The following is a 113623-nucleotide window of genomic DNA, read 5'->3' on the forward strand; positions in this document are numbered from 1 at the left end:
GCGCGCGCCATCTTCACACTCCAACGGTCGGGACGAAGAGCTGGCCTGCAATCGAACAAAGAGCTGACCAACCACCTTGACACACCAACTCCCCATGTGAGCAATCCAGAATATTCCCGCGGTGGGACTCTGGATTGCTTCGCTGCGCTCGCAATGACGATGTGGATGCAGCCTCTCCCCGCATCCGCCTTCGCTGACGCTTCGGCGGGACAAGCGCGGGAAGAGGCGAAGCATCACTTCTGCGGCAGGTTCACCCGAACGTGGAGCTCGCGGAGCTGCTTGGTCGTGGCTTCCGATGGCGCGCCCATCAGGAGGTCCATGGCCTGCTGGTTCATCGGGAACAGCGAGATCTCGCGCAGGTTCGTCGTGCCGCAGAGCAGCATCACGATGCGGTCGACGCCCGCGGCCATGCCGCCATGCGGCGGCGCGCCGTACTGGAAGGCGCGGTACATTCCGCCAAAACGCTCGACCACTTCCTGCTCGCCATAGCCGGCGATCTCGAACGCCTTCACCATCGCTTCGGGCACATGGTTGCGGATGCCGCCCGAGGCAATCTCGTAGCCGTTGCAGGTGATGTCGTACTGGAAGGCCTTGATGGTCAGAGGATCCTGGCCCTTCAACGCTTCCAGGCCGCCCTGCGGCATCGAGAACGGGTTGTGCGAGAAGTCGACCTTCTTGTCGTCCTCGTTGTACTCGTACATCGGGAAGTCGACGATCCAGGCGAGCTCGAACCGCTCCTTGTCGGTGAGGTTCAACTCCTCGCCGACCCTGTTGCGGGCGAGCCCCGAAAACTTCCAGAACTTGTCGGGATCACCGGCGACGAAGAAGGCGGCATCGCCCTCCTTCACGCCGAGCTGCGCGCGGATCGCAGCCGTGCGTTCCGGCCCGATGTTGTTTGCCAGCGGACCTGCGCCCTCGCCGCCCTCACGCCACATGATGTAGCCGAGGCCGGGCTGGCCCTCGCCCTGCGCCCAGGAGTTCATGCGGTCGCAGAAGGCGCGGCTGCCGCCGCCTGCGGCCGGGATCGCCCAGACCTGGTTCTTGGGGTCTTCGAGCATGCGCGCGAATACCTTGAAGCCGGAGCCGCGGAAGTGCTCGGAGACGTCCTGCATCTCGATGGGGTTGCGCAGGTCCGGCTTGTCGCTGCCGTATTTGCGCAAGGCCTCGGCGAACGGAATCCGCCGCCAGCCCTTCGTCACCGGCTTGCCCTTGGCGAACTCCTCGAACACGCCGGTGATGACAGGCTCCATCGCCGCGAAGACGTCGTCCTGCGTGACAAAACTCATCTCGACGTCGAGCTGGTAGAACTCGCCGGGCAGACGGTCGGCGCGCGGGTCCTCGTCGCGGAAGCAGGGCGCGATCTGGAAGTAGCGGTCGAAGCCCGACATCATCAGCAGCTGCTTGTATTGCTGCGGCGCCTGCGGCAGCGCGTAGAACTTGCCGGGATGGATGCGCGACGGCACCAGGAAGTCGCGCGCGCCTTCCGGCGAGGACGCGGTCAGGATCGGCGTGTTGAACTCGAAGAAGCCCTGCGCCTTCATCCGCTGGCGCATGGAATCGATGATCGCGACGCGCGTCATGATGTTCTGGTGCAGCTTCTCGCGGCGCAGGTCGAGGAAGCGGTATTTCAGGCGAATGTCTTCAGGGTATTCCTGGTCGCCGAACACCGGCAGCGGCAGGTCGCCGGCCGGGCCCAGCACCTCGATCTCGCTGACGTAGACCTCGACCTTGCCGGTCGGCAGGTCGTCATTGTCGGTGCCTTCCGGGCGGCGGCGGGCCTTGCCGTCCATACGCACCACGTATTCCGAGCGCAGCTTCTCGGCCAGCGAGAACGCCGGCGAGTCCGGGTCCACCACGCACTGGGTCAGGCCGTAATGGTCGCGCAGGTCGATGAACAGCACGCCGCCATGGTCGCGGACGCGATGGACCCAGCCGGAAAGGCGGACCGTCTCGCCGATGTGGCTCTCGCGGAGCGCGCCGCATGTATGTGACCGGTAGCGATGCATGGTAGTCCCAAAATGATGTCGGAGGATCGAATCGGACGGCCCAAAAGGCCGATCCGAAGTTGTGGCTGGGTTTACCCGACGAGGCCCGGTGCGGCAACCAAGGGAACGGCCTGTTTTGGGCCCGGAATGCCCATTTTTATACGAGCCTGGCCTGAGCCTTTGCTGACGGGCGTTCCAGCCCTACATTTACGACCATGACCGTCCATTTCCCGTTCCAGAACTCCTATTCGGCGCTGCCGGACACCTTCTTCGCCCGCGTGGCACCGACCCCGGTCGCCGCGCCCCGGCTGATCAAGCTGAACCGGCCGCTTGCCATCCATCTTGGGCTTGATCCGGACCTGCTGGAGACGCCGGAGGGCGCCGAGATCCTGGCCGGCAAGACGGTTCCCGCCGGCGCGGACCCCATCGCCATGGCCTATGCCGGGCACCAGTTCGGGCAGTTCGTGCCCCAGCTCGGGGATGGCCGGGCGATCCTGCTCGGCGAGGTCATCGACAAGGACGGCGTCCGCCGCGACATCCAGCTCAAGGGCTCGGGCCCCACCCCGTTCTCCCGCCGCGGCGACGGCCGTGCCGCGCTCGGGCCAGTGCTGCGCGAGTATGTGGTCAGCGAAGCGATGTACGCCCTGGGCATCCCGACCACGCGCTCGCTTGCCGCCGTCGTCACCGGCGAGCACGTGATCCGCGAGACGGCGCTGCCGGGCGCAGTCCTGACCCGCGTGGCGTCGAGCCACATCCGCGTCGGCACCTTCCAATATTTTGCAGCGCGCCGCGACACCGATGCGATCCGCGCCCTCGCCGACCACGTCATCGACAGGCACTATCCGGAGCTGCGTGGTGCAGAGCGCCCCTATCACGCGCTGCTCGCCGGCGTCGTGGCACGGCAGGCCGACCTCGTCGCGCGCTGGCTGCTGGTCGGCTTCATCCATGGCGTGATGAACACCGACAACACCTCGATCTCGGGCGAGACCATCGATTACGGCCCCTGCGCTTTCATGGACTCCTACGATCCCGCGCAGGTGTTCTCGTCGATCGACGAGATGGGTCGCTACGCCTATGCCAACCAGCCGCGCATCGCACTGTGGAATCTGACGCGGCTCGCCGAATGCCTCTTGCCGCTGTTCTCCGACGATCAGGAGAAGGCGATCGAACAGGCGCAGGACATTCTTGGCGCGTTTCCAGACGCGTTCAGCAAGGCCTATCAGGCAGGCCTGCGCAGGAAGGTTGGACTGTTCACGGAGCGTGACGGCGACGAGGCGCTAATCCAGGACCTGCTGGATGCGATGGCGAAGAACGCTGCCGACTTTGCCCTCACCTTCCGCAAGCTGGGCGACGTAGCGGGCGATGCCGCCGCCGACGAGCATGTCCGCGCGCAGTTCATGGATCCGAGCGCGTTCGACGAGTGGGCCAAACGCTGGCGCGAGCGTCTCGCTTCGGAGCCGCAATCGGCCGCAGAGCGGCAAGCCACCATGCACGCCGTCAATCCCGCCCTCATCCCGCGCAACCATCGCGTCGAAGCGGTGATCCGGGCTGCGGTGGATGACGACAACTACGCACCGTTCGAGGAACTGGTGAAGGTGCTGGCCAAGCCGTACGAGGATCAGCCGGAGTATGCGGCCTATCAGGACCCGCCGCTACCGGACCAGCGCGTGCTGCGGACGTTTTGCGGGACGTGAGAGGCGATTGCAACTTCGTAGGGTGGATTAGCCAAAGGCGTAATCCACCACCTTTCTCACTACGTGGAAACTAAAGAGGTGGGTTACGCTTCGCTAACCCACCCTACGAACTGACGCAGCCATCACATCCGCTCTCCGAACCCTCCGATAGCCTCGGAGTCCCCGCCCCAATCTTCCGGAAACAATCCGGCGCGAACATCGCGGTGAAACGACGAGTACGGCCAATCGCGCACCCTGGAGACGTGCCCGTGCTTTACGGGGTTGTAATAGCAGTATTCGACATGGCGCGCGTAGTCCGCTTCATCGCGGATCAGGTGCTCCCAAAAACGGCGCTGCCAGATGCCACGCTCGTTTCGAGCTGCACGGATAGCGCTCAACCGTTCGTTCGCTGGCAGCGCTTTCGCAAACCGGGTCTTGATCAACCGCCAGCGCACCGAGAAGTCGGAATCGCCCGACGGCAGCTTCAGGACCACGAACGCATTGATGCCGAACGGATGGCTCCGACACGTTGCGGCGACAGCCTCTCGCAAAGTTTCGATCTGCTCGATTAAAATAGCCTTGCGTCGATCAAGTAGGTTCACCGTGAAGAACCAGCAACCTCCGGGGACGAATGCGCGGCGGTAGTCAGACATCTGCGGCAAGTAGCACAACTTGAAGTTGGCGAACAGGGGTGGATTACGCCTTCGACTAATCCACCCTACGCAGTGCGTCGTTCAAATACCGCACCGCGAGACGACCCGGTTGACCCCGTCTGCCGTTCTGCCCAACAATTTGTCGCATCGGCAATCATCGTCATCAAACTGAAACACTCGCACTCTAACCGGCTGGCGGGCCGTCTTGCCGGAGGCGACCATCCTCCCAGAGACCTGATACGCGCGCCATGCCTTTCAAATTCATCCACCTCACCGACACGCATCTTGCGGGCCCGGGCCTGAAACTCTACGGCCTCGATCCGCGCGCCCGCCTCGACGCCGCCATCGATGACATCAACACGCACCATGCCGATGCCGCCTTTGCGGTCGTGACCGGCGATCTCACCCATTGGGGTGATGCCGCGGCTTACGCGGATTTCGCCGCTGCGATGGCCCCGCTTGGGATTCCCCACATCGCCATGGTCGGCAATCATGACCGCCGCGTCGCCTGCCTTGACGGGCTCAAGGCGGCGCCCCGCGATCCCAATGGTTTCGTGCAGGGCACGCGCACGACAGAGCACGGCCTGTTCGTCTTCCTCGACACGCTGGACGAGACCAGCGACGCCGGCGAGATGTGCACAAAGCGTCTCGGCTGGCTTGCGGACACGCTTGCCGCCGCGCCCGCAGCGATGCCGTTCCTCATCTTCATGCATCATCCGCCGTTCCCGGTCGGCGTCCACGCGATGGACGAGATCGCGCTGAAGCAGAGCGCTGAATTTGCCGAGGTGATCGCGCCCTATCGCGCGCGTATCCGCCACCTCTTCTTCGGCCATGTGCACCGGCCGATCTCGGGCAGCTACGGCAAGATCCCCTTCTCCACCCTGCGCGGCACCAACCACCAGGTCTGGTTCGAGCTCGATCCGAAGGCCACCAATCATCTCGCAAGCCATGAGCCGCCGGCCTATGGCGTGGTGCTGATCGACCAGGAGAACCTGGTCGTGCACAGCCACGACTTCCTCGACACCAACCTGCGTTTCCCCTTCTCTCCGCCAGAGGGAATGGACGATCGCGACTATGCGCTCAACTTCCCGGCGCGGTGAGATGAGCCTGGCCGAACCAGCACCGCTCGCCGTTACCCGATCAGCACCGCCGCGCCTCAACGTCCTCCAAAGGTTCACCGCCGGCTTCAAGGCCTCGCTTCCGGCCTATCTGCTGCTGTTGCCCTCGCTCATCTTCCTCGCAGCCTTCACCTACGGCGCGGTCGGACGGGTGATCGTCGATGCGCTCTATCAGCGTGCCACGCCGCGGGCGCCGAGCCGCTTCGTCGGGCTGGACAATTTGGCGGCGGTGCTCGCCGACCCCGCTTTCACAGGCGCCGTCGTCAACAATCTCATCTATGCGGTCGGCACCGTGGTGCCGAGCATGGCGCTCGCCTGCCTCTTTGCGCTGGCGCTGTCGCGTACCAATGCGGTGACGAGCGCGCTGCGCGCCGCGCTGTTCCTGCCAGTGCTGATCCCGATGGTCGCCGCCTCCGCGCTGTTCCTGTTCATCTTCCTGCCCAACGTCGGACTGCTCGACTACTATGTCGGCCGCCTGGTTCCGGTGCTGCCCAACTGGCTCGGCGATCCCGACGTCGCGCTGATCGTGATCATGGTAATCACGATCTGGAAAAACGCCGGCTACTACATGCTGTTCTTCCTCGCAGGCCTCCAGGCGGTGCCGGAGGACGCGATGGAAGCCTCCTATCTCGACGGCGCGGGGCCTTGGCAGCGCCTGCGCTACATCATCCTGCCGGAGCTTAAGCCCACCTTCCTGTTCGTCACCGTGATCGCCGGCCTCAATGCCGTGACGCAGGTCGACCATGTCTTCGTCATGACCCAGGGCGGGCCATCGAACGCGACCAATCTCGTGCTGTTCTACATCTACGAGCAGGCGGTCGAGCATTACGACGTCGGGAAGGCCTCGGCAGCAACGCTGCTCTCGCTCGGCGTGCTGATGGGCCTGACGGCGCTGTCCTTCCGGACTCTTGCGAACCGCGAGGGCGGGCCATGAACCCGTTCAAGGGATTGTTCACGCACGCGCCGCTCGCGACCCGCAACGAGATCACGCCAAAGCTCGGATTTGCGCTGGTGGTGCTGCTCGCGCTGGTCTGGCTGATCCCGTTCCTGTGGATGGCAGTGGCAACGCTCCGCCCCGCCTCCGACGGCATCAACGCGATGGCCGAGCTGATGCCGAGCCTGAAACCCACGCTCGACAATATCAAGGATGCCTGGGACATCGGCGATTTCCCGCGCTACTTCCTCAACACCACAATCATCTGCACCGGCATCCTGCTGGTGCAGTTCGTGACCGTGACTCTGGCGGGCTTTGCTTTTGCGCGACTTTCCTTTGCCGGAAAGTCGCTGATCTTCTATCTCTTCCTGCTCCAGCTCATGCTGGTGCCGGTGCTGCTCATCGTGCCGAACCTGACGCTGGTGGCAAAGCTCGGCCTCTACGACACCTTGACCGGTGTGATGATGCCGTTCTTCGCCTCGGCCTTCGGCACCTTCCTGATGCGACAGGCCTTCGAGGCCATCCCGACCGAGCTTGAGGATGCAGCCCTGATCGACGGCGCCGGCGTGTTCGCGCGCATCCGCCACATCTACGTGCCGCTGTCGCTGCCGAGCTTTTCGGCCTTCGCCATCGTCTCCGTAACGAGCCATTGGAACGACTTCCTCTGGCCGCTGATGGTGATCAACTCGCCGGACAAGCGCCCGCTGACCGTCGGGCTTTCCGTCTTCACCAAGACCGCCGAAGGCACTCAGGCCTGGGGCACCATTGCCGCCGGCACCCTGATCGTGATCGCGCCGCTGCTCGTCACCTTCCTGATCTTCCAGAAGCGCTTCATCAGCTCTTTCGTCACCTCAGGCATCAAATAGGAGATTTTCGATGCTGCTCTCCCGCCGGCTTGCGCTCGGCCTCACCATCGCAGGCGCCCTCGCCTTTCCAGCCTTTGCCGAAGGCCCGACCGAGATCGACTTGTTCTTCCCCGTCCCCGTCGACGGCAAGCTCGCCCGCGACATGGGCACCATGATCAAGGAGTTCAACGAGACCCATCCCGAGGTCAAGGCGACCGCGGTCTATACCGGCTCCTATGACGACACGCTGATCAAGACGCGCGCCGCGATCAAGGCCGGCAAGCCGCCGGCGGCCGTGATCATGTCGGCGAACTTCCTCCTGGACATGCAGATCGAGAACGAGCTCACCAATCTCGATTCCCTGATCGCCGCCGACGGCACCACCAAGGCGCAATTCCTCGGCCAGTTCTTCCCCGCACTGCACGGCAACGCCGTGATCAACCGCTCGGTCTATGGCGTGCCGTTCCACAACTCGACGCCGCTGCTCTACATCAACGCCGAGCACGCCAAGGAAGCGGGGCTCGATCCCGACAAGCCACCGCAGACTTGGGCCGAGGTCACCGACTGGGCCAAGAAGCTCACCAAGCGCGAGGGCGACAAGGTCACGCGCTGGGGCATCGAGATTCCCTGCGCCTATGACTATTGCGGCTGGATGATGGAGACGCTCACCATGTCCAATGGCGGGCGTTACTACAACGAGGAGTTCGGCGGCGAAGTCTATTACGACACGCCGTCGATGCTCGGCGCGCTCTCCTGGTGGAACGACCTCATCGCCAAGCACAAGGTGCATCCGCCGGGCGCAACGCCAGGCCCGGCCGTGAGCACTGCCTTCATCTCCGGGAACGCCTCGATGATGATGCTCTCGACGGGCTCGCTCACTTACGTGCGCGACAACGCCAAATTCCCCTACAAGGTCGCGTTCATCCCGCGCAACGTCCGCAACGCCGTGCCGATCGGCGGTGCCTCGCTGATCATCCCGGCGGGCCTCGAAGCCGACAAGCAGAAGGCGGCCTGGACGCTGATCAAGTGGATGACCTCGCCGGAGAAGAGCGGCTGGTGGAGCCGTGCCACGGGCTATTTCGCCCCGAACATGGCCGCCTACAAGACGCCGGAGATGCTCGACTTCCTCGGCAAGAATCCGGACGCGAAGACGGCGGTCGACCAGCTCGACGTCGCAAAGCCCTGGTTCGCGACCTACAAGACCGTGCCGGTCCGCAAGACCCTCGAGGACGAGGTGATGCTGGTCCTGAACGGCAAGAAGCAGCCGAAGGATGCGCTCGCCGCCGCCCAGAAGGCCGCCGACGAGCTGCTCAAGCCCTACAACGCCGAGACGGCGTTGAAGCTGCCGTAAGGTCAAACGGGCGCTCCGGCAAACGGAGCGCCCGTTAACCTCCCGTCCACCATTCGGCCCGCCCCGGCGCCGGTAACCACGACAATTAACAGACCGTCAATTCGGCCCCGACAAATCTACGGATCTTTCGGGGAGTTGGCCGTGGATCTGTTGGTTTTCGAGTTTCTGGGACTGGCGATGCTCGCCATGTGCGTGGTCGTGGTGGCACTGCCCTGCGGGCGAAAGCCGTCGCAACGGATCCGGTACGAGTAGGATTTCGCGTCCGCGACCTGCGGATTGGCCCGTCCGCGGTCGGCAGGGGCGATTCCGGCCGAAATCAAGCTCCGAATTCGTTCCAACCCCCTTGACATCACAGCACTTTCGGCAGAACGGCTGATGTACGTGTCATGGGCCGTTCATGGATCTGATTACCACCACCGCTGACCTAGCCGCTGCCTGCAGCCGGCTGGCCGAGCATCCCGTCATTACCGTCGATACCGAGTTCCTGCGCGAGACCACCTACTACCCGCTCCTGTGCGTGGTGCAGATGGCGAGCCCCAAGGAGGCCGTGGTCATCGATGCCCTCGCCGAGGGCATCGACCTCAAACCCTTCTTCGAGCTGATGGGCAACGAGAAGGTCCTGAAGGTCTTCCACGCCGCCCGCCAGGACATCGAGATCATCTGGCACCAGGCCAACATCATCCCGCATCCAGTGTTCGACACCCAGGTCGCGGCCATGGTGCTCGGCTATGGCGACAGCATCGCCTATGACCAGCTCGTCGAGAAGGTCACCGGCCATCGGCCGGACAAGACCCATCGCTTCACCGACTGGTCGCGCCGGCCGCTGACGAAGGAGCAGATGCACTATGCGGTCTCCGACGTCACACACCTGCGCGAGGTGTTCGCCGCGCTCGATGCCGACCTGAAGAAGCGCCGCCGCAGCGAATGGGTCTCCATCGAGATGGAGATCCTGACCTCACCCCGCACCTACGACTTCCATCCCGAGCGCGCCTGGGAGCGGCTCAAGACGCGGGTGCGCAAGCCGAAGGATCTGGCGGTGCTAATGGAGGTCGCGGCCTGGCGCGAGCAGGAAGCGCAAAGCCGCGACGTGCCGCGCGGCCGCGTGCTGCGTGACGACGCGATCAGCGACATCGCGACCCACGCGCCGACCACGCTGGAAAAGCTTGCCCATCTGCGCTCGGTGCCGAAGGGTTTTGAAAAATCCAGGTGGGGCGCGGACATCATCGCCGCGGTCGAGCGCGGGCTGGCGCGCGACCTCTCGAAGCTGCCGAAGCTGGAGAAGCCGCGCAACAATTCCAACGGCGCGGCGATCGTCGAGCTGCTGAAGGTGTTGCTGCGCATGACCGCGGAGCGCCATGCTGTGGCGAGCAAGGTAATTGCGACCGTCGACGATCTCGAAGAGATCGCAGCCGATGACGAGGCCGACGTGCCCGCGCTGCGCGGCTGGCGCCGCGAGCTGTTCGGCGACGCCGCCCTGAAGTTGAAGCACGGCCAGCTCGCGCTTGCGATCGACAAGGGCCGCGTGGTCGGTGTCAGCCGGGCGTAATAGCCCGCAATCTCTCCCCAGGGTCGTCCTGGCGAAAGCCAGGACCCATTACCCAGGGAGGAGTTTGACGAAGACTCGTCGTTCGATACTCGTGCCACCCGCTATCGTCACGCGGTATGGGTCCTGGCTTTCGCCAGGACGACACCGAAAGTGTGACAAGCGCCCCTCAAGCCGGCGTCAGCTTTGCAGCCTCCGCCTTCATGTCGTCCAGCACGCCCGCGATGGTGCCGACCAGCTCGTCGATCTGGGCCTTGGTGACGATCAGCGGCGGGCAGATGGCGATGGCGTCGAGCATGTTGCGCGAGATGACGCCGCGCTCCTGGAGCATGCGCGCCGCGATGCCGCCGACGGCGCCCGGCGTGCTTGCTGCCGTCTTGCGCTGCTTGTCGAGCACGAGTTCGATCGCGGCGATCATGCCGACGCCGCGGATTTCGCCGACCAGCGGATGGCTCGAAAGCTCACCCAGCCGCGCCTGCAGATGGGCTCCCGCCTCCGCAGCATACGCGACCAGGCCGCGCTCCTCGATGATCTTGAGGTTTTCCAGCGCGACCGCCGCGCCGACCGGATGACCGCCTGCCGTGAAGCCGTGGCCGAGGACGCCGATCTTGTTGCTCTCGTCCGCGATCGGCTCGAACATCCGGTCATTCATCAGTACCGCCGAGAACGGGAAATAACTCGAGGTGATCTGCTTGGAGAGGACGATCGCATCTGGCTTGATGTTGTAGGTGTCGCAGCCGAACATCTTGCCGGTGCGGCCGAAGCCGCAAATGACCTCGTCGGCGACGAGCAGGATGTCATACTTCTTCAGGACCTGTTGGACCTTGTCCCAATAGGTCGCGGGAGGAACGATCACGCCGCCTGCCCCCATCACCGGCTCGCCGAAAAAGGCCGCGATGGTGTCCGGACCTTCCCTCACGATCAGCGCTTCCAGCTCCTCGGCGCGCCGCGTCGCAAAGGCTTCCTCGCTCTCGCCGGGCTGGCCGTCCTTGTAGAAATGCGGTGAGCCCGTATGCAGGATATTCGGCAACGGAAGATCGAAGGAGCGGTGATTGTTCGGCAGGCCGGTGAGGCTTGCGGAGGCGATCGTGACGCCGTGATAGGCGCGCATGCGGCTGATCACCTTCTTGCGCTGCGACTGTCCGAGGGCGTTCGAACGATAAGCGATCAGCTTCAGCACCGTGTCATTGGCCTCTGAGCCGGAGTTGGTGAAGAACACCTTGCTCATCGGTACCGGCGCGAGGGCAACGAGCTTCTCGGCGAGATCGATCGAGGGCCCATGCGATTTCGCGGAGAACACGTGGTAGAATGGCAGGGCCTGCATCTGCCGGTACGCAGCCTCGACCAGCCGCTTCTCGTTGAAGCCGAGCCCGACGCTCCACAGGCCGGCCATCGCCTCGAAATAGCGCTTGCCCGCGGCGTCGAAGACATAGGGCCCCTCGCCGCGCTCGATCACCAGCGGGCCATTCTGCTGATGGGTGCGCGCGTTGGTATAGGGATGAAGCTGGAAGGCCACATCGCGGGCTTCTTGCGAATTGGGCAGCATGGTCATCATATCATTCCTTCAGCCTTCGGCTCGCGTCAAAACGGAGCTCGTCTGTCGACGGCGTCGTCACTTGGCTATTGCGACACGTCACAACTTGCAACGTCAATTCGTCGGCAGCACGGCTGCGTTGCAGGAAACAGTAAAGTGCCGGTTCAGGCAGCTCCGTCATCGTCGCTGCCATCCGAGGCAGCCTCGGCCGCCTCGCGCGCCTCGACAAGCGCCATTGAGAGCAGATAGACGGTCGTCGACAGGCCGAGCCGGCGCGCGACTTCAAGGGCGCGCGACAGATCGCCAACCAGACCTTCCAGCTCTTGCCCCCGGGACAATGTCGTCAATCACCCTCGTCGCGGGCCGCGCCCGTCTATACCGCGATGGCGCCGGTGGTCCTGATGAGCTCGGCGCTGGGGCGAAGAGTAGCAAAATTACTGATCACGTTCACCACCGACTGCTTGTAGTCGGCTGCGTCGCCATGGCCCGGATGGCGGCAGGCGACCGCGTCAGTGACAACCTGGTAACGATGGCTCCGGTGAAACCCGTCGACCACTGTCGCCAAAATCGTCTCGTCGAGCGAAAAGCCGAGCAACACGCAGCGGATATTTCGGATGTTCGCGCTGTAGTCCGCAAACCGCGCGGAACTGTAGGCTGACGGCAGAGGATGCTCAAACGTCATCTCCCCGGGGCGCGGCCTCAGCTCAACAATCCAATCGGTCAGCTTGGATGCCGGATTGAACCAGGCGGCCTGCGCAATGCGCTTGATGTGCATCACCGGCCAGAGATTGTCGCGCCACAGCGTCAACAACTCCAGGCAGCGCGAGGTCGTGGCGTCGCCGTCGAGAATGACATGGCGACGCCCGGGTGTCAGATATTCGACCTGCAGATCGGCGCAAACCAGGATCGGCGGATCGTCGTGAATGGAGTCCGGCATTTTTCTGTTCGTAGCTGCACCAATTTTTAGCGCTGGGTCATCGAGACGTTACGCAGTGGCGATGTCACCGCCCGTCCCGCCGAGGCATCGAGCACTCCCGGCCGATCCCAATCGCCCTCGGGGCGGATGATCACGTAAGGATCACTGTCCAGCGTGATCGCGTCCGGTCCCGGCTCGATCTCGAGCACCATCTCGGTATAGGAAAAATCCGAGAAGGTGATCTTGCGATTGTGGCCCAGCGGCTTGGCGCCGAAATGGGCCCAGAAGTCCACCAGCCGGTCCTGCGCCTGCCCATAGATCTTGCGGAAGCCCTTGCGCTTCACATAGTCGACGCTCGCCTGCACGAGCTTGAACGACACGCGCGAGCGACGGTACTGGTGGCGCACCGCGAGCCGCTCGACCTTGGCGAACTCGCCGAAGAAGCGAACCCGCAGGCAGCCGGCGGGCTCGTTGCCGATGAAGCCGATGAAATGTGCGGCGACCAAATCGTTGCCGTCGAACTCTTCCTCGAAAGGACAATCCTGCTCGGCGAGATAGACCGCCGATCGGATGGCAGTGACCAGCATGAGATCGCTGGGATCACGCGCGATGCGGATCGTGATGGCGCGCGAGTCGGGTTTGGCTAAAGGAATTCTAGTGCCGTGCATCTGCAAGACTCCCTGCTTCAATCATCACGCCCCGCCTGCGTATGGGCAGTCGATTCCATGGCCGCTCGTAACACCAGAGGTCGGGCTGAAAGCTCGCGATAGGCTCAAAACCCGTCGCTTTCATGATGTCGCGTCCTGCCGCCGTCGACGGCTGCGCGAAACAATCGGCGCTTCGTAACCGCGGCTGCCGCAGATGCGCAGCCGCCTTGCCTAGACCGGCAATCCCGCGGCCGGTGGTCGCGATAGCCCAGATGTAGGTGGCCGAGACCTCCTCGTCGCCAGATGCGAGATGCCGGATGTCGGGCCTGGTCAGGCAGATCTCGTCGAGCAGCAGCGCGTCATGGCCGCGCTCATTGAGAAACAGGAAGGCCATGCCTCCGACCAGCGCGCCGTTCCGCGTGAACGTCAGAAGACATTGAGAATCGAAGGTGAAATAGCGTGCTAGTTCCTGCTCGCCGATCCGCACGCCGGGGACTAACCGGTGCGCCATGTCGGCAAGTGCAGCAATTTCGGAAAATTGCGCACAATGGACATCGATGTCTGGGCTGAGCGGCAGCGCGTCAAATTCATGCCTTGCGGCGAAGGAGCCCCTTTCCATACCCATCCCACCCCTCTATCGTTTGGTTCGTCCCGTTAGGGTGAGGAGCTTAGCGGGTAAGGAACAGGTGTATGCAGCAACTATTGCACCGGGGTGCTGCGATGACGCAGCACCGCAGCGATGAGCCCCTGGATGCATCCTGGGACGATTTGAAGCTGTTTTTAGCTTGCGCGAAATATAAAAGTTTCCGCAACGCCGCTGAGGAGCTCGGCCTCACGTCAACGACGCTGATGCGCCGGATCGACCGGCTCGAAGAGAGCATCGGCTGCAAGCTGTTCCTGCGCGACCAGAGCGGATTGACGCTGAGCGACGAAGGCACGGCGATGATCTCCGATGTCACGTTGATGGAGCGTTACGCCTTCAATGTATTTCGCCGCGCCTCGCGTAGCTCGAGCGACGCAACGGGCACCGTGCGCGTCGCAGTCACGGAAGGGCCCGGCAATTTCTGGATACTGCCGCGGCTGATCGACTTCCAGAAGACCTATCGCAAGATCACCGTCGACCTGCGCTGCGCGATGGAGCAGGCCGATGTTGCGCGCCTGGAGTCCGATATTGCGATCCAGCTGGAGCCGCCCACCAATCCGGATCTGATCGTGGCCAAGCTTGGCCGGCTGCACATCTATCCTTTCGTCTCGAAGGATTACGAGAGCCTGCACGGCGTGCCTGGCACGCTTGCCGAGTTGCCGAACCATCGGATCATCAAGCAGAATGCACCGCAGGTCGACGACACGGCTTATGCCCGCATCCTGGGGCTCAAGTCGCTCGAGGGCATCGTCGGAATCAAGACCAACTCGTCGGTCGGCGTGCTCTATGCAGTGGAACGCGGCGCCGGCATCGGCTTTCTGCCCACGGTGTCGATCGCACTCGGCGCGCCGCTCGTCGCCGTCGATCTCGGCGTCAGTCACCACGCCGATCTCTGGCTCACCTATCACAAGGAATTCCGCGCCTCCGAACGGCACAAGATCGTGGTCGAGTGGCTGAAGAAGATCTTCGATCCGCGCACCTATCCCTGCTTCCGCGACGAGTTCATCCACCCGAACGCGCTGGTGCCGATGATGGCGGCGGTCCGGGAGAGCTTTGGCCTGATGGGCTATGTTGCGGCGGCGCCAACCTGATCGGCGGCGCTACCATCTGTACTCGAAGCCGACCGTGCCCTGGTGTGACCGCAACTCGTTGCGGAACTTACCGTCATAATTGACGTAGAGGCGCGCAGTGTTGGTCAGGCTGAGCGAAGCGGACGCGCCGGTGTCGAGGCCGTAGCGGCTCTCGCCGATGCCGGGCACTACGAGGCCCTGCGTGCCGAGGCTGACCTGGATCGATCCCAGGTCCTGATAGAAATTGTCGACGAACTTGCCGTAGGCGGAGAGGTCCAGGATCTTCTGGTCGAATATGAAGTAGCGCCCGACCTCGGCGCCGAGCATGAGGCGCGCGCGAGCGAGTGCGGACGAGCCGACGGTCAGGGGAAAGAGGCTGCCCGTCTCCTGAAACGAGGCGCTGGTGGCGCGGACATATTCCAGCGCACCTTTCGGGACGAAGCGGGCCTGGTCCTGGGTCCAGTAGTAGCTCATCTCGGTCAGCGCGCCGTCGATGGTGGCGCGATAGCCCGCGGTCGCAAAGCCGAAGCCGGTGTCCCGGCTGGAATGGACGTTGCCGAAGCCGTGCACGAGCGCAAAAGCCCAGGTCCAGGGTCCCTTGTCGACCGAGCCGTTGACGCCGAGCTGGGTCAGATCCAGCGTCGCCGATTGCAGCGCCAGAGGCACGTCGATGTCGGTATGGCTCTGATCGACGGAGAAGCCGAGATTGACTCCCGGCGCAAGCCGCGCGCCGAAGCCCGCGACTCCGCCGATGGTCGTGCGCTTGTCGCCGACGAAGTCACCCTGCGCGTCGGTTCGCGTTGAAATGCCGTAACCCTCAAACCAGGTCCGGTAGCGCGGCCCTTCCGCCGCCTCCGCAGCACCGCCGCCGCCGGGATTGGTGCGGGAGGTCCGGTCGAAGCCGTTCGAGGCCTGGTTGCCCAGCCGCTCCAGGAAACTGGAGCCGAGGTTGAGCGTTGTGTTGCCCGCCGACTGGCCGTAGTTCATCGCGGTTGGCGTCGGTGACGGCGTAGGTGTCGGCGTAGGTGTCGGGGTGGGCGTTGGGGTCGCTGTGGGCGTTGGTGTCGGCGTCTGCGCATGGGCCGGCGCGACCAGGATCATCAGGGAGAGCGCAAGGGCGATCGCGGTGATGCTCGCGGCCCGCCGGACAAAACCCGGCCGGCTCGTCCGCCTAGTCCCTGAAGGCTGCGATAGGCGGCGCATGACGACACAATTCCCGAAGCAAATGGCGGCGCGCAAAAATGCAACACGCATCGCGGCACCTGCGACGATTTGCGCTGAACCGGCGTGAAGGGTCAATCGCTTGGGCGGCATCGAACGGGGTGATTACCCCGCCCTGTGGTACCGCTGCCACAGGTCACGAACTCTGCCGTCGCGCGCCGGATCGGGACTTGAATTTTGCACGCTGCTTGCTAGCGCGCGATTTTCATGTTGCAATATCCGGCACAATCGGATTTGGCCGCTCGACTGTGCGTTTCGCGACATTGAGACTCAAGACTCGAACAGACTTCCGGAAGCCCGTTTGTGGCGTGGCACGCGCAAAGACGTGACCGCGTCTTTTTTATGTCTGAAGGAGGAGACTGGCGATGCAAAAGGGCACCGTCAAATGGTTCAACCCGACAAAGGGCTATGGCTTCATCAAGCCGAATGGCGGCGACAAGGACGTGTTCGTCCATATCTCCGCAGTCGAGCGCGCTGGGCTGACCACCCTTAATGAAAATCAGGTGGTTGAATACGATCTCGTGGAGAACCGCGGCAAGACCTCGGCGGAGAACCTCAGGGTTCACTGACTTTCTGCCCACGATCGACTGACACGCATGAATTCCCCCGGGCTCCGCCCGGGGGATTTCGTTTGTGGCTCAAGCCTGCATGGCGCTTCAGCTCACCACCGGCGAGATCAAGAAATTCTCCGAGCCGCCGCTCCCCCCCGTCTTGCAGACATCGCCGTCGATTCGGACCTTGCCGGTCGCAAGCAGGCGCAGCGCTTCGGGATAGATGCGGTGCTCGACTTCGAGGATACGTTCGGAGAGCGTATCCGCCGTGTCGTTGTCGCTGACGGGAACCGCGCCCTGCATCACGATTGGGCCGGCATCGGTCGCGGGGATCACGAAGTGCACCGTCGCGCCGGACAGCTTGACGCCCGCGCGCAAAGCCTGGCCGTGCGGATCAAGACCGGGGAAGGACGGCAGCAGCGAGGGATGGATGTTGAGCATTCGTCCGTACCAGCTTTGCGTGAACTCTGCCGTGAACAGCCGCATGAAGCCGCCGAGACAGATCAGCTCGATGCCGTGCTGGTCGAGCGCGGCATGCAGCGCCGCCTCGAAGCCGGCGCGGTCCTTACCGAACGGCTTGCTCTCGATCACCAGCGTCTTTACGCCGCTCGCCCTCGCCTTCTCCAGGCCCAGTGCGGCGGCCTTGTTCGAAATGACGAGCGAGATCTCCGCCGGAAAATCCGGTGCGGCGGCGGCCTTGATCAGCGCCGCCATGTTGGAGCCTCGGCCTGAGATCAGGATGGCGACACGGCGCTTCATGGGTTTTACAGCGACAGATCGAGTTGGCCGTTATAAACGACGCGATGCTCGCCCTCGGCCGGGATCACAGTGCCGAGTTGCGCCGCCGTCTCGCCGGCATCGGTGAAGACCTCGATCACCTTGTCGGCGGCATCCGGCTCGACGATCGCGATCATGCCGATGCCGCAGTTGAAGGTGCGCAGCATTTCGAGCTCGGCGATGCCGCCTTGCGCCGCCAGCCATTTGAACACCGGCAGCACCGGCAAGCGGGCGAGATCGATGCCGACACCGAGATGTTTCGGCAGCACGCGCGGGATGTTGTCGGTGAAGCCGCCGCCGGTGATGTGGGCAAGGCCCTTCACCGCGCCGGTCTCGCGGATCGCGCGCAGGCAGGATTTGACATAGAGCCGGGTCGGCGCGAGCAGCGCCCCCCCGAGCGTCATGACCGGCGCAAACGGCGCCTGGGCCTCGAAGCCCAGGCCGGACTGCTCGACGATCTTGCGCACCAGCGAGAAGCCGTTGGAATGCACGCCCGAGGACGCGAGCCCGATCACTGCATCGCCCGCGGCGATATCCTTGCGCGGCAGTAGCGTCCCGCGCTCGGCAGCACCAACCGCGAAACCGGCGAGATCATAGTCGCCGTCCTTGTAGAGGCCCGGCATCTCGGCGGTCTCGCCGCCGATCAATGCGCAACCTGACTCGCGGCAGCCTTCGGCAACGCCCGCGACGATCGACGCAGCAGCCTCGGGGTCGAGCTTGCCGCAGGCGAAATAGTCGAGGAAGAACAGCGGCTCAGCCCCCTGCACCACGAGGTCGTTGACGCTCATCGCGACGAGGTCGATGCCGATCCCGCCATGCAGGCCGGTCTCGATAGCGATTTTGACCTTGGTGCCGACACCGTCGGTGGCGGCGACCAGGACCGGGTCCTTGAACCCGGCTGCCTTGAGATCGAACAGGCCACCAAAACCGCCGATCTCGGCATCGGCGCCGGCACGCGCGGTGGCGCGCACCATCGGCTTGATCAGGTCGACCAAGCGATTGCCCGCATCGATGTCGACGCCTGAATCGGCGTAGGTAAGGCCGTTTTTGCGGTCGGTCATGCCGGATTTCCAGTGGATTTGCGGCTGGTTACGTCGAATTCGAGGGTTGCGCAATGGCTCGCAAGAGGCCTGAGGCTATACTATGTAGATATCAACCGGTTCAGCCTCCAAAGGGCCGGATTCGAGGTCACACCGGGTGCCGGGAAGCGCCGCGTGAGTATTCCGAACATCATTACCCTGGGCCGCATTATGCTGGTCCCGATCATCGTCTGGGCGATTGTGTCGAGCCAAATGGAGGTGGCGTTCGCCGTCTTCCTGATCGCCGGCATCAGCGACGCCGTCGACGGCTTCCTGGCCAAGCGCTTCAACATGAGGAGCGAGCTCGGCGCCCTGCTCGATCCGCTCGCCGACAAGGCGCTGCTGGTCTCGATCTATCTGGCACTCGGCATCTGGGGCGACATCCCGCGCTGGATCGTGATTCTGGTGGTCTCCCGCGACATCATGATCGTCGCCGCCGTGATCGTCTCCTGGCTGTTCGACAAGCCGGTCGAGATGAAGCCGTCGAAAGTGTCGAAGCTCAACACTGCAGCCCAGGTGGCGTATGCGGCGTTGGTGCTGGCCTCCCTTGCCTTCGGCTTCAACCCCGGACCCTATGATATAATCCTGATGGGCCTCGTCACGGTCTTCACGCTCTCCTCCGTGTCGCTCTATCTCGTCGAGTGGCTGCGACACATGAGCACGATCGAGGCGAAATGAGGGGGATGCGGCCCCGCAAAAGGCCAACTCCCGCCCGATAGGTCGAATCTCTTCGAACAAAGCCGGCCCGTCCGGCATGGAGCAAAGCAAGCGTGGCAGGCCGCGTTCATCCCCGACAACTGGCGTTTTCGCTTCCGCATGCGGAAAGCCTGAGCCGGGACAATTTTCTCGAAGGCCCCGCCAACGCCGCCGGTCTCGCCCTGATCACCGGTTGGCCCGAATGGCCAAACCGGATCATGTGGCTGGCGGGGCCCGAAGGCTCAGGTAAGAGCCACCTCGCCGCCATCTGGGCCGAAGAGGCGGGCGCCCGCTCCACTACCGCCAATGCATTGACTGCGGCCGCCGTGCCTGGAGCGCTCGCCACGGGCGCACTGGTCGTCGAGGACCTGAAAGCGAAGGATTTGGATGAGCGCGCGCTCTTCCATCTGTTGAACCTCGCGCGCGAGGACGGCGCCTACGTCCTGCTCACAGGCCGCGAGGTACCGGCGGCACTGGATATCGAGCTGCGCGACCTCCGCTCGCGCCTGCGCGCCGTGCCGGTGGTGTCGCTCCTGCCGCCGGACGACCAGCTTTTCCGCGGCCTGATCGTCAAGTTCTGCGCAGACCGCCAACTGAGCGTGGATGAGAGCGTGGTCAGCTATCTCGCGACCCGCCTGGAGCGCTCCTCCGCCGCCGCGCGGCGGGCCGTGGAGTTGCTCGACGGCGAAGCCCTGCGGCTCGGCCGGCCCGTGACCCGCGCACTGGCGGCCGAGCTGCTCCGCGACGCCTGACATTTCCAGTCCCTTTTGCAGGCCCCCGCCCACCTCGACCGCTTGACGCGGCCGAGCGGCGGAACATCAATGTCATCGAAACGTCATCGCATTAACACATGCTCCCGCCGGTTTTGCGCGTAAGTCGCAAAGTAAGGCGAGACAATATGGACCGACTTCTCATGGACTCCGCGCAAGCTATTGAAATCAAAGAAAAAGAACTAGAAGCGACGGGTCTGCCGGCGATCGCCACGAGCCCCGAGCGATTCATCAATCGCGAGCTCTCCTGGCTACATTTCAACCGCCGGGTCCTGGAGGAATCCGTCAACTCCCACCACCCGGTGCTGGAGCGGGTGCGATTCCTGTCGATTTCGGCGAATAACCTTGATGAGTTCTTCATGGTCCGCGTCGCCGGCATCAAGGCGCAGGTCCGAGAGGGTATCCCCGAGCGCAGCCCCGACGGCCTGACCCCGTCCGAGCAACTCGCCCTGATCAACCGGACCGTCTCGCAACTCGCAAGCGACCAGCAGGCGATCTGGCGCGATCTGCGCGGCACGCTTGCCGAGGTCGGCATCGTGCTGGTGGACGGCAAGGATGTCACCAAGGCAGAGCGGACGTGGCTGGAGGACTACTTTCTCCACAACGTATTCCCGCTGCTCACCCCGCTTGCGATCGATCCCGCCCACCCCTTCCCGTTCATTCCGAGCCTCGGCTTCACCATCGCCCTGCAGCTCACGCGCGCCGCCGACGGCAGGCAGATGAACGCGCTGATCCGCATGCCCGGCAAGATCGACCGCTTCATCAAACTGCCCGTTGATGGCGTGACGCGGCTGATCCCGCTCGAGCAGGCTACCGCACTCTTCATCAACCGTCTGTTCCCCGGCTATACCGTGCACGGCCAGGGCGCCTTCCGCATCATCCGCGACTCCGAAATGGAAATCGAGGAAGAGGCCGAAGACCTCGTTCGCGTGTTCGAGACGGCGCTGAAGCGCCGCCGCCGTGGATCGGTGATCCGGCTCGAGGTCGATGCCAAGACGCCTGAGCAACTGCGCAACTTCGTGCAGCACGCGCTTTCAGCTGCCGATGACGAAGTGTTCCTGGTCGACGGCGTGCTCGCCATGAACGAGCTGTCGCAGCTCACCCGCCTCGATCGCCCCGACCTCGAATTCACCCCGTACGTGCCCCGTCATCCCGAGCGCGTGCGCGAGCATGGCGGCGACATCTTCGCTGCGATCCGGCAAAAGGACCTCATCGTCCACCATCCCTATGAATCCTTCGATGTCGTGGTGCAGTTTCTCCAGCAAGCCACGCGCGACCCCGACGTCGTCGCGATCAAGCAGACGCTCTACCGCACCTCCAACAATTCGCCGATCGTGCGCGCGCTGGCCGAGGCCGCCGAGGCGGGCAAGTCCGTCACCGCGCTGATCGAGCTCAAGGCGCGCTTCGACGAGGAAGCGAATATCCGCTGGGCGCGCGACCTCGAGCGCGCCGGCGTGCAGGTCGTCTACGGCTTCCTCGAGCTGAAGACGCATGCAAAACTCTCGATGGTCGTGCGCCGCGAGGGCGGCAGCCTCACCACCTATGTTCACACCGGCACCGGCAACTACCATCCGGTGACCGCGCGCATCTACACCGATCTCTCCTACTTCACCTCGGACCCGACCATCGGCCGCGACGCTGCGCGCGTGTTCAACTTCATCACCGGCTACGCGGCACCGAGCGATCTCGACAAGATGGCGGTATCGCCGCTGACGCTGCGCAAGCGCATCCTCGAGCACATCCAGGGCGAGATCGAGTATGCACGGCACGGCAAGCCTGGCGCGGTCTGGATGAAGATGAATGCCCTGGTCGACCCCGACATCATCGACGCGCTCTACGAGGCGTCTCAAGCCGGCGTCCAGGTCGAGCTCGTGGTGCGCGGTATCTGCTGCCTGCGGCCGGGTATCCCCGGCCTGTCAGAGAACATCCGCGTCAAGTCGATCATCGGGCGCTTCCTCGAGCACGGTCGAATCTACTGTTTCGGCATGGGCCAGGGCCTGCCGAGCGCGAAAGCGGCTGTGTATATCTCGTCAGCCGACATGATGCCGCGCAATCTCGATCGCCGTGTCGAAGTGCTGTGCCCGCTGCAAAATCCAACGGTACATCAGCAGGTTCTCGAACAGATCATGGTCGCGAATCTGAAGGACAACGAGCAGAGCTGGCAATTGTTGCCCGATGGATCGTCAACGCGTATGAAAGCCGCGAAGGGCGAGGAGCCTTTCAACGTGCACAACTACTTCATGACAAATCCGAGTCTGTCTGGCCGTGGAAAGTCGCTCAAGGAATCCTCGCCGCGGCGTCTCACGCGCCGGAACGAACGTCATCAGTCCTGATTGGGGATTGTTGCCGTGACACGGCCGCGCAAACGTGGCGCAAGCGTCGCGGTGATCGATATCGGCTCCAACTCGGTTCGTCTCGTCGTCTACGAGGCGTTGGCGCGGAGCCTCATTCCGATCTTCAACGAGAAGACGCTCTGCGGCCTCGGCCGCGAGGTGCAGAGCACCGGTCTGCTCGCGCCCGACGCGGTCGACAAGGCGCTGACCTCGCTGAAGCGATTTCGGGCACTCTGCCGCGTGATGCAGGTCGGCCGCGTCTTTGCGATCGCGACTGCCGCGTGCCGGGACGCCTCCAACGGCCCCGACTTCATCGCCAAGGCCGAGCGTATCTGCGCGGTGAAGATCGAGATCCTGTCGGGCCCGCGCGAGGCACGGCTCTCGGCGCTCGGCGTCGTCTCCGGCATCCACCACCCCGACGGCATCGTCGGTGATCTCGGCGGCGGCTCGCTGGAGCTCGTCGAGGTCCACCGCAACAGCGTGCGCAGCGGCGTGACGCTGCCGCTGGGCGGGCTCGCCCTGCAGGATCTCGCGCATAAATCGCTGAAGCGCGCCGACCGTATCGTGCGCGAGGAACTCGACGCCGTGGCGCAGCTCAAGGCCGGGCATGGCCGCACCTTCTATGCGGTCGGCGGCACATGGCGCGCACTCGCCCGCATCCACATCATCCAGAGCGGCTATCCGCTCCAGGTGATGCACGGCTATTCGATACCGGCGGCGGATGCGCTGGATTTTGCGCGACGCCTGCGGCGCCTGGTTGCGTCCAACATGCTCGCCGACATCGAAGTAGTCGCCGACGCGCGGCGGCCGCTCCTCACCTATGCCGCGCTGGTGCTCGAGCACATCATCCGCGTCGCCCGGCCGAAGACGATCGCGTTCTCGACCTTCGGCGTGCGCGAAGGCCTGCTGCACGAGAAGCTGTCGGAAGCCGAACGTGCCAAGGACGGATTGATCTGCGCTGCGGAAGAGCTGAACCAACTGATGTCGCGCTCGGCGCGCCATGCCCGCGAGCTGATCGAGTGGACCGACCGCTTCGTGCGCGTGGTGAAGCTGCGCGAGACGGAAGAGGACCGCAGGCTTCGCCACACCGCGTGTCTGCTCTCCGACATCGGCTGGCGCGTCCATCCCGACCACCGCGGCGAGCAGACGCTGAGCCTCGTGGTAAACGGCAATTTCGGCGCGATCAGCCACGAAGGCCGCGCCTTCGTCGGCCTGTCGGTGTTCTATCGCTATGCAGGCTTGAGCGAAGAGAACCAGCCGCCGCTGACGATGCAGGAGCTGCTCACGCCTGCGCATCTCGAGCGCGCGCGGCTCTTGGGCGCCGCGTTCCGCGTTGCGCATCTGATCTCGGCGGCCCGGCCCGGCGTGCTGCCCGCCACCCATTTCCGCAGCACTGGCCGCAAGCTGATGCTGGTGTTCGAGCACCGCCTCGGCGATCTCGTCGCCGATCGCGTCGGCGGCCGCTTCAAGCAGCTCGCCCGTCTGGTCGGCCGCTCGGGGTCGATCGTAAGGCGTTAGACTAGAGCACGATCCGGAAAAGTGTGCAGCGGTTTTCCCCTCGCGACAAACGCGGAACGCGTTTGCGCGGAGATCATGCTCAAACGATAAAGTTTATTCAGCCGACACCTTGGCGTGGCGTTCGGAAGCTTCGAGCGCAGCTACATGCAGGCTGCGCCGGCGCCAGATATAGCCGACGACCAGCACGACGATGACGCCGAGCACGGCGCAGAGATATTCGGCACCCGCGCCGCCATGGGCAAATTGCGGCGGGATGCGCAAGCCCGCAAGCAGCGTGTCCAGCGATACGCCGACCGGACCGTCGGACAGCGCATGCAGCTTCGGCTCGACGCCCGGATCGGTCGCGATCACCTCGCCGGCGATCCAGCCGAGCAAAGCCGCGCCGGCCCAGACCAGGATCGGCAGTTTTGACAGCAGCGCCATAATCAGCGCGGCGCCGGCCACGATCAGGGGAACGCTGATCGCAAGGCCGAGGACCAGGAGCGGCACGCTGCCATTGGCGGCGGCCGCAACCGCGATCACGTTGTCCAGACTCATGATGATGTCGGCGACAACGACGATCTGCACCGCCTGCCACAGATGCGAGGCCGAGGCGACGTCGTCCTCGTCCTCGTTCTCCGGCACCAAAAGCTTGGCGGCGATCACGATCAAAGCGAGACCGCCGACCAGCTTGAGGTATGGCAGCGCCATCAGGCTCGCGACGATGCCGGTGAAGACGATGCGCAGCAGCACAGCGGCCCCCGCACCTAGCACCATGCCCCACAACCGATGCCGCGGCTTCAGCCCGCGGCATGCAAGCGCGATCACCAGCGCATTGTCGCCGGAGAGCAGGATATTGATCCAGATGATCTTGCCGACCGCGACCCAGAACGCCGGCTCGGCCATTTCATTGCGGAACTGGGTGAAGAACGACCCGAGCGTGGCGGGGTCGAAGATCTGCCAGAGCCAGTTCACAATGCGTCCTTCCGATCAGCCGACGATCTCGTTGCCCGAGAAGAACTGGGCGATCTCGATCACGGCCGTCTCGGGGGCGTCGGAGCCATGCACCGAGTTCTCGCCGATCGACTTGGCGTAGAGCTTGCGGATGGTGCCATCGGCCGCCTTCGACGGGTCGGTCGCGCCCATCGCCTCGCGGTACTTGGCGATCGCGCCCTCGCCTTCCAGCACCTGCACGACCACGGGGCCGGAGGTCATGAACTCGACGAGCTCGCCGAAGAACGGACGGGCCTTGTGCACGGCATAGAAGGTCTCGGCCTGGCCCTTGGTCATACGGATGCGCTTCTGGGCGACGATGCGCAGGCCGGCCTTCTCGATCACGGCGTTGACCGCACCGGTCAGGTTACGCTCGGTCGCGTCGGGCTTGATGATCGAGAAGGTGCGTTCAATCGCCATGGTTCTGTCCTTGAGAAGGGGGGTGATTTGGAGTTGCCGGGCTTATATCGGCGCGATCGGCGAACGGCAAGCGACCGGCCAAAAGGGCCTCACAGGCGGATCGCCGCGGGGGCCGGATTCCTTAATTACTATTATTTCATCGAGATGAACCCAATCTGCAACGTCCATTCAGGCCCCGGTTCAGGATCACCGGCTTAATGTCGGGGCCATCGAGACGCGTTCTGCCCTTCAAGAGGCGTTTCGGCGGCCATTCCATCGACGCGCAGGCCCGCGCCGGCAGTTTTGAGGAGATCACGATGTTGAGGAAACTTTCGCTTGCTGCAGTCGCCGCGGTCGGGCTGGGTGCCGCGCTGGCTCCGACCTCTGCCTCCGCCCATTGGTATGGCGGCGGTTGGCATGGCGGCTGGCACCATGGCTGGGGCTGGGGCGCACCGCGTTTCTATGCCGGCGGCCCCGTCTCCTACGGCTATGGCGGCTGCTATGTGCGCCAGCTGGTCCCGACCCCCTGGGGACCCCGCTGGCGGCTGGTGAACCGCTGCTACTGAGCCCGTCAGCACCTTCCAAGAGAACTTCCAGAAGAAGCCCCGGCGTCCCCCACCCGCCGGGGCTTTGCCTTGAGCGCACATTGCCGCGCTCATACAATTTTTACGAGAATGAAAGGCGGTCCCCATCGGGACCGAAACTATTTCGCGGACAGTGACTTGGTAGGGTGTCCTTGCTTTTCACGATGGAACCCGCGATGCCTCGCCAATCCGCCAACGACAGCGAACAGATGGACCGGCGGACCAGCCGATCGATCTGCGACGCCATCGGCGAACGGCTCCAGCAGAGCCTACGGCCCGAGCCGCGGCTTCCGACATATCTCGAGCACCTCGTGAACGAGCTGCGCAAGCGGGATCGCGACCGCGATCCGCAGAACTAGGCGTAACAACGGGGTTGCGTTTGCCTCGCGCTGCGGTGACAAGGCCGCATGCTCACCATCACCGACCTTTCGGTCCGCCTCGCCGGACGCCTCCTGATCGACCAGAGCTCCGTGCAGATCACGCCCGGTTCGCGCGTCGGCCTGGTGGGACGCAATGGTACCGGCAAGTCGACGCTGTTCAAAGTGATCCGCAGCGAGCTCGCCGCCGAGCATGGCTCGGTCGCGCTGCCGCCGCGCTGGCACATCGGCAGCCTGGCACAGGAGGCGCCTGACGGCCCGGAAAGCCTGATCGAGGTCGTGCTCAAGGCCGATCTCGAGCGCGACGCGCTGCTGCGCGAGGCCGACACCGCGCACGACCCGCATCGCATCGCGGAGATCCAGACCCGGCTCGTCGACATCGATGCGCATTCGGCCCCTGCCCGCGCGGCTGCGATTCTCAGCGGCCTCGGCTTCTCGGCCGCGAACCAGTTGCGCGCCTGCTCGGAGTTCTCCGGTGGCTGGCGGATGCGCGTGGCGCTTGCCGCGACGCTGTTTGCAGCGCCCGACCTCCTGCTGCTTGACGAGCCCACCAACTATCTCGATCTCGAAGGCACGCTGTGGCTGGAGGACCACCTCGCCCATTATCCCCGCACCGTGATCGTGATCAGCCACGACCGCGATCTCCTCGAAAGCTCGGTCGACCAGATCCTGCACCTGGATCGCGGCAAGCTGACGCTCTATCGCGGCAGCTACTCGTCATTCGAGGAGCAGCGCGCCGCGCGGGAAATGCTGGATGCCAAGCAGGTCAAGCGCCAGGAGGCCGAGCGGGCACGCCTGCAAGCCTTCGTCGACCGCTTCAAGGCCAAAGCCTCCAAAGCGCGTCAGGCCCAGTCGCGCGTCAAGATGCTGGAGCGGCTGAAGCCGATCACGGCGCTGGTGACGCAGGACGTGCACGAGATCAGCTTCCCGCCGCCGGAGAAGACGCTGTCGCCACCGATCATCGCCGTCGACAACGTCTCGGTCGGCTATGATCCTGCGACCCCCGTGCTGAGCCGCGTCACCTTGCGCATCGACAATGACGACCGCATCGCGCTCTTGGGCGCCAACGGAAACGGCAAGTCGACGCTGGTGAAGCTGCTCGCAGGCAAGCTCACGCCGTTCTCCGGCAGGGTCACACGCGCCGACAAACTGTCGATCGCCTATTTCGCGCAGCACCAGCTCGACGAGTTGAACGAGGATGCCTCCGCCTACGACCACGTCCGCAAGCTGATGGGCGATGCGCCCGAGGCCAAGGTACGCGCGCGCGCCGGCGCGATCGGCTTTTCCGGCAAGGCGGCCGACACCAAGGCCGGCAAGCTGTCCGGCGGCGAGAAGGCGCGGCTGCTGCTGGGCCTTGCGACCTTCTTCGGCCCCAACATGATCATCCTGGACGAGCCGACCAACCATCTCGACATCGACAGCCGCGCCGCGCTTGCGGAGGCGATCAACGACTTTCCCGGCGCCGTCATCATGGTCTCGCACGACCGCTACCTGATCGAGGCCTGTGCCGAGCGGCTTTGGCTGGTCGCGGACCGCACGGTGACGAACTATGACGGCGATCTCGACGACTACCGGCGCGTGGTGCTGTCGGCGGCAAGCGTGGATAACGGCCCACGCGAGCGCAATGGCGCAAGCGAGAAGCCGCAGCGGGCGCGATCGGACAATCGTGGCCCGCTGAAGAAGCGCATCGCAGAGGCCGAGGCCGAGATCGCGCGCGTCAGCGAGATCATCGCCAAGATCGATACCGCACTCGCCCTCCCCGACATCTTCACCCGCGACCCCAAGCAGGCCGCGCAGCTCTCCAAAGCACGCGCCAACGCCGCCGACGCGCTCACGCGGGCTGAGGAGCAATGGCTCGAGGCCAGCGCGCAATATGACGAGGCGGCGGGTTAGAGCTCCGCGGCTGCTAGGCCGTCACCAAAAATCTGAAAAACAACCCCATGCAAAGTAGAGGTGTAATAATACCTCAACCTCTAAAACCGTCGGCGATGAGTATCTGATCCGCCGAGCCGGTCATCGACCGCGACAAATTGGTTGATGGCACAGATCGCACATCTCACCGCCTTTGCTACGCGATAGCCTTGCCGGATCGATGAAAGCCGAGGTTTTCTCGATGTGCCGCGCGAAGCCTCACAGTTTCTGGCGCTTGCGTGCCCCTATTGGGCTCCACAAAACGAGAAGACTTCTTCTGTGCAGCTTGCTGTATTTCGGATCGCCAAGCCACGCGGACGAGACAGCGAAGCACATTCTGATCTTGCATTCCTACAACTACACATTTCCAGCCACGTCCATGGCCTCAGACGCCGCGCGCAGCCGTATACTGGAGCGGTCGCCGCAGAAGATCGAGCTCGACGCCGAATATCTCGACCTCGCCCGCTTTGCCGAGCCGGGCCACGAGTCTCTGATGGCCCATTTTCTCCGCGACAGATACACGAACAGGCGGCCCGACATCGTCATGGTCATCGGCGGCGATGCCTTGCCATTTGTCATACAGCACCGGGATGATTTCGCGCCTCATGTTCCCGTCGTGTTTCTCGGTGTCTCACGGCAGGGCTACTCGGCTGCAAAGCCGCCGTCTGACGTGACCGGCCACATTGTCGACCTCGACGCAAATCTGAATGGAACCATCGCTCTGGCCGAGCGCCTTCAACCGGATACGCGTCGCCTCTTCGTCATTGCAGGTAGCGGTCTTGTCGACCGCCGATGGCAACCGATCGCTCGGAGAGCCGTCGAGGCGCGAGATCGTAAGCTCGAGACGACCTATCTGTTCGATCTGCGCTACGACGAAGTCATCGCCAAGGTCGCCGAGATCCCTAGCGACTCGATCGTCATTCTCCTTTCGATGTTTCGCGACGGCGCCGGGAGGGCACTGATGCCGTCCGAGGTCGCGGCCCAGCTCATCAAGTCTTCGTCGGCACCGATTTATGCACCCTATCCCTATCCGGTGAGAGGCTTTATCGGCGGGTTCAGCGAAAGCTACGAAGCAATGGGCCGCACCGCTGGCGACATCGCGCGCGAAATTCTTGCAGGCAAGGACCCAACCTCGATTCCTCCTCGAACCAGCTCCGAAGCGGCTTACCGGGTCGACTACCAGGCCATGCAACGTTGGGGCCTGAGCGAGAGCAATCTTCCGCCCGGCTCGGTGGTTCTCTTCAAGGCGCCCGGCGCTTGGGAGCTCTATCATCGCTACATCATCGGAGCGGGCTCCCTCATCGTCCTCCAGTCGCTCCTCATAGCCGCCCTCATCGCGCAGCGATCGCGCCGCTGGGCGGCGGAGCAAGACAATCGCTCGAAGGAGAGCGCGCTGCGGACCAGCTATGAGCAACTGCGCTACCTTGCCGGCCGACTGATTCATGCGCAAGACGAAGAGCGTCGGAGGATCGCACGAGAATTGCACGACGATGTCGGCCAGCGCGTCGCCTCGCTGTCAATCGGATTGAGCAGCCTGAGACGCCGTCTCCCGGGATCGCAGGAGCCGATCAGGGCCGAACTGTCGCAGCTTCAGCGGCTGACAGTCGATCTGGCGGAAGATATGCGCGACCTCTCGCATGGTCTGCATCAGGGTGTGCTCGAACATGCAGGTTTGCCAGAGGCGTTGCGCGAACGCTGCGAAGAGATCGCCCGTGACTCGAACACATCGATCGATCTCGATGTCGCCGAAGGCTGTACGGCGGTCAGGGACGACGTCAAGCTGTGCCTGTACAGGGTTGCGCAGGAAGCACTGCGCAACATCGCCAAGCACGCCCATGCCCGGACCGGGCGTATTTCGGTCGCGCGCGAGGACGGTCAAATCGTGATGAGGATTGCCGACGACGGGGACGGTTTCGACGCTGACGCCTCCGGCAGCCAGTGCGGCCTCGGGCTTCTGAGCATGCGCGAGCGCGTGAGGATGCTGGGCGGCACGTTCGAGATCAAGTCGGCACCGAAGGCAGGCACCGTTGCCACCATCTGCATTCCGGCCGGGGGATTGCATTGAGACCGCGCGTGATCCTCGCTGATGACCATGTGATGGTCGCGGAAGGGCTCGGCCGGCTGGTCGGCGAAGTCGCCGACCTCGTTGCGCAAGTCGACAATGGAAAACAGCTCGTCGAGGCCGTGCAGCGATTGAAACCCGACATCGTCGTGTCCGATGTCACCATGCCCGTCATGAGCGGACTGGAGGCCCTTCGCCAGCTCAAGGCAGGAGGCTCGAAGGCTCGTTTCATCTTCCTGACGGTTCACACCGAACCACAACTCGCAACGCAGGCGATACGCGACGGCGCATGCGGTTACCTTCTCAAGGCAGCCGCCGGAGAGGAATTGCTCGACGCGATCCGAGCAGTCATGGCAGACCGTATCTATCTAACGCCACATATCACCAAGGACGTGCTGGAGACGATGTCACGCTCCGCCGATGCCGGTAGATCCTCGCTCTCGTCGCGCCAGCTGGAAGTGCTGCGGCTGATCGCGCAGGGCAATCGCATGAAAGAGATCGCCGCCCAGCTTGGGATCTCCGTGAGAACAGTGGAAGATCACAAGAGCCAGTTACTTGCAGCACTCGGCGTCAAGAGCACTGCCGATTTGGTAAAATTTGCCATCAAACAAGGTCTCATTCCCGAGTGAGATGACCGGGAAATCCGGGTGCCCCTGCCCCGTGATATCCACGCTCGAAGTTTCGACTTTCCCCGATGTGTTCGTTTGCTTGGACGCGTAGGTTTGGCGCGAACTCAAGGCACCGCCAACCGCCGAGACGGACATGAGGCGAATACGTGTCATCTTGGCAGAGGATCACCCCGAGATGGCTCAGCGCCTGCAAGCCCTGCTCGACTCCCGTTACGACGTCCACGTCGTGCCCGATGGACAGGCCCTGATCGCGGCCGCGCGTCTCGAGGCTCCCGACCTCATCATCAGCGATATCGCGATGCCCGGCATCAGCGGATTGACGGCAGCGCGCCGAATCCTGGACACGCGTCCGCAGTCCCTCATCCTCTTCGCGACTGTTCTGCACGAACCCGCAATCATCCTGCGAGCGCTCGCGGAAGGTGCGCGGGGCTATGTCGTGAAATCCGATGCAGGCGACGAGTTGGTGGACGCGGTCGAAACCGTTCTTGCAGGGGGGAAATACGTTTCATCTTCCGCGCGAACCGCGCTCGGCGGCGGGCTGAGGAGCGACTGAGAGCAAAAGAGATTCAAGTCGACAAAAAGAAGGCTGCCGATAAGGCGGTGGAGCAGATCGAGAGGCACGGTGAATGATCAATTCCCTTTTTGCAACGGTCGCGGCTCCGCGGTCTCGCCCGGATGACCGCGCACGAGCCCCGTTGCCCGCCACCGGAGCCGGCACTTCGAGATGCGAGGACAACGCCGATGTTGACGACTGACCACAAGGGCATGACCCTTATCCCCGGTGGCACGTTCAGAATGGGTTCGAACCAGCACTATCCGGAGGAAGCTCCTGTGCACCGTGTCGCAATTGATCCGTACTGGATCGACTGTACGCCGGTCACGAACCGTCAGTTCAAGGCATTCGTGAAGGCGACGGGCCACGTCACGTTTGCTGAAATCCCGCCCGATCCGAAGGACTATCCGGGTGCATTGCCCCATATGCTCTATGCCGGCTCGCTTGTTTTTGTGCCTCCCCAGCGACCGGTTGACCTCCACGACTGGAGCCAATGGTGGACCTTCATGAAAGGTGCCGATTGGCGCCACCCTTACGGTCCGAAGAGCAGTATCGCCAATCTCGACGATCATCCTGTGGTGCACGTCGCCTACTCCGATGCGCTCGCTTACGCGCACTGGGTCGACAAAGACCTACCAACCGAGGCTGAATGGGAATTCGCTGCGCGAGGGGGCCTGGATGGCGCGGAGTTCGCCTGGGGTGACGAGCTCACGCCAGGAGGCAAGCACATGGCCAACACCTGGCAGGGCAGCTTCCCGCATCAGAATCGCTGCGATGATGGCTTCGCACTCACCTCGCCGGTGATCGCTTTTCCGCCCAACGCCTATGGCGTCTACGACATGATCGGCAACGTCTGGGAATGGACCAGCGACTGGTACACGCCAAGCCACGAAGCCGATGCGCCGAAGGCCTGTTGCGTTCCAGAGAACCCACGCGGTGGATGTCAACAGCAGAGCTACGATCCCTGCCAGCCCAATATCAAGATCCCGCGAAAAGCTCTGAAGGGCGGCTCGCACCTCTGCGCCCCGAACTACTGCCGCCGCTACCGCCCGGCCGCTCGCCACGCTGAGCCGGTCGATACCTCCACGACTCACGTCGGCTTTCGTTGTGTCATCCGCAAAAGGAGCGAAGCATGAGTGCGAATAGCGATCAAGACGCAATCAAAATGAAGGACGCAACCCTGAACCGACGCCGCATTCTGCTGGGTAGCACCGCGTTTGCAGCGACCTCCGCGCTTGCCGCTGCCGGGCAGCTCCAGGTGGGCGAGGCACAGGCGCAACAACCCGCTCCGTCCGGACAGCGGCCGAATATCCTCGTCATCTGGGGCGACGATGTCGGATTGGCCAACGTCAGTGCCTATTCGTTCGGCCTGATGGGATATAGGACGCCGAACATCGACCGTATCGCCCATGAAGGCTTGATGTTCACCGACTACTACGCCGAGCAGAGCTGCACTGCGGGACGCGCATCGTTTATCACGGGCCAATCCGGTCTGCGCACCGGAATGACCAAAGTTGGCCTGCCTGGCGCCGCGCTCGGCCTGCGTTCCGAGGACATCACCATTGCCGGGGCGCTCAAACCGTTCGGCTACGCCACCGGCCAATTCGGCAAGAACCACCTCGGCGATCGCAACGAATTCCTGCCGACAGTGCACGGCTTCGATGAATTCTTCGGCAACCTCTATCATCTCAATGCCGAGGAAGAGCCCGAGCGCGAGGACTATCCGAAGGACCCCTCGTTCAAGGCCAAATTCGGTCCGCGCGGCGTGCTCAAATGCAGGGCCACCGACCGCGACGACCCAACCGTCGATCCGCGGTTCGGCAAGGTCGGCACGCAGACCATCGAAGACACTGGCCCGCTTTCCAGGAAACGAATGGAAACGGTCGACGACGAGACGACCAACGCCGCGATCGACTTCATCAAGCGGCAGGTACAGGCCAACAAACCGTTTTTCTGCTGGTGGAATGCCACGCGCATGCACCTCTACACGCATGTGCGGCCGGAATACAGGGGGCGCAGCGGTCTGAGTGAATACATCGACGGCATGCTCGAACACGATGGGGACGTCGGGAGCCTGCTCAACGCACTCGACGATCTCGGCATCGGCAACAACACTATCGTGATTTATGGGACGGACAACGGCGTACACATGAACTCGTGGCCCGACGGCGGGATGACGCCGTTCCGCAGTGAGAAGAACACCAACTGGGAGGGCGCCTACCGCGTTCCTGCGATGATCCGCTGGCCAGGCCGCATCAAGCCGGGACAGGTCAGCAACGAAGTCTTCGCCGCACTCGACTGGTTCCCGACGTTGCTGGCCGCGGTCGGCGAGCCCGAAATAAAGAGCAAGTTGCTGACCGGCTACAGCTCGATGGGCAAGACGTTCAAGGTCCATCTCGACGGCTACAATCAGTTGCCGTTCCTCACTGGCCAGCAGGATAAATCCGAGCGCAAGGAGTTCTTCTATATCAACGACGACGCCGAGCTCGTAGCGATACGTTATCAAAACTGGAAGGTCGTGTTCTGTGAGCAGAAGACGCCCGGTACCCTCGATCTTTGGGGAGAACCGTTTGTCTGCCGGCGGTTGCCCAAGTTGTTCAACTTGCGAACGGATCCCTACGAGCGCGCGGATATCACATCAAATACCTACTACGACTGGACGATGCAGCGGGCATTCTTGTTTGTTCCGGCGCAAGCCTTCGTGGCGCAGTTTGTCGCGACATTCAAGGACTTCCCGCCACGGCAAAAGCCGTCAAGCTTCAGCGTCGATCAGATCATGAGTCAATTGGAGAGCGCGCACGGCGGTTGAAAGCCGCAAACGGAGCGCCGACCTGCGTTTAGGCTGGCCGGCGCTCCAAGGGATTCCGGTCAACGGGAGATCGCCATGACCGCCAGCATGCAGCAAGCGACCCGACGCTTGATTCTCGTCGCGTTGCTTGGAGCCACGTCTTGCCTGCTTGCAAGCCACGATGCGTCAGCGCAATCCGACCCGCTGCCGTCCTGGCACGACGGTGCGGCGAAGAGATCAATCACCGATTTCGTCGCACGCGTGGTTACGCCAGGCAGCGCGGATTTTGTGCGCCCCGCCGAGCGCATCGCGGTCTTCGATAATGATGGGACGCTTTGGTCTGAGCAGCCGGTCTATTTTCAGCTCGCGTTCGCACTTGATCGCATCAAAGCGATGATGCCGCAGCATCCGGAATGGAAGGACATGCAGCCATTCAAGGCGGCGATCGAGGACGACGCGAAGGGACTGGAGGCCGCCGGCGAGAAGGGGCTGCTCGAAATCGTGGCGGTCAGCCACGCTGAGATGACAACCGATGCCTTCTCCGGAACGGTTGCTGATTGGTTAGCGACGGCGCGCCACCCGCGTTTCAATCAGCCCTATGACAAGCTGGTCTACCAGCCGCAGCTCGAGCTCCTCGCCTACCTCCGTCAAAACGGCTTCAAGACGTTTATAGTATCGGGCGGTGGCGTCGAGTTCATGCGGGTATTCGCCGAGCGGACCTACGGTATTCCTCCCGAACAGGTCGTCGGTTCGTCCGGCGTGGTGAAGTTCCAACTCGGACCCAGCGGCACTCCCGAGCTAATCAAGCAGCCCAAGGTCGAATTCGTCGACGATGGCCCCGGAAAGCCGGTCGGTATCAACCGCTTCATCGGCCACCGGCCGATCCTCGCCTTCGGCAACTCTGACGGTGATCTTCAAATGCTGCAATGGACGATGGCCGGGCAAGGTCCCCGTTTTGCCGGCATCGTGCACCACACGGACGGCGCGCGGGAGTACGCCTATGACCGGCAATCCAAAGTTGGAAAACTCGACGAGGTATGGGACGAGGCTAAGCGGCGAGGATGGACCATCGTCGACATGAAGGAGGACTGGAAGCAGATCTTTCCGGCGGAAGGCGCAGGGAAGTAAACGATCCAACTTCAATCGGGATGCTCTTCCGAGCGCTGTTGGCCTGTCGTTAGAGCTTGGTAGAAACGGGTGGCCTGCCATGATCATCGAACCCAAAACGACGGACGCTCCGATCGCATCGATTCGGGAAGGCTTGGCTCGAAGGACCTATCCTGGAGGTTCGACGATCTTCGCGGAAGGCGAAACCGGAACGATCGCGTATGTCTTGCTTCGGGGCGATGTGACCATTTTTCTCCGGTTTGGAACCGATCAGGAGCGTGCCGTGACCGAGCTGAAGCCCGGCCAGATGTTTGGCGTGCACGCATTGATGGCAGGAGCGCAGCGCGCCGCATCGGCCTACACAAGAAATGGATGCGAGCTCTTGGCCATCAGCGAGAGCCGGCTCAAGCAGAAACTGGCGGAGGCCGATCCGTTCCTCCGGTACTGGGTCGACTATCTGTCTAAGCGCATCATTGATCTGTCCACCTAGTCGTTCTGAGTGGAGCTCAAAACCATGCGCTCTGCATCAGCTCGTAGCCCCCATATCCCGATCTTCGTGACGGTGCTCACGTTGTTTGTGCTGGCAGCGCTGCTCCTCGGAACTGCACTGACAATCACCAACTACGTCGAAACGCGCAGAACGGCCATCAAGGCAGCCACGGACACCTTCAAGGCAACGATCGACCGGATCAACGAGCGGCGGTTGGGATTTTTTGCCCCTGCCTTTTTGATAGCGGCACAGCTCAGCGAGGATCCATCCGTCAAGGAGTTTGACGGGCTGAAGACCTCGATTCAGGCCCTTATCCTGACCAGTTTGACGCTGAACCCGCAGATATCGGCAGCTTACGTCGGCTACGAAGATGGAGACTACTTCCAGATCCTGTCGATTTCGGAGACGGAGGTTGCTTTCGTTGCCGGGATCGGCGGGCCGCCGGCGACGCGCTTCGCGATACAGGAAATCCGTCACAATGTCGCGGGCACGCGCACGGAGACTTGGCGATTTCTCGATGCCGGCCGGCATCAGTTGGGCACGCGGAGCAACGACGCCGACTACGATCCCCGCCGTCGCGATTGGTATCGCGACGCCAGGGCGCATCCCCAGAAGATTATCCGGAATGTGCCGTACATCTTCGCCACCACGTCACAAGCTGGAATGACGCTCGCGAAGGCCTTTGAGGGCGGCGCGGTCGGCGTTGACATCACGCTTGACCGATTGATGGCCTACGTCCGGTCCGCCACGCTCAATGAACAACATCGCTTCGTGGCATTCGACGAGGAGAAGCGGGTCCTGGCTCATTCCGATCCCAGCCAGATGTTCAGGTCGTCCGGCACGGGGAAAGCCGAAGCGATCAACGTTGCCAGAGTCGGAGATCTTTCCGATCCGGTCGTCCGGGAGGCTATGCGGATATTCGATCAGGACGGTCCCTATTCCCTGGTTCGCTTCCGTGCTGCCGGTGCGGACTACCTCGCAACCGTCGTTCGCCAGGTTGCACGCGACGGAGGTGTGTTCTTCGTGCTCTATTCGGCTCCGCTTTCGGATTTCCTGGGAACATTGGCAGGTGCGGCTGCGCGAAGCATTCCTGCCGCGCTTCTCATTTTCGTCCTATCTCTGCCGGCGATTGCCTATCTGGCGCATTCGATTTCAAGGCCCGTCATGAGACTGGCGGGCGAGGCCGACCTGATCCGATCGTTCAGGCTGGACGATCCGATCGGGTTCGACTCGCGCGTCCGCGAAATCAACGTCCTGATCAGGTCGATGTCCGGGATGAAGAGCACGATCCGCGAGGTGTCGAAGTTCGTGCCGAAGGCACTCGTGAGGGACATCCTGCAAAGCGAGAGCGTGGTCGCGGTCGGCGGAGAGACTCGCAACATCAGCATCATGTTCACTGATGTTCAGGATTTCACGTCGATGGCCGGCGTCACTCCCGCCAAGGATCTGATGATGAATCTATCGACGTATTTTGAAGAGCTCGCCTCCGTGATCATCAGCGAGCAAGGCACCGTCGATAAGTTCATAGGCGACGCAATTTTCTCGTTCTGGAACGCACCGCAGCCGGTCGCTCGCCATCAGCATGTGGCCTGTCGCGCGTCGCTCAGGTGCCGAGCAGCCGCTCATCGCCTGTGCGAGCGCTGGAAAGAACTCGGCCTTGTGCCCTGGCACACCCGTTTCGGACTTCACGGGGGTGACGCGATTCTGGGCAACGTAGGTTCGACCGACCGGATCGACTACACTGCAATCGGCGACACAGTGAACGTCGCCTCTCGAATCGAGGGACTGAACAAATATTACGGGACCGAAATTCTGGCGAGCGGTCAAATCGCGGAAACCTGCTCGGACGAGTTTCTCTTTCGTCGCGTCGACAGGATTCAGCCGAAGGGAGCCGAAAACTCGTTTGATGTGTTCGAACTACTTGGTGCCCTGGAAGGTCCGGAGGACTGTCGTACCACGCCAGCGATGCTGCGGCTCGCTGGCGATTGGCACAATGCTTACGAGGCATACTCCAGCCGGGACTGGATGCGCGCGTTCGAGGCCCTGGATACGTTTGCCCGAGAGCGTCCGGATGACGTGCTGGCTGGAATCTACCTCGATCGTGTGGTTGGTTTCTTGCTTGAGCCTCCGCCGGACAATTGGGATGGAATCATACGGTTTACCAGGAAGTGACGTCCCGCCAGACCGAACGATCTGTCGTGTGCGCTCATGGTCTCGGCGGCGCGCACCATGCGCTCCGAAGTCTTCAGGTTGCCTTGCGAAGAGGCCGGAACGCGTTGCGGACCTCCCTGCTGAAGATCCCAGGTTGCTCCCACGCGGCGAAGTGACCGCCGGCCTCGGCCTGATGGAAGTAAATCAGCTTGTGATAGGCCTTCTCGGCCCAGCTCCGGGGCGCAACGAAGCTCTCGCCGGGAAATGCCGTCACGGCGGCCGGGATCGAGACGTTGGCAGGCAAATAGAGATTTGTCTTGTTTTCCCAGTAGAGCCGCGCCGAGGAAATCGCGCTGTTGGTCACCCAGTACAGCGTGATGTTGTCGAGCACGTCGTCGCGGGTCAGCGCGCCCGCGGAATGTCCGTTGACGGCGCGCCCAAGCACCGCCGATTGCATCGCCGAGGCCGGCTGCGCAAAGCCGTCGCCGTGGTCGAGCAGCCAGGCCGCAAGGCCAGCCGGCGAATCCGTCAGGGCTGCCAGCGTTTGCGGACGCGTCCCCATGATCTGCGCATAGGCGCGCCGCTTCGCGAATTGAATCTTGAGCTGGTCGAAGGCGTGCTGCTCATCCGGAGCAAGATTGTCCGGAGCAGGATTGCCCGATGCCACCGCCTTGAATATCTCGGGCGGAACCACGCCGGGCAAGTTGACGTGGATGGCGAGCAGCTCCGGCGCGCCCAGCTTTGCCATTTCGTTGGAGACGGGCGAGCCCCAGTCGCCACCCTGCGCGACGAACTTCTTGTAGCCGAGCCGCTTCATCAGCACGACCCACGCGCGCGCGATGCGCTGCGGATCCCAGCCGGTCGCGGTTGGCTTGCCGGAGAACCCATAGCCCGGCATCGAAGGGATCACCAGATGGAAGGCGTCTTCAGCGCTACCGCCGTGTGCGGTCGGATCGGTCAGCGGATCGATGATCTTCATCTGCTCGATGACGGAACCAGGCCAGCCATGCGTCACGATCATCGGCAACGCGTTTTCGTGTTTCGAACGAACGTGAATGAAGTGGATGTCGAGTCCATCGATCTCGGTGATGAACTGCGGCAGGGCATTGAGCCGCGCCTCGACCTTTCGCCAGTCGTAATCGGTTTGCCAGTAGCGGACGAGGTCCTGCAGCATGGCGAGCGGCACGCCCTGGGAGTCGTCGTCGACCGTCTCTTTCTCAGGCCACCGGGTCGCCGCGAGGCGACGGCGTAGGTCAACGAGATCGGCTTCGGGAATTTCGACGTGGAAAGGACGGATCTCGTCATTCGTTGCGGCCGGCGCCGAACGTATCGCAAACAGGTTGGCGACGCCTGCAGCGGCAAGTCCAGCGGCAGCTCCGACGAGCAGCTTGCGCCTCTCATGATCGATAGTCTCATGGTTTGGCTGCACTGCGGCGATTGCAATTGGCTTGCGAGATTGCGTGGTCATTTCACGATCTCCTCAGTATGGGACACGGCCGGCAAGGCCGCGATCACGTCGCTGGTTGTCAGGATCGAGTGGGCGTAGGTTGGGCCGTTCAGCTCGTGAGCGGCATGCATCATTTCGTGGGTGAAAGCGGCCGTGGCGTCGCGCACCAGCGTGACGTGATAACCGAGCTCCATGGCGTAGCGGGCGGTGGACTCGATGCAGGTGTTGGCGAGCAACCCGACCACGATCACATGGGTGATCCCCTTCTGCTTCAGCTGGAAATCCAGGTTGGTGTTGGCGAAGCCGCTTTGACCCCAATGTTCGCTGGCGACGATATCGCCTGGTTTCGGCGCGAAGTCAGGATGCCACTCGCCGCCCCATTCGCCACGCGCGAAGTGGTGTACATGCATGACCTTCCGCTGCGTGGGGTTGGGATGGTCCCAGTGCTCATAGTCGCCCGGCTCCCACCGTCGGTGCGGAACGATGACGACCTGAACGCCCGCGGTACGGACGGCGCCATCCAGCCGACGCAGGTTGTCCAGCAGCCCGACCTCATCGGCGATCGGCTTGATATGCGGATAGACTTTTCCGCCCTCGGACAAGAAATCATTGTAGGGATCGACGAAAAGCAGAGCGGTTCTCCCGCGTGAATAGAAGGTCTCGGTCACTGTCGCCTCCTCGGGCCGCGTGCGGCCGGTTGCATCGGGTTCAGTCGGGCAGCTTTTGGCCGGTCTGCTCCCGGACGATGTACTCGGCGTACCAGTCCGGCCAGCTCGCATCGGGTGCGCCTGCCCGCTTCTCGTGTTCGCCATGAGCGAGGGCCGCGCGACGGAGGGCTGCGGCGAGATCGGCTGGCGAGGCGAAGGTCGCCTGATCCCCGCTGAGGCGACCCGGCAAACGCTGCGTGACCTGTTGAAGCAGCCAGACATTCCCGTCCGGATCGTCGAACGTGGCCAACGAGCCGTAACTGGGACGTTCCGGATCGGGACCCGGGATAGGACCTTGCGGTCCGCGGTGAAACACGTCGCTCACATCGATACCGCGCGCGATGAGCTCGGCGCGGGCCGCCACGATGTCGTTCACGATGAGAAAGCGGGGTAGCGCCGGTCCGGAGCCGAGATGGATCGAGGCTGGCGAGCCCGGAGGGGTGAATTGCACAGCCCTGGATCCGTCGGCCCTGACGAAATCGGCATCGAGCCGCCAGCCCAGATTTTCATAAAAGCGCTTGGCGCGGTCGACGTCGGAAACGGGAATGACCGTGACTTCCAGCTTCATGTCGACCTTGCCCGGTTTCCGGTCTTCCCTTTCGGTAGTCATGGTTCGCTCCTCTGTTGACGAACCGGGCGCCTAAGGCCGCCCGTTGCACTTGAACCGACCTCGCCCCATATTTGCTATGAAAGTCATAGGCACAAGCGCGATGAAGAAAACGTGATGAAGACCGTAAATGACAATACTGCTGACCAAACACTCTGCCCCGTGGCGCGCGCCGAGACAGTCGTAGGCGATCGCTGGACGGTATTGATCCTACGCGAGCTGTTCATGCGGATGCACCGCTTCGAGGAGATCCAGGCGCAGACGGGCGCGACACCGCAAATGATCGCGGCGCGACTGAAGAAGCTGGAAGCTGACGGCATGGTGAAGCGGCGTGCCTACAACAAGCGGCCGCTGCGTTACGAATATCAACTCACGAAGAAAGGCGATGCCTTCTATCCCGTGATCCTGGCGTTACGCGCCTGGGGAGAGACCTGGTGCAAGTCGCCGAAGGAAGGCCGCGCAGTGAGCTATACGCATCTCACCTGCGGCAAGCCGGCCGGCCTTGGTCCGGCCTGCGAATCCTGCGGCAAGCCGCTTCATCGCGCGGATCTGGTCGCCGAACGGGCTCTCAAATACCAACGAGAGCGCGAGGCGCGGTGGGAAGCTTTCAAGGCGAACCGCTAGATATTCAGCACCCGAGCGATGGTGTTCGGTCATTCCGCCCCGCGCTCTTCGGACTCACAAGAAGCATCACGTAAGGTTCGCCATGAGTGGTTACCCGTCGAGTCAGTTTGACTGCTCGCGCTGACGTTGGCTCGCCTCGTAACGTGCATTCGCCTCCTCGAACAGGCGGCGCCTCTGCTCGTGGTCCAAGCGGTGCTCGTCGAGGGTCAGTGAGTCCCATTCGCTGCGCTCGGCGGCGAAGAAATCGCCGCCGTAGATGTGGATTGCCCCGGTCAGCCGATCGATCGGGTTGATGACCGAATGGATGATGTCGGGGCCGAATGCCACGGCGTCTCTTTCCGATAGGGCCTTCGCGCCGGCGGCCTCGACTTTATGGGGCGTGCTTGGAATTCGCCGCCAGAAGATATTGTCCTCTCGACCCGAGTAGACCCCGATCACGGCCCACATGCGGTGATCGTGGGGCATCACCATCATGCCTGGCGCCCAGACCACGTTCAGGATCGTTAGCGTGTCCGAATGGAAGAGCTTGCGGCTTTCGGGACGCCTCGGCTCACCAAGCCCCCTGAGGACTGCCGCTGGTTCAGACACCGCGCGCGCAAGAACCTCGCGAACTGCTTTGTGGGTGGGGTCTGCCGCAAAAGCTGCGCGGCAGTCGGCGATAAATTGCTCGGGTTCGAACATATCAATCTCCTTTTAGAGACCAATGGCTGTCAACCGGATCGCCCAACGCGCGGCGTATGCGCGCGCCGTCTTCGCTCATGCTTCGTGGACCGTAATTGGCTCCCGCCCGTTCGATACGTCGTCACCGCGTTTCGGGTCCTCGTAGCAGGCAACAGGAGAAGGCGGCTTGATCGGCATTCGCAACTCCGCAACCGCGGCGAGATGGAATTTACATCACCAGCAACTGTTCGGCCATGCGCTTCGATTGCGCATTCGGCGTTTTGCATTGCGTGAATGCATGGTCACAATTTCAGCCTACCGATCGCTCGAACCAAGGTATCGTTGCCGATTGCCCCCAAAATCCGGCGCTCGTAGAATATCCCGGTCTGGCCGTTGTTGCGACACTGAGCTTCGCGAGGGCTTGGCGAGATGTCCGATACCATATTCGATCAGAGCGCTTGGCTTCAGCGTATTGGGTATTCCGGGCCGGTCACACCAACGCTCGAAACGCTCAATCGATTGATTTTCGCACACGCGCATTCAATCGCCTACGAAACATTGGATATCATGCTTGGACGACCGCCCAAGCTCGATGTGCCTGCGCTCCAACAAAAGATGATCGCCAAGAAGCGCGGCGGATACTGCTTCGAACAGAACATGCTGTTCCGGGCCGGACTGCGGTCGCTCGGATTCAGGATTACGAGTCTGCAGGGGCGCGTCGTACGTGGACTGGCGATCGATGCGCCGCGCCCGGCAATTCATATGCTGTTGAAAGTAGAGTTACCCGAAGGAGCTTATCTTGCCGATGTTGGCTTCGGAAATCTCGCGCCGACCTCGGCGCTGCTGCTTGCACCGCAGATCGAACAAGAGACACCCCACGAATTGATGCGGTTTGTCGATGTTGACGGCGAACTGACACTCCAGGCACGGCTCAAAGATGGCTGGCAGCACATCTATCGCGTGATCCCCTACCCGCGCTACGATGGCGAATACGAGATCGCGAATTGGTATACGGCGACGCACCCGGAGACGCCTTACCAAGGCAACATCATCGTGGCAAAGCCGGGATCAAACAGAAGCCGGATCACGATGTACAACACACGCGTCACGATACGCGATGCGGATGGGCACGCTGAGAAACGCTGGCTCGCAAGCGAGAGCGAATTCAAAGAGGTGCTGCGCGGAGAATTCGGGCTCGACATGTCCGATCAGGAGATCGAAGACTGCGTGGCCGTCATGAAGGCCAAGGGCACTGGAGACGCCCCGCACCCGTTTTTCGCCTAGGTCACTTCCACGTCGGCAACGGGTCACGCCGCGACCTGTCTCCGAGCACCGCGCATGTAATCCTCCGCCTTCCGTAATCTGGCCTCCGGCAGCCGCGGCTCTCTACGTCGTTCCGAGCTGTACCTGCCGATCAACGACAATCCAGATGGCACGGCCGACTGCCAGCAGGTTCTCCTCATCACCGAACAACGCAGCTTCCGCGATGAGACGACGGCCTTCGCTGGCGATTTTCCAGGACGTCACCACGCATCGCTCGCCCGGACGTGGTCGCCCGTCGATGCGCACGGAAAGGCGCCCGAGCAAGATCGGCAAAGTACTAAAGTTTCCGGTCTCGGGGTCGCACTGCGATACATAGCCAGTCGGACAATCCAGCGCAGACCACACGAACTCAGGCGCAACCAGGCCATCGGCGGCGGCGAGAGAGGCGTCGGGCGTCCAGGGTACAGCAAAAGCCTTGCTGCCGTTTTGTCGGACCAGTGGTCCGGCGAAAAGCCGCAGCCCATCGCCCGGCGCGCGGTCAGGCCCGCAAACGAAGCACATCGGCAGCAGATGCTCGTGCGGCTTGACTGGGGTTCGTCTCTCGGCCTCAACCGCCTCGGCGTAGGTCGCCCTCTCGAGGCGGCTGACCTCCAGCGTTACGGCTCGGCCGATCGCTATTGTCGCCGTGCCCTGGCGAAGCTCCCACGCCCCCGTCTCGACCTCAACACAATCAAGCACCGTCTCCAGGGGTGGCGGAGCGCGCAAGGTCACTTCCGCGGCACCGGTGATTTGGCGCGCCAGCATCCCACAGACATAGCCGCCGTTGCCGGAATTCGGCGGACCACGAAAGCGACGCGGGATCATCATCGTCTGCATGCCATGCCGACTTTCCCGGACCACGCCTCTCCCCTATTGGGCACAGGCTATTATCCCAGACGTAGGTCCATGAAGGCCGGCCGGAGGTTCAAATCTCCTCGGTTGCACATTCCATGATCGGCGTCAGTTCGACTATGACGGCCTGCTGTCGAGAATCGCCTTCGGCGCTAGCGTGCCAGCAGAGACAGCGCGACACCGATCGCAATCAAGATCATCATGACCAGTGTCGGCCGCACAGGTGTAGGCGCCCCGGGTCGAAACGTCCGCAGGGTGGTGGCGACATACAGCATCGGGACGAGCGCGGCAGCCGAGATGGTCAGGATTGCCCACGGTGCCCAGCGCTCGCCCTCATGGAGCGCAAAACACAACCACAGCAAGGTAACACCAAGGGTAGCGAAGCCGCCCCCAATGATTTTTAGCATACCGAGAATGATTGCCTGAACTCCGGGATCGAGTTCAGCGAAGGGCTTTCCAGCCACGACGGCGTGATACGGCAAATATGCCTCGCGCCGCATGTACCTCACACCGAACAAAATCCCACCGAATGCAACAACAAGCACCGCCGCCAGCGCAACGTTCAACATTTTCGAATGCGAGCCCCGTTTAACTGGATGGTCGTATAGCGCACACGCGGCAACGTCTGCCATGGGGCCAAATGCGATCCCGGAGTGTATGGCCCTTTGACGCAAAGTGGACATTTGGGCTTTAGGACGAAGTCGGCCTCGGGCCCATGCGCGGAAGACAGCACTGGTGCCCGTACTCTTCCAACGTGATTGTTGCGCCGCACCAGCTGTGTGCTCGGGCGTATCCGTGGCCCGCAACGCCGACGTGCACAACTTTTCGGCGAGCTGCCCGCTAGGCAGGTTGCAGAATTCACGCTACGAATTGCGCGTGGTTATTTTGACCAATGGACGGCCTGTCCGTCCTGGAAAGGCATCATCATGAAATTGTCTTCAAGTGCTGTCGCTCCTTCGATCCTCGCTATATTCGCAACTGTTTTCCTGTGTGGCCCGGCATCGTCGCAAGGCTCGGCCACCAGCACGCTCCCCGGTGTCACGGTCAATGCGCCGGACCAGGCGGCAAGGCCCCATCATCCGCAACGGGGGTCGTCAAACACGGGGACATCCCGCAGGACAACCGGCACCTCAACCGCTCAAACGCCAGTGTTCGCGCCGAATACAACATTGGGGAGGCTTGCCAAGCTGGAGAGAGAAGCCCGCAGCTGCAACGGTGGTTGCGAGACAAGTTTCAGGGTCGGCAACGCCCCCTGGGTTGGATGTAGCCTTGCTGGCCAGGGAGGAGTTGATGGCAGCATGTTCTCACCAACGTGCACAGACACGCTCAGCTACAAGACTTACGCACAGTGCGTAGAGACCAAGGCTTTCCTTGGCGCGCAACCCAGAGAATCTCGGTGGATTTGCACCAGCCTGCTGGTCGGGGGCAAGTTGGCCGGCGAAAAGCAAGTCGCCGAAATCAAGCAATTGGGCACCCGATAGTCCACGCCGCTCGCCGGCTGCGCCCGAAGGCATAGGATAGCATGGCTCGAGGGATTTCGAGCCATGCGCAATGCGCGCTCAGGGTCAAATCGCGACCTCACGGGGGGCCGCTCTTTGCGCCGAGCGGACGTTTGGACTAAGCCGGAGTTCTGGGACGGCCCACTTGCAGACATTCTCCCTGCAGGCGGCTTCGCCGCACGCGGTCAGAAACCGAGCATGCGGAGCTGTTGTTTGCTGACCTGGTCGACCGGGTCGATCGACTGCGCCTTGCGAAAATCTGCGATCGCATCAGTGCGGCGCTGCTGTGCTTCATAGGTGAGGCCGCGGTTGTTGTAGGCCTCGACATAGGACGGATTGAGCTGGATCGCCTGCGTATAATCGGCAATCGCGTGGTTGCGGTCGCTCTTTAAAACGTAGGCTTTGCCTCGGGAGTTGAAAGCGTTGAAGTCCTTGGGATTGATCGCGATCGCCTGGTCATAGTCGGCGATCGCGTCATCGATCTTGCGCAGTCCCACTTTAGCATTGCCGCGGTTCCAATAAGCCACACCATTCCTTGGATTGATGCTGATCGACTGATTGTAGGCGGCGATCGCACGGCCATATTGTTTCGCGCCTTCGTAAGCGACGCCGAGACAATTGTATCCCCCGGAATTGCCGGGTTCGCGATTGATGGCCTCGCTGCAATCCGGAACGGCCAAATCGTACTGGAAATTGTTGCTGTAGGCGACGCCACGCGAGCTGTAGAGCCAAACCAGATTTGGATCGAGCCTGATGGCCTCGCTGTAGTCCGCGATCGCGGGCTCCCATCCGCCTTTTTTCGTGATCAACCTTTTTCTGAAGAGCGCTTGACCCCGTTGGCCAAAACCAAAGGCGTATTTCGGATCGATGGTCACCGCTTTGGTGAGATCGGCGACTGCCTGGTCGAATTCACCCTTTTCCATCCAGGCCATGCCGTGACGGGCATAGGCCCACGCGTCTTTGGGATCGCCGCTGATCGCCTCGGCGTGGTCGGCCAGAGCTGCGTCATATTCATGCAGACCGTAATAGGCGACGCCACGGTTGTTGTAGGCCCAGCCATACTTCGGATCGATCCTGATCGCCTCGGTGCAATCCGCGATGGCCGCGTCGTGGTCCTCTTTGCTCTCGTAAGCCTCACACCGGTGCGCAAAGGCCCAGGCATCCCTCGGGCTGAGCTTGATGGCCTCGCCGTAGTCGGCAACCGCGCGGTCGTAATCCTTCCTGTTGAACGCACCGCGTCCCCGGTTCCTGAAGGCCTCGAGGCGTGCCGCCATCGACTCGCTTGCATCGTCGATGATGCGGCTGCATGCCGTTTCCCCGATCTCGGGCTTGTCGGCGCTGGCGGCGCACCCGTCCCGATCGACCGGCGTCGCGGCCTGCACGGGCATCGCAGGCAGGAGCGCCGCGCAAAGGAGCAGTCCACCTGATCCACGCGCTGCCATGCTGTTCTCCTCCGTCAGGCGCGCCGGCGCGACACGTCCCGACGTGAGGACTTTAACCCCAACGGCGGGCTATCCGCCATCGGCAACCGATGTCCGCTATGGGCCCACGAGATGGACGCTTATCGCGTGGTGCGACCAAGCTGATCCACCACGGCCAGCCATAGTGCTATGGTCTCTGCTGACGAAGTCCTGTCGGCCGCTTCGGGACGCACGGCTGTATGTACCATCACCAGCTTGGTCCCAGGATCCACAAAGATCATCTGGCCGCGGATGCCGAGCAACACGAACCGGCGTTCGGCGCCGGGCAGTAGCCAGACCTGATAGCCATAGCCGTAGTACTTTGTGGCCACACCAGGTGCGAGATGGACGTCGGTTGAACTCACCGTCGTCGCATCAATCAGCCATTGGTGTGGAATGACCTCACGCCCATTCCACACGCCGTCATGCGCCAGCAGGCGTCCGAACCGGGCGTAGTCGCGCAACACGGCGTTAAAGCAGCAAAAGGTCACCTCCTGGCCGGTTCCGTCGATCGCCCATGAGGCATCGGCTTCGGTGCCGATCCGCTGCCATATCTTCTCTCTAAGGTAGTCTGCGACTGGAGCGCCGGTCACAGAGCGCAGGATGAGGCCAAGGATCTCGGTCTCGGAACTGGCGTAATGCCATCGCGTATCTGGCGGCGCCACGCGGGTATTGAACTGCGCGATGCTGACCACAGGGTCCTTGCCGGGCCGACCGAACAGATCGCGCCCGAGGCGCGCAATATCGTCCTGCCCGTCATACCGCTCTTCGAAGTTGACACCAGAGGACATGTGCAACAGCGCACGGATCGACGTCTTACCGTACTCAGTACCTGCAAGTCCGGGCACATAGGTCGCGGCGACGTCGTCGATCGATTTGATGACACCATCGGCCACAGCGATGCCGATCAGCATCGCAGTAATGGTCTTCGCCATCGACTGGGAGAGAAAGCGATCGTGGTCCGATCGCGCATATTGATAATGTTCGTACAAGATCGTGTCGTCCCTGGCGATCAGCAGTCCGGTCGTCGGCTGCCGGGCAAGATAATCCGCGATCGTGCGGCGCTCGCCGTCGAAGCTGTAGTAAATCTCGGGCTCGTTGGCGCGCTGAAACGACCAGGATGTGGCCGCACGTGCAACGATGCGCGCCGGCGTCAGTTCGTCGAAACGACTATAGGTCGCCACGAGATGCCGCATCTCTGCGCCGGTCGACAATGTGCCAAGGGGATATCCCTCGTCAGCGCCGTAAGCGGCCGCATCATGACCGGTGTTCGACAAGACCGGTCCGGCAGCGGCACGCTTGGTGGCTTCTTGCGCATTTGTGATGCCGAAGGTCGCGAGCACAACCATCGCGATGATCGAAACCCGCCCCGTTGCCCTGTTCATCGCCGCCTCCGCGTGTTGCGCTGCATTAGCGCAGCCCTTCCATCAAGAGCACGACTTACGAGATTGTCAAAATGCGACCAGCCGGAAAGGACCGCTTTTTCGCGTCGGTCCGGCGCTGGACGCATCAGCCCATGCTGCCCGGTATGAAACAGCGGACACGGGGGTGGCCGTCGATGTAGTGCTTCCAGACCATCGTCCGTCCGGCGAGGTTGGGTTGCGTGATGAGAGCGCCGTCTGGCACCAGAACCCATTCGCCATCGATGCGAACGCGATATCGCCCGCGATCGGACTCCCAATCCGGTTCGGAGACCACGTAAGCGTCGGAGTCCTCGCAACACTTCCCGAATTCGCTCTCCAGGCTCTCGAACCAGGGCTTTAGCGGGGAATTCGCGTAGCGGCCGTCGTCTCGCGCGAGCGCCGCGGTCGTGAGCAGCAGCAGCACACAGATCGGAGCAGTCGTCCGCCTCATCGCCAGCATGTCTTCGCCTCCGCGATCTGTCTCGGCTCAACGGAAGACTTCGAGGCCATAGAGTGGCCCTGAAGTGGTGTGCTCGATCTCGCATGCGCTCAGTCGGCGGTGCAAAGCTCCGCGCCAGTCGCGCCTGTTGGCAAGCTGGGCGGCGTTAAGCCAACGGTGGCTGGTTCTCGAATAGCGACCGTTGCCTGAGCCATTTTCATAGTCTTCGATCGCTGAGTGAGCACCGCAATCTGGTGAGGCGAAGCGGGCATACCGGCCAACACGAGCTTCGGTGTCGCTGAGCTCTCCTCGACATGGGCCGATCCCATCACCGCGACCTGGTGCGGGGAGATCGGAAAGCCCATGAGTTCGAAAGTCGGAAGGTTCAAGTTGCACGCGCCAGCCTTGTTGGTCCATGCGCCTCCGATGGCGGCGACGGCAATCGTGATTACAAATAGATTTTTCATGATGACATCCCTCCTGGATAGCAGAGATATTCGCACCACGATTTCCAAATCGACTTGGTTCAATTCGCCGGCCCTTCATGGGGCCGCGGACGCAGCATCTGATACGCCGTCATTCAGGGAAACGGCGGACTCCATGCGAGATCCTGGGAAATTTGCCCGACGTCGAACCAAACGGTATCGAGCAGCAGCCGGATGCTGTAATCTGCGGAAAGCAGTACGGACCCCTCGCCATGCGGAAGATGAGGATTCTTCGGCGCCGGCCGGTCATCGATCTCAAGTGGTCGCTATTGAGGCAAGTAGCGGCTGTGGCGCTACTCTGTTTTCTTGGCGGAGCGGCGATCTCCGTCTACCGAGCAGCAGAAGAGACGTTGAAGACCAATCAGGCTGTCGGCGATGCCCTTGGCAAATATCTGGAAGTACCGATTCTAGCCCAGCGCGAGCGGCGGACTCTCTTCGGAACACGCCTTGATCTGCAAAAGCGCTTTCGTTTCATGGATGGCTTTCTGGATCAGGCGATGAGCCCGGGTCAGTGCGTACAGTTCAAGGAAGTTGGGAAGGATGTCATCTCCAGCTGTCTGGGGTTTCAGACTCAGGTGGGCGCGGCACCGGCATGGTTTTCGGCCGTCTATCAGTGGGCGGTCGGCAGCCGTATGACTTACAGCCGTCCTGTCGCGCAGCAGGGTCCCGTACTTGGCACGGTCGTCGTCAGCTCGGACCCATCAGTCGTGACAGCGCGTGCCTGGTCCGATATCTCGCGAATGCTCGGCCTCTCCGCAGCGACGATCGGCGCACTTGGCATTCTGGTGTATTTCGTCGTCGAGCGCGCACTGCGGCCGACGAGAGATGTCGTTAGCGGCCTCAACAGGTTGGCTGCGGGTGATCTGAAGTGCCGTCTCCCGCCATTTCGACTTGCCGAGCTGCAAAGAATACGCGGCGTCTTCAACGATCTGGCGAACACTCTGGAAGTCGCGACCTCCGAGCGCGCCGAGCTTGCGCGACGTCTGGTGGAAGCCCGCGAGCAGGAAAGGCGTCACCTCGCACGGGTGCTTCATGACGAGCTGGCCCAGAGCCTCAGTGCCATGAGTGCGACGGCAGCCTCGATCAAGTTCACGGCCACGACTGACTGTCCATCTCTCGTTGCCGAAGCTCAGGCCCTGACGGAAACTGCTGGCAACATCATGAAGGGGCTTCGCAGGACCGTGCAGGAGTTGAGACTGCAGGAGATCGACGACGTCGGCCTGCTCACGAGCCTTGAAGGGCTAATCGGCGATCATAATCGCCGCGGTTGCGGGAAGACCCGATTCTCTCTCGAGACGCACGGCGACCTCGATGCGCTCCCCCCGGCGATCACCGTTCACGTCTTCTATATCGTTCAGGAGGGTCTCACAAACGCGGCGAAGCATGCGCAGGCGGCCAACGTGCGCGCCGTGGTGCGCATCGACCTTGCGCAAGTCGGTGCGCCAAGGTCCGACGCTGGCATAGTCGAGGCTACGGTTGAAGACGACGGTGCTGGATTAGCGCCTGAGATCAGGAGAGAGACTGGTTTTGGCCTCGGGCTGATCGGGATTCGCGAGAGAACGCTCGCGCTGGGCGGGCAGATGAAAGTCGTGTCGAGGCCCGAGAAGGGCCTCATCCTCAGTGCCATCATTCCTGTTGCGACTACCGAGGGTGCAGCATCATGACGCCGCGAAGCATCAGTGTCCTGCTCGTCGATGACCACGCGGTCGTGCGTGAGGGATACCGTCGGCTTCTCGAGAAGCATGAAGGCATTACCGTCGTCGCCGAGGCCGCCGATGCGGCGAGCGCCTATCAAGCCTACAAGAGCAGCAAGCCCGATGTCGTGGTGATGGACGTGTCGCTGCCAGGTCGCGGCGGTATCGATGCTATTCGCCAGATACGTCAGTGGGATCCAGCAGCGCGCCTGCTGGTTTTCACCATGCATTTGAGCGCGACATTCGCTCTCCAGGCCTTCAGGGCCGGTGCAAAGGGCTTTGTCACAAAGAGCAGCCCGCCCGAGTTGCTCGTCAGCGCAGTACGTGACGCGGCTGCCGGCCGTATGACAATCTGCCCCGAGGTCAGCGAAGCCCTGGCGAGAAGCCGCTTGCAGGACGATGCAAGCCTCATTGATACCTTGTCCCCACGTGAATTCGAGATCCTGCGCATGCTGCTCGCCGGCCGGTCGGCCGAGGAAATAGCCGCCGCATTCAATCTCAGTCCGAAAACCGTCTCGAATTACCACTACGCCATCAAATCGAAGCTCAGCGTCTCTTCCGATGTCGAGCTCGTGCTTTTTGGCCTGCGAGGCGGATTGATAACGCAAGTCGAGGAACGCGAGCACGAGGACAATTTCCGATCTGCCTAACCGCGGATGGCCGCTGTTTTAGACTCATGAGAGACGCCACGCAGGCGTCAGCGAATGATCCCTTTCCGGAAATCTCCAAACTGAAGAAACAGTGGCGCACTGAGGCTTAGCTATGCCCGTGCGGACCGCAGCCAGCGCGGCTACTCTTGCTGCACAGGCTCTCGATGTAATTGCACCGAGAACAATGTTACTATTGCACCGAGACATTATTCGGATCAATCTAGCGACACAAACTCGATTGCACGTTGCAATTGGCCTGCGGTCGCCCGGACGCGCCAATGACACGGCGATCGCGGAGACGAGCACATGGATCTGACGGTCACTACATTTCTCGTCGCGTTTGCCGGCGTGTTCCTGATCTGCTTCATGAAGGGCGCCTTCGGCGGCGGGTTCTCCATCGTGGGCATTCCGCTGTTGTCGTTCGTGATGGACCCGGTCACCGCCGGAGGCCTACTCGCACCGCTGTTCATCGCGATGGATTTGTTCGCGCTTCGCTACTGGAAACCTTCGACCTGGTCGAAGCCGGACCTTGCGCTTTTGCTACCCGGCCTCGTGACGGGCATCGGGCTCGGCTATCTGCTGTTCCGCGTGCTGGACCATCGTGCCGTCGCGATTGTGATGGCGGTCGTGACTTTGGTCTTTGTCGGCCTATGGCTTTTGAGTGCGTCGAAGGTGACTGGTCAACCTCGTTCGTCGCCGAAGGCGGTTGCTGCCGGTCTCGCCTCGGGTGTCACCACCATGGTCGCGCATTCCGGCGGTCCGCCGCTTGCGATGTATCTGCTGCCGCTCGGCCTCACCAAGGAAGTCTACGCCGGAACGACGAGCCTCTTCTTCACGGTTGGCAACGCAACCAAGGCAGTGCCGTGGCTGCTCCTGGTAAGGCCGAGCGGCAACGTCTGGATCGTGATGGCGGCATGCCTGCTCGCCATTCCCAGCGGCGTCTGGCTGGGCTGGCGCCTCCACGGCAAGCTGGACCAGCAGCAAATTTACCGGGCCTGCTACGGATTGCTGCTCGTCACGGCATTGAAGCTGCTGTGGGACGGAGTGTCCGGCTATCTCGCGTAAATCGAGAGAGGACGTTCAACCCGGAATCATCGAGGTGGCCCGTTGTAGCCGCTTGCGGCCTCGACGTCCGGTTAGCCGGGATTTGGCGCAGTCGAAAATGACCGACCGCGGATCGTGGACGAGCAGCGTCAGGATCAGAGTGCAAAGACACTGGCGCCGACGCTACGTCCGATCTTCAGTTTCGTCATTGCCCTCGAGCTTCTTGCGCAGCGCCGTGACGAGGCGGTGGACCGTTTGCAGGTCCTTGACCGAAAGCCCTTCCGAGAGGTCGTTGATCCACGGGGCCTGCAAAGCCATCGCGGCCTCGAAAGTGCGCCTTCCCTTGTCAGTCAGGACCACAAGTTGTGCGCGCCGGTGATGCGGGTTGGCCTCGAATGCCAAAAGCCCTTCAGCGTGAAGATCGTTGACGATCCGCTGCACGTTTTGCCTGTTGGCACCGAGGTCGCGGGCGAGCCATGCGACCGGCTGCGCTCGCTCCGCGTGCACGATGGCGCCGAGGATCTGCCAACGGGCACTCGTGAGCCCGAGTGAGGCGACCAGGCGGTCACCTGCGGTCAGGACCAGGCTATTCAGCCGGAACAGGTCAAGCATGAGGTTGCTCAGGGCATCGCCAGCAGGCGTTCGTCGGGATCTCAACATCCGTCACCATAAATCTTTATTGACATCATAATGCCAAATTAGCACTCTAAGTACAATACCGCATCATGCGACCACAGAACGGAGACCTTTCATGTCGCACCTGCGCACACTGGATCCCGCGTTTCCGATTGAACGTCAGCTCGGCATCGATACCAGCCCTGTCGTGCTCGTGAATCTGTTCACGCTCGACAAAGCCGATGAGGAAACATTCCTCCAGGTCTGGCAAGACGATGCTGCCTTCATGAAGCGGCAGCCGGGTTTCATCGCCACCCAGCTTCATCGCGCGATCGGTGAAAGCCCGACCTATCTGAACTACGCCGTCTGGGAATCGACCGCCCACTTCCGGGCTGCCTTCACGCATCCCGAGTTCCGATCCAAGATCTCGGCCTATCCCTCTTCCGCCGTAGCTTCTCCGCACCTGTTCCAGAAGGTCGCGGTGCCCGGCATCTGCGTCGCGTAGCTCGCCCGGCAAACGCCTGAAGGCCCACGACCCCTTGATTCAAGAACGGCTGAGGAGTCGCACTGCGAAGCTCCTCCAAAGAAGAGAAGTATGTGTCGGGAACTGCCCCGCCCGTTCGTCCTCTGGCCACAAAGTGCAGGAACCGGAAACTTGTCGTCGGCTTCACGCAATTGCACGGAGACTTCCCGTGATCCCTGTCATTACCGCCTTCGAAAGGTCACCCGACCGCGGCAGAGGACAAGCACGCGACATGCGTGTTCGGTGGGCGCTCGAAGAAGTGGGCCAACCTTACGACGTTCGTCTCGTCTCGTTCAGCGAGATGAAGGAGACCGTGCATCGTGCGCTTCATCCGTTCGGGCAGATTCCAACCTACGAAGAAGGCGGTCTTGCCCTGTTCGAGTCGGGGGCGATCGTGCTCCATATCGCGGAGCGCCATGGTGGACTGCTGCCAGACGATGCGCATGGCCGAGCGCGCGCGATCACATGGATGTTTGCCGCGCTTAACACGCTGGAGCCGCCGATCGTTGATCGGGCAATTACCATACTCGTGGAGCGCGGCGAGACCTGGTACGAGCAGCGCTTGCCTATCGTCGAGGATCGCATCCGTGTCCGGCTTGCCGAACTTTCCGGTCGCCTGGGGAATTCCGATTGGCTCGATGGTGCATTCAGCGCCGGCGACCTTCTGATGGTGACCGTGCTGCGCCGGTTGAATGGATCGGACATTCTGGACGAATATCCGAACCTCTCCGCCTATGTGGCCCGCGGCGAAGCGCGTCCGGCCTTCGGGCGTGCTTTCGATGCTCAATTGGCGGTGTTCAACGCCGCATCGACTGGCTGATGAGGCCGCTCAGGCTGCCTGCTTCTTCTTCGGCTTCGGCTTGGCCGCCTTCGGCATCGGCGCCGGCTCTGGGCTGCCCTCGATCGAAGACAGGCGGCCAGCGGTAAACGTGTAGATGCCGGCACGTGGACCGGTCGCCCAGGTGATCACGGCAACGCGCCTGCCGGCGGCATCATTGGAGAGATTGACGCCCGACGGCGCCCCGATGCCGCGCACCACATCGCATTCGGTGTGACCGAGCGCGACTGTGCCGCCCGGCTGCGCCGAAGGCGCGGTCGAGGCATTGGCGTCGGTGGGCGCACCCGCGGGCGCCATGCCCGGGCAAGCACCATCTGCGCTGACCAGATCCTCCGCCGTCACGGGCTTGTCGGGGGTCAGCGGCGGCGATTCGATCGAGATGTTCTTGATGAAGAGCCGGGCCGGCTTGTTGAACCACTCGGCATCCTTCGACAGCAGTTCCGAGCTGCTCGAGCAGGCCGCCATCAGCGGCGCAACGGCGCACAACGCCAACACAAGCGTCGAAGGAAGCTTTTGATGTCGCACGATAAACTCGAATCCCCGCGTTAAGGGCCAGCCCTAAACGATTGTCCCAACATCACTTTGCGGCACGACCGTGGCTAGAGGTCAGCATTACCCCAAAAGCCGCAAATTATCATTAATTTGACAGCCAACCGCTAATTGCGCCGCTGCCACCGGCCCCGCTCGTCAGCCTGCCAATAGGTGACATCAAATCCGCGCGTCTTGCAATCCGTCCAGGCGCTGCGCGCAAGCGCGAGCGCATCGGGATCGTCGCCATTGAACAGGAGCACCATGCGCTCATAGCGTTCCGAATCCTGAGGCAGCGCGGCGTTGTCGATCAGGAAGCGGACATTGGCGCCGTTGGGATTGCCCTCTTCGACCGCCAGCACGATCGGTTGCTCGGCGGCGTCGCCGACTCGCCATGTCGCGTGCGGCAGGAAGGAATCGTCGCGATAGGTCCATAAATGCGCGTCGAGCGCATCGGCGCGTTCCTCCGAGGTCGACTGCACCACGACGCGCCAGCCGCGCTCGAGTGATTTCTCGATCAGCGGCGGCAACACGTTCTCCACCGTCATGTTTTGCAGATGGTAGAAGAGCACTTCGGTCATTTGCGCTCATAGTGGTCGGCGACCAGACGGTCCAGGAGCCGCACCCCGTAGCCGGAGCCCCAGCTCTGGTTGATGTCGGTTTTCGGCGCGCCCATGGCGGTGCCGGCGATGTCGAGATGCGCCCAGGGCGTGCCGTCGACGAAGCGCTGCAGAAACTGCGCGGCGGTGATCGAGCCGCCGTGGCGACCGCCGGTATTCTTCATGTCGGCGAACTGTGAATCAATCAGCTTGTCGTATTCGGGCCCGAGCGGCATGCGCCAGACTTTTTCGCCGCTCTCGATGCCGGCCGTCAGGAGGCGTTCGGCGAGCTCGTCATTGTTGGAGAACATGCCGGCATGCTCGGTGCCGAGCGCGACCATGATCGCGCCGGTGAGCGTGGCGAGATCCACCATGAATTTCGGCTTCACTCTCTTGGCGACGTACCAGAGCACGTCGGCCAGCACGAGGCGTCCCTCGGCGTCCGTGTTGATGATCTCGATGGTCTGGCCCGACATCGAGGTGACGATGTCGCCGGGACGCTGCGCGTTGCCGTCGGGCATGTTCTCGACGAGACCGATGGCGCCGACCGCGTTGACCTTTGCCTTGCGCGCCGCGAGCGCGTGCATCAGGCCGACGACGCAGGCCGCTCCCCCCATGTCGCCCTTCATGTCCTCCATGCTGCCGGCCGGCTTGATCGAGATGCCGCCGGTGTCGAAGCAGACGCCCTTGCCGACGAAGGCGACCGGAGCCTCGCCCTTCTTCCCGCCGTCCCAGCGCATGATCACGGTGCGGCTCGGCCGCGCCGAGCCCTGTCCGACGCCGAGCAGCGCGCCCATGCCGAGCTTGTGCATCGCCTTGACGTCGAGCACCTCCACCTTGACGCCGAGCTTGCGGAGCTGGCTCGCACGCCGCGCGAACTCCTCCGGGAAGAGCACGTTCGGCGGCTCGTTGACAAGATCGCGCGCGATGATCACGCCGTCGACGACATGGCCCGCCGGCGTGAAGGCCTTTTTCGCAGCAGCCAGGTCAGCGACGGCGAACGCGACGTCGGCGCGCAAAGCACCGCCCTCCTCGCCGTCCTTCTTCTTCGTCTTGTAACGATCGAACTTATAGGCGCGCAGCCGGAGGCCCGAGGCGATCGCGACCGTCTGTTCCGCGGTCATGGAGCCGTCAGGCAGTTCGGCCATGATGGTCATGGCGCTCGCGCCAGCCTTCAGCTTGCCGGCCGTCACACCACCGAACTTCAGAAAATCGTTGAGCTTGAGGGCCGAAGCCTTGCCAGCGCCGATCACAATCAGGCGGTCGGCCTTCAGCCCCTCGGGAGCCAGGATGTCGAGCGCGGCGCCCGTCTTGCCCTTGAACTGGCTCGCCTCGGCGGCCCGCTTCACCAGGTCCGCTGCCGATCCGAGCGCCTTGGCGGTTGCTGGGCCGAATCGCAGGCCGTCGTCGCAAAATGCCACCAGCGTGCCGCGCGGGGCGGCGGAAAACGGAACGAAGCCGACCTTGACGGCGTCGGACATGGATAACTCCTCCAAAAGACGGGACTTTTGCCGCTCCTCAGGCACCCCCTGAGAGTACCGGCTGAACCGCGATTCACTGATCCGGCACGCACTATGACCCGTCCGCACCGCGCATGCCAAGCGCCGGCCGTGGCCGGCGGGCCACAAGAAGGAAATATTAACCATATGATGAGGGTGCCACGGGGCAGCCATTTTGTTGACGGATCAAAGGGATGGTAGTGAGAGTGTGAACTGGTGAAAGACGTGGCAGAACGACCCTTGGGGACCCCTTTCGGGATGGGTCGGGACGTCCGGAGTTTGGGACCCAGAAGGGGCCTGGTGGGGATCGTGCGGTAGCGCATGGGGTCGATCGACAGGTATATTTTCCGCACGACGCTGGCGTCGTTTGCGCTGGTCCTGGTCAGCCTCACCGGCGTGATCTGGATTACGCAGGCGTTGCGCGGCATCGACCTGATGACGAGTCAGGGCCAGACCATCCTGACCTTCCTCGGCATCACCAGCCTGGTGATTCCGGCGCTGGTGCTGATCATCTCGCCGATCGCGCTGATGATCGCGATCTCGCACACGCTGAACAAGCTCGCGACCGATTCCGAGATCATCGTGATGAATGCTGCCGGCTTCTCACCGTTCCGGCTGTTCTATCCGTTCTTCTACGCCACCTGCGTGGTGGCTCTGCTGGTCGCCTTCATCGCCGCCTATCTCGCCCCCGACGGCATGCGGCGGATCAAGCAATGGGACGCCGAGATCACCGCCGACGTCCTCACCAACATTCTCCAGCCCGGCCGCTTCGCTCAGCTCGACCAGAACCTCACGATCCGGATTCGCGAGCGCCAGCCCGGCGGCATCATGGCCGGCATCTTCATTGACGACCGCCGCGATCCGAAGGAGCGCAACTCGATCGTCGCCGAGCGCGGCACGGTGGTGAAGAGCGGCGGCGAAACCATCTTGGTGCTGGAGGACGGCAACCTGCAACGCTTCGAGGCCGGCAAGCGCGATCCCGCGCTCGTCACCTTCGCCCGCCACGGCTTCGACATGTCGAAATTCTCCAACCAGGGGCGCGACGTCACGCTCGGGATTCGCGAACGCTATCTCTGGGAGCTGTTGTCCCCGCCCGAGGACGACCCCGTCTACATGGCGGTGCCCGGCCAATTCCGCTCGGAGCTGCATGACCGCATCATGGCGCCGATGTACCCCTTCGCCTTTGCGGCGCTGACATTCGCCTTCCTCGGCGCGCCGCGCACCACCCGTCAGAGCCGCAACTTCTCGATCGGCAGCTCGATCCTCGCCGTGTTCGGCCTGCGCATGGCTGGCTTTGCCTGCTCGGTGATGGCGGTGAAGTCGCCGGTAGCGCCCCTCGTGCAATATGCCATGCTGGCGGCCGCCATCGGCCTCGGCCTGTGGATGATCGTCGGCGGCGTGGTGGTCGAAGCGCCGCCTGCGCTGCTGGAAGCCATCAACAGATCCAATGCGCGTATTGCGCGGCTATTCCGACGTCCGGTCGCCGCATGAGCATGCTCACCAACACCCTCGGACGCTATTTCGCCGGCCGCTTCGTCGTCGCGGCGCTCGGCGTGTTCGCGAGCATTTTCCTGCTGCTGGTGCTGGTCGACTATATCGAAATGGTGCGCAAGACCTCTGGCCTTGCGTCCGCCTCCGCGATCATGGTGGCCGAGACCTCGCTGTTTCGCGTACCGCAGCTTCTGGAGAAGCTGACGCCATTCTGCATGCTGATCGGCGCCATGACCTGCTACCTCGCCCTGTCCCGCCGGCTCGAGCTCGTCGTAGCACGCGCCGCGGGCATTTCCGCCTGGCAGTTCATCTCCCCCGCCCTCGGCAGCGCGCTGCTGATCGGTGTGATCGCGACGGTTGCCTACAATCCGATGTCGGCGAACCTGCGCGAGCTTTCCAAGCGTATGGAAGCGGAGCTGTTTGGCTCGGCCCCTGGCGGCGGCATCCAGGACGCCTCCGGCTTCTGGCTCAACCAGGTCACCAGCGAAGGCCAGGTCATCATCAACGCAGCGCGCAGCGAACAGCAAGGCATCCGGCTGACCGGTCTGACGCTGTTCCGTTTTGATACGGAGTATCACTTCAAGGAGCGCATCGAAGCGCGCGAGGCAACGCTCGAGGATGGCCGCTGGGTGTTCAGGACCGTGCGCCGTTTCTCCCTGGATGCGCCCCCCATCGACCAGGACCGGTTGGAGATTCCCACGACGCTGACCGAAGCGCAGGTTCGCAACAGCTTTTCCACACCCGAAACTGTGTCCTTTTGGCAACTACCGAGTTACATCCGTTCGTCGGAAAGCTCGGGCTTCGCGACAGCCGGATATCGACTCCAGTACCATAAGCTTCTGGCGCAGCCGTTTCTGCTTGCAGCAATGGTGATGCTGGCGGCTTCCGTATCGTTGCGCTTCTTCCGGATGGGCGGCGTGCAGAAGATGGTTTTGAGTGGCGTGGGCGCAGGCTTTCTGCTCTACGTGCTGTCCAAAGTTACTGAGGATTTGAGCAAGGCTGAGTTGATGCATCCGATCGCTGCGGCGTGGCTGCCCGTTGTGGTGGGCGGCCTCACCGGCTTTTTGGCCTTGCTTTATCAGGAGGACGGATAGTGACTGCCGTCCGCCGAGGGCATGTGTCTCGTGTCGCGCGACGCACCGTGGTGCGCGCGAACGCATTCGGCTTGCCTGCCCGCAGCCTCCTGATCGCCTTCATTGCCGCGCTCGCGCTGGGTGGATTGCTCGATCTTGCAGCGACCGTGCCCGCGGCCGCGCAGAGCTTCAACTACAACCAGCTGCCGCCACGTCCGAAGCCGCCGAAGGCCGCCAACGACAACCAGATGCTCGTGCAGGCGACCGAGGTCGATTACGACTACAACAATTCGCGCGTCTCGGCGGTCGGCAACGTCCAGCTGTTCTACAACGGCACCAGCGTCGAGGCCGACAAGGTCATCTACGACCAGAAGACCAAGCGCCTTCATGCCGAAGGCAACATCCGCATGACGGATGCCGACGGCAAGATCACCTATGCCGAGATCATGGATCTGTCGGACGACTACCGCGACGGCTTCGTCGATTCGTTGCGTGTGGACACCGCCGACCAGACCCGCATGGCCGCGAGCCGCGCCGACCGCTCCAGCGGCAACTACACCGTGTTCGAGAACGGCGTCTACACCGCCTGTGCGCCGTGCAAGGACGATCCGAAGAAGCCGCCGCTGTGGCAGGTCAAGGGTGCCCGCATCATCCACGACCAGCAGGAGAAAATGCTGTACTTCGAGACGGCGCAGCTCGAATTCTTCGGCGTGCCGCTCGCCTACATGCCGTACTTCTCGACGCCCGACCCGACGGTGAAGCGCAAGACCGGCTTCCTGATGCCGGGCTTCACCTCCTACACCGCGTTCGGCTACGGCCTGGAGATCCCGTTCTACTGGGCGATCGCGCCCGACATGGATGCGACCTTCAGCCCGCGCGTCACCTCCAAGCAGGGCGTGCTGTTCCAGGCCGAATTCCGCCAGCGCCTGATCGACGGCGCCTACCAGATCCGCGTTTACGGCATCGATCAGCTCAACCCCAGCAATTTCGCCGGCCAGCCGGGTGACCGCCAGTTCCGCGGCGGCGTCGAGACCAAGGGCCAGTTCGCGCTGAACGACAAATGGGTCTGGGGCTGGGACGGCGTCCTGCTCTCCGACTACTACTTCATGTCGGACTACCGGCTGGCGCAGTACCGCGATCCCTTCTCCTCGTTCCTGAGCCTGCCGACGGAAGCGATCTCCCAGCTCTATCTGACGGGTGTCGGCAATCGCAGCTACTTCGACGCGCGCACGATGTATTTCCTGAGCTTCTCGGGCAACCAGGGCCAGGTGCCAGTCGTCTACCCCGTGATCGACTACTCGAATGTGCTCAACTATCCGATCTTCGGCGGTGAGGTCTCCTACAAGACCAATTTCATCAACCTGACGCGTAACGACGCCGTGTTCGATCCGATCACCACGGTCGCCAACACCAACGGCCTCTGCACCTCGACCTCGGCCGATACCGCCGCGCGCACGCCTTCGCAATGTCTGTTGCGCGGCTTCCCCGGCACCTACACGCGCCTGACTGCTGAAGCGCAGTGGCGGAAGTCCTTCACCGATCCCTTCGGTGAGATCTGGACCCCGTTCGCCATCCTGCGCGCGGATGCGATCAACTCCTCGGTCTCGAATCAGCCGGGCGTGTCGAACTACCTGCCGGTTGGCGACACCCAGGCGCTCCGCCTGATGCCGACGGTCGGCCTCGAGTACCGCTATCCCTTCATCAACGTTCAGCCGTGGGGCTCGACGGTTGTCGAGCCGATCGCGCAGGTCATCATCCGGCCGAACGAGACCTATGCCGGCAAGCTCCCCAACGAGGACGCGCAGAGCATGGTGTTCGATGCGAGCAATTTGTTCAGCGTCGACAAGTTCTCGGGCTACGATCGCGTCGAGGGCGGCGGCCGCGCCAATGTCGGCGTGCAGGCCACCACCCAGTTCGACAGGGGCGGCGCCGTCAAGGTGCTGTTCGGGCAGTCCTACCAGCTGTTCGGCATGAACTCCTTCGCTGTCCAGGATTCCACCAATACCGGTCTGGATTCAGGTCTCGACAAGCCGCGATCCGACTATGTCGCGAGCGTCGGCTATTCGCCGAACCGGACCTACACGTTCAGCGTCCGCGGCCGGTTCGACGAGCAGACCTGGAACGTGCAGCGCTTCGAGGCTGAGGGCCGCGCCAATTTCGACCGCTGGTCGGTCAGCATGATCTACGGCAACTACGCGCCGCAGCCGGAACTGGGTTACCTGACCCGCCGCGAGGGCATCCTCACCTCCGCCTCGGTGAAGGTCGCAGCCAATTGGGTGGTCCAGGGCTCGGCGCGCTGGGACCTCGAGGCCAACAAGCTCAATCAATACGTGGTCGGCGCCGGCTATGTCGACGATTGCTTCGTGCTGGCGGCTAACTATGTAACGTCCTATAGCTACTCGGCGGGCAGCACCCCGCCTGTTCTGAGCCACGCGTTCATGTTCCAGATCGGCCTGCGAACGCTGGCGAACTCCTCGGGAACCAGCAGCTCCGCCGGCTTGCAGTAGACAGATTTGACGCTGCGGGGCTTGTTCGGATCGCAAGTATGCGAGCGACGACATCCATGACGATCACTTTGCGAGTTCATCGCCTTCTCATCGCACTCGGCACGTCCCTGCTACTGATCGGCGGCGCGGCCCCGTCGCGGGCGCAGACCGTCGTCGTCATGGTCAATGGCGAGCCCATCACCGATTTCGACGTCGAACAGCGCAGCAAGCTCGACCTGCTGACGACCCAGAAGACACCGAGCCGGCAGGAAGTCCTCAACGAGCTGATCGACGAGAAGGTGAAGATCAAGGAAGGCAAGAAATACGGCGTCGAGCCTACCAGCTCCGATATCGACCAGTCCTTCTCCGGCATGGCGCAGCGCATGCGCATCACGACGGACCAGCTCGCGAAATCACTCGAGGTGAAGGGCGTGCGGCCGGAAACGTTGAAGAACCGCATGCGTGCCGAAATGGTCTGGACCAGCCTCGTTCGCGGTCGCTTCAAGGAACAGCTGCAGGTCGGCGAGCGCGACGTCGCGGCCGCCGTGCAGGCCCAGAATGGCGAAAAGCTGCAGGTCGAGGGTTTCGAATACAAGATGCAGCCGATCGTCCTCATCGTGCCGCGCGGCTCGTCGCAGGCAGCGACCGAGGCACGGCACAAGGAAGCCGAAATGTACCGCAGCCGGATCACGAGCTGCGATGAAGCCAATTCGCTGTTCCGCTCGACGCCCAACGCGGCGATCCGCGACAGCGTCACCAAGACCACCGCTGATCTCCCCGAGGCGCTTCGCAAGGTGCTCGACGACACGCCGGTTGGCCACCTCACCCCGCCGGAGACCACCAAGCAGGGGATCGAAATGGTCGTGCTGTGCGCGCGCAATCCGACCATGATCGACACGCCGAAGCGGCGCGAGGTCCGCGAGAAGATGTACGTCGAGAAGTACGAGAAGACCTCGAAGCGTTATCTGGCAGAAATCCGCAAAGCGGCGATGATCGAATATCGTTGATGGCAAGGCCCCTCGCACTGACCCTGGGCGAGCCTGCCGGCATCGGCCCCGACATCACGATCGCGACCTGGCTGCGCCGCAACGAGCTCGGGCTCCCCGCGTTCTACCTGCTCGGCGATGACGCGCTGATCGCGCGCCGCGCCAAGGCACTCGGCATCGATATCAAGATCGCGCGTGTTCGAGCCGAGGAGGCGGTCGCCGCCTTCCCCGACGCGCTGCCGGTGGCTGTTACCGGAGAGATCGCAACGGCCGAGCCGGGCCGGCCCGATGAGGGCAGCGCGCCCGCAGCGCTCGCCTCCATTCGCCAGGCCGTTGCCGACGTCCGCGCAGGCCGCGCCGGCGCCATCGTCACCAACCCGATCGCCAAGAGCGTGCTCTACCGCGCGGGTTTCCGCCATCCCGGTCACACCGAATTTCTCGCCGAGCTCGCCGAACAGGACGGACGCGTGCCGCAGCCGGTGATGATGCTGTGGTCGCCGCGACTTGCGGTGGTGCCGGTGACCATTCATCTTTCGCTGCGCGATGCGCTGGCGCAGCTCTCGCCCGAGCTCATCGTCTCGACAGTGCGCATCGTCGCGGCCGAGCTGAAATCCCGTTTCGGCATCAGCCGGCCGCGCATCGCGATCTCCGGTCTCAATCCGCATGCCGGCGAGGACGGCTCGCTCGGCCACGAGGAGCAGACCATCGTCACGCCGGCGATCAAGATCTTGCGCAACGACGGCATCGAGGCCAGAGGCCCCCTGCCCGCCGACACCATGTTCCACGACGCCGCGCGAGAAACCTACGACTGCGCGGTCTGCATGTATCACGACCAGGCGCTGATCCCGATCAAAACGCTCGCCTTCGACGACGCGGTCAACGTCACGCTCGGCCTGCCCTTCATCCGGACATCACCGGATCATGGCACGGCGTTCGATATCGCAGGCACCGGCAAGGCCAATCCAGCAAGCCTGATCGCGGCGCTGCAGCTCGCAAGCCGCATGGCCGCGCAACCGGCATGAGCGCGATCGACGACCTCCCGCCGCTTCGCGAGGTCATTCGACAGCATTCGCTATCGGCCCGCAAGTCGCTGGGCCAGAACTTCCTCCTCGACCTCAACCTGACGGCGCGCATCGCGCGTGCCGCCGCGCCGCTCGAGACTTCGACGATCGTCGAGATCGGTCCGGGCCCCGGCGGATTGACCCGTGCCCTGCTCGCGCTTGGTGCTGCGCGCGTCATCGCGATCGAGCATGACGAGCGCGCGATCCCTGCCTTGCAGGATATTTCAGCGCGCTATCCGGGGCGGCTCGAGATCGTGCATGGCGATGCCATGACCTTCGATCCGAGGCCGCTGCTCGCGGGTCACGCAGCAAAGATCGTCGCCAACCTGCCCTACAACATAGCTACCCAGCTCCTGATCGGATGGCTTACCAGCGAGCCATGGCCGCCGTGGTACGAGATGATGGTGCTGATGTTCCAGCGCGAAGTCGCCGAGCGGATCGTGGCGCGCGAGAACGAAGAGGCCTATGGCCGGCTCGGCGTGCTCGCCAACTGGCGTACCGAGACCAAGATCCTGTTCGACATCTCGCCTTCCGCCTTCGTGCCACCGCCGAAGGTCACCTCCTCCGTCGTGCGCCTCGTGCCGCGCGTGGCGCCTCTGCCTTGCGACCGACGGCTGCTCGAACAGGTCGCCGCCGCCGCCTTCGGCCAGCGCCGCAAGATGCTGCGCCAGAGCCTGAAATCAATTCAGGCCGATCCGGCACGCCTCGCCTCGGCCGCCGGCGTCGATGCGACGCGGCGCGCCGAGACCATTCCGGTCGCGGGCTTTGTTGCCATGGCGCGTGAATTGGCCGATATACGAAGCCAAACCTAAAGCACGATCCGATGATCGCGCTTTAGAGCATGATCCGGAAAAGTGTGAAGCGGTTTTCCGAAAGATCATGCTCAAACAACAACCCGAAGCGCGATGACGATTCATCCTGATCTCATCGCGCTTCAGCGAAAATTTCGGAGGAAGGAAAATGGCGTTGATGCGTCGACAGTCCCTCGTGAAGTTCGATGCGCCGCTGTGCGAGACCATCATCGACACGCCCAAGCCGCAAGGACGCGAGGTGCTGGTGCGCATCGAGCGCTGCGGCTTGTGCCATTCCGACCTGCACATCCAGGACGGCTATGCTGATCTCGGCGGCGGCAAGAAACTCGACACCACGCGCGGCATGACGCTGCCGTTCACGCTCGGCCACGAGATCGCAGGCGTTGTGGACGAGGTCGGCGGTGACGTGCCGGCTGGCCTCATCGGCGCCAAGAAGGCGGTCTTCCCATGGATCGGCTGCGGCCAGTGCCGCGACTGCGCCAATGGCGATGAGAATCTCTGCGCCAAGCAGCGCTTCCTCGGCGTCTCCATCGACGGCGGCTTTGCCAGCCACGTGCTGGTGCCCGATGCGAAGTACCTGCTCGACTACGATCCCCTGCCGGTCAACCAGGCCGCGACATTGATGTGCTCGGGCGTCACCGCCTACGGCGCGCTCAAGCGCCTCGTCGACCGTCCGCGCCAGCGCAACCTCTTGCTCATTGGTCTCGGCGGCGTCGGCATGATGGGCCTTTCGTTCGCGCAGGCCATGTTCAAGCAGCCGATCGCGGTTGCCGATCTCAGCCCAGCGGCGCGCGAGACCGCGCTGAAGAATGGCGCGGCGACCGCCTACGATCCGGCCGAGCCGGAGGTTATCAGGCGCATCCTGAAAGAGACCGAGGGCGGTTTCGACGAGGTCGTCGATTTCGCCGGCAACGAGAAGTCGATGGCGTTCGCCGTCTCCGTGCTCGCGCGCGGCGGCAAGGTCGTGGTCTCCGGCCTGATGGGCGGCCAGTTCACGCTGCCGATGGTGCAATGGGTGTACAAGCGCATGACCATCGAAGGCTTCATGGTGGGTACGCTCGCTGAGGCCCACGAGCTGATGGCGCTCGCCCGCGCCGGCAAGATCAGGCCGACGCCGATGCAGGAAGAGCCGATGGCCGATGCTCAGAAGTGGATCGACAGCCTGCGCGCCGGCAAGGTCGTGGGGCGCATCGTGCTGAAGAATTGATTGCGCCGGCGTTGAGGCCGCGCGCGGCCCACGCTATTTCAAGCTGACGAAGCGCGACGGTCCCGCGACCATGGTCTTCGCGAGGTCGACGACGAGCGGCGCCGCGTCGGGCAACGCGAGGTCGGCGCCACCAGCCGCGAGCAGACGCATGATCTCCCAATCCTGCCGCGCAAGCGCGTTTCGCAGCGGCTCGACGCGCTCCTTGTAGAATTGGAGGAACAGCGGCCGCGCCACCGGCTGCTTGCGGTGGTGACCCGGCACCACCGCATTGACGTCGATCAGCCCCGCCGCGAGCGCCCTGCGAAGGAGTTCGAGCGCCTGCGCGCTCGGAGGATTGGCCCCCTCGTCCCGATAACCTGCACTGCCGATGCAATCGAGAAATGCCCAGGCTTGCTCGGGTTCGAGCGGCTGAGACTGGGCCGCGCGTCTATCCACATCGGCGGTCCACTGAATGAGATCGCGCGCGAACGCGTCATCCCGTTGCTGTTGCTCGGCTTTGCGCGTTTCGTGCTCTGTGGCCCGGACGCGGGATTCAATGATCTCGGGCGCGAAACCGGAAAAAGCCGTCAACCCGACCAGAAGTAGCGCAAGTCCCGCACGCGGCGACGTGAGCGCAGTCGCGCGCCAGCAGAGAACGAGCACGGCGGCCGTTGACACAACAACCACGGCCAGCGCCGCGAGTGCAAGACGATCGAACTCAGCCCCCCTCTCGATCAAGAGATTGTCGAGCCGGAAACGGATCACGTTGAAGAGGCTCGCCGAGGCAACGAGCAATTGCACAACAGGAATAAGCCAGCGCATTCCCGTTTGGTCGGGGCAAACGATCGATCGGTTCAGCCAGGGAGCGCAAAGGCCATCGGTGCGCGCGGGCGCGCATGCAGACCTCCAGGCGACCGCGCCGCAGAACTCGGACGCGCCGGGTTCAGCTCGTTCGCCCCTGGCGCCCCATGAAGAGGCCATAGAGGAAGAGCAGGATCACTGCGCCGACGATGGCGCCGATGAAGCCCGCCGATTCGCCCGCCCGGTACCAGCCCACCGACTGGCCTAGGAACGTCGCGACGAACGCGCCGACGACTCCCAGGATCGTGGTCAGGATGAAGCCCTTCGGCTCATTGCCGCCCGGCATGATGAATTTGGCGATCACGCCGACGATAAAGCCAATGATGATAGTCCAAAGGATCCCCATCTCGTTGCTCCTGTCATGAGCCGGCACGCGCGGCGACCGCCATCCTGAAAGAGATCATACGGGAGCGCCTTTGACATAGATCAACATAGGGCGGCGTTCTCGGGCCGCCCTGATTGCACAAGACCGTCATTGGGTCGCGCGAGGGAGGTCAGCATGGCAATGCTGGGCGAGATCACCCACACCACCACCTACAAATATGCAAAGCCCGTTACGTTCGGGACGCATCGGGCGATGTTCTTGCCGAGGCGCGGTGCATCTGCCCGCCTGCTCGGTTGGTCGGCGAAAACCAGCCCGATTTCGAAGATCCACTGGATTACCGATTCCCGCTCCAACACCGTTACGGTGATGGAGTTCGCAGAGCCGAGCAGCGAGCTGACCTTCACTTTCCAGGTGCGCGGCGTGTTCTTCGGCATCAAGGGCATTGAATCCTTTCCACTGGAGCCGCGGGCCGATGAAATCCCCGTGCAGTATTCGCCCGACGAGTGGACCGACCTCGCCGGTTACCTGCGTCCCCACGCCGACGACCTCGACGGCATCGTTGCAGCGTGGACGAAGGCCTTCGTCGCCGGCGATCAGGACCAGACGACAGACGTTTTGCACCGGATCTTGCGCACGTTTCGTGAGGGGTTCAGCTACCGCGCCCGAGAAACGCAAGGCACGCAATCCCCGAGCGAGACACTGCGTACGAAATCCGGCACATGCCGGGACTACGCCTGGCTGATGATCGAGGTGCTGCGCCGCCTCGGCCTCGCCTCGCGCTTCGTCAGCGGCTACCTTTACGACCAGGCGCTGGATGGCGGCGCCGTCGGAATGACTGGCTCCGGCGCCACGCATGCGTGGCTCCAGGTGTTTCTCCCCGGCGCCGGATGGCTGGACTACGACCCGACCAACCAGATCAATGCCGGCTTCGATCTCATCCCGGTCGCTGTCGCCCGGCATCCTGGCCAGGCCATACCGCTGGAGGGGTCCTGGTTCGGAGATGCAACGGACTATCAGGGCATGTGCATCAAGGTCGCGGTTCACAAGATCGGCGAGATCCGCGATCCCTCCGAGAGTTGAGCGGGCCTGGAGCTGATCAGTCGTCGGACCGTGGCGCATTTCTCGGAAGGATCAGCCGCACATACGTCCCTGCCCCCAGCTCGCTGTCCAGCGTGATGCGGCCGCCAAGGCGTTCGGTGACGACGCCATGGACGACGTGCAGTCCGAGCCCCGTCGCCCCATGGTGACGTCGCGTGGTGAAGAACGGATCGAAAGCGGAGAGCTTGACGTCCGGCGGCATTCCGCAACCGTCGTCGGACACGATGAGCTCGACCTGATCGTCACCCGCAGATCTCAGATCGACGCGGATCCGACCTCCGGCGCCATCCGGCCATGCATGGGTCATCGCATTCATGACCAGATGGGTCAGAACCTGCCCGAAGGGACCGGGATAGCTGTCCATTTCGAGAGCTCGTGCGAGCCGCAGATCAAGCGCGATACCGCGGCGATGACATTCGCGATCGAGATGCGACAGCAGTTGCTCCGACAACTCGGCAGCGTCGAAGCGGCGCAGCGCTGATTGACTTGGATCGAGCGCGACCTGCTTGAAGGACTGGATCCGCTCCGCCGCACGCGACAGGTTGGTGATGAGCTGGGTGGACGCATCGCCGGCGAGGCTGATGAACTCGTTGAGGCTCGAGCGTCGCACCTTGCCGCCCGCAACTTCCGAGGCGAAGGCCTCGGACTTGCGCTGAAGCGTCGAGGCGATCGTCAGGCTGCTGCCCACGGGACCGTTGATCTCATGCGCCACGCCGGCAACCATCCGACCGAGCGCCGCGAGCTTTTCGGCCTCCACCAGCGACTGCTGGGTCTCGCGCAAATGACGCAACGCGGTTTCAGCAGCATCTTTCGCCTTGCGCACCTCCGCCTCGGCACGCTTGCGTTCTGTGATTTCCTCGGCCGCGACGTTGACGGCGATGATCTCGCCGTTCGGCGCGCGCAAGGGATGCCAATAGGTCACCCAGTAGCGCTCCTCGGCCTGATCGGCGCGCTGGCCGGCGACCTCTATGCCGACCACCGGCTCTCCGGTTTCCATGATCGAGCGGACGATCTCCGCGACGGAATCCGCCAAGGCCGGAACGCAATCCCGCACGAAGCGGCCGAGATGGTTTTCGACCGAGATGCCGCAGATCTCGGTGAGCCGCTGGTTGATTTGCAGGTAACGGCAATCCGGGGAGAGGCAGGCAAGTCCAATCGGTGCAGTGTCGTAGATCGATTTCAGGCCTGGCTGCTCCGGAAACAGCAACACCTCGGATGCGAGCGCTGATTTTGACGCCTGTACCATGACCGCCTCGACATTGTTTTTGTAGGTTCGAGTCGCATCCTCTTTGGCTGAGCCGGGCCCCCTCGCTGATACCGTCCCAGGACGACACACAGCGTCTCTTCGGCTTCGGCAAAACCGCGGCATACTATCGAAATTCTGCAAAATTGAGATTTGCGGCCGTATCGCCTCAATGCGCGTGTCCGTCCCTGCCCGTCAGCCGCGCCAACTCGCGCGCCGTCTCCAGGATCATGTCGATCCGCTGCTGCAAGCGCTGCTGCAAGTCGGGGATGTTGACCTTGTCGGTGACACGGTAGGCATTGCCGATGCGCTCCACGTACCCCTGCTTGATCATCTCCTCGAGCCTGCGCAGCACGGTTGCGCGTGGCAGCTTCAGCGCGGCCGCTACCATGCTCGCCCGCACTGGCGAGCACATCGCGGTCCGCAGGAACAGGTAGATGCCGATCGTGCGGAAGGTGGCGCTGTCGTTCTGCCTGACGAAGTCGGCGCCGTAGTCGTCGTTGAGACTGCGGATCAGGCCGAGATAGAGCCGGCTCAGCAGCATGCGCTCCCGCGCCATCGCGATGCGGGCCGGCGGCTGGACGGTGTCGAGCAGGACGAACTCCTCGCCCGCGACCGACCACTTTTCGGCGGAACTGCTCTTGTCGGAATGGTCGTGGAAAAGGGCCATGGCCGTGATCCATCAAACGACACCCCGGACCAAGCTTATCGCCTTGGCGGCTCGCTCGGATAGGCAAATTTGCGTCAGGGAACCCGAACTTCGAGAGCGTGAACCCGGGCGGCTGGATGCTCTGGGACGCAGACCCCGATCAAACAATAGTCCCGAGAATCGTTCATTTTCGCGGCGGAACGAACGCTGCGCAGGCCCGATTTAAGCCTCATCCTCTCCGGATTTGCGGCTCATTGCCACCCAACTCTTTGACGAGAAGGAGGACAGTGACGCGTTGCGTAAGGCGTAGCCGGGAGACCAGGATGGGCAACCGAACCGCGAAATTCATATCTGCTCTGTTTGCGAGCGTACTCGCCGGCATACCTTTGAGTGCGGAATCGCAGAACGCGACGAGCGCCCCGGCCGCGGCAGACGCGCAGGATGCGTCGCAAAATTCTTCAAACGCCACCGACGATTGCCTTCGCGCCCCGAAGGGCTCAGCGCCCGAGGGGCAGCACTGGTACTATCGCGTCGAACGCGGCACCAAGCGGCAGTGCTGGTATCTGCGCGAGGAAGGCGCGAAAACGGCCCAGAGCGCGCAGGCGACGCAAAGCGCGCCGGCGACGCAGAGCGCGCCGGCCGCACCGGCGACCTCACCTGCGCAGAAGGCCGACAAACCCGCGCCGCGCTCGGTGCAGGACGCGCACGCCGAACTCACGGCACAGACCGCTGCTGCTGCAACACCCGACACGACCGCATCGATCCCGGCGCCGAGCGCACCCAGCACCCCGCCCACAACGCTTCAGCGTCCGGTCACGGTGGCCGATGCCGGTGCAGGCCAGCCGACCGTCGATGCGCGCTGGCCCGACCCGAGCGCGGCCCCCCCGCCTGCTCCGCAAGCCGCGCCCGCGCCGAAACTCGCCGATGCGCGGCCCGCGCCCAAACCGCAGGTTTCGCCTCCAGCCGGCACGATGACGCTCGCCTCGGCCGATGCCCCGGCCGAGAAGCCGACTGGTTCGCTCCAGACTCTGCTGCTCGTCATCGGCGGCGCGCTGGCGCTCGCCGGCATCACCGGCAGCGTCATCTATCGCTTCGCCGGCTCGCGCAGGCGCGTCCAGCCTGAAGGCGGACGCCGCCGTGTCAACTGGGAGCCCGCGCACGACGACAGGAGCCGCGCGCCGTGGATCGATGCGACCGCAACTGCCGCCCCACGCGTGCAGCGGCCGCGCCCTGTAGATTTCGGCGCCGCGCTGGCCACGGCGGCCAACGCCAATGGCAAGACCGCCAATGGCAAGACCTACGGCGCGTCCACACCGCACGTGGAGCAACCTCTCGAGGATGCAACGACCGAGTTCGAAGAGCTGGTCCCTGAGGACCTGGACCGCAAGGACCTGCACATCGCACCGGCGGCGGAAACCGCCGAGCCGCATGTCCCAGCCGTCGATGCAGATGCGGATGACAGCGACAACAGCGATGCCGACGCGGTCGATATCGATGCGATCACCGCGATCCTGGAACGTTTGGCGAAGGAAGGTCCGCGGCTGGCGCCGTCTAGCCCTGAAGCTGACCTTGCAGACCTCGTACAAAGCCAACGACGCCAATCCGCCGCTCGCGCTTGAGGCGCTCGGCCTTCAGGATCGACTGCACCTCGGAGAAGGCCTCATCGACGTCGTGGTTGATGACGATGTAATCGTACTCGGCCCAGTGGCTCATCTCGTGGCTGGCGCGGCTCATCCGCTTGCGGATCACCTCGTCGGAATCCTGCGCGCGCGAGCGCAGGCGCTTCTCCAGATCGGCGGCCGACGGCGGCAGGATGAAGACGCTGACGACGTCGGCGCGCGCCTTCTCACGTAATTGCTGCGTGCCCTGCCAGTCGATGTCGAACAGCACGTCCTGCCCCGCCGACAGCGCCGCCTCGACCGGTGCGCGCGGCGTGCCGTAGCGGTTGTCGAACACGGTTGCCCATTCCAAGAGCTCGTCGCCCTTCACCATCGCCTCGAAGCTCGGCTTGTCGACGAACAGGTAGTCACGGCCATCGACCTCGCCGGGCCGCTTCGCGCGCGTGGTCGCGGAGACTGACATCTTCAGTCCAGGCATCCGCTCGATCAACAGGCGCGACAGCGTCGTCTTGCCCGCGCCGGAGGGTGAGGACAACACGAACATCAGTCCGCGCCGCTCGACACCATCAGTTCCGTGACCGCCCGTCGTCATCGATCACTCCAGATTCTGGACCTGCTCGCGGAACTGTTCGACCACATTCTTCAAGGCGAGCCCCGTGTTGGTCAGCTCGATGTCGTTCGACTTCGAGCAGCAGGTATTGACCTCGCGGTGAAACTCCTGCGCCAGGAAATCCAGCTTGCGCCCGATCGGGCCGCCCTTGCCGATCAACTCGCGCGCCTGTGCGATGTGGGAGGCGATGCGGTCGAGCTCCTCGCGGATGTCGGCCTTGGTTGCGATCAGGATCGCTTCCTGCATCAAACGATCGGAATCGAAGCGATCGGAGGTGTCGAGCAGCGTCGCGATCTGCTCGGCGAGTTTTGCCTTGATCGCCTCCGGCTTGCGGCCGGGCGCGGCTTCCGCCTTCTTCGCGAGCGCTTCGATCTCGTCCACGCGCTGTGTCAGGATCTGGCCAAGCGAGGTGCCCTCGCGCTTGCGCATGTCGACGAGCTCGGCGAGCGCCTTGTCGAAGGCTTCGGCCGCGGCGGTGCGCGCCGCCTTGTCCTCTTCCTCGTTGCCTTCTGGCTCGGCGACCTCGATGACGCCCTTGATGGCCAAAAGGCCGTCGATGCTCGGCGCCACCGCGTCGACCTTGCCGGCGATCTGCGAGGCCGCCTTCAGCACGGCCGAGAGCACGTCCTCATTGATCCGCACGGTCGCCACGGCGTTCGCGCGCTTGACGTTGAGATTGGCGTAGACCGTGCCGCGCGACAAAACCTCCCCGGCGCGTTTCTTGGCGTGGGCCTCGAGCTCGTCAAAGCCCTGCGGCAGCCGCACGCGCAGGTCAAAGCCCTTGGCATTGACCGACTTCAATTCCCATTCGAACGTATACGGCCCGCTTGCACCGTGGCTTCGGGCAAAGCCGGTCATGGACGACAGCGCCATCGAGTGAACTTCTCCGCACAGATGAGATTCGCAAAGGCCATCAAGGCACGCGAATCTTAAGACCATTTTGCCGCAAAGTGGAATCCGTAACCACCGCAGGTCGGGGTTGCGGCCTAAAGCGTGATGAGATCAGGATGAATCGTCATCGCGCCTTAGGTTGTTGTTTGAGCATGATCTTTTCGGAAAACCGTTCCACACTTTGCGCTAACGCGGCCCTTCGGGTCCGGATCATGCTCTAGCGCTGGATAACCTGCGGCGAGGGTTGCACCGCCCCCTGGCGGGCCGGCGCAGGATTGGCCGGGCGCGGCGCCGGCGGCTTCTTCTGCTGGGCCGGCTTGGGCGGCGTGGTTGCGGTCGGCGCCGTGTCGACGCCGGCAGGCGCGGCGGCAGCCGGTGCCTGGGCATCGTCGGCAGGCTCGACGGTGTCGTTCTGGATCTGCTTCTCCATCGCCCGGAGCTTGGCGACGTTCTTCTGGTGCGCGTCGTAGGTTTCGGTGAAGGCGTGGCCGCCGGTGCCATCGGCGACAAAATAGAGGTCGCGGGTGCGGGCGGGATTGGCGGCAGCCTCCAGCGAGGCGCGGCCGGGGTTGGAGATCGGCCCCGGCGGCAGCCCGTCGATGACATAGGTGTTATAGGGCGAGGGCTGGGTGATCTCGCTGCGCTTGATCGGGCGGCCCAGCGTGCCCTTGCCGCCGACGAGACCGTAGATGATGGTCGGATCGGACTGCAGCTTGATCTTCTGCTTCAAACGATTGACGAACACGGCCGCGACTCGGCTGCGCTCGTCGGGCTTGCCGGTCTCCTTCTCGACGATCGAGGCGAGCGTCACCAGTTGCTCGGGCGTCTTGATCGGAATGTCCTGGCTGCGGCGCTCCCAGATCTCGGCGAGCACGCGCTTGTGCGCCTGTTGCATGCGCTGGACCACCTGCTCGCGCGTGGTGCCGCGCGGGAATTTATAGGTCTCCGGCAGCAGCGTGCCCTCACGCGGCAATTCGCGCACGCTGCCGGTGAAGATGTCGTTGTCCGACAGCCGCGCCACGATCTGCTCGGAGGTCAGGCCTTCGGGAATCGTCACCGCATGCTGCACCACCTTGCCTTCGACGATGGTGGCGATGACGTCGCGCAACGAAGCGTTCTTCTGGAAAGAATATTCGCCGGGCTTCAGGTCCGAGCTCGCCTTCAGCGCAAAGACGCTGGCGATGAAGACCCAGGGATTGACGTCGGTGACGCCTTCCCTGTTCAGGACGTCGGCAATATCGCGCTTGCCCGCGCGCGAGGGGATATTGACGATCTTGTCTTCCTGGAGCGGCCCGGCCGCCTCAAGAACCTGCCGGCCGTAATAGTAGACCGCGCCTGCCCCGAGCATCGCGATCAGGAGGATGGTGATGATGGCGTTGCCGACCACCACGAAGGGATTGCGCGCGCGGTCCGACCGCTTCGGCGGCGGCGGCACCTGTTCAGGCTCCAGCGCAGCGCGCGGGCTTCGGGGCGAAATGGGCGGCCTTTCACTCATCGAAAACCTGAATCCTGCCGGTTCAATCGCAGCCTGACGATCGTCTGCCCGGCTAATAGCACACGCCCGCAACTATGACTTATCGCCGAATACGGCAAAACGGTGAATTCGTCTGAAACCCAAGCTAATCGGCCAGCCGCCTGACGATCACCGATGCGTTGGTACCGCCAAAACCGAAAGAATTCGACAACGCCACGTTGATCTCGCGCTTCTTCGCCGCCTGAGGCACGAGATCGATCGCGGTCTCGACCGACGGGTGCTCGAGGTTGATGGTGGGCGGCGCGATGTTATCGCGAATCGCGAGCATGGCGAAAATCGCCTCGATCGCACCCGCCGCACCGAGGAGATGCCCGGTCGAGGATTTGGTCGAGGACATCGCGACCTTGGACGCCGCGTTGCCGAGCAGCCGCTCCACCGCGCCGAGCTCGATCTCGTCGCCGAGCGGCGTCGAGGTGCCATGCGCGTTGATGTAGTCGAGATCGGCCGGCGTCAGCCCGGCGCGCTTCAACGCGGCCGACATGCTGCGGAAGCCGCCGTCTCCGTCCGGAGATGGGGAGGTGATGTGATAGGCATCGCCGGACAGGCCGTAGCCGATCACCTCGGCGTAGATCTTCGCGCCGCGGCCCCTCGCATGCTCGAGCTCTTCGAGGATCACGACGCCAGCGCCTTCGCCCATCACGAAGCCATCGCGATCCTTGTCATAGGGGCGCGAGGCCTTCTCGGGTGTCTCGTTGAATCCGGTGGACAACGCACGCGCCGCGTTGAAGCCGGCGATGCCGATGCGGCTGATCGGCGATTCCGCGCCGCCGGCGACCATCACGTCGGCATCGCCCAGTGCGATCAGACGGGCGGCATCACCGATCGCATGCGCGCCGGTCGAACAGGCCGTGACCACGGAATGGTTCGGCCCTTTCAGCCCATGCTCGATCGAGACATAGCCGGAGGTGAGATTGATCAGCCGGCCTGGAATGAAGAACGGCGAGACCCGGCGCGGCCCGCGCTCCTTCAGCAGGATTGCAGTCTCCGCGATGCCGTTGAGGCCGCCGATGCCGGAGCCGATCAGGGTGCCGGTCGCGCACTTGTCCTCTTCGCTCTCAGGATGCCAGTTGGCATCATTGAGAGCCTGCGTCGCCGCCGACACGGCAAAGATGATGAAATCGTCGACCTTGCGCTGGTCCTTCGGCTCCATCCACTGGTCGGCATTGAAAGTGCCGTTCGAACCGTCGCCGCGCGGCACGACGCAGGCGATCTTGGTCTGCAGATCGGAGACGTCGAACGTCTCGATCTTGCGCGCCCCGCTCTCGCCGTTAAGGATACGCTGCCAGGTCGGCTCGACACCGCAGCCGAGTGGCGACACCATGCCGAGGCCCGTGACGACAACTCGTCTCATATCCCAAAACTCCGGTTCTCAAGGAATCGCGGCCGATAACAAGAAACCGGTGGACCGCTGGCACGATCCGTCCGGTTTCGTCGTTCGACCGCGGATTTTGGAGCCTTAGCTCTTCGCGTTCTTCTCGAGAAACTTGGTCGCGTCGCCGACGGTGAGAATCGTTTCCGCGGCGTCGTCCGGAATCTCGCAACCGAACTCTTCCTCGAACGCCATCACCAGCTCGACGGTGTCCAGACTGTCGGCGCCGAGGTCATCAATGAAGCTCGCGCTGTCGATAACCTTCTCGGGCTCAACACCAAGGTGTTCGACCACGATCTTCTTAACCCGTTCGCCAATGTCACTCATTGCTTAACCTCGTGTTGTTCCCTGTAGACCCGACCCCCCGGGACGATACGAGCCGTCGTGGTCGTTTTACTGCCTTTGCGTACGAACTTGATTTGGCCCCATCCTAGCCGATGCAGGGCCCGGCGAACGACGGCCAAGGCTCCGCATCGCCAATATACAGGGTTTCAAAAACCTGCAATGGCGTTCTTTGCCCATCCGTTGAAGGTCCGGTTATCATACTCCAATTGCCTTGACTACAAGCCTCAATTCGCTTCGGAAACGGCCGTTTGCCGCATCCGGTCCGCCCGGCCTTCCGCCGGCCGGATTACGTTCAGATCATGGCCATGCCACCGTTGACGTGGATGGTCTGGCCGGTGACGTAGCCTGCTTCGTTGGAGCTCAGATAGACCGCAGCTGCAGCAATATCCTCCGGCGTTCCCAGCCGGGCGGCCGGAACCTTGGTCAGAATCGTCTCGCGCTGCTTGTCGTTGAGCGCATCGGTCATCGGCGTCTTGATGAAGCCCGGCGCGATGCAATTCGCGGTCACCCCGCGCTTGGCGTATTCGGCGCCGAGCGTCTTGATCATGCCGATCAGGCCCGCCTTCGACGCGGTGTAATTGCCCTGGCCGGGATTGCCGGTGACGCCGACCACCGAGGTGATCGCGATGATGCGGCCGAACCGCTTGCGCATCATCAGCTTGGTCGCGGCGCGCGCGAGGCGGAAGGTCGCGGTGAGGTTGACGTTGATGACCTCCTCCCAGTCCTCGTCGCGAAGCTGCACGAAAAGATTGTCGCGCGTGATACCGGCATTGGCGACGAGGATGTCGACCTGGCCCATCGCAGCTTCCGCGGCGGGCACCAGCGCCTCGACCTCGTCAGCCTTGGAGAGATTGCACGGCAGCACGTGCACGCGCTCGCCGAGCTTGCCGGCGAGCTCGTCCAGCACCTCTTTCCGCGTCCCCGAAATCGCAACCGTGGCGCCCTGCGCATGCAGCGCCAGCGCGATCGCGCCGCCGATGCCCCCGGTCGCGCCGGTGACGAGCGCCTTCCTGCCAGTCAGATCGAACATCGATAGCTCCTCACCCCTGCTTCGCGGCAGCCAAGGCGTCTTTGGCCGCGGCAATATCGTTCGGCCCGCCGACGGCCAAACCGACGGCCCCGTCGGCGATGCGCTTGACGAGACCCGTCAGCACCTTGCCTGCGCCGATCTCGAAGAAACGCGTCACGCCCTGACCAGCCATATAGGAAACCGACTCACGCCAGCGCACCGTGCCGGTGACCTGCTCGACCAGACGGCGGCGGATCTCGTCGGGATCGGTGATGGCGCTCGCCAGCACGTTGGAGACCAGGGGCGCTGCGGGCGCCTTGATCGTGACCTTGGACAGCGCTTCGGCCATGGCATCGGCGGCCGGCTGCATCAGCTTGCAATGGAACGGCGCGGATACCGGCAGCAGCATCGCGCGCTTGGCGCCCTTGCCCTTGGCGATCTCGACGGCGCGATCGACCGCCGCCTTGTCGCCGGAGACCACCACCTGACCGCCGCCATTGTCATTGGCAGCCTGACAGACCTGCCCCTGCGCCGCCTCTTGGGCGACCTCCATGGCCGCCTCGTAGTCGAGGCCGAGCAGCGCGGCCATCGCGCCAGCGCCGACCGGGACGGCCTTTTGCATTGCCAAACCGCGGGTGCGCAGCAGCCGCGCGGTATCGGAAATCGTCAGGCTTCCGGCCGCAGCCAGCGCCGAATATTCGCCGAGCGAGTGCCCGGCGACGAACGCCGCATCCCGCCCCACGGAAAATCCGGCCTCGGCCTCCAGCACACGCAAGGTGGCGAGCGAGACCGCCATCAAGGCAGGCTGGGCGTTTTCGGTGAGTTGGAGGGTCTCCGCCGGGCCATCCCAGATGGTCGCAGTGAGCTTTTCCCCAAGCGCGGCGTCGACCTCGTCGAACACGGCGCGGGCCGCAGGAAAGGCTTCCGCCAGGGCCTTGCCCATACCGACCGCCTGGGACCCCTGCCCCGGAAATGTGAATGCTGCCGTCATCGGCGCTCCCTGGCTTGCTGAGCCTCGTCAGGATCGGGCGGCCATTCTACGCCGGGGCGTGGGCCGTTGTTCCCGATCATGCTCCAAAGGGGGCCGTAGACACTGACCGGGGCCGAAATGTCAAGCCGCGACGACGTCCTGGATGGGGATCGCTGACAGATTACGCCCACCGGCCGGGTCAAGTCCCTCCCGGCCCGCCACGCGGTCGTGGGCTGCCCATGCAGGCAAAACGTTTACGCTGTCGGGAACTCGACGGTGCATTTTAAGTCCCTTTAAATACCCACTGCCGAAATTGCGGCCATGGCATCCGTCGCTACACTGATATCGACAGCTTCCTCCGCTGCCGCACGAGTTCGGCTGTGGTGGCACAGCTGCGTCGACTGGTTGCTCAGCGGCCCGACCTCTCAGTTCGACGACATCCGGAACGAGTTTCTTCAGCAGAGGACGAAAAAGACCAAGACGCTCCTGGTGGCGGTCCTGGCGTCCCTGCTGGTCGCATCGCTCGCCGCGGCTCTGACCGGCGCTGCATGGGCTTATGCCTGGGTACTGGCGGAAATCGTCCTGGGCTGCACCCGAATCTGCCTGATGACGAAGGCCTCCGCGCGGGCAAAAGCCAACGGGCCAGGCGCCGCGAGCGGCACTCCGGTCTGGGTCGGCCTGCTATCGGTGATCGCAATTTCCGCGGGCTGCTATCAATGCGTCGCATCGGGACAGCTGCCGCTGGTCCTGACTGCGGGCGTCGGCCTCGCCAACCTGACCGGTGGAATTGCCTCGGGCAACGCCGGGACGCCGCGTTATGGAATCCTCATGATCTGCATCCTGACGCTGCCCTTTGCGGTGGCCACGATGCTGTCGCCGATCCCCTTCCTGTTCATCGTCGGCCTGCAAACGCCGGTCTATACTGCGGGGATGATTTTCCTGCTGCTTGAAAATCACAAGATCCTGCTCAACCTGCATCGCTCCGAGCGCAACAATCGTCAGATGGCGCACCACGACCTGCTCACCGGTCTTCCCAATCGCGCCCTGAACCGGAAGCTGTTTTCGAAACTGCTTGACGGCCCATGGCCGGAGGTCGCGTCACGATCAGCCGCGAAGCTCACCGTGTTTTGCGTCGATCTCGACAACTTCAAGGGCGTCAATGACCGGCTCGGACATGCGGCCGGCGACGCCGTCCTCGTCGCCGTCGCAGATCGCCTGCGCGCCAGCGTGCGTGAGGCCGATGTCGTGTGCCGCGTTGGTGGCGACGAATTCGTGATCCTGCTGCCCGACATCACGGACACCGAGGCCGCCGACATTGCCCGGCGGATCATCGCGCGGGTCTCGGAGCCGTTCGAGTTTGCGCCCACTGCGCGTGTCGGAGCCAGCATCGGCCTGGCATCCGCGCCGCGCGACGGCGTGACCGCGGACGAATTGCTGAGCGCGGCCGACCGCGCGATGTACGAGGCCAAGCGTCGCGGCAAGGGCGATTTCGTGATCCACGCCTCCGGCGTCGAAGAAATCACCGAAGAGGTGCCGCTTGTCCCCGCGGTGCAAAGCGTCGCGCTGGCCGACTAGAACCCGCCGGCCTTCTGATCCGCGCCGACTTCGGCACCCGCCCGTGCGCGGCGAACGCTGCTGACCAATTGCCCGGGACGATCATCGCGGTTTGGCTTGGCGGTGGCCAATCGCAACACGGCGAGATAGTTCGGCTGCACCTCCATGCGGTCAGCATGCCGGCTCTCGCTCAGCAGGCGATGCACCTTGGGCAAATTGTAGCAGGGCACGTAGAACAAGAGGTGATGCTCGAGATGATAGTTCACGTAATAGGGCGCGATGAACAGGCGCTCGAGAAAATTGGCATGCGTGGTGCGCGTGTTGCGCAAGGGATCGTGGCTGTCGGGAACGACCGCATGCTCGGCGATGTTACGGATGCGGGTGATGACCATCTGCCAGGTCAAAAGCGGCACCAGCCATAGCAGCGGATAGGCCCACCACACGCCGGCGGCCGCGAGCACTGCAAACAGAAGCGCATTCGTGACGCATTGCGGCCCGAGCTTCTCCGAGAAATGCGCCGCGCGCTGCGACCACGGCCAATCCTTCGAACCGAGCGCATTGAGCAGTTGTGCCTTACGCTGCTGGTAGCCGGTCTGTCCGGTGAGATCACGGATGAACTTGCGGCGGTAACTCAGCCTGGTGATCGGGAACGGCGCCGACAGCACGAGATCGGGATCATCCTCTTGTTGCGTGCGCGCATGGTGCTGCAAATGATAGCGCCGATAGCTGCGCGTCTCGGCGAAGACCGGATAGGCGCAGAACCACTGGCTCAGCGCCAGATTGGTCTTTTCATCCGGCGACAGGCAGCCATGCGCGCCGTCATGCATGAGGATCGCGAGGCCCAGCTGACGCGAGCCGATGATGCCGACCGCGAGAACATAGGTCAGCGGATTCGGCCACCACGCCACCAGTGCGATCGCACCCGCGATCAGCGCCCAGGCGTGCGCGATCAGTGCCACGCCCTTCCAGGTGACGCGCTCGCGCACGTTGACGAGCTGGTCCTCGGTCAGGAAATCGCGGGCACGCATGCGAAGCGCGGTCATGGCCTAACCCTCCCCGTCCGATGGTGTTGATGCGCCGCGATCCCCGACGAGCCGCAGGCGCGCCGCATCGCCTGCCGATTTCGCCTGCTCGCCCAGCACGCGCAGCATCTCTGCGCACAGCTCATCAGGCGAGCGGCCCATCGCGTAGCCTTCCACGATGACGCCAATCGCCACCGCCCAGAACCTGCGCGAGCTCTCGTCGGGCGCGCGCAACGTCCGCCAGCCATGGCGCGCGACCTGGGCGCCATAGGCGCGCGCGCCCTCGGTGTGCAGGCGTTCGATGGTGCGCTCGACCAGCGGCGCGAGATCCTGTCGCCGCCGTGTCAACGTCAGCGCTTCGGCGAAGAAGGCCACCGAATCGGTCGCCGTGACCGTCTGCGCGAGCGCACGCGTGTAGGCCTCTGGCGTGTGCGCCTTCAGTGCCGCCTGCTCGGTGGCGCGCGCCAGATATAGGAGATCGCGGCAGGCGCATTCGACGAACAGCGCCTCCTTGGTGCGGAAGTAATAGGTGATCTGGCTCGGAAACGCGTTCGCGGCCGTCGCGATGTCGGAAATCGATGTCCCGGAAAGCCCCTGCTCCCTAAACAACGGACTGGCCGCATCGAGGAGCAGCGAGCGCATCTTGCGCCCCGCAGAACGGGTGGCCCGGACAGCATGCTTTGGGTCGCCCCGAGGCGCTTCCACCGGACCTTTGACGGATTTGGCCATCGGCTCCTCTCGCCATTTATTTGTATGCTATACAAACAAATAAATCAAGCCAGAGGAAGGTGCAGCTTTGGAATGCCCTGGAATCGAAAGGGGCCGCTCCTGAGCGGCCCCTTGCCGGTAAAAATGGTTTCGAGATGAAATTCAGCCCCGGCAATTAGAAGCCTACAACTTTCCATAAAATCTGTGGATTCCGTACAAGCGCGGTGTTCCCGCCCCGGAACCGCTACAATCGTGTTGGCTACGCGCGTCTCCAAAACCTGCGTGCCAAACCTTGCCAAGCCGGCCAAAATCCGTATAAAGCGCGCCATCCGCAGACCCCGGCCGGGAGCTGAACGGACGGTCTCAGCAAATTCACTTGTTGATTTTGATGTGGCAGGGCCAGTCGGCCCGTCGTCCCGTGTTTCCGCCTTCTGAGCTTAATCCCAGAGTCCTTTCCGAAGGCCTCTTAAGGGCTTGACGCCGGGTGAAGCGCCAACATGAGGAAAGGACTTCCATGCCTCTTTACGAGCATGTTTTTCTCGCGCGTCAGGACGCGAGCCCGCAGCAGGTTGAAGAGTTGACGACCCAGATGACCGGGATCGTCGAGGGTCTCGGCGGCAAGGTCACCAAGACCGAGAACTGGGGCGTGCGCTCCCTCACCTACCGCATGAACAAGAATCGCAAGGCGCACTTCGTGCTGCTCAACATCGACGCGCCGTCCGCGGCGATCGCCGAGATCGAGCGCCAGGAGCGCATCAGCGAAGACGTGATCCGCTATCTCAGCGTCCGCGTCGAGGAGCTGGAGGAAGGTCCCTCCGCGATGATGCGCAAGGCTGACCGTGATCGCGAGCGCGATGACCGCGGTGGTGGATTCCGCGGCGAGCGTGAAGGCGGCTTCCGCGGCGACCGCGAAGGCGGCTTCCGTGGTGACCGCGGCCCGCGCCGTCCGCGCGACGAAGCTGAAACGACGGATGGGGAGTAAGAACAATGGCTGAAGCTGGTGCACGCCGTCCGTTTTTCCGTCGCCGCAAGAGCTGCCCGTTCACGGGGGCCAACGCGCCGAAGATCGACTACAAGGATTCCAAGCTGCTGATGCGTTACGTCTCCGAGCGCGGCAAGATCGTGCCGAGCCGCATCACGGCCGTGTCCGCCAAGAAGCAGCGTGAGCTCGCCCGCGCCATCAAGCGCGCGCGGTTCCTCGGCCTCTTGCCCTACGTGATCCGCTAAACGACGTTTCGACCGGCGGCCCTAAGGCCGCCGGTCGTATCATTCAAACTCATAAGGCTTCCGGGTCGTCCGGTCGCCGATGGTTGGGGCGAAATGCCTCTAACCGCTCGAAGGGAGCGGGACAGCTGATGATGGCACTCGTACTCATTGCCCTGATCGCCGGCGCTGCGTCGGCCCTGATGTTCGCCTCGATCGTCTCGGGCGCGCTGATCTCGCTCGTCCTGTTCTACCTCTCGCCTTTGCCGCTGATGGTTGCCGCGATCGGCTGGGGACCGCTTTGTGCGAGCCTTGGCGGCATCGCCGCCGCGACCGGCCTCGGCGCGATTTTCGGCCTGCCGTACTGCCTCGCCTTCGTCGTCACGGTCGCGCTGCCGGCCTGGTGGCTCGGCCATCTCGTGCTGCTCGGCCGTCATACTACGCCTGCCGTGATCACCGCGGGCGCAGAGCCGCCGGCCGAACCTGAGATCGAATGGTACCCGGTCGGGCGCATCCTGCTCTGGATTGCGGGCTTTGCCGCGCTGATCACGATCGCGGCGCTGCTCACGCTCGGCAGCGATGCCGAGGGCATCGCGACCTCGCTGCGCCGCGGCTTGATGCGCATCCTCCGCTCGGCCGATCCGCAAGTCTCCGGCGATACCGACCAGTTCATCGATGCGCTGGCGACCGTCGCACCGGCCGTTGCCACCATCGTGTCGATGATGACGCTCACCCTCAACCTCTGGCTCTCGGCCAAGGTGACCGCGACGTCGGGACGGCTGCGCCGTCCCTGGCCCGCGCTGATGACCGCCGAGCTGCCGTCGATGACGCTCGCCGTACTGTGCATCGCCATCGCCTTCTGCTTCGCCGGCGGGCTGATCGCACTCGCCGCGCAGATCATCACGGCGGCCCTGATGATGGCCTACGCGCTGACCGGGTTCGCCGTGCTGCACACGCTGACGCTTGCGCTGAAGAGCCGCGCCTTCTGGCTCGGCTCGACTTACGCCGTCGTCGTTGTGCTCGGATGGCCCGTGATCGCGATGATCGTACTCGGGCTTGCCGATGCCGTCTTCGGTTTCCGCGAGCGCTTCCTGCGCAACCGGCCACCGCCACTGCCGACCCCTTAAGTTCAACCCGAAGATCCAACTCACATCACTTCAAAAGGAGAACGATTATGGAAGTCATTTTGCTGGAACGCGTGGCCAAGCTCGGCCAGATGGGCGAAGTCGTGAAGGTTCGCGACGGCTATGCCCGCAATTTCCTGCTCAAGCGCGGCAAGGCGCTGCGCGCCACCAACGACAACCGCGCCAAGTATGACGGCATGAAAGCCGAGCTCGAGGCGCGCAATCTCAAGGCCAAGGGCGAGGCGTCCAAGGTCGCCGAGAAGATCGAAGGCAAGAACATCACCGTGATCCGTCAGGCCTCCGAAGCCGGCCAGCTGTTCGGCTCGGTCACCGTGCGCGACATCGTGCTGGCGTTCGAAGCGGACGGCATCTCGCTCGCCCGCCCGCAGGTTCAGCTCGACGCGCCGATCAAGACCATCGGCAAGCACACCATCACCATCGCCGTCCACCCGGAGGTCGAGATCGAGGTCACCGTGACGGTTGCGCGCAGCCAGGAAGAAGCCGAGCGCATCAACCGCGGCGAGGACATCTCGACCCGCAACGAGGATCGCGACGCGGCCGCCGAGGCGATCGCCGCCGCCGGCGAGTTCTTCGATCCGGAAGCCCAGCACGACGATGTCGCGCCGGCACCGGCCGCGGAAGCGACCGAGCAGTAAGCCTCGCGCTCACACGACAGACGGAAGCCCGGCTGCCTATGCGGCCGGGCTTTTCGTTTCGGCGGCAACGTCCGCGCTCAGCTTCGCGATCGAGGCCAGCGCGGTCGCGGTATGCGCTTCTCAGTCAGGACGACGCGGAGGCCGCAATGAGCAGCCTCCGATGCGATGACGAGATGAAAGTCTCTTTAGCGGGAGATCGGCGGGACCGGCGAGCCGGAGGGCTCGGCCGCAGCCGGCGCATCCTGCGGCTTGGCCGCCGCCGGCGCAGAGGCGCCGTTGCCGTTTGAAGAGGCATCGGCGGGCTTCGCCGCGGTGTCCGCCGGCTTCTGCTCAGGCGCAGCCTCGGCCGGTTTTGCAGCGGAGAGCGGAGCCGGCGTCACCTCCGGCACGGGATCGGGCCGCAGCGCGGGAGTCTGGCTGGTCGAAGGTTCGACCTTGGCGCTCTCAGGCTTATCGGCCGGCTTCTCCGCCGGTTTGTCCTTGGCGCTGTCGGGCTTGGCTTCGGTATCGACCTTGGCGCTGTCGTTCTTGGTATCGTTCTTGGAATCGTTCTTGGGTTCGCTCTTCTTGTCCGTGGTCGGCGATTCGGCGGCGGCAGGCATTTCCTTGGGCGTTTCGCCCTTGGGCGTCTCGGCCTTCGGGGCTTCCTCGGGCTCGGGCTTGCCGCGCTTGCTCATGCGCTGCTTGGACTTGCGCCCCTCGGGACCGCGCTCATTGGTCGCCTGGCCATCGGGCCTGGCACCATCCTTCGTACCATCCTTGGCCCCCTCTTCGCTCGGCCGCGCCATCCGCCTCGAACCGGCACGTCCGGTCTCGGACACGGGAGCGCCCTCGCCCTCCGGTTTCGCCGCGTCCTGATGCTGACGCCGGCTGGGATGCTCGGGCTGTTGCGTGGCGCTGGAATTGGCTTCTTTCTCCTTGCCGCCGTCCTTCTTGTCCTTGCCGTCCTTGGACTGGTAGCGCGTGTCGGTCGCACCGTTGGAGACGAGGTAGGAGGACAGGACGCCCGCCATGTCGGAACTCGTGGTGTAATGCTGGCGCAAGAAGCCCGGCAGCGAGCCCGCCGGCACCGACTTGAGCAGTCCCCGCGGCGACTTATGACAGGCGTTACAGGTCTGGGCGAAGATCTGGGACGGACTCTTACCGGCCTCGAGATTCGTCGCCTGCGCAAACGCAGCCTCTGGAGCGCCAAGGCCAATCAGAAGCAACACCGTCGCGAGGTTGAGCGCTCGGCTCGACATCCCGTCATCTCCATTGAAAATACGCAAGAAGGCCAGCCGGCGCCGGCGGCGGGTCACCTTTTAGCCGATTGCGCTGCAATTGGAAGCACGCTCGTGACGCAAGGATGTGATCGCGCGTTTTGCGAATATCGGCTTTGAACACAACGCAATAGCAGGTCGGGAACGTGCTGATTACGTTCCCATGCAAATGCATAGGAACCAATGCAGTTCCGATGCGTCGGTGTGACGACGGGGGTTAGTCGCATCTTTTCGGGTTCGCTCGACAGGGTGGTTCTATGGACCGTTTGTTGCGCAGCTTCCTGACGAAGTTCATCCGCCACGGATCGATGACGGTGACGACCGCAAGTGGCGCAAAATTCACATGCGGCGACGGCTCCGGCCAACATGTGGCAGTCCGCTTCGCGACGACGGAGGCGCAGCGCAAGATCCTGCTCAATCCCGAGCTCGGGCTCGGCGAGGCTTATATGGACGGCGAGTTCGTCGTCGAGCAAGGCACGATTGCTGATGCCCTGGCGATCCTCCTGGATCAACCCGAAATATTGCCGCAGTGGGCCAAACCCCAGTGGCACCTGCGCTACCTGACGCGGCATTTGAAGCAGTTCAACCTGCGCACCCGTGCCAGGACCAATGTCGCCCATCACTACGATCTGGACGGCCGGCTCTATTCGCTCTTCCTCGACGCCGACAAGCAATATAGCTGCGCCTATTTCGAGACGCCGGACACCTCGCTCGACGACGCCCAGCTCGCCAAGAAGCGGCATCTCGCGGCAAAGCTCGTCATCAAACGCGGTCAGCGCGTGCTCGATATTGGCTCTGGCTGGGGCGGGCTCGGCCTCTACCTCGCCGAGATCGCAGGCGCCGACGTCACCGGCATCACGCTCTCGACCGAGCAGTTGCAGGTTGCGAATGCCCGCGCTGCCGAGAAGAGCCTGACCCGGTCGGCCCGGTTCCTGCTCCAGGACTATCGCGACATCGACGGTCCGTTCGACCGCATCGTTTCGGTCGGCATGTTCGAGCATGTCGGCGTCAAGTTCTACGATACCTATTTCGAGCGCTGCGCCGAGCTCCTCGCCGAGGAAGGCGTCATGCTGCTGCATTCGATCGGCCGTTCGCAGGGGCCGGACTCCACCAATCCCTGGATCGCCAAATACATCTTCCCCGGTGGCTATATCCCGGCGCTGTCCGAGGTGCTGCCCGCAATCGAGCGCGCAGGGCTCCTCGTCTGCGACATCGAGATCCTCCGCCTCCACTATGCGGAGACGCTGAGGGCCTGGCGCGAACGCTTCATGGCGCGGCGAGAGGAAGCGGTGCAGCTCTACGACGAGCGCTTTGCGCTGATGTGGGAATTTTATCTGGCCGCCTGCGAGATGACCTTCCGCAAGCAGGGCATGATGAACTTCCAGATCCAGCTCACCAGACGCCAGGGCGTGGTCCCGGTGACCCGCGACTATATCGGGCATGAAGAGGCCCGGCTACGCGGCGTTGAAGGCGCCAGCAAGCCGAGGCTGAAGCTGGCGGGCGAATAATGAACAATAAGGGCTAGTGGCGCAGCCGTGAGGCTGGACAAAGCGTAGCCGGGAGCGCGAGCTGCGCTCGGAACTGCGCCAACGTCTCGGCCGGCAGCTTGGACCTCTCGGATTCGGGGCGGGAGGCGTCCTCCATGGCAGCAATCAGCGCCGACAGCCAGATCCGACTGCCCGCCTCGCTCTGCCAAGTCTGCAGCTCCTGCCGCATTGTCGCCTCGTCTCCTGACGGTCGCGGACCGGACCAATTCCTTACCCGCCGACCGGTTCCGGCCCTTGCCCGAAAGAATCCGGGGGTCTGTGATCTGCTTCACAAAGTGGCGGTCGGAATTGTCCTAGACCGTCCCCCATGAGCAAGAAGATCCAAACCTCCTTCGACGTGCAGGACGATCTCCGCACCGACTATGCCTTGATCGCCACCGGCGTTGCCGCCGCTCTGGTTGCGCTGGTCTACCTCCTGATCGTCTGAACAGTCGGCCGGCCAACGCGCCGCACGATACGCGCCTGCAAAATAGGTCTGCGCGCCGCCGTATAAGGTTCACATTATCCGGATTTTTCCGCGGGCCGGCCTGAGCGAGATCAAGGTGCCGAGGCCAATTCCGCAAAACATCAGTCAAGCATCGCGCATGCTGCGGCTGCTAATCATCCACCATTTTAAAGACCGGTTGATAGCGACCAGCTTTCGCTTCCGCTTTGCGTGTTGTCGGCGCTTTATCGCCGCCCCGCATCTCGCCGGAAAAGTTGCTAAGCACCTCCAACCATGGCCCTGACTGATTCGACCGTCCTGAAACTCGCGCCCGAGGCCGGAACCCCAGCCTACCGGAGCGCGCCGCACAATATCGAGGCGGAACAGAGCCTTCTGGGCGCGATTCTGGTCAACAACGACGCCTTCTACCGCGTCTCCGACTTCCTCGAGCCAAAGCACTTTTTCGAACCCCTGCACCAGACCATCTTCGAGACCGCCGGCAGCCTGATCCGGATGGGCAAGATCGCGACCCCGGTGACGCTGAAGACATTCCTGCCCGCCGATACCGACGTCGGCGGCATGACCATCGGGCAATATCTGGCTCGCCTCGCTGCGGAAGCGACCACGATTATCAACGCCCAGGACTATGGCCGCACCGTCTACGATCTGTCGTTGCGGCGCGACCTGATCGGCATCGGCGAGGACATGGTCAATGTGGCCTATGACGCGCCGGTCGACTTCGCACCGCGGGCGCAGATCGAGGATGCCGAGCGGCGCCTCTACGAGCTCGCCGAATCCGGCCGCTATGATGGCGGCTTCCAGAAGTTCTCGCAGGCGTTGGCGGTCGCCGTCGATCTCGCGGCAAAGGCATTCCAGCGCGACGGAAAGCTGTCCGGCATTTCCACGGGCATGCGCGACCTCGACACCAAGATGGGCGGCCTCCAGCACTCCGACCTCATCATCGTGGCCGGACGCCCGGGCATGGGCAAGACGTCGCTTGCGACCAACATCGCCTACAATGTCGCACGAGCCTACGTTCCGGAACTCCAGGCCGACGGCACCATGAAGGCCGCCAATGGCGGCGTAATCGGCTTCTTCTCCTGCGAAATGTCGGCCGACCAGCTTGCCACGCGTATCGTGGCCGAGCGCACCGGCGTTCCCTCCTCCCACATCCGCCGCGGCGGCATCTCGGAAGCCGATTTCGACAAGATCCGGGAGGTCTCGATCGAGCTGCAGTCGTTGCCGTTCTATGTCGACGCAACCGGCGGCCTGTCGATCGCGCAGCTCATGGCGCGCGCGCGCCGGCTGAAGCGCCAGAAGGGCCTCGATCTCCTCGTGATCGACTACATCCAGCTCCTGTCGGGCTCGGGCAAGCGCGCCAGCGACAGCCGCGTGCAGGAAATCACGGAGATCACGACCAGCCTGAAGGCGCTCGCCAAGGAGCTCAACGTTCCCGTCATCGCGCTGTCCCAGCTCTCGCGCCAGGTCGAATCCCGCGACGACAAGCGGCCGCAGCTGTCCGACTTGCGTGAATCCGGATCAATCGAGCAGGACGCCGACGTCGTGCTGTTCGTGTATCGCGAGGAATATTACCTCGCGATGAAGGAGCCACGCCCGGGCACACCTGAACACGAGAAGTGGCAGCTTGACATGGGTCTTGCGCACGGAAAGGCCGAAGTCATCATCGGCAAGCAGCGCCACGGCCCGACAGGCACCGTCGATCTGGCGTTCGAGGCCTCGGTCACGCGGTTCGGCGACCTCGCCCCTGACAGTCAGCTGCCGGAGCGCAGCAACAACGACTACTGAGTTCCTTGAACCAAACCAGCCTCTTGCGTAAAACGGCGCCGTGACAATCGCGTCGGACCCGAACATGATTCCGCAAAACGGCTTTCTCTCAACGGAGGCCAACCAGGCCGCGGCGCTTGCCGCGTATGGCGGCGTGCTCACCGTCGATCTCGACGCGATCGTCGCCAACTGGCGCAAGCTCGAGAAGACCGCGGTGCCGGCCGAATGCGCCGCCGTGATCAAGGCCGACGCCTATGGCTGCGGCACGGAGCCGGTGGCGCGCGCGCTGCACGGAGCGGGTTGCAAGACCTTCTTCGTCGCAACGATCGAGGAAGCGCGCATCGCCCGCGCGGCGGTGCCGACCGCGACGATCTATGTGCTCGGCGGCTATTTCCAGAACACCGGCGAGCACTACGCCAAGATCGATTGCCGTCCCGTGATCGGCGATCTCAACGAGCTCGCCGAATGGGATGTGTTCTGCCGCCGCACGGGCTGGACCGGCGGCGCGGCCATCCACATCGACACCGGCATGAACCGGCTTGGGCTGACGCTCCAGGAGGCGCAGGCGATCATCCCGCGCATCAATGCCGGCGATCACGGCATCACGCTGGTGATGAGCCATCTGGTCTCCGCCGAGCAGCTCAACAGTTCGGCGAACGCCAAGCAACTCGCAGCCTTCCGCACCATCGCAAGCGAATTCGCGGGCGTGCCCGCGGCGCTCGCCAATTCCTCCGGCATCTTCCTGGGCGCCCCGTTCCAGTTCGACCTGGTGCGGCCGGGCGCGGCGCTCTACGGCGTCAACCCGACGCCGGAGGCCGACAATCCGATGCAGCCGGTGGTCGATCTCAAGGCCCGCATCGTGCAGATCCGCACCATCGAGCGCGGCGAGACGGTCGGCTATGGCGGCACCTGGAGCGCGCGACGCCCCACGAAGCTCGCGATCATCGCGGTTGGCTATGCCGACGGCTATTTCCGCGCCGCCAGCTCCAATGACGGCACCCGCGGCGCCGAGGTGATCGTCGCCGGCAAGCGCTGTCCGGTCGCGGGCCGCGTCTCCATGGATCTGATCGCGATCGACATCACCGATCTGCCACCGAATGCCGTGCGACGCGGCCACATGGTGACGCTGCTCGGCGAAGGCATCACCGTCGACGAGCTCGCGCATCATTTCGGCACCATCGGATATGAGGTGCTGACGAGCCTCGGCCACCGGTATGCCCGAGTCTACAAGGGCGGCAATGTGCACGCGCCGGTTGAACAGCCGGCTCTCGCCCCGCCCGCGGAGGCGTCCGTCGCCGCGCCGCCGCCACTCGTGGAGCAGCCGGCAAGCCCGCCGCCACTGCCGACCTAGCCAACGGTCTCGTGCCCCGGACGCAGCGCAATGCGCCGCTCTTCGCGGCTAGTGCGCCTGCAGAGCCGGGGTCAGCATTTGTGGTGAGATGGGCCCCCGCTCTGCGCACCGCACTGGACGATGCTCCGCATCGCCAGGCGCGCTGCGCCGCGTCTGGGACACGAGACTTTACTTCTTCCTGCTGTCCAGTGCCTTCTTGCAGGTATCGCTGAGCTGGTCACGCTTGCCATTGAGGCATGCGACGATGCGGCCGCCGCCAGGCGCAATGCCGGCGCAGAATTTGTCATAATCCGCCTTGCAGGCGCCGCGCGGATCGGACGATTGTGCCAGCGCGGACCCGGAGAGCGCGACGGCGAATGCGATAACGGCGAAGTTCAACTTGGACATTGTCTCTCCGGTATGGGGCGTGAGGAGCCATCAGCTCTACATGAAGATTGCGACATTCAACATCAACAACATCAACCGTCGCCTGCCCAACCTGCTGCGCTGGCTGCACGGGGCGAATCCTGACGTCGTCGCACTGCAAGAATTGAAGGCCACTGATGGCGAATTTCCGGCCGCTGCAATCGAGAAAGCCGGCTACGGCGCGGTCTGGCGCGGGCAAAAGACGTGGAATGGCGTCGCCATTCTCGCGCGCAACGCCGAGCCCGTGTTGACCCGCGACCGCTTGCCGGGCGACGCTGACGACCTCGAGGCGCGCTACATCGAGGCAGCCGTGCGCGGCATCATCGTCACCAGCATCTATTTGCCGAACGGCAACCCGCAGCCCGGACCGAAATTCGACCACAAGCTCGACTGGTTCGCGCGCCTGAAACGCCACGCAAAAAGTTTGCTCAAGCAGGATCTGCCGGTCGTGCTCGCCGGCGATTACAACGTCGCGCCGACCGAGCTCGACATCTATCCAACGAGATCTTGGGACAAGGACGCCCTGATCCAGCCCAGGAGCCGCGCCGCGTTCAAATCACTCGTTGCGCAAGGCTGGTGCGATGCGCTCCGCACGCTGCATCCGGACAAGCGGATCTACACGTTCTGGGACTACAAACGAAACCGCTGGCCACGCGACGCCGGCTTGCGTCTCGATCACCTCTTGCTCAGCCCTGCCCTGGCCCCGCGCCTGACCAAGGCCGGCGTCGACAAGCAGATCCGTGGCGAAGACGGCGCGAGCGACCACGCGCCGGCATGGGTCGCGCTACGTTAGGTGCGTGCTCGCAAATCCGCTGGGCCGTTACTCGGGCAGCCCTGCTATTCGCAGGCCATCCGTCAACCTGGCGAGATCCTCGGCGCGGCGAAACGGCATTTGCTCCCCAAGATTCGAAAGACGGAGCATCGGATCGAGCTGACGCAGCCGGGCTAACGACATCTCAGGGCTCTCTGGCCGACCGCCGAGCGCGGCGCTGGCGACAATCATCCTTGCGGCCGGAAGGTAGCTGGGATGTTCCCGCGACGTCCGCTCCGCCCATGAGAGTGCGTCGTCATTTCTGCCGCAGGCAAAATGCGCATAGGAACCGACGCACCACCATGCGAAGGAGAAAACGTCGGAAGGGCTCAACTGCAGGGCGCGTTCGACGTTGGCCAGCGCAAGTTCGGGCTCGCCGCGCCAGACGTGAATCCATCCATGCAGACCCAAAGCGGCGGGAGAGTTCGGGTTGAGCGCCCGCGCGCGCGCAACCGCATCCGTTGCAACGTCGAGATCACCTTGAAGATAGGCCAGACCAAAACCGGCCGCAGTCAGGAATAGCGGATCATCCCTCCCGAGGTCGAGCGCGCGTCGAGCAAGTCGCGCACCTTCAGCGGATTCGGCCGCGTGATCGCTGAACCAACCGAACGACTTCGCCCAAGTGTAGCACTGCGAGGCGAACGCATAGCCCGCCGCTGACTCCGGGTCGAGCTGTATTTCCCGCCGAAAGATTTGCAGCGCTTCCGCGTTGGCCTCCCTGGTCAATCGTCTTTGTACTGCAAATCCGTGCATCAACCGCTCCCACGCCGTTGCCGCAGGCTTGCGTGTCGCGCGCCGGGTCTCGACCCGCAGGACGGCGGGCTCTATCGCACCGACCACGCTGGCCGTCACCTGGTCCTGCAGATCGAAAGCATGTTCCAGACCGCCGTCGAAGTGATCGGCCCAGACGTGCGTGCCCGTCGCCGTGTCGATGAGCTGACCGGTTATGCGAATACGATCCCCCGTCTTGCGCACGCTACCTTCCAGGATAAAGCGGACGTCGAGTTCGCGACCGATCTGCCTCACGTCGATGGCACGCCCCCGGTACGCGAAGCTCGAATTGCGGGCGACTACCGACAGCCACTGGAAGCCGGCCAGCCCAGTGATGATCTCCTCGACGATTCCATCCGTGAAATGGTCCTGCTCAGTATCGCCGCTCATGTTCTCGAACGGCAAAACCGCGATCGAGGGCCTGTCGGGCGGAAGGACAGCCTCCGTCGATCCCATGGGACGGACTGAGATCCCTGCCGCGCCCGAAGGCTGGCTCTCTTCGCGAACCGTGCCGACGAAACGAAAGCCCTTTCGTGGCAACGTCTTGATCAGGCGCTGCTCCTCGCCGGTATCGCCGATCGCACTTCTCGCAGCGTTGAGGCGAGTCGTCAGCGCCGCCTCGGATACGATACGTCCCTTCCAGATGGCGTTGACAACGTCCTCCTTGCTGACCACGCGCTCCCTGTTGCAGATCAAGTAATCGAGCAGATCGAAAACTTGAGGCGCTGTCGGCACCACATCAGCTCCGCGACGGAGCTCGCGCCGGTCGGTGTCGAACGCGTAGTGCTCGAACAAATAGCGCAAGGGACATTCCCTCGGTTGCCCTTCGAGGTCGCCACGGCACGGTCTGACGCGAAAGAATAAGCCGCCGGTAAGGAAAATGTAAGCCGCCTGTCAAGCGTGCCCCGCCATGTCCGGACATCCTAGACCGTGCGAAACGACGCCGGGAGGTACCCCGATGACAACGGCCTTCAACGCGTTCGAGCCACGGCGGAATTTTGTGACGGTGCGGCTCGGCCTCGCTGTCCTCGCCAATTGCCGCGATGCATTTTGCGAATGGCGCACACGCGCAAAGCTGTGCGCGAGGTTAGACGGTCTGAGTGACCGGGAGCTGCTCGATCTCGGTATCGGGCGTGGCGAGATCGACTACGTCTCCTCCAATCGCGCCTCCGACCCGCGCAGCGCCGTCGTCCCGCCGTGAGGAAGACCGCGCGCCCGGTTCAAAACGAACGGGCCGCAAAAGAGGCGTGTCATGCAGCAGAGAGAGTCTCACCCAAGTCAATTCGAACAAACCGCGATGCGCGCATTTCGCGTTCAGCCTGATTGGTACGAGCAATATTGGCTTAGACCGAACATGGCCTCGACTAAAGGAAGATGGCGCCGTTCGAGTGTCCTTCTACGTTCGGTCTTGTACGGAGCAATCGTATCCATGTTCTTCGTCTACTTTGGTCATTGAAGCCCAAAAATATCCTCCGCGCATTCTGCCCGTACCATCAGCCAACGATACGTGCCGTCACCACAAATTCTTACCGTCGATCACGTTCACGGGCACCGCATCGAGATCGTAGTCGTCGAACAGGCGCGCGTTGATCGCGACCTTGGGATTGTCGAAGTCGGGCTTGCCGGTCGACCAGTCCGGCGACTCCGAATAGGTGCCGCAGCCGCAGCTCGCACAGTAATGATGTTTGACGGTGCGACTACCCCATTGATAGGTCGCGACGTTCTCCTGCGGAGAGAGCAAGCGGAACTGCGCCGGCGTGTAGTAGGCCCACAGCGCGCCGCGCTTGGCACAGAGCGAGCAAGTGCAGCGCGTCACGCTGGCCGGCGGCTCCGTGACCTCGAACACCGTTTCACCGCAATGGCAGCTCCCTTCGACCGGCATGACCCGCTCCCTCTCTCGAAAATGTCAGGAGATGGTCGTAGCCGAGGCCTGCTGCCAACATGCTGTCAGCATGTGCTGCGGCGCACTGCCTGGTTTGCAGGCAGCGCCCCGCCGGGCGACACCGGCCTGTGTCCCCGAAGAGTTTCGCGGAGCGCGAAGTCCAGCCTGGCTACTTTGCATGGGGTTGATTTCCAGATTTCTTGTTACCGAGGCGAGCCGGTCCGATCTGGAGCGAGAATTGCTACACTCCCCCGATTCCCGGAGCTCTCCCTTTTGGCCTTCCTGTTCGTCCTCATCGTCGGCCTGATCGCCGGCACCATTTCCGGCATCGTTGGCACGGGCTCGTCGATCATGCTGATGCCGGTACTGGTCTTTGAATACGGGCCAAAGGAAGCCGTTCCGATCATGGCGGTCGCGGCCGTGATGGCGAACTTGTCGCGGATCCTCGCCTGGTGGCGCGAGGTCGACTGGAAGGCCTGTGCCGCCTATTCCATCACAGGCATTCCCGCCGCAGCGCTCGGCGCGCGGACGCTGCTGGCGCTGCCCTCGCACGCGGTTGACCTTGCGATCGGCATCTTCCTGATCGCGATGGTGCCGGCGCGGCACTGGTTGGCGCGGCACGACCTGAGAGCCAACCTCTGGCATCTGGCGATCGGCGGCGCGATCATCGGCTATTTCACCGGCATCGTGGTCTCGACGGGACCACTCAGCGTGCCGCTGTTCCTGTTCTATGGCTTGACCAAGGGCGCGTTCCTCGCGACCGAGGCCGCTTCCTCGCTCGGCCTCTATCTGTCGAAATCCGTGACATTCGAACGCTTCGGGGCGCTGACCGGCGACGTCGCGATCAAGGGCCTCATCGCAGGCTCCTCACTGATGTTCGGCGCCTTCATCGCCAAGCGCTTCGTGCTGCACATGAAACCAGACGTGTTCCGCCTGGTGATGGACGCCATCATGGTCGCGGCGGGACTCTCCATGCTATGGAACGCCACGCAATCCCCCTGACACCGATTCACCAGTCCCCATGGCCAAATCCACGCTCTCCTTCGTCTGCCAGAACTGCGGCGCAGCCTATAACCGCTGGCAGGGCAAGTGCGAGGCCTGCGGCGAGTGGAACACGCTGGCCGAGGAGGACGCGACCGGCAACGTGCCGGTGTCGATCCGCTCCAAGCGCAAGGGGCGCACCTTCGCGCTGGAGAGCCTGGCGGGAAAAAGCCCCGACGCCCCGCGACTGTCATCGGGGATGACCGAGCTCGACCGCGTTACCGGCGGCGGCTTCGTGCGCGGCTCGGTGCTGCTGGTCGGCGGCGATCCCGGCATCGGCAAATCGACGCTGCTGACCCAGGCCACGAGCTTGCTGGCCCGTGCCGGCCACCGCGTCGTCTATATCTCCGGCGAAGAGGCAATCGCTCAGGTGCGCTTGCGCGCGGAACGGCTCGGGCTGTCGGACGCGCCGGTGCAGCTCGCCGCGGAGACTTCGGTCGAGGACATCATCTCGACGCTGTCGGAAGGGGCGGTCCCCCGCCTCATCGTGATCGACTCGATCCAGACCATGTGGACCGACACGGTGGAGTCCGCGCCCGGCACGGTGACGCAGGTGCGCGCCTCCGCGCAGGCCCTGATCCGCTTCGCCAAGAAGACGGGCGCCGCCATCATCCTGGTCGGCCACGTCACCAAGGACGGCCAGATCGCCGGCCCCCGCGTGGTCGAGCACATGGTCGACGCGGTGCTGTCCTTCGAGGGCGAAGGCTCGCAGCAATTCCGTATCCTGCGCGCCGTGAAAAACCGCTTCGGCCCCACCGACGAGATCGGCGTCTTCGAGATGACCGGCCTTGGCCTTCGTGAGGTCACCAACCCTTCCGAGCTGTTCCTGTCCGAACGCGACCTCGGCACCCCCGGCACGGCCGTGTTCGCCGGGATCGAGGGCACCCGCCCCCTGCTGGTCGAGCTACAGGCCCTGGTGGCGCCGACCTCGCTCGGTACCCCGCGCCGCGCCGTGGTCGGCTGGGACCCGAGCCGGCTCTCGATGGTGCTGGCGGTGCTGGAAGCCCATTGCGGCGTGAAGCTGTCCGGCCACGACGTCTATCTGAACGTCGCAGGCGGCCTGCGCATCCACGAGCCGGCCGCCGACCTCGCCGCGGCAGCGGCGCTGGTATCCTCGCTGGTTAACGCGCAGTTACCCACCGATGCGGTCTATTTCGGCGAGATTTCGCTCTCCGGCGTGGTGCGGCCCGTAGCCCAGACCCCCGCGCGGCTGAAAGAGGCCGCAAAACTCGGCTTCAGCCGCGCCGTGCTCCCCGAATCGGCCCGAGGCGAAGCCGGCGGGGACGCGGGGCTGTCGCTCAACGCCGTGAACAACCTGACCACGCTGGTCGCCGAGATCGCCGCCCGCGGCTCCCGCCGGGGCGAATCCACAAGTCAGCCCGAGAAAAATGCCACACCCGCCAGATTCCGCCGTGGAGAGGGCTAGGTGGAGGTGACGATCCCCGGCCCCGCCGCTATACAGCCGTCACAAAGCGGCGGGATCGCGTGGTTCCGGACTTGCCGGGAACGCCGTCTGCCCCTCACTTAGGGCGGCGGCCAAAACACCGATTCGCCGAGCATCTTTGAGAGTACGAGCGGACCAGACCAGCCGATGCCGATTACACTCCTCGATCTGATCCTGCTCGGTGTGATGCTGATCTCAGGCCTGCTTGCCATGGTCCGCGGCTTCATGCGCGAAATCCTGTCGATCGCGGCCTGGGGCGCGGCGGCGATCGTGACGCTCTATTCATTCTCGAAGCTGCTGCCGACCGCCAAGACGTACTTCAACAACGACACGGTCGCGAGCGTCGTGGTCGTGGCCGGCGTGTTCGTGGGCACGCTGATTGTGGTCTCCGTGATCACGGTCCGGATCTCCGACATGATCCTGGATTCCCGGATCGGCGCCCTGGACCGCACCTTGGGCTTCCTGTTCGGCCTGGGGCGCGGTCTCCTGATCGTGGTGGTTGCCTTCCTGTTCTTCACCTGGCTGGTCCCGGACAAGCAGCGCCCGGACTGGGTCACGGGAGCGAAGTCCCGGGTGGTCTTGCAGGGAACCGGGGATTGGCTGATGTCGCTCTTGCCTGATGACCCCGAGAACACCATCTTGAAGAGATTCAAGAAAAACAAACCAGATGATGATCAAGCTGATACCGAGCAGCAGCCTGCGGGCGGCAGCGACGGCTACAGTAAACCGGCTCGTGACAGCCTTAAAAAGCTGATCGAGAAACCCGCGGCGCGTTGAATTGAGCCCGAAGAGAGGCGCGATGGACGAGATGCAAAACCCCGACTGGAACGCCCAGCTTGATCTCGACCTCCCCCCGGCCGGGCTCGAGCTTCAGGACGATCTCGAGGGGGATACGCTACGCGAGGAATGCGGCGTATTCGGCATCTACGGTCACCCCGACGCCGCCGCCATTACCGCCCTCGGCCTCCACGCCCTGCAGCACCGCGGCCAGGAGGCCGCCGGCATCGTCTCCTACGACGGCTCCCGCTTCCATTCCGAGCGCCGCCTCGGCCTCGTCGGCGACACCTTCTCCCGCCGCGAGGTGATCGACCGCCTGCCCGGCAGTGTCGCGGTTGGCCACGTCCGCTACTCCACGACCGGCGCCACGATCCTGCGCAACGTGCAGCCGCTGTTCGCCGAACTGAATGCCGGCGGCCTGGCGGTTGCTCATAACGGCAACCTTACCAACGGCCTGACGCTGCGCCGCGAGCTCGTCAAGAACGGCGCGATGATGCAGTCGACCACCGACACCGAGGTGATCCTGCATTTGGTGGCGCGGTCCAAGCGCAACCGCTTCATCGAACGCTACATCGACGCGCTGCGCGAGATCGAAGGCGCCTATGCCCTGGTCTCGGTGACCAACAAGAAGCTGGTCGGCGCGCGCGATCCGCGCGGCATTCGCCCCTTGGTGCTCGGCGAGCTCGACGGCTGCCCGATCCTGACGTCGGAGACCTGCGCACTCGACATCATCGGCGCGCGCTTCGTGCGCGACATCGAGCCCGGCGAAGTCATCGTGTTCGACGAGAACGGCCAGGACGTCCACAAGCCGTTCCCGCCGATGGCCCCGCGGCCCTGCATCTTCGAATACATCTATTTCTCCCGGCCTGATTCCATCGTCCATGGCCGCTCGGTCTACGAGGTGCGCAAGGCCTTTGGCGCGCAGCTCGCCAGGGAGAGCCACGTGCCGGTCGACGTGGTGGTGCCGGTGCCCGATTCCGGCGTGCCCGCCGCGGTCGGCTACAGCCAGTTCTCCGGCGTGCCGTTCGAGCTCGGCATCATCCGCAACCACTATGTCGGCCGCACCTTCATCCAGCCGACGCAGGCGATCCGCGAATCCGGCGTGCGCATGAAGCACTCGGCCAACCGCGCCGCGATCGAAGGCAAGCGCATCATCCTGATCGACGACTCGCTGGTGCGTGGCACCACCTCGAAGAAGATCGTGCGCATGATGCGCGATGCGGGCGCGACCGAGGTGCACTTCCGTCTCGCCTCGCCACCGATCCTCTATCCCGACTACTACGGCATCGACCTGCCCGATCGCGGTGGCCTGCTCGCGGCAACGCATTCACTGGAAGAGATGCGCGAGATCATCGGGGCGGACTCGCTCGCCTTCCTGTCGATCGACGGCATGTACCGCGCGATGGGCGAGCCCGGACGCGACCCGGCCAATCCGAAGTTTTCGGATCACTGTTTTACCGGCGCCTATCCAACGCATCTCACCGACCAGACCCAGACCGAACAGCAGCCGCGCCAATTGTCGCTACTGGCGGAGGCGAGTTAGTCCGTCCCCAGCAGTCATTCCGGGGCGCGCGTAACGCGAACCCGGAATCTCGATCTCGTATCGTAATCTCCGGATTCCGGTTCGATGCTTCGCATCGCCCCGGAATGACGACCAAGCGGGGGCTTGTCCCGGCCATCCACGCCTGTAAAACCCCGCCATGACAAAACTCCTCGCCAACCGCATCGCTCTCGTCACCGGCGCCTCGCGCGGCATCGGCTATGCCACCGCGATCGCGCTGGCAAAAGCCGGTGCGCACATCGTCGCGGTCGCGCGCACGCAGGGCGGGCTGGAAGAGCTCGACGACGAGATCCGGAAATCAGGCGGCAACGCCACACTGGTGCCACTCAACCTCACCGACTTCGACGGTATCGCGCGGCTCGGCGCCGCGCTGCATGAGCGCCACGGCAAGCTCGACATTCTCGTCGGCAATGCCGGCGTGCTCGGCCCCTCCTCGCCGCTCGGCCATATCGAGCTGAAGACCTTCACCGATGTGATGGCGATCAACGTGTCGGCGAATTTCCAGCTCATCCGCTGCATGGAGCCACTGCTGAAACAGTCCGACGCCGGCCGCGCGGTGTTCATCACCTCGGGCGCAGCCAACAAGGCGACCGCTTATGTCGGCCCCTACGCGGCCTCCAAGGCTGCGCTGGAAACGCTGGCGCGCGCCTGGGCGCAGGAGACCGCGAGCACGAAACTGCGCGTCAACCTGTTCAATCCCGGGCCGATCCGCACCCGCATGCGCGCGACCCTGATGCCGGGCGAGGATCCCTTGACGCTCGACACGCCCGAGCAGGCGGCCGAGTTCATCGTGCCGATGTGCGCGCCTGACTGGGCGGAAACCGGCAAATTCTACGACTACAAGTTGCGCACGCTGATGAGCTTCCGGCCGCCAGCCTGAGGCCCGCGCATGCTGGCCGACGCGCGGCCACGCGACGGATTGATGAAATTTAAGTCAGCAAGAGACGATCGGATTAACCGATCGCCCGGACCGCTACGATTAGCGCATTGCCGCAAGCATCAGGACACGCTATCGGACACATCAAGATCGTGACCGATCACGCCGATGGTCAAAAGCCCCATCCAAGAGGGCCGTCCCGGCATCAACAGTTGGAGGGAATACAATGAAAAACTTGCGCGCGTGGCGCTACGCCGCGCTGTTGACCTGTGCCGGCCTCGGCTTCGCCACCTCGGCTTCCGCCCAAGACAAGACCGTCAAGATCGGCGTGCTCAACGACATGTCGAGCCTCTATGCCGACATCGGCGGGCCGAACTCGGTTGCCGCCGTGAAGATGGCAGTCGAGGATTCCGGCCTGAAGGCCAAGGGCTGGACGATCGATGTCGTCTCGGGCGATCACCAGAACAAGCCCGACGTCGGCGTCAACATCGCAAGGCAGTGGATTGACAACGACAAGGTCGACGTCATCTCCGACACGCCGAGCTCGGGCGTTGCGCTCGCGGTGAACAACCTCGTCAAGGAAAAGAACTCGGTGCTGCTCAATTCGGGCGCGGCCACCGCCGATCTCACCGGCAAGGCCTGCACGCCGAACACGATCTCCTACACCTACGACACCTACATGCTGGCGAACGGCACCGGCAAGGCATTGACCAAGGCCGGCGGCGACAGCTGGTTCTTCCTGACCGCCGACTACGCCTTCGGCCACGCGCTGGAGCGCGACACCAGCGCGGTCGTCACCGCCAATGGCGGCAAGGTGCTCGGCGGCGTCAAGCATCCGCTCAATTCGTCCGACTTCTCCTCCTTCCTGCTGCAGGCGCAGTCGTCGAAGGCCAAGATCATCGGCCTCGCCAATGCCGGCGGCGACACCACCAACGCGATCAAGCAGGCATCGGAATTCGGCATCGTGGCGGGCGGCCAGAAGCTCGCAGCGCTGCTGCTGTTCATCAACGACGTGCACTCGCTCGGCCTCAAGACCGCGCAGGGGCTGACCTTCACCGAGTCCTTCTACTGGGATCTCAACGACCAGACGCGCGAATGGTCGAAGCGATTCCAGAAGGTCTCGCCGAAGGGCTCGATGCCGTCGATGACGGTCGCCGGTCTCTATGCCGGCATCCTGCATTATCTGAAGGCGATGGACGCGCTCGGCAGCAACCCGCATGACGGCGCCAAGGTCGTTGCCAAGATGAAGGAACTGCCGACGGATGATCCGCTGTTCGGCAAGGGCCCGCTGCGCGCCGACGGCCGCCGCCTCATCCCGGCCTATCTGTTCGAGGTGAAGAAGCCGGAAGAGTCGAAGGGCCCGTGGGACTATTACAAGCTGGTCGCCACCATCGCACCGGAAGACGCTGCCAAGCCGCTCGAGGCGAGCGAGTGTCCGCTGGTGAAGAAGTAAAGCGACACTGTCGTAGGGTGGGCAAAGGCGCGAAAGCGCCGTGCCCACCGTTCCTCCATCGCTGTGATAGAAGCGGTGGGCACGCTTCCGCCATCGCTCTTCGAGCTACGGCGGACAAGTCGCTCTGCCCACCCTACGAAGCCGCCTTCGTCGCGACCAGCGTCCGCATCGCGATCATCACCGCTATGATCATCAGCACCGCAGCAAGCAAGAACGGCGCGCCGGGCAAATGCCAGAGCGCGCTGCCGCCGATGAAATAGGAAAACGTCAGCGTGAACAGGAAGGGCCCTACGAGCTGCGACACACTCTGTACGCTCGTGGTTGCGCCCTGCAATTGTCCCTGCTGATCAGGTGCGACGAGCCGCGTCATCAGCGATTGCGCGGCCGCGCCTGATACGCCCCACAGCGACATCACGGGAATGCCGAGCCAGAATAGGGGGCCGGTCGGCGCACTCCCAAAGATCAGAAAGCCGATGGCACCGCAGCTCAAACCCAGGAGCAGCGCGTTGCGCTCGCCGAGCGCGCGCACGATTGGGCCGACGCCGAGCCCCTGCACCACCATGGCGCAGATGCCGACCATCGCGAGCGTGAGGCCGACGGTCTTGGAATCCCAGCCATAACGATAGGTCGCATACAGGACGAAGGTCGAGGGCAGCACGACGTGCGCCACCTGCGCGGTGAAATTGACGACGGAAAGGCCCGCGAGCACCGCGTTCGAGCGCAACAGATGCAGCGCGCCGAGCGGATTTGCCCTACGCCAGCGGAACGGCGCGCGCCTATCCGCAGATAGTGATTCCGGCAGGATCAGGAGGCCATAAACCGCGTTGGCGAAGCTCAACGCCGCCGCAGCCCAGAACGGCAGCCGCGGATCGATATCGCCGAGCAGACCGCCCAGCGCCGGCCCAAAGATGAACCCCGCACCGAATGCCGCACCGATCCTGCCGAAGACCGCAGCGCGGCGCTCCGGCGGTGTCAGGTCGGCGATATAGGCAAAGGCGGTCGAGATGCTCGCCGATGTGATCCCTGAGATGATGCGCCCGATGAACAGCCAGATCAGGGACGGCGCAAGGGCCATCAGCACGTAGTCGGCGGCGAGGCCGAAGTTCGACAAAAGCACCACCGGCCGCCGGCCGAAGCGATCGGACAGCGCACCCAGCACCGGCGAGAACACGAACTGCATCAACGCCCATGCGGTGCCGAATAGGCCGAAGATGCGGGCCGCGTGCGCGGTGTCGTTGCCGACGAAACTCTCGATGAGCTTTGGCAGGATCGGCATGATCACACCAAGCGCGAGCATGTCGAGGAGAATGGTGACGAAGATGAAGGCGACCGCACCGCGCCGGATCGGCGCGGCATCCGAGCCTATCGCCTCACCCGCCTCGCCGCTCACGACAACCGCTTGCGCTTGTGCGCAAACGGGTTGGCCTTCTCGCGCAACGTGATCCGTACCGGCGTGCCCGGCAACTCGAAGGCATCACGCATGGAGTTGGTGAGGTAGCGCAAATAGGCCTGCGGGACGGCATCGGCGCGCGAGCAGAACAGCACGAAGCTCGGCGGGCGCGCCTTGGTCTGGGTGATGTAGTTGAGCTTCAGCCTGCGCCCCGAAACCGCCGGCGGCGGGTTGGCCTGGATCGCCTGCTCGAACCAGCGGTTCAGGGCCGAGGTCGGCACGCGCCTGTTCCAGACCGCATAGGCATCCTGGATCGCCTGCATCAGGCGGTCGATGCCTTCGCCCATCAGGCCGGAGACGGCGACGATCGGCACGCCCTTGACCTGCGGCAGCCAGTGATCGGCATCGCGGCGCAGGTTGGAGATCGCGCCGCCGCCCCTGCTCTCCATCAGGTCCCATTTGTTGACCGCCAGCACGACGGCACGGCCCTCACGCTCGATCAGGTCGGCGATGCGCAGATCCTGCTCCTCGAAGCGGTGCTGCGCGTCCATCATCAGCACGACGACTTCGGCAAAGCGCACGGCGCGCAAGGCATCGGCGACCGAGAGCTTCTCCAGCTTCTCCTCGATGCGCGAGCGGCGGCGCAGGCCCGCGGTATCGAACACTCGGAAATCGCGCCCCTTCCAGTTGATCTCGACCGCGATCGAGTCGCGCGTGGTGCCCGCCTCCGGACTGGTCAAGAGGCGCTCCTCGCCGAGCAGATGGTTGATCAACGTCGACTTGCCGGCATTGGGGCGGCCGACGATCGCAACCCGGATCGGACGCCTGGCGGCCTCCTCCTCGGACAGTTCCTCCTCGTCCTCGCCCTCATCCTCATCGAGCGGCTCCGGCATCAGCCTGCTCAAGGCATCGTAGAGCTCGCCCATGCCCTCGCCGTGCTCGGCGGAAATCTGGATGGGATCGCCGAGGCCCAGCGCAAAGGCTTCCATCGCGCCGGCGTCGCCGTGCTTGCCCTCGCTCTTGTTGGCAACCAGCAGCACCGGCTTGTTGGCACGGCGGGCGAAATCGGCAAAGGCGCGATCGGTCGGCGTGAGGCCGACGCGCGCGTCGATGACGAAGAACAGTGCGTCGGCTTGCGCGATCGCGGCCTCGGTCTGCTCCTGCATCCGCGCGGTCAGCGACCCCTTGGCGCCTTCGTCGAGACCGGCCGTGTCGATGATGGTGAATGCGAGATCGCCAAGCTTTGCATCGCCCTCGCGGCGGTCACGGGTCACCCCGGGCAGGTCATCGACGAGCGCGAGCTTCTGTCCAACCAGGCGGTTGAACAGCGTTGACTTTCCGACATTGGGCCGGCCGATGATGGCGATCGTAAAAGACATTGGTCATTCGTGCGCTGCCGGGGCTGCGCCTGTCAATGCAGTGAAAAATGTCAGCGCGTAAAGCTGCCGCTCGGCATCGGCGCCGGGAAAGCTCCCTGCGACTGCTGCTGTGTGGTCTGCGTCGCTTGCGCGGGCTGGGTGGTCTGATCCTGATCCTGCGGCGGCGCGGTGGTGCGCTTGCGCACGATCTTCTGCTTCGGTGGCGGTGCCGCTGCGGGCGCTGCTTCGGGTTGGGCCTCGCCGTCGACTTCGCCGGCCGGCGCTGCGGCGGCTGCCGCCGGCTGCTTGGTCTTCTTCGACTTCGCGGCCTTGGCGGATTTCGGCGGCTCGGGCGGCGGGGCTGCGGCAGCAGCAGCCGCGGCGTCCGCATTCTGCTGGTCCTGTGGCTGCTGTGCGCCCTTGTAGAGGTCTCTCGGCACGCCCTGCTCCAGGCCGGGCACGCCCTCGGGGAAGACCGGCTTGCGATCGCCCGGCAGCTTCTTCTTGGTGTCGAGCCAGTCCATGAGGTCGCTCGGATCGAACCCGCCGCTCGAGCAGCCGCCAAGGAGGCCCGAGAAGGCGATCAGAACAGCGGCTGCGATCAAACGTTGCGTACGGCGCATCTCAAGTCTCGTTCAACTGTTCTCGCAACTATTCTTGGGCCGTCAGCTCTTGGCGACCGGCGGCAGCAGAGCCTGCAAGGCCTCGGCGCGCGAGCGCAGGCCCTGCGGGGTTTCACCATCCTCGGCGATTGCATCCAGCCATTTGCGTGCGGCGGCTGCGTCGCCATTGCGCCAGGCCGACAGGGCCAGCAGTTCACGTGCGCTATGGCGGAAGGTGGAGCCGGCCGCGGCGGATGCCTCCAGCCGTTGCTGGATGTCGGCATAGGCCGCGGTGTCGATCAGAAGCCCTGCGGCGCGGAGTTTTGCGAGCGCTTGCTGCTCGGCGCCAGCAGTGCTGTCGGCTGCGATATCGTCATACATCTTCACGGCAGCCTTGGGGTCGCGTGCAGCTGCCTCAGCCGCGGCGCGCAAGCGCGCCAGCGTGCGATAGCCCCGGGGAGCCTTGGCCGCGAGCTCGGTGAAGGCCGCCTCGGCCTCGGCATGCTTGTTCTGCTCGGACAGCTCCACGGCCTTCTCGAAGGCGGCACCGGCCTCGGCGGCCTTCTTGGCCTCCAGGTACTGGTAGCCGCGCCAGCCACCGACGGCGGCCACGACCAGCACCATCAGGGCGATGAAGTAGATCGAATACTTGTCCCACAGCTTCTTGAGCTGTTCGCGACGTACTTCCTCGTCGACTTCGTCAAATAATTCAGACACTTATGCTAATCCCATGCCCGGCCGGGAGCGCGCGCCATAGCGTTCGCGTGAGGAATCCCGTCCCCGCGTCGCGGCTGCGATACGCTATCGATATGGCGGTGGCAAGGCAAAGCGAGCCGGATCAAGGCGTTAACCCTCCGCCGTGGCCCCTACCGGGTTCCGGCGCGGTTCATGATCCGGCCAGAGCCTCTCGCAGCTTCCGCTTGAGCACCTTACCATTGGCGTTGCGCGGCAGCGGCTCGGCCGTGAGGACGATCGTCTCCGGCACCTTGTAGTCGGAGAGCTGCTCGGCGCACCAGGCACGCAGCGCCTCGCCTGCGACCGCTTCACGCGTGACGACCACCGCATGGACGCGCTCGCCGAGCACCGGACACGGTTTTGCGATGATCGCACTCTCGACCACCGCCGGATGTCCGGCCAGCACTGATTCCACCTCGGCGGAATAGACCTTCAGGCCGCCGCGGTTGATCATGTCCTTCTGGCGGTCGAACACGCGGACGAAGCCGTCGGCATTGACCGAGCCGAGGTCGCCGGAGTGCCAGAAGCCGCCGGTAAAGCTCTCGGCGGTCGCCTTCGGATTATTCCAATAGCCCTTGATCACGGACGCGCTTCCGATCCAGAGCTCGCCGATCTCGCCGCGCGGCAGTTCGCGCCCCTCTGCGTCAACCGCGACGATCCGCGCGCCGGGACAGGGCAAGCCGACACTGTCGATGTGGCGTGCGGTAAGCTCGCCCGGCATGATCGTCGACGGCGACGTGGTCTCGGTCGCGCCATAGCAGTTCATCAGCTCCAGGCCGGGAATTTTTTCGTCCAGCTTCTCGATGGTCGCGATCGGCATCGGCGCACCGCCGAAGCCGCCAATGCGCCAGCTCGACAGATCATAGCTGTCGAAGTCCGGCTGGAGCAGACAGAGATTATACATTGCCGGCACCATCACCGTGTAGGTGACGCGCTCGCGCGCGGCGAGCTTGAGATAGTCGGCCGCCCTGAACTCCGGCATGATGATCAGCGTACCGGCGCAGCGGATCATCGTCGTGATGTTGGCGACGATGCCGGTGACGTGGCCGAGCGGCACCGCCGCGATCGAACGATCCGCCGCCGTGAGCTTTAGGCAAGATACGAAGACAATCGAGGAATGGATGATGTTGCAATGGGCGAGCATCGCGCCCTTGGGCTTGCCGGTGGTGCCTGAGGTGTAGAGGATCATCGCGGTATCCTCTTCGCCGACGTGCGCCGGCGTAGCCGCAGGCGCGTGATCGCTGAGATCGGAGAAGCGCGACAAACGCACGTCATCGTCGACCGCGATACGATCCGCCACATCGGGGACATCGCGCGGCTCCGGGAGACGGTCGGCCAGCACCGCCTCGTGGATCAAGACCTTGGCACCGCAGTCGGCGAGCACATAGGCAATCTCGGGTTTCTGCTGGCGCGTGCTCAGCAGTACGGTGACGAGGCCCTCATGCGCAGCAGCAAACAGGATCAATGGAAATTCGATGCGATTGCCGAGCAGGAGCGCGACGCGGTCGCCACGTTGCAGGCCGAGCCTGCGAAGTCCGGCCGCGATCCGCGCCGACTGCTCGACGGCCTGCCGCCAGGTCAGCCTGGCATTGCCGCAAATCAGCGCTTCACCGTCGGGATTGCGATCGGATGCTTCCGCGATCATCGCCCAGAGACTTGCCGGCCGCTCGCAGAATGTACTCACGATGCGATCTCCGAAGCGCGCCTCGAGCCGCATCGGGGGAAGCTGAGATTGCGACCAGTCCATCGGGCGGCTCCCGGCTTGCTATTCTCGTCACTTTTCCCGCACGGACAGCCGCTCTTGTCTTGCGCTGATCGGCTGGCGCTAGCCTCCCATCACGGGAACGCCGATCACGACGGGATGGAAGGCAAAGGCGAGCGCCAGATAGGCGACGACACCGACGGCGACGGCGATCAGATCGTTGGTGACACCGCCAACCGGAATCGGCGGGCCGCCAGCATCCTTGCGATGCTTCAACGAGATCCGGTCATACACCGCCCAACCGAGGAACGAGCCGAACAAGATGATGGAGCCGAGATCGCCATTGGCCAAGAGATGCGCCGCCGCCCACAGCTTGATGCCGGCCAGCATCGGGTGCTTCAGCGTCGCATAGATGCGGCCGCGGATGTAGGACGCCACCACCAGGATCACGGCCGGCAGCATCAGCGCGACGGTGATGTGCTTCAGGAAAGTTGGCGGCTCCCAAACATTCCACATGCCCGCCGCGCGATAATGGGAAAAACCCCAGACGATCAGCGCAAGGCCGGCCAGCGAGACCAGCGCATAGAGGATCTTGTAGGTGCCCTCGCCCAGCCGCGCGATCGCCTGAGCGCGCGCCTCGCGCTTGGTCGTGAACGTGTGGGCGGCGAAAAACAAAGCGAGCCCCAGGATCATCACCAGCAGACCCATGACGTCCTCCCCTCAACTAGCGCCGTCTATCGGGTAACACCTGAAGCCCATCGCCCGCAATGCGTCATTCGCGGTCATTGCTTTGTCGTGGGGGGCGTCAACTCGCGATTGTCGACATAGCGGATCGCGATCGGCCGTCCGGCCAGCGCCCCGGCAAAACCGTCGGTGAGCTTCAGCGGCAGGCAGGCATTCAACGACGCGTTGATGGCATCTAGGTACGTGGTTCGCGTGTCCGCCGACGCGCCCGCCGTCGCAAAGGTCAGGTGCGGCGGGCCGATGAGCCTGCCCGACCTGTTGAGGCTGAAACGTACCGACATCTGCATGCCCTCCCGCGCATTGTCGGTCGAGGGAGGCGACCAGCACGAGCGCAACTGCGCGAACAGGTCGCTGATCGTGTCGAGGTCATGATCCGGCTTCTGGTACTTCGCGCTGTCGGCCTGCGATGGAACCGTCTCGACCGTGACCTGGAGCGTCTCGCCGAACGGAAAGGGTATCTCGGTGATACAGGGTCCCTGAAATGGACCGCCGCAAGGCTCGTAGGAGAAAGGCTCGTTGAAGTAGGGACTCGAATGGAAGTGTCGGTACCGTGCATCGGCAGAGACCGGTGTTACCGTCACCAAGAGCAGGATAAGGATGCAGCGCCACATGACCGCCAGACCGCAATGCCACATGCTTCAAACGTGGCACCGGCCGTCGACGCGTCAAGCCCACCGGCGTTCACATGCGCGCGTTCGGTTCGGGCATGACAGCGGAGAGTGGGCTCCGCCTACCCCTTCTTCTTCACGTCCTTGACGTTGGCGAACTCGATACCCTCGGCGCGCTCCCGGGTATAGCCGAGATAGAATTCGTTCCGTGCCAGATACACGGGATCGCCATCGACATCGTCAGCGATGCTGGACGTGTTGGCAGCGATGAAGGTGTCGAGCTTCTTGGGGTCATCCGAGGAGACCCAACGGGCCAGCTGGAACTCGCTCACCTCGAACTCAACCGGCAACGAATATTCCGCCTCGAGCCGCGCCTTCAGCACGTCGAGCTGCAGCGCGCCGACGACGCCCACCAGCGCCGGCGCGCCGTCGCGCGGGCGGAACACCTGCACCACGCCCTCTTCGGACATCTGCTGAAGCGCTTCCTTCAGCTTCTTCGCCTTCATCGCATCGGTAAGCCGGACGCGGCGGACGATTTCCGGAGCAAAACTCGGTACGCCGACGAACGTGAAATCCTCGCCTTCCGTCAGCGTGTCACCGATGCGCAAGGTGCCGTGATTGGGAATGCCGACGACGTCGCCGGCGAAGGCTTCGTCGGCGACCGAGCGGTCCTGCGCGAAAAAGAATTGTGGGCTCGACAGCGGCATGCTCTTGCCGGTGCGAACCAGCTTGGCCTTCATGCCGCGGCTGAGCTTGCCCGAGCACAGCCGCGCGAAGGCGATGCGGTCGCGATGGTTCGGATCCATGTTCGCCTGGATCTTGAACACGAAGGCGCTCATGCGTGGGTCGGTTGCTTCGACCTTGCGCTGGTCGCTTTCCTGCGCGCGCGGCTCGGGTGCGAACTTGCCAAGGCCTTCCAGAAGGTCGCCGACGCCGAAATTGCGCAGCGCGCTGCCGAAGTAAACGGGCGTCAGATGGCCTTCGCGAAACGCCCCCAGATCGAATGGCTTGGAGGCCGCGGTGACGAGCTCGAGCTCGTCCTTGACGGCGGCAACATCGAGATTGGCGTTGAGCTTGGTCAGTTCCTCGATCTCGGTCTGCTGCGCAGCACCCGTCTTGGCGCCGCCGCCCTCGAGCAGGCGTACGCCGCCATTGACGACGTCATAGGTGCCGAGGAAGTCGCGGCCCCGGCCGACCGGCCAGGTCATCGGCGTGGTGTCGAGTGCCAGCGTCTTCTCGATCTCGTCGAGCAGCTCGAAAACGTCGCGGCTCTCGCGGTCCATCTTGTTGATGAAGGTGATGATCGGGATATCTCGAAGACGACACACCTCGAACAGCTTTCGGGTTCGCGCCTCGATGCCCTTGGCAGCGTCGATCACCATGACGGCGGAGTCGACGGCTGTCAGCGTGCGATAGGTGTCTTCCGAGAAGTCCTCGTGGCCGGGCGTGTCCAGGAGGTTGAACACCAGGCCCTCGAACTCGAAGGTCATGACCGAGGTGACGACGGAGATGCCGCGCTCGCGCTCGATCTTCATCCAGTCCGAGCGCGTGTTGCGCCGCTCGCCCTTGGCCTTGACCTGGCCTGCAAGGTTGATGGCGCCGCCGAACAGCAGCAACTTTTCCGTCAGCGTGGTCTTGCCGGCGTCCGGGTGAGAGATGATCGCAAAGGTCCGCCGCCGCGCCACTTCGGTAGCAAGCGGGGAACGGGCCGGCGATTCGGCTGTGATGGCGATGTCGGACATGGCGGGAGCGTTTGGCAGGGAAAACGGGCCTAATCAAGGGTCATCTGGTGATTGCGGGGCGCCTCGGCCAGTCCCATATCCACCCCGGGAAGGACGACCTTCCTTTAATCGGCACATTAGTCGCGGGGACGACCCTGCCTTGAACGAAGGGGCGTCATGGCCTGGACTATCCTGTTCGTCGCCGGTCTTTTGGAGGTCGGCTGGGCGATCGGCCTCAAATACACAGATGGTTTCTCGCGGCTCGTTCCATCCGTGCTCACGCTCGCCGCCATGGCCGGCAGCGTCATCCTGCTCGGATTGGCGCTGAAGTGGCTGCCGATTGGAACCGCTTACGCGGTCTGGACCGGGATCGGCGCGGTCGGCACCGCAGCCCTGGGGATCATCCTGTTCGGCGAGCCGGCCACGGCGCTGCGCCTCGCCAGCATTGGGCTGATCGTGGGCGGCATCGTCGGGTTGAAGCTCGTTACCTGAAAAACTGCACCGCCCACCAGGAGAGTCCCGCGACGATCGCGGACGCCGGTATCGTGATCACCCAGGCATAGACGATCGAGCTTGCCACGTTCCAGCGCACCGCCGAGACACGGCGGGCGGCACCGACACCGACGATCGCGCCGGTGATGGTGTGGGTGGTCGACACGGGCACGCCGAGAAAGGTCGCCATGAACAGGGTTGCCGCACCGCCGGTCTCGGCGCAAAAACCCTGCATCGGCGTGAGCTTGGTGATGCGCAGGCCCATCGTGCGCACGATCCGCCAGCCGCCCATCAGGGTGCCCATCGCCATCGCCGCCTGGCACGACAGCACCACCCAGAACGGCACGTAAAACTCACCGCTCAGTTGGCCCTGCGAGAAGAGCAGCACGGCGATGATGCCCATGGTCTTCTGGGCGTCATTGCCGCCATGCCCGAGCGAATAGAGCGAGGCGGAGGCGAATTGCAGGATGCGGAAGGCGCGGTCGACGGCGAACGGCGTCGAGCGCACCGAGGCCCAGGAGACGATCGCAACCAGCATCATCGCCAGAAGGAAGCCGACCAGCGGCGAGAGCACGATCGCCAGCACGGTCTTCGTCAGCCCGCTCCAGACCGCGGCCGAAATCCCGGCCTTGGCCATGCCGCCGCCGACGAGGCCGCCGATCAACGCATGTGACGACGACGACGGAATGCCGAGCGCCCACGTGACGATGTTCCAGATGATAGCGCCGACAAGAGCCGCAAAGATCACCTGGGCGTCGACGATCGAGGGATCGATGATCCCCGTGCCGATGGTCTGGGCGACGTGCAGGCCGAACACCATGAAAGCGACGAAATTGAAGAACGCAGCCCAGAACACCGCGAATTGCGGCCGCAACACGCGGGTCGAGACGATGGTGGCTATCGAATTGGCGGCGTCGTGCAGGCCGTTCAGGAAATCGAACAGCAGCGCGACTGCGATCAGTCCGACCAGGATGGGAAGACCCAACACGGCATCCACGGCGCGGTTCCTGTTTTAAGATTTGCGCATGATCTCGGCGCAAACGCGCTCCGCGTTTGTCGCGAGGGAAAACCGCTGCACACTTTTCCGGATCATGCGCTAGACCTGTTCGATGACGATGCTGTTGATCTCGTTCGCGACGTCGTCGAAGCGGTCCGCGACTTTCTCGAGGTGATCGTAGATCTCGACACCCACGATGAAATCCATCGCGTTGCCGTCGCGGTGCTTCAAGAACAGCTCCTTCAGCCCGATGTCATGGAGATCGTCGACCCGCCCCTCCAGCTTGGTCAGTTCCTCCGTAATGGCGGTCAGCATGGCGACGTTCTTGCCGATCTCCTGAAGCAGCGGCAGCGCGCGGCCCACCAGGTTGGCGCACTCGATCAAAAGCCCGCCGATCTCACGCATCGGCGGCTCGAAGGCGCGGACCTCGAACAGCATCACAGCCTTGGCGGTCTGCTGCATCTGGTCGATGGCGTCGTCCATCGAGGTGATCAGGTTCTTGATGTCGCCGCGGTCGAACGGGGTGATGAAGGTGCGGCGCACCGCGGTCAGCACTTCGCGCGTGATGTTGTCGGCATCATTCTCGAACTGGTTGACGCGCTGGCAATAGACCGGCGTCTCCTCGCCGCCGTTCAGCATGCCCTGG

General features: G+C 63.5%; 109 protein-coding genes (1 of these 109 cut by a window edge). 56 read left to right on the forward strand and 53 right to left on the reverse strand.

All coding sequences use genetic code 11. The features are described from left to right. Positions 1-233 precede the first annotated feature (233 nt). On the reverse strand, positions 234-2006 hold the full coding sequence (gene aspS, locus SO139_RS05650) for an aspartate--tRNA ligase (protein ID WP_449378506.1): 1773 nt from the start codon (positions 2004-2006) through the stop codon (positions 234-236). A gap of 194 nt (positions 2007-2200) precedes the next feature. Between aspS and SO139_RS05655 the strand changes: the two genes are divergently transcribed. Then, on the forward strand, positions 2201-3679 hold the full coding sequence (locus SO139_RS05655) for a protein adenylyltransferase SelO (RefSeq protein WP_449378507.1): 1479 nt from the start codon (positions 2201-2203) through the stop codon (positions 3677-3679). 122 nt (positions 3680-3801) lie between these two features. Here SO139_RS05655 and SO139_RS05660 read toward each other — a convergent pair whose 3' ends face one another. Continuing rightward, positions 3802-4311 (reverse strand): REP-associated tyrosine transposase, encoded by a 510-nt coding sequence (locus tag SO139_RS05660; protein WP_449378508.1) that lies wholly within the window; start codon positions 4309-4311, stop codon positions 3802-3804. A 248-nt stretch (positions 4312-4559) separates the two neighbouring features. Here SO139_RS05660 and SO139_RS05665 point away from each other — a divergent pair, with 248 nt between their 5' ends. The 5 genes from SO139_RS05665 to rnd all read left to right on the forward strand — a co-directional run bounded on the left by SO139_RS05665 (position 4560) and on the right by rnd (position 10105). Further along, positions 4560-5411, forward strand: coding sequence for a phosphodiesterase (locus SO139_RS05665; protein ID WP_449378509.1), 852 nt, complete (start codon positions 4560-4562; stop codon positions 5409-5411). Between the two features lies 1 nt (position 5412). Beyond that, a complete protein-coding gene (locus tag SO139_RS05670; protein WP_449378510.1) occupies positions 5413-6363 on the forward strand; it encodes a carbohydrate ABC transporter permease in 951 nt (316 codons plus the stop codon). After that, on the forward strand, positions 6360-7229 hold the full coding sequence (locus SO139_RS05675) for a carbohydrate ABC transporter permease (protein ID WP_449378511.1): 870 nt from the start codon (positions 6360-6362) through the stop codon (positions 7227-7229). The genes SO139_RS05670 and SO139_RS05675 overlap by 4 nt, the downstream gene beginning before the upstream one ends. A 10-nt stretch (positions 7230-7239) precedes the next feature. After that, a complete protein-coding gene (locus SO139_RS05680; RefSeq protein WP_498539769.1) occupies positions 7240-8559 on the forward strand; it encodes an ABC transporter substrate-binding protein in 1320 nt (439 codons plus the stop codon). A gap of 397 nt (positions 8560-8956) precedes the next feature. Continuing rightward, positions 8957-10105: a ribonuclease D gene (gene rnd / locus SO139_RS05685; protein ID WP_449378513.1), complete on the forward strand. Its 1149-nt coding sequence runs from the start codon at positions 8957-8959 to the stop codon at positions 10103-10105. Between the two features lie 166 nt (positions 10106-10271). On the opposite strand, the gene SO139_RS05690 is transcribed toward rnd, so the two are convergent. The 5 genes from SO139_RS05690 to SO139_RS05710 form a co-directional block, all read right to left on the reverse strand. Beyond that, a complete protein-coding gene (locus tag SO139_RS05690) occupies positions 10272-11654 on the reverse strand; it encodes an aspartate aminotransferase family protein (RefSeq protein ID WP_449378514.1) in 1383 nt (460 codons plus the stop codon). Between the two features lie 146 nt (positions 11655-11800). Next, positions 11801-11983 carry a hypothetical protein gene (locus SO139_RS05695; protein WP_449378636.1) on the reverse strand — a complete coding sequence of 61 codons (183 nt, stop codon included), beginning with the start codon at positions 11981-11983 and terminating at the stop codon, positions 11801-11803. Between the two features lie 26 nt (positions 11984-12009). After that, complete coding sequence (locus SO139_RS05700) at positions 12010-12573, reverse strand: cysteine hydrolase family protein (protein WP_449378515.1); 564 nt, start codon at positions 12571-12573, stop codon at positions 12010-12012. A gap of 26 nt (positions 12574-12599) precedes the next feature. Further along, the gene (locus tag SO139_RS05705) at positions 12600-13220 is read right to left on the reverse strand and encodes a GNAT family N-acetyltransferase (RefSeq protein ID WP_449378516.1); all 621 of its coding nucleotides are present in this window, start codon (positions 13218-13220) and stop codon (positions 12600-12602) included. Continuing rightward, on the reverse strand, positions 13207-13824 hold the full coding sequence (locus SO139_RS05710; RefSeq protein ID WP_449378517.1) for a hypothetical protein: 618 nt from the start codon (positions 13822-13824) through the stop codon (positions 13207-13209). The genes SO139_RS05705 and SO139_RS05710 overlap by 14 nt, the downstream gene beginning before the upstream one ends. A gap of 65 nt (positions 13825-13889) precedes the next feature. On the opposite strand from SO139_RS05710, the gene SO139_RS05715 reads away from it, so the two are divergent. Next, positions 13890-14933 carry a LysR family transcriptional regulator gene (locus tag SO139_RS05715; protein WP_449378518.1) on the forward strand — a complete coding sequence of 348 codons (1044 nt, stop codon included), beginning with the start codon at positions 13890-13892 and terminating at the stop codon, positions 14931-14933. Between the two features lie 9 nt (positions 14934-14942). Here the strand turns inward: SO139_RS05715 and SO139_RS05720 are convergent, their stop codons facing one another. Continuing rightward, a complete protein-coding gene (locus SO139_RS05720) occupies positions 14943-16115 on the reverse strand; it encodes an autotransporter outer membrane beta-barrel domain-containing protein (RefSeq protein ID WP_474804005.1) in 1173 nt (390 codons plus the stop codon). A gap of 383 nt (positions 16116-16498) precedes the next feature. Here SO139_RS05720 and SO139_RS05725 point away from each other — a divergent pair, with 383 nt between their 5' ends. Next, positions 16499-16702, forward strand: a complete 204-nt coding sequence (locus SO139_RS05725; protein ID WP_027523877.1) for a cold-shock protein — start codon at positions 16499-16501, stop codon at positions 16700-16702. Positions 16703-16789: 87 nt separating this feature from the next. Here SO139_RS05725 and purN read toward each other — a convergent pair whose 3' ends face one another. Continuing rightward, complete coding sequence (gene purN / locus SO139_RS05730) at positions 16790-17443, reverse strand: phosphoribosylglycinamide formyltransferase (protein WP_449378519.1); 654 nt, start codon at positions 17441-17443, stop codon at positions 16790-16792. A 5-nt stretch (positions 17444-17448) separates the two neighbouring features. After that, positions 17449-18522, reverse strand: coding sequence for a phosphoribosylformylglycinamidine cyclo-ligase (gene purM, locus SO139_RS05735; RefSeq protein ID WP_449378520.1), 1074 nt, complete (start codon positions 18520-18522; stop codon positions 17449-17451). A gap of 153 nt (positions 18523-18675) precedes the next feature. Between purM and SO139_RS05740 the strand changes: the two genes are divergently transcribed. From SO139_RS05740 to ppx, 4 genes are all read left to right on the forward strand, one after another. Continuing rightward, a complete protein-coding gene (locus SO139_RS05740; protein ID WP_449378521.1) occupies positions 18676-19218 on the forward strand; it encodes a CDP-alcohol phosphatidyltransferase family protein in 543 nt (180 codons plus the stop codon). A gap of 92 nt (positions 19219-19310) precedes the next feature. Further along, positions 19311-19988 carry a P-loop NTPase family protein gene (locus tag SO139_RS05745; protein WP_449378522.1) on the forward strand — a complete coding sequence of 226 codons (678 nt, stop codon included), beginning with the start codon at positions 19311-19313 and terminating at the stop codon, positions 19986-19988. Positions 19989-20149: 161 nt separating this feature from the next. Next, on the forward strand, positions 20150-22339 hold the full coding sequence (locus SO139_RS05750; RefSeq protein ID WP_449378628.1) for an RNA degradosome polyphosphate kinase: 2190 nt from the start codon (positions 20150-20152) through the stop codon (positions 22337-22339). A 15-nt stretch (positions 22340-22354) separates the two neighbouring features. Next, positions 22355-23857, forward strand: coding sequence for an exopolyphosphatase (gene ppx, locus SO139_RS05755; RefSeq protein WP_449378523.1), 1503 nt, complete (start codon positions 22355-22357; stop codon positions 23855-23857). Positions 23858-23950: 93 nt separating this feature from the next. Here the strand turns inward: ppx and SO139_RS05760 are convergent, their stop codons facing one another. Further along, the gene (locus tag SO139_RS05760) at positions 23951-24811 is read right to left on the reverse strand and encodes a TerC family protein (RefSeq protein WP_449378524.1); all 861 of its coding nucleotides are present in this window, start codon (positions 24809-24811) and stop codon (positions 23951-23953) included. A 15-nt stretch (positions 24812-24826) separates the two neighbouring features. Continuing rightward, positions 24827-25249 (reverse strand): nucleoside-diphosphate kinase, encoded by a 423-nt coding sequence (ndk, locus tag SO139_RS05765; protein ID WP_027522612.1) that lies wholly within the window; start codon positions 25247-25249, stop codon positions 24827-24829. Between the two features lie 296 nt (positions 25250-25545). On the opposite strand from ndk, the gene SO139_RS05770 reads away from it, so the two are divergent. The 11 genes from SO139_RS05770 to SO139_RS05820 all read left to right on the forward strand — a co-directional run bounded on the left by SO139_RS05770 (position 25546) and on the right by SO139_RS05820 (position 37901). Continuing rightward, complete coding sequence (locus tag SO139_RS05770; RefSeq protein WP_449378525.1) at positions 25546-25794, forward strand: sulfur globule protein precursor; 249 nt, start codon at positions 25546-25548, stop codon at positions 25792-25794. A gap of 194 nt (positions 25795-25988) precedes the next feature. Beyond that, a complete protein-coding gene (locus tag SO139_RS05775; RefSeq protein WP_254094860.1) occupies positions 25989-26171 on the forward strand; it encodes a hypothetical protein in 183 nt (60 codons plus the stop codon). Positions 26172-26219: 48 nt separating this feature from the next. Then, entirely contained in the window at positions 26220-28082 is a 1863-nt protein-coding gene (locus tag SO139_RS05780) for an ABC-F family ATP-binding cassette domain-containing protein (RefSeq protein ID WP_449378526.1), read from the forward strand. 397 nt (positions 28083-28479) lie between these two features. Continuing rightward, positions 28480-30165: a sensor histidine kinase gene (locus tag SO139_RS05785; protein WP_474799568.1), complete on the forward strand. Its 1686-nt coding sequence runs from the start codon at positions 28480-28482 to the stop codon at positions 30163-30165. 8 nt (positions 30166-30173) lie between these two features. Then, positions 30174-30791, forward strand: coding sequence for a response regulator (locus tag SO139_RS05790; RefSeq protein WP_449378528.1), 618 nt, complete (start codon positions 30174-30176; stop codon positions 30789-30791). A 133-nt stretch (positions 30792-30924) separates the two neighbouring features. Continuing rightward, positions 30925-31344: a response regulator gene (locus tag SO139_RS05795; protein WP_449378529.1), complete on the forward strand. Its 420-nt coding sequence runs from the start codon at positions 30925-30927 to the stop codon at positions 31342-31344. Between the two features lie 212 nt (positions 31345-31556). Beyond that, complete coding sequence (locus tag SO139_RS05800) at positions 31557-32480, forward strand: formylglycine-generating enzyme family protein (RefSeq protein ID WP_498539774.1); 924 nt, start codon at positions 31557-31559, stop codon at positions 32478-32480. Then, positions 32477-34153: an arylsulfatase gene (locus SO139_RS05805; protein WP_474799566.1), complete on the forward strand. Its 1677-nt coding sequence runs from the start codon at positions 32477-32479 to the stop codon at positions 34151-34153. Before SO139_RS05800 ends, SO139_RS05805 begins: the two co-directional genes overlap by 4 nt. A gap of 75 nt (positions 34154-34228) precedes the next feature. Next, positions 34229-35260, forward strand: a complete 1032-nt coding sequence (locus SO139_RS05810; protein WP_449378532.1) for an HAD family hydrolase — start codon at positions 34229-34231, stop codon at positions 35258-35260. Positions 35261-35339: 79 nt separating this feature from the next. Then, on the forward strand, positions 35340-35729 hold the full coding sequence (locus SO139_RS05815) for a cyclic nucleotide-binding domain-containing protein (protein ID WP_449378533.1): 390 nt from the start codon (positions 35340-35342) through the stop codon (positions 35727-35729). 24 nt (positions 35730-35753) lie between these two features. Then, on the forward strand, positions 35754-37901 hold the full coding sequence (locus SO139_RS05820; RefSeq protein WP_498539770.1) for an adenylate/guanylate cyclase domain-containing protein: 2148 nt from the start codon (positions 35754-35756) through the stop codon (positions 37899-37901). A 73-nt stretch (positions 37902-37974) separates the two neighbouring features. Here the strand turns inward: SO139_RS05820 and SO139_RS05825 are convergent, their stop codons facing one another. From SO139_RS05825 to SO139_RS05835, 3 genes are read right to left on the reverse strand one after another with little or no spacing between them, the layout of a single operon-like run. Continuing rightward, complete coding sequence (locus SO139_RS05825; protein WP_474799561.1) at positions 37975-39348, reverse strand: epoxide hydrolase family protein; 1374 nt, start codon at positions 39346-39348, stop codon at positions 37975-37977. Next, entirely contained in the window at positions 39345-39995 is a 651-nt protein-coding gene (locus tag SO139_RS05830; protein ID WP_449378535.1) for a cysteine hydrolase family protein, read from the reverse strand. Before SO139_RS05830 ends, SO139_RS05825 begins: the two co-directional genes overlap by 4 nt. A gap of 40 nt (positions 39996-40035) precedes the next feature. Next, on the reverse strand, positions 40036-40644 hold the full coding sequence (locus tag SO139_RS05835) for a VOC family protein (RefSeq protein WP_449378536.1): 609 nt from the start codon (positions 40642-40644) through the stop codon (positions 40036-40038). A gap of 114 nt (positions 40645-40758) precedes the next feature. Between SO139_RS05835 and SO139_RS05840 the strand changes: the two genes are divergently transcribed. Further along, a complete protein-coding gene (locus SO139_RS05840) occupies positions 40759-41265 on the forward strand; it encodes a winged helix-turn-helix transcriptional regulator (RefSeq protein WP_449378537.1) in 507 nt (168 codons plus the stop codon). 102 nt (positions 41266-41367) lie between these two features. Here the strand turns inward: SO139_RS05840 and SO139_RS05845 are convergent, their stop codons facing one another. Then, the gene (locus tag SO139_RS05845) at positions 41368-41946 is read right to left on the reverse strand and encodes a cysteine dioxygenase family protein (RefSeq protein ID WP_449378538.1); all 579 of its coding nucleotides are present in this window, start codon (positions 41944-41946) and stop codon (positions 41368-41370) included. Between the two features lie 408 nt (positions 41947-42354). Between SO139_RS05845 and SO139_RS05850 the strand changes: the two genes are divergently transcribed. Continuing rightward, positions 42355-43209, forward strand: a complete 855-nt coding sequence (locus tag SO139_RS05850) for an arylamine N-acetyltransferase family protein (RefSeq protein ID WP_449378539.1) — start codon at positions 42355-42357, stop codon at positions 43207-43209. Between the two features lie 102 nt (positions 43210-43311). Here SO139_RS05850 and SO139_RS05855 read toward each other — a convergent pair whose 3' ends face one another. From SO139_RS05855 to SO139_RS05880, 6 genes are all read right to left on the reverse strand, one after another. Continuing rightward, the gene (locus tag SO139_RS05855; protein ID WP_449378540.1) at positions 43312-44064 is read right to left on the reverse strand and encodes a hotdog family protein; all 753 of its coding nucleotides are present in this window, start codon (positions 44062-44064) and stop codon (positions 43312-43314) included. Between the two features lie 167 nt (positions 44065-44231). Next, entirely contained in the window at positions 44232-44711 is a 480-nt protein-coding gene (locus SO139_RS05860) for a hypothetical protein (protein ID WP_449378541.1), read from the reverse strand. Positions 44712-45763: 1052 nt separating this feature from the next. Next, positions 45764-47020, reverse strand: a complete 1257-nt coding sequence (locus SO139_RS05865) for a tetratricopeptide repeat protein (RefSeq protein WP_474799556.1) — start codon at positions 47018-47020, stop codon at positions 45764-45766. A gap of 119 nt (positions 47021-47139) precedes the next feature. After that, positions 47140-48387: a serine hydrolase domain-containing protein gene (locus SO139_RS05870; protein ID WP_449378543.1), complete on the reverse strand. Its 1248-nt coding sequence runs from the start codon at positions 48385-48387 to the stop codon at positions 47140-47142. 160 nt (positions 48388-48547) lie between these two features. Then, entirely contained in the window at positions 48548-48901 is a 354-nt protein-coding gene (locus SO139_RS05875; RefSeq protein WP_449378544.1) for a hypothetical protein, read from the reverse strand. 89 nt (positions 48902-48990) lie between these two features. After that, entirely contained in the window at positions 48991-49347 is a 357-nt protein-coding gene (locus tag SO139_RS05880; RefSeq protein WP_449378545.1) for a hypothetical protein, read from the reverse strand. A gap of 152 nt (positions 49348-49499) precedes the next feature. Here SO139_RS05880 and SO139_RS05885 point away from each other — a divergent pair, with 152 nt between their 5' ends. The 3 genes from SO139_RS05885 (at position 49500) to SO139_RS05895 (ending at position 52774) form a co-directional block, all read left to right on the forward strand. Then, the gene (locus tag SO139_RS05885; RefSeq protein WP_449378546.1) at positions 49500-51029 is read left to right on the forward strand and encodes a HAMP domain-containing sensor histidine kinase; all 1530 of its coding nucleotides are present in this window, start codon (positions 49500-49502) and stop codon (positions 51027-51029) included. Then, entirely contained in the window at positions 51026-51709 is a 684-nt protein-coding gene (locus SO139_RS05890) for a response regulator (RefSeq protein WP_449378547.1), read from the forward strand. Before SO139_RS05885 ends, SO139_RS05890 begins: the two co-directional genes overlap by 4 nt. A gap of 306 nt (positions 51710-52015) precedes the next feature. After that, a complete protein-coding gene (locus tag SO139_RS05895; protein ID WP_449378548.1) occupies positions 52016-52774 on the forward strand; it encodes a sulfite exporter TauE/SafE family protein in 759 nt (252 codons plus the stop codon). Between the two features lie 162 nt (positions 52775-52936). Here SO139_RS05895 and SO139_RS05900 read toward each other — a convergent pair whose 3' ends face one another. Beyond that, positions 52937-53413 carry a MarR family winged helix-turn-helix transcriptional regulator gene (locus SO139_RS05900; protein WP_449378549.1) on the reverse strand — a complete coding sequence of 159 codons (477 nt, stop codon included), beginning with the start codon at positions 53411-53413 and terminating at the stop codon, positions 52937-52939. A gap of 91 nt (positions 53414-53504) precedes the next feature. On the opposite strand from SO139_RS05900, the gene SO139_RS05905 reads away from it, so the two are divergent. Together SO139_RS05905 and SO139_RS05910 are read left to right on the forward strand one after the other, a co-directional pair. Next, entirely contained in the window at positions 53505-53873 is a 369-nt protein-coding gene (locus SO139_RS05905) for an antibiotic biosynthesis monooxygenase family protein (protein ID WP_449378550.1), read from the forward strand. Positions 53874-54060: 187 nt separating this feature from the next. Continuing rightward, positions 54061-54711 carry a glutathione S-transferase family protein gene (locus tag SO139_RS05910; protein WP_449378551.1) on the forward strand — a complete coding sequence of 217 codons (651 nt, stop codon included), beginning with the start codon at positions 54061-54063 and terminating at the stop codon, positions 54709-54711. A gap of 9 nt (positions 54712-54720) precedes the next feature. On the opposite strand, the gene SO139_RS05915 is transcribed toward SO139_RS05910, so the two are convergent. The 3 genes from SO139_RS05915 to SO139_RS05925 form a co-directional block, all read right to left on the reverse strand. Next, a complete protein-coding gene (locus tag SO139_RS05915; protein WP_449378629.1) occupies positions 54721-55215 on the reverse strand; it encodes a hypothetical protein in 495 nt (164 codons plus the stop codon). Between the two features lie 170 nt (positions 55216-55385). Next, positions 55386-55838, reverse strand: a complete 453-nt coding sequence (locus tag SO139_RS05920; protein WP_449378552.1) for a DNA polymerase III subunit chi — start codon at positions 55836-55838, stop codon at positions 55386-55388. Continuing rightward, positions 55835-57337, reverse strand: a complete 1503-nt coding sequence (locus SO139_RS05925; protein ID WP_498539771.1) for a leucyl aminopeptidase — start codon at positions 57335-57337, stop codon at positions 55835-55837. Before SO139_RS05925 ends, SO139_RS05920 begins: the two co-directional genes overlap by 4 nt. Positions 57338-57676: 339 nt before the next feature. Here SO139_RS05925 and lptF point away from each other — a divergent pair, with 339 nt between their 5' ends. From lptF to SO139_RS05960, 7 genes are all read left to right on the forward strand, one after another. Then, on the forward strand, positions 57677-58846 hold the full coding sequence (gene lptF / locus SO139_RS05930; RefSeq protein WP_449378554.1) for an LPS export ABC transporter permease LptF: 1170 nt from the start codon (positions 57677-57679) through the stop codon (positions 58844-58846). Next, positions 58843-59940 (forward strand): LPS export ABC transporter permease LptG, encoded by a 1098-nt coding sequence (lptG, locus tag SO139_RS05935; RefSeq protein WP_449378630.1) that lies wholly within the window; start codon positions 58843-58845, stop codon positions 59938-59940. Before lptF ends, lptG begins: the two co-directional genes overlap by 4 nt. Then, positions 59940-62426: an LPS-assembly protein LptD gene (locus SO139_RS05940; RefSeq protein ID WP_449378555.1), complete on the forward strand. Its 2487-nt coding sequence runs from the start codon at positions 59940-59942 to the stop codon at positions 62424-62426. Before lptG ends, SO139_RS05940 begins: the two co-directional genes overlap by 1 nt. Before the next feature lie 56 nt (positions 62427-62482). Continuing rightward, a complete protein-coding gene (locus tag SO139_RS05945; protein ID WP_449378556.1) occupies positions 62483-63412 on the forward strand; it encodes a SurA N-terminal domain-containing protein in 930 nt (309 codons plus the stop codon). Continuing rightward, positions 63412-64413: a 4-hydroxythreonine-4-phosphate dehydrogenase PdxA gene (gene pdxA, locus SO139_RS05950; RefSeq protein WP_449378557.1), complete on the forward strand. Its 1002-nt coding sequence runs from the start codon at positions 63412-63414 to the stop codon at positions 64411-64413. The genes SO139_RS05945 and pdxA overlap by 1 nt, the downstream gene beginning before the upstream one ends. Then, positions 64410-65264, forward strand: a complete 855-nt coding sequence (gene rsmA / locus SO139_RS05955) for a 16S rRNA (adenine(1518)-N(6)/adenine(1519)-N(6))-dimethyltransferase RsmA (RefSeq protein ID WP_449378558.1) — start codon at positions 64410-64412, stop codon at positions 65262-65264. The genes pdxA and rsmA overlap by 4 nt, the downstream gene beginning before the upstream one ends. 148 nt (positions 65265-65412) lie before the next feature. Beyond that, on the forward strand, positions 65413-66471 hold the full coding sequence (locus SO139_RS05960; RefSeq protein ID WP_449378559.1) for an alcohol dehydrogenase: 1059 nt from the start codon (positions 65413-65415) through the stop codon (positions 66469-66471). Between the two features lie 33 nt (positions 66472-66504). Here SO139_RS05960 and SO139_RS05965 read toward each other — a convergent pair whose 3' ends face one another. Together SO139_RS05965 and SO139_RS05970 are read right to left on the reverse strand one after the other, a co-directional pair. Further along, complete coding sequence (locus tag SO139_RS05965; protein ID WP_449378560.1) at positions 66505-67272, reverse strand: hypothetical protein; 768 nt, start codon at positions 67270-67272, stop codon at positions 66505-66507. Positions 67273-67393: 121 nt separating this feature from the next. After that, positions 67394-67657 (reverse strand): GlsB/YeaQ/YmgE family stress response membrane protein, encoded by a 264-nt coding sequence (locus SO139_RS05970; RefSeq protein WP_449378561.1) that lies wholly within the window; start codon positions 67655-67657, stop codon positions 67394-67396. A gap of 153 nt (positions 67658-67810) precedes the next feature. On the opposite strand from SO139_RS05970, the gene SO139_RS05975 reads away from it, so the two are divergent. Continuing rightward, entirely contained in the window at positions 67811-68716 is a 906-nt protein-coding gene (locus tag SO139_RS05975) for a transglutaminase family protein (protein WP_474799550.1), read from the forward strand. 16 nt (positions 68717-68732) lie between these two features. On the opposite strand, the gene SO139_RS05980 is transcribed toward SO139_RS05975, so the two are convergent. Both SO139_RS05980 and SO139_RS05985 read right to left on the reverse strand, forming a co-directional pair. Continuing rightward, positions 68733-69980: a sensor histidine kinase gene (locus SO139_RS05980; RefSeq protein ID WP_449378563.1), complete on the reverse strand. Its 1248-nt coding sequence runs from the start codon at positions 69978-69980 to the stop codon at positions 68733-68735. Between the two features lie 166 nt (positions 69981-70146). Then, a complete protein-coding gene (locus SO139_RS05985) occupies positions 70147-70647 on the reverse strand; it encodes a helix-turn-helix domain-containing protein (RefSeq protein ID WP_474799547.1) in 501 nt (166 codons plus the stop codon). Between the two features lie 302 nt (positions 70648-70949). On the opposite strand from SO139_RS05985, the gene SO139_RS05990 reads away from it, so the two are divergent. Next, positions 70950-72245, forward strand: coding sequence for a hypothetical protein (locus SO139_RS05990; RefSeq protein WP_449378565.1), 1296 nt, complete (start codon positions 70950-70952; stop codon positions 72243-72245). Here the strand turns inward: SO139_RS05990 and gmk are convergent. The 7 genes from gmk to fabD form a co-directional block, all read right to left on the reverse strand. Further along, complete coding sequence (gmk, locus tag SO139_RS05995) at positions 72178-72837, reverse strand: guanylate kinase (protein ID WP_449378566.1); 660 nt, start codon at positions 72835-72837, stop codon at positions 72178-72180. The genes SO139_RS05990 and gmk overlap by 68 nt on opposite strands. Positions 72838-72840: 3 nt before the next feature. After that, the gene (locus SO139_RS06000; protein WP_449378567.1) at positions 72841-73728 is read right to left on the reverse strand and encodes a YicC/YloC family endoribonuclease; all 888 of its coding nucleotides are present in this window, start codon (positions 73726-73728) and stop codon (positions 72841-72843) included. A gap of 235 nt (positions 73729-73963) precedes the next feature. Then, positions 73964-75241: an endolytic transglycosylase MltG gene (gene mltG, locus SO139_RS06005; protein ID WP_449378568.1), complete on the reverse strand. Its 1278-nt coding sequence runs from the start codon at positions 75239-75241 to the stop codon at positions 73964-73966. Positions 75242-75365: 124 nt separating this feature from the next. Beyond that, the gene (gene fabF / locus SO139_RS06010; protein ID WP_449378569.1) at positions 75366-76631 is read right to left on the reverse strand and encodes a beta-ketoacyl-ACP synthase II; all 1266 of its coding nucleotides are present in this window, start codon (positions 76629-76631) and stop codon (positions 75366-75368) included. Between the two features lie 105 nt (positions 76632-76736). Continuing rightward, the gene (locus SO139_RS06015) at positions 76737-76976 is read right to left on the reverse strand and encodes an acyl carrier protein (RefSeq protein WP_027522576.1); all 240 of its coding nucleotides are present in this window, start codon (positions 76974-76976) and stop codon (positions 76737-76739) included. Between the two features lie 310 nt (positions 76977-77286). Next, positions 77287-78024 (reverse strand): 3-oxoacyl-[acyl-carrier-protein] reductase, encoded by a 738-nt coding sequence (fabG, locus tag SO139_RS06020; protein ID WP_027522575.1) that lies wholly within the window; start codon positions 78022-78024, stop codon positions 77287-77289. Between the two features lie 10 nt (positions 78025-78034). After that, positions 78035-78994, reverse strand: a complete 960-nt coding sequence (fabD, locus tag SO139_RS06025; RefSeq protein ID WP_449378570.1) for an ACP S-malonyltransferase — start codon at positions 78992-78994, stop codon at positions 78035-78037. A gap of 300 nt (positions 78995-79294) precedes the next feature. Here fabD and SO139_RS06030 point away from each other — a divergent pair, with 300 nt between their 5' ends. Continuing rightward, a complete protein-coding gene (locus SO139_RS06030) occupies positions 79295-80548 on the forward strand; it encodes a diguanylate cyclase domain-containing protein (RefSeq protein WP_449378571.1) in 1254 nt (417 codons plus the stop codon). Here the strand turns inward: SO139_RS06030 and SO139_RS06035 are convergent. Together SO139_RS06035 and SO139_RS06040 are read right to left on the reverse strand one after the other, a co-directional pair. After that, on the reverse strand, positions 80545-81570 hold the full coding sequence (locus SO139_RS06035; protein WP_449378572.1) for a fatty acid desaturase family protein: 1026 nt from the start codon (positions 81568-81570) through the stop codon (positions 80545-80547). The two genes, SO139_RS06030 and SO139_RS06035, sit on opposite strands and share 4 nt — an antisense overlap. Positions 81571-81573: 3 nt before the next feature. Next, positions 81574-82278, reverse strand: a complete 705-nt coding sequence (locus SO139_RS06040; protein ID WP_449378573.1) for a TetR/AcrR family transcriptional regulator C-terminal domain-containing protein — start codon at positions 82276-82278, stop codon at positions 81574-81576. Between the two features lie 493 nt (positions 82279-82771). Between SO139_RS06040 and rpsF the strand changes: the two genes are divergently transcribed. From rpsF to rplI, 4 genes are all read left to right on the forward strand, one after another. Continuing rightward, positions 82772-83239 (forward strand): 30S ribosomal protein S6, encoded by a 468-nt coding sequence (gene rpsF / locus SO139_RS06045; protein WP_449378574.1) that lies wholly within the window; start codon positions 82772-82774, stop codon positions 83237-83239. Between the two features lie 5 nt (positions 83240-83244). Further along, positions 83245-83484, forward strand: a complete 240-nt coding sequence (gene rpsR, locus SO139_RS06050; RefSeq protein WP_007592020.1) for a 30S ribosomal protein S18 — start codon at positions 83245-83247, stop codon at positions 83482-83484. Between the two features lie 128 nt (positions 83485-83612). Next, on the forward strand, positions 83613-84587 hold the full coding sequence (locus tag SO139_RS06055; RefSeq protein ID WP_449378575.1) for a YybS family protein: 975 nt from the start codon (positions 83613-83615) through the stop codon (positions 84585-84587). A 47-nt stretch (positions 84588-84634) separates the two neighbouring features. Then, positions 84635-85240 carry a 50S ribosomal protein L9 gene (gene rplI / locus SO139_RS06060; RefSeq protein ID WP_449378576.1) on the forward strand — a complete coding sequence of 202 codons (606 nt, stop codon included), beginning with the start codon at positions 84635-84637 and terminating at the stop codon, positions 85238-85240. 185 nt (positions 85241-85425) lie between these two features. On the opposite strand, the gene SO139_RS06065 is transcribed toward rplI, so the two are convergent. Then, positions 85426-86481 carry a hypothetical protein gene (locus SO139_RS06065; RefSeq protein ID WP_449378577.1) on the reverse strand — a complete coding sequence of 352 codons (1056 nt, stop codon included), beginning with the start codon at positions 86479-86481 and terminating at the stop codon, positions 85426-85428. A 275-nt stretch (positions 86482-86756) separates the two neighbouring features. Between SO139_RS06065 and SO139_RS06070 the strand changes: the two genes are divergently transcribed. The 3 genes from SO139_RS06070 (at position 86757) to alr (ending at position 91606) form a co-directional block, all read left to right on the forward strand. Continuing rightward, positions 86757-88007: a cyclopropane fatty acid synthase gene (locus tag SO139_RS06070; RefSeq protein WP_449378578.1), complete on the forward strand. Its 1251-nt coding sequence runs from the start codon at positions 86757-86759 to the stop codon at positions 88005-88007. 757 nt (positions 88008-88764) lie between these two features. Continuing rightward, a complete protein-coding gene (locus SO139_RS06075) occupies positions 88765-90276 on the forward strand; it encodes a replicative DNA helicase (RefSeq protein ID WP_449378579.1) in 1512 nt (503 codons plus the stop codon). A 46-nt stretch (positions 90277-90322) separates the two neighbouring features. Further along, positions 90323-91606, forward strand: a complete 1284-nt coding sequence (alr, locus tag SO139_RS06080) for an alanine racemase (protein ID WP_498539775.1) — start codon at positions 90323-90325, stop codon at positions 91604-91606. Positions 91607-91774: 168 nt separating this feature from the next. Here the strand turns inward: alr and SO139_RS06085 are convergent, their stop codons facing one another. Further along, positions 91775-91993, reverse strand: a complete 219-nt coding sequence (locus SO139_RS06085; RefSeq protein WP_449378580.1) for a cysteine rich repeat-containing protein — start codon at positions 91991-91993, stop codon at positions 91775-91777. Between the two features lie 40 nt (positions 91994-92033). Between SO139_RS06085 and SO139_RS06090 the strand changes: the two genes are divergently transcribed. Further along, the gene (locus SO139_RS06090; protein ID WP_449378581.1) at positions 92034-92804 is read left to right on the forward strand and encodes an exodeoxyribonuclease III; all 771 of its coding nucleotides are present in this window, start codon (positions 92034-92036) and stop codon (positions 92802-92804) included. A gap of 27 nt (positions 92805-92831) precedes the next feature. Here the strand turns inward: SO139_RS06090 and SO139_RS06095 are convergent, their stop codons facing one another. Beyond that, positions 92832-94397, reverse strand: a complete 1566-nt coding sequence (locus SO139_RS06095; RefSeq protein WP_449378582.1) for a winged helix-turn-helix domain-containing protein — start codon at positions 94395-94397, stop codon at positions 92832-92834. 154 nt (positions 94398-94551) lie between these two features. Between SO139_RS06095 and SO139_RS06100 the strand changes: the two genes are divergently transcribed. Next, a complete protein-coding gene (locus tag SO139_RS06100) occupies positions 94552-94794 on the forward strand; it encodes a DUF1127 domain-containing protein (protein ID WP_449378583.1) in 243 nt (80 codons plus the stop codon). 312 nt (positions 94795-95106) lie between these two features. Here SO139_RS06100 and SO139_RS06105 read toward each other — a convergent pair whose 3' ends face one another. Next, positions 95107-95475, reverse strand: coding sequence for a GFA family protein (locus tag SO139_RS06105; RefSeq protein ID WP_449378584.1), 369 nt, complete (start codon positions 95473-95475; stop codon positions 95107-95109). 273 nt (positions 95476-95748) lie between these two features. On the opposite strand from SO139_RS06105, the gene SO139_RS06110 reads away from it, so the two are divergent. From SO139_RS06110 to SO139_RS06135, 6 genes are all read left to right on the forward strand, one after another. Further along, a complete protein-coding gene (locus SO139_RS06110; protein ID WP_449378585.1) occupies positions 95749-96477 on the forward strand; it encodes a sulfite exporter TauE/SafE family protein in 729 nt (242 codons plus the stop codon). A 19-nt stretch (positions 96478-96496) separates the two neighbouring features. Further along, positions 96497-97942, forward strand: a complete 1446-nt coding sequence (gene radA, locus SO139_RS06115) for a DNA repair protein RadA (protein WP_449378586.1) — start codon at positions 96497-96499, stop codon at positions 97940-97942. Positions 97943-98107: 165 nt separating this feature from the next. Continuing rightward, entirely contained in the window at positions 98108-98737 is a 630-nt protein-coding gene (locus SO139_RS06120) for a CvpA family protein (protein ID WP_449378587.1), read from the forward strand. A gap of 31 nt (positions 98738-98768) precedes the next feature. Continuing rightward, positions 98769-100280, forward strand: a complete 1512-nt coding sequence (purF, locus tag SO139_RS06125; protein ID WP_449378632.1) for an amidophosphoribosyltransferase — start codon at positions 98769-98771, stop codon at positions 100278-100280. Between the two features lie 157 nt (positions 100281-100437). Beyond that, positions 100438-101178, forward strand: coding sequence for an SDR family NAD(P)-dependent oxidoreductase (locus tag SO139_RS06130; RefSeq protein WP_449378588.1), 741 nt, complete (start codon positions 100438-100440; stop codon positions 101176-101178). Between the two features lie 223 nt (positions 101179-101401). Then, the gene (locus SO139_RS06135) at positions 101402-102628 is read left to right on the forward strand and encodes an ABC transporter substrate-binding protein (RefSeq protein WP_449378589.1); all 1227 of its coding nucleotides are present in this window, start codon (positions 101402-101404) and stop codon (positions 102626-102628) included. Between the two features lie 133 nt (positions 102629-102761). Here the strand turns inward: SO139_RS06135 and SO139_RS06140 are convergent, their stop codons facing one another. The 8 genes from SO139_RS06140 to SO139_RS06175 all read right to left on the reverse strand — a co-directional run bounded on the left by SO139_RS06140 (position 102762) and on the right by SO139_RS06175 (position 111509). Beyond that, positions 102762-104018, reverse strand: a complete 1257-nt coding sequence (locus SO139_RS06140; RefSeq protein ID WP_449378590.1) for a TCR/Tet family MFS transporter — start codon at positions 104016-104018, stop codon at positions 102762-102764. Beyond that, positions 104015-105397, reverse strand: coding sequence for a ribosome biogenesis GTPase Der (der, locus tag SO139_RS06145; RefSeq protein WP_449378591.1), 1383 nt, complete (start codon positions 105395-105397; stop codon positions 104015-104017). Before der ends, SO139_RS06140 begins: the two co-directional genes overlap by 4 nt. Before the next feature lie 50 nt (positions 105398-105447). Then, positions 105448-105999 (reverse strand): hypothetical protein, encoded by a 552-nt coding sequence (locus SO139_RS06150; RefSeq protein WP_449378592.1) that lies wholly within the window; start codon positions 105997-105999, stop codon positions 105448-105450. A gap of 42 nt (positions 106000-106041) precedes the next feature. Beyond that, complete coding sequence (locus SO139_RS06155; RefSeq protein WP_449378593.1) at positions 106042-106695, reverse strand: tetratricopeptide repeat protein; 654 nt, start codon at positions 106693-106695, stop codon at positions 106042-106044. Between the two features lie 169 nt (positions 106696-106864). Further along, positions 106865-108460 carry a class I adenylate-forming enzyme family protein gene (locus SO139_RS06160; protein WP_449378594.1) on the reverse strand — a complete coding sequence of 532 codons (1596 nt, stop codon included), beginning with the start codon at positions 108458-108460 and terminating at the stop codon, positions 106865-106867. Between the two features lie 78 nt (positions 108461-108538). After that, positions 108539-109123 carry an NnrU family protein gene (locus tag SO139_RS06165; protein WP_449378595.1) on the reverse strand — a complete coding sequence of 195 codons (585 nt, stop codon included), beginning with the start codon at positions 109121-109123 and terminating at the stop codon, positions 108539-108541. A 74-nt stretch (positions 109124-109197) separates the two neighbouring features. Continuing rightward, complete coding sequence (locus SO139_RS06170; protein ID WP_449378596.1) at positions 109198-109770, reverse strand: UCP034077 family protein; 573 nt, start codon at positions 109768-109770, stop codon at positions 109198-109200. Positions 109771-109889: 119 nt separating this feature from the next. Continuing rightward, positions 109890-111509 carry a peptide chain release factor 3 gene (locus SO139_RS06175; RefSeq protein WP_498539772.1) on the reverse strand — a complete coding sequence of 540 codons (1620 nt, stop codon included), beginning with the start codon at positions 111507-111509 and terminating at the stop codon, positions 109890-109892. Positions 111510-111665: 156 nt separating this feature from the next. Between SO139_RS06175 and sugE the strand changes: the two genes are divergently transcribed. After that, positions 111666-111980: a quaternary ammonium compound efflux SMR transporter SugE gene (gene sugE, locus SO139_RS06180; protein ID WP_449378598.1), complete on the forward strand. Its 315-nt coding sequence runs from the start codon at positions 111666-111668 to the stop codon at positions 111978-111980. Here sugE and SO139_RS06185 read toward each other — a convergent pair. Together SO139_RS06185 and SO139_RS06190 are read right to left on the reverse strand one after the other, a co-directional pair. Beyond that, a complete protein-coding gene (locus SO139_RS06185; RefSeq protein WP_449378599.1) occupies positions 111973-112977 on the reverse strand; it encodes an inorganic phosphate transporter in 1005 nt (334 codons plus the stop codon). The two genes, sugE and SO139_RS06185, sit on opposite strands and share 8 nt — an antisense overlap. Before the next feature lie 99 nt (positions 112978-113076). Further along, a protein-coding gene (locus SO139_RS06190) for a DUF47 domain-containing protein (protein ID WP_449378600.1) crosses the window boundary here: on the reverse strand, positions 113077-113623 show its 3' portion. Its footprint extends 98 nt past the window's final position; 547 of the gene's 645 nt are visible here — the last part of the coding sequence; the start codon falls outside the window, past its right edge; it ends in the stop codon at positions 113077-113079.

The sequence above is a fragment of the Bradyrhizobium sp. UFLA05-89 genome, from assembly GCF_059803475.1.

What these genes read in the sequence shown, in the direction of transcription:
- SO139_RS05775 (WP_254094860.1), top strand. Translation starts at nt 25,989, where the DNA reads ATGCCTCGCCAATCCGCCAACGACAGCGAACAGATGGACCGGCGGACC.
- SO139_RS05780 (WP_449378526.1), top strand. Translation starts at nt 26,220, where the DNA reads ATGCTCACCATCACCGACCTTTCGGTCCGCCTCGCCGGACGCCTCCTG.
- purM (WP_449378520.1), bottom strand. Translation starts at nt 18,522, where the DNA reads ATGACCGACCGCAAAAACGGCCTTACCTACGCCGATTCAGGCGTCGAC.
- SO139_RS05875 (WP_449378544.1), bottom strand. Translation starts at nt 48,901, where the DNA reads ATGCTGGCGATGAGGCGGACGACTGCTCCGATCTGTGTGCTGCTGCTG.
- SO139_RS05785 (WP_474799568.1), top strand. Translation starts at nt 28,480, where the DNA reads ATGGCCTCAGACGCCGCGCGCAGCCGTATACTGGAGCGGTCGCCGCAG.
- SO139_RS05810 (WP_449378532.1), top strand. Translation starts at nt 34,229, where the DNA reads ATGACCGCCAGCATGCAGCAAGCGACCCGACGCTTGATTCTCGTCGCG.
- SO139_RS06065 (WP_449378577.1), bottom strand. Translation starts at nt 86,481, where the DNA reads ATGTCGAGCCGAGCGCTCAACCTCGCGACGGTGTTGCTTCTGATTGGC.
- pdxA (WP_449378557.1), top strand. Translation starts at nt 63,412, where the DNA reads ATGGCAAGGCCCCTCGCACTGACCCTGGGCGAGCCTGCCGGCATCGGC.
- SO139_RS05680 (WP_498539769.1), top strand. Translation starts at nt 7,240, where the DNA reads ATGCTGCTCTCCCGCCGGCTTGCGCTCGGCCTCACCATCGCAGGCGCC.
- SO139_RS05985 (WP_474799547.1), bottom strand. Translation starts at nt 70,647, where the DNA reads ATGGCCCTTTTCCACGACCATTCCGACAAGAGCAGTTCCGCCGAAAAG.
- rplI (WP_449378576.1), top strand. Translation starts at nt 84,635, where the DNA reads ATGGAAGTCATTTTGCTGGAACGCGTGGCCAAGCTCGGCCAGATGGGC.
- SO139_RS05800 (WP_498539774.1), top strand. Translation starts at nt 31,557, where the DNA reads ATGACCCTTATCCCCGGTGGCACGTTCAGAATGGGTTCGAACCAGCAC.
- SO139_RS05835 (WP_449378536.1), bottom strand. Translation starts at nt 40,644, where the DNA reads ATGACTACCGAAAGGGAAGACCGGAAACCGGGCAAGGTCGACATGAAG.
- SO139_RS06075 (WP_449378579.1), top strand. Translation starts at nt 88,765, where the DNA reads ATGGCCCTGACTGATTCGACCGTCCTGAAACTCGCGCCCGAGGCCGGA.
- SO139_RS06070 (WP_449378578.1), top strand. Translation starts at nt 86,757, where the DNA reads ATGGACCGTTTGTTGCGCAGCTTCCTGACGAAGTTCATCCGCCACGGA.
- SO139_RS05855 (WP_449378540.1), bottom strand. Translation starts at nt 44,064, where the DNA reads ATGCAGACGATGATGATCCCGCGTCGCTTTCGTGGTCCGCCGAATTCC.
- gmk (WP_449378566.1), bottom strand. Translation starts at nt 72,837, where the DNA reads ATGACGACGGGCGGTCACGGAACTGATGGTGTCGAGCGGCGCGGACTG.
- SO139_RS05900 (WP_449378549.1), bottom strand. Translation starts at nt 53,413, where the DNA reads ATGTTGAGATCCCGACGAACGCCTGCTGGCGATGCCCTGAGCAACCTC.
- SO139_RS05850 (WP_449378539.1), top strand. Translation starts at nt 42,355, where the DNA reads ATGTCCGATACCATATTCGATCAGAGCGCTTGGCTTCAGCGTATTGGG.
- lptF (WP_449378554.1), top strand. Translation starts at nt 57,677, where the DNA reads ATGGGGTCGATCGACAGGTATATTTTCCGCACGACGCTGGCGTCGTTT.
- SO139_RS05945 (WP_449378556.1), top strand. Translation starts at nt 62,483, where the DNA reads ATGACGATCACTTTGCGAGTTCATCGCCTTCTCATCGCACTCGGCACG.
- SO139_RS06135 (WP_449378589.1), top strand. Translation starts at nt 101,402, where the DNA reads ATGAAAAACTTGCGCGCGTGGCGCTACGCCGCGCTGTTGACCTGTGCC.
- SO139_RS05750 (WP_449378628.1), top strand. Translation starts at nt 20,150, where the DNA reads ATGGACTCCGCGCAAGCTATTGAAATCAAAGAAAAAGAACTAGAAGCG.
- radA (WP_449378586.1), top strand. Translation starts at nt 96,497, where the DNA reads ATGGCCAAATCCACGCTCTCCTTCGTCTGCCAGAACTGCGGCGCAGCC.
- rnd (WP_449378513.1), top strand. Translation starts at nt 8,957, where the DNA reads ATGGATCTGATTACCACCACCGCTGACCTAGCCGCTGCCTGCAGCCGG.
- fabF (WP_449378569.1), bottom strand. Translation starts at nt 76,631, where the DNA reads ATGAGACGAGTTGTCGTCACGGGCCTCGGCATGGTGTCGCCACTCGGC.
- SO139_RS06055 (WP_449378575.1), top strand. Translation starts at nt 83,613, where the DNA reads ATGATGGCACTCGTACTCATTGCCCTGATCGCCGGCGCTGCGTCGGCC.
- SO139_RS06015 (WP_027522576.1), bottom strand. Translation starts at nt 76,976, where the DNA reads ATGAGTGACATTGGCGAACGGGTTAAGAAGATCGTGGTCGAACACCTT.
- purF (WP_449378632.1), top strand. Translation starts at nt 98,769, where the DNA reads ATGCAAAACCCCGACTGGAACGCCCAGCTTGATCTCGACCTCCCCCCG.
- SO139_RS06165 (WP_449378595.1), bottom strand. Translation starts at nt 109,123, where the DNA reads ATGGGTCTGCTGGTGATGATCCTGGGGCTCGCTTTGTTTTTCGCCGCC.
- lptG (WP_449378630.1), top strand. Translation starts at nt 58,843, where the DNA reads ATGAGCATGCTCACCAACACCCTCGGACGCTATTTCGCCGGCCGCTTC.
- SO139_RS05710 (WP_449378517.1), bottom strand. Translation starts at nt 13,824, where the DNA reads ATGGGTATGGAAAGGGGCTCCTTCGCCGCAAGGCATGAATTTGACGCG.
- SO139_RS05990 (WP_449378565.1), top strand. Translation starts at nt 70,950, where the DNA reads ATGGGCAACCGAACCGCGAAATTCATATCTGCTCTGTTTGCGAGCGTA.
- SO139_RS05895 (WP_449378548.1), top strand. Translation starts at nt 52,016, where the DNA reads ATGGATCTGACGGTCACTACATTTCTCGTCGCGTTTGCCGGCGTGTTC.
- SO139_RS06040 (WP_449378573.1), bottom strand. Translation starts at nt 82,278, where the DNA reads ATGGCCAAATCCGTCAAAGGTCCGGTGGAAGCGCCTCGGGGCGACCCA.
- fabG (WP_027522575.1), bottom strand. Translation starts at nt 78,024, where the DNA reads ATGTTCGATCTGACTGGCAGGAAGGCGCTCGTCACCGGCGCGACCGGG.
- SO139_RS05975 (WP_474799550.1), top strand. Translation starts at nt 67,811, where the DNA reads ATGGCAATGCTGGGCGAGATCACCCACACCACCACCTACAAATATGCA.
- SO139_RS06035 (WP_449378572.1), bottom strand. Translation starts at nt 81,570, where the DNA reads ATGACCGCGCTTCGCATGCGTGCCCGCGATTTCCTGACCGAGGACCAG.
- rsmA (WP_449378558.1), top strand. Translation starts at nt 64,410, where the DNA reads ATGAGCGCGATCGACGACCTCCCGCCGCTTCGCGAGGTCATTCGACAG.
- SO139_RS05880 (WP_449378545.1), bottom strand. Translation starts at nt 49,347, where the DNA reads ATGAAAAATCTATTTGTAATCACGATTGCCGTCGCCGCCATCGGAGGC.
- SO139_RS05660 (WP_449378508.1), bottom strand. Translation starts at nt 4,311, where the DNA reads ATGTCTGACTACCGCCGCGCATTCGTCCCCGGAGGTTGCTGGTTCTTC.
- der (WP_449378591.1), bottom strand. Translation starts at nt 105,397, where the DNA reads ATGTCTTTTACGATCGCCATCATCGGCCGGCCCAATGTCGGAAAGTCA.
- SO139_RS05925 (WP_498539771.1), bottom strand. Translation starts at nt 57,337, where the DNA reads ATGTCCGACGCCGTCAAGGTCGGCTTCGTTCCGTTTTCCGCCGCCCCG.
- SO139_RS05820 (WP_498539770.1), top strand. Translation starts at nt 35,754, where the DNA reads ATGCGCTCTGCATCAGCTCGTAGCCCCCATATCCCGATCTTCGTGACG.
- ndk (WP_027522612.1), bottom strand. Translation starts at nt 25,249, where the DNA reads ATGGCGATTGAACGCACCTTCTCGATCATCAAGCCCGACGCGACCGAG.
- SO139_RS05805 (WP_474799566.1), top strand. Translation starts at nt 32,477, where the DNA reads ATGAGTGCGAATAGCGATCAAGACGCAATCAAAATGAAGGACGCAACC.
- SO139_RS06130 (WP_449378588.1), top strand. Translation starts at nt 100,438, where the DNA reads ATGACAAAACTCCTCGCCAACCGCATCGCTCTCGTCACCGGCGCCTCG.
- SO139_RS06160 (WP_449378594.1), bottom strand. Translation starts at nt 108,460, where the DNA reads ATGGACTGGTCGCAATCTCAGCTTCCCCCGATGCGGCTCGAGGCGCGC.
- SO139_RS06030 (WP_449378571.1), top strand. Translation starts at nt 79,295, where the DNA reads ATGGCATCCGTCGCTACACTGATATCGACAGCTTCCTCCGCTGCCGCA.
- SO139_RS06100 (WP_449378583.1), top strand. Translation starts at nt 94,552, where the DNA reads ATGACAACGGCCTTCAACGCGTTCGAGCCACGGCGGAATTTTGTGACG.
- fabD (WP_449378570.1), bottom strand. Translation starts at nt 78,994, where the DNA reads ATGACGGCAGCATTCACATTTCCGGGGCAGGGGTCCCAGGCGGTCGGT.
- SO139_RS05770 (WP_449378525.1), top strand. Translation starts at nt 25,546, where the DNA reads ATGTTGAGGAAACTTTCGCTTGCTGCAGTCGCCGCGGTCGGGCTGGGT.
- SO139_RS05980 (WP_449378563.1), bottom strand. Translation starts at nt 69,980, where the DNA reads ATGGTACAGGCGTCAAAATCAGCGCTCGCATCCGAGGTGTTGCTGTTT.
- SO139_RS06150 (WP_449378592.1), bottom strand. Translation starts at nt 105,999, where the DNA reads ATGCGCCGTACGCAACGTTTGATCGCAGCCGCTGTTCTGATCGCCTTC.
- SO139_RS05870 (WP_449378543.1), bottom strand. Translation starts at nt 48,387, where the DNA reads ATGGTTGTGCTCGCGACCTTCGGCATCACAAATGCGCAAGAAGCCACC.
- mltG (WP_449378568.1), bottom strand. Translation starts at nt 75,241, where the DNA reads ATGAGTGAAAGGCCGCCCATTTCGCCCCGAAGCCCGCGCGCTGCGCTG.
- SO139_RS05840 (WP_449378537.1), top strand. Translation starts at nt 40,759, where the DNA reads ATGAAGACCGTAAATGACAATACTGCTGACCAAACACTCTGCCCCGTG.
- SO139_RS05845 (WP_449378538.1), bottom strand. Translation starts at nt 41,946, where the DNA reads ATGTTCGAACCCGAGCAATTTATCGCCGACTGCCGCGCAGCTTTTGCG.
- SO139_RS05965 (WP_449378560.1), bottom strand. Translation starts at nt 67,272, where the DNA reads ATGCGCTGGCTTATTCCTGTTGTGCAATTGCTCGTTGCCTCGGCGAGC.
- SO139_RS06120 (WP_449378587.1), top strand. Translation starts at nt 98,108, where the DNA reads ATGCCGATTACACTCCTCGATCTGATCCTGCTCGGTGTGATGCTGATC.
- sugE (WP_449378598.1), top strand. Translation starts at nt 111,666, where the DNA reads ATGGCCTGGACTATCCTGTTCGTCGCCGGTCTTTTGGAGGTCGGCTGG.
- rpsF (WP_449378574.1), top strand. Translation starts at nt 82,772, where the DNA reads ATGCCTCTTTACGAGCATGTTTTTCTCGCGCGTCAGGACGCGAGCCCG.
- SO139_RS06175 (WP_498539772.1), bottom strand. Translation starts at nt 111,509, where the DNA reads ATGTCCGACATCGCCATCACAGCCGAATCGCCGGCCCGTTCCCCGCTT.
- SO139_RS05690 (WP_449378514.1), bottom strand. Translation starts at nt 11,654, where the DNA reads ATGACCATGCTGCCCAATTCGCAAGAAGCCCGCGATGTGGCCTTCCAG.
- SO139_RS05700 (WP_449378515.1), bottom strand. Translation starts at nt 12,573, where the DNA reads ATGCCGGACTCCATTCACGACGATCCGCCGATCCTGGTTTGCGCCGAT.
- SO139_RS05670 (WP_449378510.1), top strand. Translation starts at nt 5,413, where the DNA reads ATGAGCCTGGCCGAACCAGCACCGCTCGCCGTTACCCGATCAGCACCG.
- SO139_RS06090 (WP_449378581.1), top strand. Translation starts at nt 92,034, where the DNA reads ATGAAGATTGCGACATTCAACATCAACAACATCAACCGTCGCCTGCCC.
- SO139_RS05725 (WP_027523877.1), top strand. Translation starts at nt 16,499, where the DNA reads ATGCAAAAGGGCACCGTCAAATGGTTCAACCCGACAAAGGGCTATGGC.
- purN (WP_449378519.1), bottom strand. Translation starts at nt 17,443, where the DNA reads ATGAAGCGCCGTGTCGCCATCCTGATCTCAGGCCGAGGCTCCAACATG.
- SO139_RS05860 (WP_449378541.1), bottom strand. Translation starts at nt 44,711, where the DNA reads ATGGCAGACGTTGCCGCGTGTGCGCTATACGACCATCCAGTTAAACGG.
- SO139_RS05655 (WP_449378507.1), top strand. Translation starts at nt 2,201, where the DNA reads ATGACCGTCCATTTCCCGTTCCAGAACTCCTATTCGGCGCTGCCGGAC.
- SO139_RS05905 (WP_449378550.1), top strand. Translation starts at nt 53,505, where the DNA reads ATGTCGCACCTGCGCACACTGGATCCCGCGTTTCCGATTGAACGTCAG.
- SO139_RS05970 (WP_449378561.1), bottom strand. Translation starts at nt 67,657, where the DNA reads ATGGGGATCCTTTGGACTATCATCATTGGCTTTATCGTCGGCGTGATC.
- aspS (WP_449378506.1), bottom strand. Translation starts at nt 2,006, where the DNA reads ATGCATCGCTACCGGTCACATACATGCGGCGCGCTCCGCGAGAGCCAC.
- SO139_RS05815 (WP_449378533.1), top strand. Translation starts at nt 35,340, where the DNA reads ATGATCATCGAACCCAAAACGACGGACGCTCCGATCGCATCGATTCGG.
- SO139_RS05865 (WP_474799556.1), bottom strand. Translation starts at nt 47,020, where the DNA reads ATGGCAGCGCGTGGATCAGGTGGACTGCTCCTTTGCGCGGCGCTCCTG.
- SO139_RS05890 (WP_449378547.1), top strand. Translation starts at nt 51,026, where the DNA reads ATGACGCCGCGAAGCATCAGTGTCCTGCTCGTCGATGACCACGCGGTC.
- SO139_RS05715 (WP_449378518.1), top strand. Translation starts at nt 13,890, where the DNA reads ATGCAGCAACTATTGCACCGGGGTGCTGCGATGACGCAGCACCGCAGC.
- rpsR (WP_007592020.1), top strand. Translation starts at nt 83,245, where the DNA reads ATGGCTGAAGCTGGTGCACGCCGTCCGTTTTTCCGTCGCCGCAAGAGC.
- SO139_RS05960 (WP_449378559.1), top strand. Translation starts at nt 65,413, where the DNA reads ATGGCGTTGATGCGTCGACAGTCCCTCGTGAAGTTCGATGCGCCGCTG.
- SO139_RS05825 (WP_474799561.1), bottom strand. Translation starts at nt 39,348, where the DNA reads ATGACCACGCAATCTCGCAAGCCAATTGCAATCGCCGCAGTGCAGCCA.
- SO139_RS05675 (WP_449378511.1), top strand. Translation starts at nt 6,360, where the DNA reads ATGAACCCGTTCAAGGGATTGTTCACGCACGCGCCGCTCGCGACCCGC.
- SO139_RS05705 (WP_449378516.1), bottom strand. Translation starts at nt 13,220, where the DNA reads ATGCACGGCACTAGAATTCCTTTAGCCAAACCCGACTCGCGCGCCATC.
- SO139_RS05665 (WP_449378509.1), top strand. Translation starts at nt 4,560, where the DNA reads ATGCCTTTCAAATTCATCCACCTCACCGACACGCATCTTGCGGGCCCG.
- SO139_RS06170 (WP_449378596.1), bottom strand. Translation starts at nt 109,770, where the DNA reads ATGTGGCGCTGCATCCTTATCCTGCTCTTGGTGACGGTAACACCGGTC.
- SO139_RS05720 (WP_474804005.1), bottom strand. Translation starts at nt 16,115, where the DNA reads ATGCGCCGCCTATCGCAGCCTTCAGGGACTAGGCGGACGAGCCGGCCG.
- SO139_RS05920 (WP_449378552.1), bottom strand. Translation starts at nt 55,838, where the DNA reads ATGACCGAAGTGCTCTTCTACCATCTGCAAAACATGACGGTGGAGAAC.
- SO139_RS06085 (WP_449378580.1), bottom strand. Translation starts at nt 91,993, where the DNA reads ATGTCCAAGTTGAACTTCGCCGTTATCGCATTCGCCGTCGCGCTCTCC.
- SO139_RS05795 (WP_449378529.1), top strand. Translation starts at nt 30,925, where the DNA reads ATGAGGCGAATACGTGTCATCTTGGCAGAGGATCACCCCGAGATGGCT.
- SO139_RS06105 (WP_449378584.1), bottom strand. Translation starts at nt 95,475, where the DNA reads ATGCCGGTCGAAGGGAGCTGCCATTGCGGTGAAACGGTGTTCGAGGTC.
- SO139_RS06000 (WP_449378567.1), bottom strand. Translation starts at nt 73,728, where the DNA reads ATGGCGCTGTCGTCCATGACCGGCTTTGCCCGAAGCCACGGTGCAAGC.